General features: G+C 55.6%; 98 protein-coding genes and 1 tRNA gene (2 of these 99 running past the window's edge). 70 read left to right on the plus strand and 29 right to left on the minus strand.

The window, feature by feature from the left end; genetic code table 11:
- From K0I63_RS01610 to hemC, 5 genes are all read right to left on the minus strand, one after another.
- Nucleotides 1-9,642 carry the 5' portion of a retention module-containing protein gene (locus K0I63_RS01610; protein WP_220082303.1) on the minus strand. It extends 414 nt beyond the left edge of the window, so 9,642 of the gene's 10,056 nt are visible here — the first part of the coding sequence; the start codon lies at nt 9,640-9,642; its stop codon lies off the left edge, out of view.
- Between the two features lie 290 nt (nt 9,643-9,932).
- Nucleotides 9,933-11,099 (minus strand): heme biosynthesis HemY N-terminal domain-containing protein, encoded by a 1,167-nt coding sequence (locus tag K0I63_RS01615; RefSeq protein ID WP_220082304.1) that lies wholly within the window; start codon nt 11,097-11,099, stop codon nt 9,933-9,935.
- Nucleotides 11,096-12,238, minus strand: coding sequence for a uroporphyrinogen-III C-methyltransferase (locus K0I63_RS01620; protein ID WP_220082305.1), 1,143 nt, complete (start codon nt 12,236-12,238; stop codon nt 11,096-11,098). Before K0I63_RS01620 ends, K0I63_RS01615 begins: the two co-directional genes overlap by 4 nt.
- Before the next feature lie 55 nt (nt 12,239-12,293).
- Nucleotides 12,294-13,025, minus strand: coding sequence for a uroporphyrinogen-III synthase (locus tag K0I63_RS01625; RefSeq protein ID WP_220082306.1), 732 nt, complete (start codon nt 13,023-13,025; stop codon nt 12,294-12,296).
- Nucleotides 13,026-13,027: 2 nt separating this feature from the next.
- Nucleotides 13,028-13,957 (minus strand): hydroxymethylbilane synthase, encoded by a 930-nt coding sequence (gene hemC, locus K0I63_RS01630; RefSeq protein WP_144200113.1) that lies wholly within the window; start codon nt 13,955-13,957, stop codon nt 13,028-13,030.
- 209 nt (nt 13,958-14,166) lie between these two features.
- On the opposite strand from hemC, the gene K0I63_RS01635 reads away from it, so the two are divergent.
- Nucleotides 14,167-16,587, plus strand: a complete 2,421-nt coding sequence (locus K0I63_RS01635) for a class I adenylate cyclase (protein WP_220082307.1) — start codon at nt 14,167-14,169, stop codon at nt 16,585-16,587.
- Nucleotides 16,588-16,594: 7 nt separating this feature from the next.
- Here the strand turns inward: K0I63_RS01635 and cyaY are convergent, their stop codons facing one another.
- Complete coding sequence (cyaY, locus tag K0I63_RS01640) at nt 16,595-16,927, minus strand: iron donor protein CyaY (protein ID WP_220082308.1); 333 nt, start codon at nt 16,925-16,927, stop codon at nt 16,595-16,597.
- A 531-nt stretch (nt 16,928-17,458) separates the two neighbouring features.
- On the opposite strand from cyaY, the gene lptM reads away from it, so the two are divergent.
- From lptM to K0I63_RS01675, 7 genes are all read left to right on the plus strand, one after another.
- Nucleotides 17,459-17,626: an LPS translocon maturation chaperone LptM gene (gene lptM / locus K0I63_RS01645; protein WP_220082309.1), complete on the plus strand. Its 168-nt coding sequence runs from the start codon at nt 17,459-17,461 to the stop codon at nt 17,624-17,626.
- A gap of 5 nt (nt 17,627-17,631) precedes the next feature.
- The gene (lysA, locus tag K0I63_RS01650; RefSeq protein ID WP_220082310.1) at nt 17,632-18,876 is read left to right on the plus strand and encodes a diaminopimelate decarboxylase; all 1,245 of its coding nucleotides are present in this window, start codon (nt 17,632-17,634) and stop codon (nt 18,874-18,876) included.
- Between the two features lie 37 nt (nt 18,877-18,913).
- Nucleotides 18,914-19,753 (plus strand): diaminopimelate epimerase, encoded by an 840-nt coding sequence (gene dapF / locus K0I63_RS01655; protein WP_011864129.1) that lies wholly within the window; start codon nt 18,914-18,916, stop codon nt 19,751-19,753.
- Nucleotides 19,750-20,388, plus strand: coding sequence for a DUF484 family protein (locus tag K0I63_RS01660; protein ID WP_186300552.1), 639 nt, complete (start codon nt 19,750-19,752; stop codon nt 20,386-20,388). The genes dapF and K0I63_RS01660 overlap by 4 nt, the downstream gene beginning before the upstream one ends.
- A 7-nt stretch (nt 20,389-20,395) precedes the next feature.
- Complete coding sequence (gene xerC, locus K0I63_RS01665; RefSeq protein ID WP_220082311.1) at nt 20,396-21,289, plus strand: tyrosine recombinase XerC; 894 nt, start codon at nt 20,396-20,398, stop codon at nt 21,287-21,289.
- Entirely contained in the window at nt 21,282-22,004 is a 723-nt protein-coding gene (locus K0I63_RS01670) for an HAD-IA family hydrolase (protein ID WP_220083355.1), read from the plus strand. Before xerC ends, K0I63_RS01670 begins: the two co-directional genes overlap by 8 nt.
- A 101-nt stretch (nt 22,005-22,105) precedes the next feature.
- The gene (locus tag K0I63_RS01675; protein WP_220072863.1) at nt 22,106-22,681 is read left to right on the plus strand and encodes a HupE/UreJ family protein; all 576 of its coding nucleotides are present in this window, start codon (nt 22,106-22,108) and stop codon (nt 22,679-22,681) included.
- Nucleotides 22,682-22,748: 67 nt separating this feature from the next.
- Here the strand turns inward: K0I63_RS01675 and ric are convergent, their stop codons facing one another.
- The 4 genes from ric to prmA form a co-directional block, all read right to left on the minus strand.
- Nucleotides 22,749-23,465 carry an iron-sulfur cluster repair di-iron protein gene (ric, locus tag K0I63_RS01680; RefSeq protein WP_220082312.1) on the minus strand — a complete coding sequence of 239 codons (717 nt, stop codon included), beginning with the start codon at nt 23,463-23,465 and terminating at the stop codon, nt 22,749-22,751.
- Nucleotides 23,466-23,726: 261 nt separating this feature from the next.
- Nucleotides 23,727-24,032 (minus strand): DNA-binding transcriptional regulator Fis, encoded by a 306-nt coding sequence (gene fis, locus K0I63_RS01685; protein ID WP_011864135.1) that lies wholly within the window; start codon nt 24,030-24,032, stop codon nt 23,727-23,729.
- Between the two features lie 17 nt (nt 24,033-24,049).
- A complete protein-coding gene (gene dusB, locus K0I63_RS01690) occupies nt 24,050-25,018 on the minus strand; it encodes a tRNA dihydrouridine synthase DusB (RefSeq protein WP_144200097.1) in 969 nt (322 codons plus the stop codon).
- A gap of 151 nt (nt 25,019-25,169) precedes the next feature.
- Nucleotides 25,170-26,051, minus strand: coding sequence for a 50S ribosomal protein L11 methyltransferase (gene prmA, locus K0I63_RS01695; protein ID WP_220082313.1), 882 nt, complete (start codon nt 26,049-26,051; stop codon nt 25,170-25,172).
- Nucleotides 26,052-26,408: 357 nt separating this feature from the next.
- On the opposite strand from prmA, the gene K0I63_RS01700 reads away from it, so the two are divergent.
- From K0I63_RS01700 to K0I63_RS01720, 5 genes are all read left to right on the plus strand, one after another.
- Nucleotides 26,409-27,131, plus strand: a complete 723-nt coding sequence (locus K0I63_RS01700; RefSeq protein WP_011864138.1) for a fumarate reductase cytochrome b subunit — start codon at nt 26,409-26,411, stop codon at nt 27,129-27,131.
- 154 nt (nt 27,132-27,285) lie between these two features.
- Entirely contained in the window at nt 27,286-27,957 is a 672-nt protein-coding gene (locus K0I63_RS01705) for a fumarate reductase cytochrome b subunit (RefSeq protein ID WP_144200093.1), read from the plus strand.
- Between the two features lie 46 nt (nt 27,958-28,003).
- Nucleotides 28,004-30,010, plus strand: a complete 2,007-nt coding sequence (locus tag K0I63_RS01710) for a fumarate reductase flavoprotein subunit (protein ID WP_220082314.1) — start codon at nt 28,004-28,006, stop codon at nt 30,008-30,010.
- Complete coding sequence (locus tag K0I63_RS01715; RefSeq protein WP_144200089.1) at nt 30,007-30,738, plus strand: fumarate reductase iron-sulfur subunit; 732 nt, start codon at nt 30,007-30,009, stop codon at nt 30,736-30,738. The genes K0I63_RS01710 and K0I63_RS01715 overlap by 4 nt, the downstream gene beginning before the upstream one ends.
- Before the next feature lie 190 nt (nt 30,739-30,928).
- On the plus strand, nt 30,929-31,852 hold the full coding sequence (locus K0I63_RS01720) for a LysR family transcriptional regulator (protein ID WP_011864142.1): 924 nt from the start codon (nt 30,929-30,931) through the stop codon (nt 31,850-31,852).
- Nucleotides 31,853-31,915: 63 nt separating this feature from the next.
- Here K0I63_RS01720 and rho read toward each other — a convergent pair whose 3' ends face one another.
- The gene (gene rho, locus K0I63_RS01725; protein WP_011864143.1) at nt 31,916-33,181 is read right to left on the minus strand and encodes a transcription termination factor Rho; all 1,266 of its coding nucleotides are present in this window, start codon (nt 33,179-33,181) and stop codon (nt 31,916-31,918) included.
- Nucleotides 33,182-33,411: 230 nt separating this feature from the next.
- Nucleotides 33,412-33,738 carry a thioredoxin TrxA gene (gene trxA, locus K0I63_RS01730; protein WP_011864144.1) on the minus strand — a complete coding sequence of 109 codons (327 nt, stop codon included), beginning with the start codon at nt 33,736-33,738 and terminating at the stop codon, nt 33,412-33,414.
- 171 nt (nt 33,739-33,909) lie between these two features.
- Between trxA and rhlB the strand changes: the two genes are divergently transcribed.
- The 3 genes from rhlB to K0I63_RS01745 all read left to right on the plus strand — a co-directional run bounded on the left by rhlB (nt 33,910) and on the right by K0I63_RS01745 (nt 39,420).
- Complete coding sequence (rhlB, locus tag K0I63_RS01735) at nt 33,910-35,217, plus strand: ATP-dependent RNA helicase RhlB (RefSeq protein WP_220082315.1); 1,308 nt, start codon at nt 33,910-33,912, stop codon at nt 35,215-35,217.
- On the plus strand, nt 35,217-36,149 hold the full coding sequence (locus tag K0I63_RS01740; RefSeq protein WP_220082316.1) for a Ppx/GppA phosphatase family protein: 933 nt from the start codon (nt 35,217-35,219) through the stop codon (nt 36,147-36,149). The genes rhlB and K0I63_RS01740 overlap by 1 nt, the downstream gene beginning before the upstream one ends.
- Before the next feature lie 337 nt (nt 36,150-36,486).
- Entirely contained in the window at nt 36,487-39,420 is a 2,934-nt protein-coding gene (locus K0I63_RS01745) for a TonB-dependent receptor (RefSeq protein ID WP_258406920.1), read from the plus strand.
- Nucleotides 39,421-39,474: 54 nt separating this feature from the next.
- Here K0I63_RS01745 and K0I63_RS01750 read toward each other — a convergent pair whose 3' ends face one another.
- Together K0I63_RS01750 and K0I63_RS01755 are read right to left on the minus strand one after the other, a co-directional pair.
- Nucleotides 39,475-40,011, minus strand: a complete 537-nt coding sequence (locus tag K0I63_RS01750) for a thioredoxin family protein (RefSeq protein WP_220079685.1) — start codon at nt 40,009-40,011, stop codon at nt 39,475-39,477.
- A 229-nt stretch (nt 40,012-40,240) separates the two neighbouring features.
- Nucleotides 40,241-40,819, minus strand: coding sequence for a nucleoside triphosphate pyrophosphohydrolase family protein (locus K0I63_RS01755; protein WP_220082318.1), 579 nt, complete (start codon nt 40,817-40,819; stop codon nt 40,241-40,243).
- A 417-nt stretch (nt 40,820-41,236) separates the two neighbouring features.
- Here K0I63_RS01755 and nhaC point away from each other — a divergent pair, with 417 nt between their 5' ends.
- Entirely contained in the window at nt 41,237-42,757 is a 1,521-nt protein-coding gene (gene nhaC / locus K0I63_RS01760; RefSeq protein WP_220082319.1) for a Na+/H+ antiporter NhaC, read from the plus strand.
- 125 nt (nt 42,758-42,882) lie between these two features.
- Here the strand turns inward: nhaC and K0I63_RS01765 are convergent, their stop codons facing one another.
- The 3 genes from K0I63_RS01765 to K0I63_RS01775 are packed head-to-tail and all read right to left on the minus strand — an operon-like array spanning nt 42,883 to nt 45,901.
- Nucleotides 42,883-43,503 carry a TlpA family protein disulfide reductase gene (locus K0I63_RS01765; RefSeq protein WP_220082320.1) on the minus strand — a complete coding sequence of 207 codons (621 nt, stop codon included), beginning with the start codon at nt 43,501-43,503 and terminating at the stop codon, nt 42,883-42,885.
- Nucleotides 43,500-43,946 (minus strand): cytochrome c-type biogenesis protein, encoded by a 447-nt coding sequence (locus K0I63_RS01770; protein WP_220082321.1) that lies wholly within the window; start codon nt 43,944-43,946, stop codon nt 43,500-43,502. The genes K0I63_RS01765 and K0I63_RS01770 overlap by 4 nt, the downstream gene beginning before the upstream one ends.
- Nucleotides 43,947-43,948: 2 nt before the next feature.
- Nucleotides 43,949-45,901 (minus strand): heme lyase CcmF/NrfE family subunit, encoded by a 1,953-nt coding sequence (locus K0I63_RS01775; RefSeq protein WP_258406921.1) that lies wholly within the window; start codon nt 45,899-45,901, stop codon nt 43,949-43,951.
- A 473-nt stretch (nt 45,902-46,374) separates the two neighbouring features.
- Here K0I63_RS01775 and K0I63_RS01780 point away from each other — a divergent pair, with 473 nt between their 5' ends.
- From K0I63_RS01780 to K0I63_RS01830, 11 genes are all read left to right on the plus strand, one after another.
- On the plus strand, nt 46,375-48,414 hold the full coding sequence (locus tag K0I63_RS01780; protein WP_220083356.1) for a cytochrome c3 family protein: 2,040 nt from the start codon (nt 46,375-46,377) through the stop codon (nt 48,412-48,414).
- A gap of 81 nt (nt 48,415-48,495) precedes the next feature.
- Nucleotides 48,496-48,921 carry a rhodanese-like domain-containing protein gene (locus K0I63_RS01785; RefSeq protein ID WP_011864155.1) on the plus strand — a complete coding sequence of 142 codons (426 nt, stop codon included), beginning with the start codon at nt 48,496-48,498 and terminating at the stop codon, nt 48,919-48,921.
- A gap of 84 nt (nt 48,922-49,005) precedes the next feature.
- Nucleotides 49,006-49,791 carry an FKBP-type peptidyl-prolyl cis-trans isomerase gene (locus K0I63_RS01790; RefSeq protein ID WP_258406155.1) on the plus strand — a complete coding sequence of 262 codons (786 nt, stop codon included), beginning with the start codon at nt 49,006-49,008 and terminating at the stop codon, nt 49,789-49,791.
- A 28-nt stretch (nt 49,792-49,819) separates the two neighbouring features.
- Nucleotides 49,820-50,512, plus strand: coding sequence for a tetratricopeptide repeat protein (locus K0I63_RS01795; RefSeq protein ID WP_220082323.1), 693 nt, complete (start codon nt 49,820-49,822; stop codon nt 50,510-50,512).
- 60 nt (nt 50,513-50,572) lie between these two features.
- Nucleotides 50,573-51,277 carry a 4Fe-4S dicluster domain-containing protein gene (locus K0I63_RS01800; RefSeq protein WP_220082324.1) on the plus strand — a complete coding sequence of 235 codons (705 nt, stop codon included), beginning with the start codon at nt 50,573-50,575 and terminating at the stop codon, nt 51,275-51,277.
- A 2-nt stretch (nt 51,278-51,279) separates the two neighbouring features.
- Nucleotides 51,280-52,227: an NrfD/PsrC family molybdoenzyme membrane anchor subunit gene (nrfD, locus tag K0I63_RS01805; protein ID WP_220082325.1), complete on the plus strand. Its 948-nt coding sequence runs from the start codon at nt 51,280-51,282 to the stop codon at nt 52,225-52,227.
- 54 nt (nt 52,228-52,281) lie between these two features.
- Complete coding sequence (locus tag K0I63_RS01810; RefSeq protein WP_220082326.1) at nt 52,282-52,770, plus strand: nitrous oxide reductase accessory protein NosL; 489 nt, start codon at nt 52,282-52,284, stop codon at nt 52,768-52,770.
- A gap of 94 nt (nt 52,771-52,864) precedes the next feature.
- Nucleotides 52,865-54,163, plus strand: coding sequence for a nitrous oxide reductase family maturation protein NosD (nosD, locus tag K0I63_RS01815; RefSeq protein WP_258406922.1), 1,299 nt, complete (start codon nt 52,865-52,867; stop codon nt 54,161-54,163).
- Nucleotides 54,160-55,089 (plus strand): ABC transporter ATP-binding protein, encoded by a 930-nt coding sequence (locus tag K0I63_RS01820; RefSeq protein ID WP_220082328.1) that lies wholly within the window; start codon nt 54,160-54,162, stop codon nt 55,087-55,089. Before nosD ends, K0I63_RS01820 begins: the two co-directional genes overlap by 4 nt.
- Nucleotides 55,086-55,937, plus strand: coding sequence for an ABC transporter permease (locus tag K0I63_RS01825; protein WP_220082329.1), 852 nt, complete (start codon nt 55,086-55,088; stop codon nt 55,935-55,937). Before K0I63_RS01820 ends, K0I63_RS01825 begins: the two co-directional genes overlap by 4 nt.
- Nucleotides 55,938-56,117: 180 nt before the next feature.
- Nucleotides 56,118-57,398 carry a winged helix-turn-helix domain-containing protein gene (locus K0I63_RS01830; protein WP_220082330.1) on the plus strand — a complete coding sequence of 427 codons (1,281 nt, stop codon included), beginning with the start codon at nt 56,118-56,120 and terminating at the stop codon, nt 57,396-57,398.
- Nucleotides 57,399-57,467: 69 nt separating this feature from the next.
- Here K0I63_RS01830 and fre read toward each other — a convergent pair whose 3' ends face one another.
- A complete protein-coding gene (fre, locus tag K0I63_RS01835) occupies nt 57,468-58,166 on the minus strand; it encodes an NAD(P)H-flavin reductase (RefSeq protein WP_220082331.1) in 699 nt (232 codons plus the stop codon).
- A gap of 134 nt (nt 58,167-58,300) precedes the next feature.
- A complete protein-coding gene (ubiD, locus tag K0I63_RS01840; protein WP_144200074.1) occupies nt 58,301-59,782 on the minus strand; it encodes a 4-hydroxy-3-polyprenylbenzoate decarboxylase in 1,482 nt (493 codons plus the stop codon).
- 167 nt (nt 59,783-59,949) lie between these two features.
- Between ubiD and K0I63_RS01845 the strand changes: the two genes are divergently transcribed.
- Nucleotides 59,950-60,426, plus strand: coding sequence for a hypothetical protein (locus tag K0I63_RS01845; protein WP_220082332.1), 477 nt, complete (start codon nt 59,950-59,952; stop codon nt 60,424-60,426).
- A 28-nt stretch (nt 60,427-60,454) separates the two neighbouring features.
- Here K0I63_RS01845 and lepB read toward each other — a convergent pair whose 3' ends face one another.
- Nucleotides 60,455-61,165: a signal peptidase I gene (lepB, locus tag K0I63_RS01850; protein WP_220082333.1), complete on the minus strand. Its 711-nt coding sequence runs from the start codon at nt 61,163-61,165 to the stop codon at nt 60,455-60,457.
- Between the two features lie 162 nt (nt 61,166-61,327).
- Between lepB and yjjG the strand changes: the two genes are divergently transcribed.
- Nucleotides 61,328-62,005, plus strand: coding sequence for a pyrimidine 5'-nucleotidase (yjjG, locus tag K0I63_RS01855; protein WP_220082334.1), 678 nt, complete (start codon nt 61,328-61,330; stop codon nt 62,003-62,005).
- 11 nt (nt 62,006-62,016) lie between these two features.
- Here the strand turns inward: yjjG and K0I63_RS01860 are convergent, their stop codons facing one another.
- Nucleotides 62,017-62,508, minus strand: coding sequence for a type IV pilin protein (locus tag K0I63_RS01860; protein WP_220082335.1), 492 nt, complete (start codon nt 62,506-62,508; stop codon nt 62,017-62,019).
- 189 nt (nt 62,509-62,697) lie between these two features.
- On the opposite strand from K0I63_RS01860, the gene K0I63_RS01865 reads away from it, so the two are divergent.
- The 7 genes from K0I63_RS01865 (at nt 62,698) to cyoE (ending at nt 68,743) form a co-directional block, all read left to right on the plus strand.
- A tRNA-Ser gene (locus K0I63_RS01865) sits at nt 62,698-62,788 on the plus strand.
- A gap of 594 nt (nt 62,789-63,382) precedes the next feature.
- Complete coding sequence (locus tag K0I63_RS01870; protein ID WP_041406303.1) at nt 63,383-63,781, plus strand: hypothetical protein; 399 nt, start codon at nt 63,383-63,385, stop codon at nt 63,779-63,781.
- Between the two features lie 140 nt (nt 63,782-63,921).
- Nucleotides 63,922-64,872: a ubiquinol oxidase subunit II gene (gene cyoA / locus K0I63_RS01875; protein WP_220082336.1), complete on the plus strand. Its 951-nt coding sequence runs from the start codon at nt 63,922-63,924 to the stop codon at nt 64,870-64,872.
- A complete protein-coding gene (gene cyoB, locus K0I63_RS01880) occupies nt 64,872-66,860 on the plus strand; it encodes a cytochrome o ubiquinol oxidase subunit I (protein ID WP_220082337.1) in 1,989 nt (662 codons plus the stop codon). Before cyoA ends, cyoB begins: the two co-directional genes overlap by 1 nt.
- Nucleotides 66,857-67,483 (plus strand): cytochrome o ubiquinol oxidase subunit III, encoded by a 627-nt coding sequence (gene cyoC / locus K0I63_RS01885; protein ID WP_220082338.1) that lies wholly within the window; start codon nt 66,857-66,859, stop codon nt 67,481-67,483. Before cyoB ends, cyoC begins: the two co-directional genes overlap by 4 nt.
- The gene (gene cyoD, locus K0I63_RS01890) at nt 67,480-67,806 is read left to right on the plus strand and encodes a cytochrome o ubiquinol oxidase subunit IV (RefSeq protein ID WP_220082339.1); all 327 of its coding nucleotides are present in this window, start codon (nt 67,480-67,482) and stop codon (nt 67,804-67,806) included. The genes cyoC and cyoD overlap by 4 nt, the downstream gene beginning before the upstream one ends.
- 10 nt (nt 67,807-67,816) lie before the next feature.
- Entirely contained in the window at nt 67,817-68,743 is a 927-nt protein-coding gene (gene cyoE, locus K0I63_RS01895; protein WP_220082340.1) for a heme o synthase, read from the plus strand.
- Between the two features lie 124 nt (nt 68,744-68,867).
- Here the strand turns inward: cyoE and K0I63_RS01900 are convergent, their stop codons facing one another.
- The 5 genes from K0I63_RS01900 to hslV form a co-directional block, all read right to left on the minus strand.
- Nucleotides 68,868-69,734, minus strand: coding sequence for an AraC family transcriptional regulator (locus K0I63_RS01900; protein WP_220082341.1), 867 nt, complete (start codon nt 69,732-69,734; stop codon nt 68,868-68,870).
- Nucleotides 69,735-69,829: 95 nt separating this feature from the next.
- Entirely contained in the window at nt 69,830-70,264 is a 435-nt protein-coding gene (locus K0I63_RS01905; RefSeq protein WP_220059698.1) for a DUF3859 domain-containing protein, read from the minus strand.
- Between the two features lie 21 nt (nt 70,265-70,285).
- Entirely contained in the window at nt 70,286-70,681 is a 396-nt protein-coding gene (locus tag K0I63_RS01910) for a gamma-butyrobetaine hydroxylase family protein (RefSeq protein WP_220082342.1), read from the minus strand.
- 77 nt (nt 70,682-70,758) lie between these two features.
- Entirely contained in the window at nt 70,759-72,084 is a 1,326-nt protein-coding gene (gene hslU / locus K0I63_RS01915) for an ATP-dependent protease ATPase subunit HslU (RefSeq protein ID WP_011864180.1), read from the minus strand.
- Between the two features lie 55 nt (nt 72,085-72,139).
- Nucleotides 72,140-72,664 (minus strand): ATP-dependent protease subunit HslV, encoded by a 525-nt coding sequence (hslV, locus tag K0I63_RS01920; protein ID WP_011864181.1) that lies wholly within the window; start codon nt 72,662-72,664, stop codon nt 72,140-72,142.
- A gap of 594 nt (nt 72,665-73,258) precedes the next feature.
- On the opposite strand from hslV, the gene K0I63_RS01925 reads away from it, so the two are divergent.
- The gene (locus tag K0I63_RS01925) at nt 73,259-74,953 is read left to right on the plus strand and encodes a beta strand repeat-containing protein (RefSeq protein ID WP_220082343.1); all 1,695 of its coding nucleotides are present in this window, start codon (nt 73,259-73,261) and stop codon (nt 74,951-74,953) included.
- A 95-nt stretch (nt 74,954-75,048) separates the two neighbouring features.
- Here the strand turns inward: K0I63_RS01925 and K0I63_RS01930 are convergent, their stop codons facing one another.
- The 3 genes from K0I63_RS01930 to priA form a co-directional block, all read right to left on the minus strand.
- Nucleotides 75,049-75,627, minus strand: a complete 579-nt coding sequence (locus tag K0I63_RS01930; RefSeq protein ID WP_220082344.1) for an SPOR domain-containing protein — start codon at nt 75,625-75,627, stop codon at nt 75,049-75,051.
- 14 nt (nt 75,628-75,641) lie between these two features.
- The gene (argS, locus tag K0I63_RS01935; protein WP_220082345.1) at nt 75,642-77,387 is read right to left on the minus strand and encodes an arginine--tRNA ligase; all 1,746 of its coding nucleotides are present in this window, start codon (nt 77,385-77,387) and stop codon (nt 75,642-75,644) included.
- 122 nt (nt 77,388-77,509) lie between these two features.
- Nucleotides 77,510-79,705 (minus strand): primosomal protein N', encoded by a 2,196-nt coding sequence (gene priA / locus K0I63_RS01940; RefSeq protein ID WP_220082346.1) that lies wholly within the window; start codon nt 79,703-79,705, stop codon nt 77,510-77,512.
- A gap of 277 nt (nt 79,706-79,982) precedes the next feature.
- Between priA and K0I63_RS01945 the strand changes: the two genes are divergently transcribed.
- From K0I63_RS01945 to K0I63_RS02100, 32 genes are all read left to right on the plus strand, one after another.
- On the plus strand, nt 79,983-80,759 hold the full coding sequence (locus K0I63_RS01945) for a FimV/HubP family polar landmark protein (RefSeq protein ID WP_220082347.1): 777 nt from the start codon (nt 79,983-79,985) through the stop codon (nt 80,757-80,759).
- A gap of 179 nt (nt 80,760-80,938) precedes the next feature.
- Entirely contained in the window at nt 80,939-81,151 is a 213-nt protein-coding gene (gene rpmE, locus K0I63_RS01950) for a 50S ribosomal protein L31 (protein WP_011864187.1), read from the plus strand.
- A gap of 240 nt (nt 81,152-81,391) precedes the next feature.
- Nucleotides 81,392-82,162 carry a thermonuclease family protein gene (locus K0I63_RS01955; RefSeq protein WP_220082348.1) on the plus strand — a complete coding sequence of 257 codons (771 nt, stop codon included), beginning with the start codon at nt 81,392-81,394 and terminating at the stop codon, nt 82,160-82,162.
- A 179-nt stretch (nt 82,163-82,341) separates the two neighbouring features.
- Nucleotides 82,342-83,589 (plus strand): malic enzyme-like NAD(P)-binding protein, encoded by a 1,248-nt coding sequence (locus K0I63_RS01960; RefSeq protein WP_144200046.1) that lies wholly within the window; start codon nt 82,342-82,344, stop codon nt 83,587-83,589.
- Between the two features lie 172 nt (nt 83,590-83,761).
- The gene (gene csrD, locus K0I63_RS01965; RefSeq protein ID WP_220082349.1) at nt 83,762-85,672 is read left to right on the plus strand and encodes an RNase E specificity factor CsrD; all 1,911 of its coding nucleotides are present in this window, start codon (nt 83,762-83,764) and stop codon (nt 85,670-85,672) included.
- Nucleotides 85,673-85,908: 236 nt separating this feature from the next.
- Nucleotides 85,909-86,787: an MSHA biogenesis protein MshI gene (locus K0I63_RS01970; protein WP_220082350.1), complete on the plus strand. Its 879-nt coding sequence runs from the start codon at nt 85,909-85,911 to the stop codon at nt 86,785-86,787.
- Nucleotides 86,788-87,393 (plus strand): PilN domain-containing protein, encoded by a 606-nt coding sequence (locus K0I63_RS01975; protein WP_220082351.1) that lies wholly within the window; start codon nt 86,788-86,790, stop codon nt 87,391-87,393.
- Complete coding sequence (locus K0I63_RS01980; RefSeq protein ID WP_220082352.1) at nt 87,390-88,046, plus strand: MSHA biogenesis protein MshJ; 657 nt, start codon at nt 87,390-87,392, stop codon at nt 88,044-88,046. Before K0I63_RS01975 ends, K0I63_RS01980 begins: the two co-directional genes overlap by 4 nt.
- The gene (locus tag K0I63_RS01985; protein ID WP_434086784.1) at nt 88,027-88,353 is read left to right on the plus strand and encodes an MSHA biogenesis protein MshK; all 327 of its coding nucleotides are present in this window, start codon (nt 88,027-88,029) and stop codon (nt 88,351-88,353) included. Before K0I63_RS01980 ends, K0I63_RS01985 begins: the two co-directional genes overlap by 20 nt.
- Nucleotides 88,354-90,036 (plus strand): pilus (MSHA type) biogenesis protein MshL, encoded by a 1,683-nt coding sequence (gene mshL / locus K0I63_RS01990; RefSeq protein ID WP_220082354.1) that lies wholly within the window; start codon nt 88,354-88,356, stop codon nt 90,034-90,036.
- A 4-nt stretch (nt 90,037-90,040) separates the two neighbouring features.
- Nucleotides 90,041-90,946 carry an ExeA family protein gene (locus tag K0I63_RS01995; protein ID WP_220082355.1) on the plus strand — a complete coding sequence of 302 codons (906 nt, stop codon included), beginning with the start codon at nt 90,041-90,043 and terminating at the stop codon, nt 90,944-90,946.
- Nucleotides 90,943-92,103, plus strand: a complete 1,161-nt coding sequence (locus tag K0I63_RS02000) for a tetratricopeptide repeat protein (RefSeq protein WP_220082356.1) — start codon at nt 90,943-90,945, stop codon at nt 92,101-92,103. Before K0I63_RS01995 ends, K0I63_RS02000 begins: the two co-directional genes overlap by 4 nt.
- Nucleotides 92,100-93,860 carry a GspE/PulE family protein gene (locus K0I63_RS02005; protein WP_220082357.1) on the plus strand — a complete coding sequence of 587 codons (1,761 nt, stop codon included), beginning with the start codon at nt 92,100-92,102 and terminating at the stop codon, nt 93,858-93,860. Before K0I63_RS02000 ends, K0I63_RS02005 begins: the two co-directional genes overlap by 4 nt.
- Nucleotides 93,861-93,862: 2 nt before the next feature.
- Complete coding sequence (locus K0I63_RS02010; protein ID WP_220082358.1) at nt 93,863-95,080, plus strand: type II secretion system F family protein; 1,218 nt, start codon at nt 93,863-93,865, stop codon at nt 95,078-95,080.
- A 32-nt stretch (nt 95,081-95,112) separates the two neighbouring features.
- Nucleotides 95,113-95,604 (plus strand): hypothetical protein, encoded by a 492-nt coding sequence (locus tag K0I63_RS02015; RefSeq protein WP_220082359.1) that lies wholly within the window; start codon nt 95,113-95,115, stop codon nt 95,602-95,604.
- Between the two features lie 94 nt (nt 95,605-95,698).
- Nucleotides 95,699-96,313 (plus strand): type IV pilin protein, encoded by a 615-nt coding sequence (locus K0I63_RS02020; RefSeq protein WP_220083357.1) that lies wholly within the window; start codon nt 95,699-95,701, stop codon nt 96,311-96,313.
- Nucleotides 96,314-96,397: 84 nt separating this feature from the next.
- Complete coding sequence (locus K0I63_RS02025; protein WP_220072904.1) at nt 96,398-96,916, plus strand: type II secretion system protein; 519 nt, start codon at nt 96,398-96,400, stop codon at nt 96,914-96,916.
- Nucleotides 96,917-96,933: 17 nt separating this feature from the next.
- On the plus strand, nt 96,934-97,452 hold the full coding sequence (locus K0I63_RS02030) for a type II secretion system protein (protein WP_220072905.1): 519 nt from the start codon (nt 96,934-96,936) through the stop codon (nt 97,450-97,452).
- A gap of 145 nt (nt 97,453-97,597) precedes the next feature.
- Nucleotides 97,598-98,047, plus strand: coding sequence for a type II secretion system protein (locus K0I63_RS02035; RefSeq protein ID WP_220082360.1), 450 nt, complete (start codon nt 97,598-97,600; stop codon nt 98,045-98,047).
- On the plus strand, nt 98,037-98,588 hold the full coding sequence (locus tag K0I63_RS02040; protein WP_220082361.1) for a type II secretion system protein: 552 nt from the start codon (nt 98,037-98,039) through the stop codon (nt 98,586-98,588). Before K0I63_RS02035 ends, K0I63_RS02040 begins: the two co-directional genes overlap by 11 nt.
- Complete coding sequence (locus K0I63_RS02045; protein WP_220082362.1) at nt 98,588-99,385, plus strand: PilW family protein; 798 nt, start codon at nt 98,588-98,590, stop codon at nt 99,383-99,385. The genes K0I63_RS02040 and K0I63_RS02045 overlap by 1 nt, the downstream gene beginning before the upstream one ends.
- The gene (locus tag K0I63_RS02050) at nt 99,375-99,812 is read left to right on the plus strand and encodes an MSHA biogenesis protein MshP (protein WP_220082363.1); all 438 of its coding nucleotides are present in this window, start codon (nt 99,375-99,377) and stop codon (nt 99,810-99,812) included. The genes K0I63_RS02045 and K0I63_RS02050 overlap by 11 nt, the downstream gene beginning before the upstream one ends.
- Entirely contained in the window at nt 99,763-102,507 is a 2,745-nt protein-coding gene (locus K0I63_RS02055; RefSeq protein WP_491573755.1) for a DUF8470 domain-containing protein, read from the plus strand. Before K0I63_RS02050 ends, K0I63_RS02055 begins: the two co-directional genes overlap by 50 nt.
- A 165-nt stretch (nt 102,508-102,672) precedes the next feature.
- The gene (locus K0I63_RS02060) at nt 102,673-103,722 is read left to right on the plus strand and encodes a rod shape-determining protein (RefSeq protein WP_011864209.1); all 1,050 of its coding nucleotides are present in this window, start codon (nt 102,673-102,675) and stop codon (nt 103,720-103,722) included.
- A 134-nt stretch (nt 103,723-103,856) separates the two neighbouring features.
- On the plus strand, nt 103,857-104,738 hold the full coding sequence (mreC, locus tag K0I63_RS02065; RefSeq protein ID WP_220082365.1) for a rod shape-determining protein MreC: 882 nt from the start codon (nt 103,857-103,859) through the stop codon (nt 104,736-104,738).
- A complete protein-coding gene (gene mreD, locus K0I63_RS02070) occupies nt 104,735-105,223 on the plus strand; it encodes a rod shape-determining protein MreD (RefSeq protein ID WP_011864211.1) in 489 nt (162 codons plus the stop codon). The genes mreC and mreD overlap by 4 nt, the downstream gene beginning before the upstream one ends.
- Nucleotides 105,224-105,225: 2 nt before the next feature.
- A complete protein-coding gene (locus K0I63_RS02075) occupies nt 105,226-105,813 on the plus strand; it encodes a Maf family protein (RefSeq protein ID WP_286670302.1) in 588 nt (195 codons plus the stop codon).
- 97 nt (nt 105,814-105,910) lie between these two features.
- Nucleotides 105,911-107,413, plus strand: coding sequence for a ribonuclease G (gene rng / locus K0I63_RS02080; RefSeq protein WP_011864213.1), 1,503 nt, complete (start codon nt 105,911-105,913; stop codon nt 107,411-107,413).
- Entirely contained in the window at nt 107,413-111,735 is a 4,323-nt protein-coding gene (locus K0I63_RS02085) for a YhdP family protein (RefSeq protein ID WP_220082367.1), read from the plus strand. Before rng ends, K0I63_RS02085 begins: the two co-directional genes overlap by 1 nt.
- Nucleotides 111,659-112,492 (plus strand): carbon-nitrogen hydrolase family protein, encoded by an 834-nt coding sequence (locus tag K0I63_RS02090; protein WP_220082368.1) that lies wholly within the window; start codon nt 111,659-111,661, stop codon nt 112,490-112,492. Before K0I63_RS02085 ends, K0I63_RS02090 begins: the two co-directional genes overlap by 77 nt.
- Before the next feature lie 38 nt (nt 112,493-112,530).
- The gene (gene tldD / locus K0I63_RS02095) at nt 112,531-113,979 is read left to right on the plus strand and encodes a metalloprotease TldD (protein WP_220082369.1); all 1,449 of its coding nucleotides are present in this window, start codon (nt 112,531-112,533) and stop codon (nt 113,977-113,979) included.
- A gap of 202 nt (nt 113,980-114,181) precedes the next feature.
- On the plus strand, nt 114,182-115,343 hold the 5' portion of the coding sequence (locus K0I63_RS02100; RefSeq protein ID WP_220082370.1) for a TolC family protein. It continues 242 nt past the right edge of the window; only the first 1,162 of its 1,404 coding nucleotides appear in the window; its start codon is at nt 114,182-114,184; the stop codon falls past the right edge of the window.

Below are 115,343 nucleotides of genomic sequence, written 5' to 3' on the forward strand. Positions count from 1 at the left end.
TAGGCCTCCTAAGATGATGTCATTACCACTTCCGCCTTCGATCAGATCGTCACCAGAGCCACCGATGAGTTGATCGTCGCCTTCCAATCCGAATATGGAGTCGTTACCTTCTCGACCATAAATTTCGTCATCAAGGTTTGCCCCAGTTAATGAGTCTCCTTCTGTAGTACCGAAAATAAGGTTATCGACATTATCAGTTCCTGTGACCGTTACTGCGGTATCAGGGAGCAATTCATGGGTAAAGGTTGCCTGAACAAAGCGTGCCTGATAAGAGCCACCATCATTATCCAAGTAAGTAATGGTCCAAATATCACCTGGATCGACAGGATTGGCACCGAGATAATCGGCCAGGGTGATGCTATTGTCAGATTCCATTAGAATGTTTGTATAAGAGATATGAGCACTCATCAAACCGGAGTTAGCGTCATAGAACCAATCTGTTACGCCATTCGCTGCTGCTATCACAATAAAGGTGATACCGTTAATGGTCAGTCTTACAGATACTTCTTCCTCCCTTTCAATGCCAGTCTGTCCACCAATCTCGCCGTTAGGAATTGGGATGTCGAAAGGTGATTTTTGGAAATCGGTAAATAGATCTAATGCACCGCTGCTTGGATCTAAGTTTATGGCGCTGGCAAATGCACTGCTGACAGTCAGATAAGCATCTTGGTCATTACCTGACGTCAATGGTGATGAGCCATCACCGATTAGTACGGTATTTCCGCCCAGGCTATTTGCTGGAACCGTATGTATGACAAAGTTGCCATCGACGCTATCGGAACCTGAGTTGACCGTGAAGGTTAGGTTGATATCCAGTTGATCTTCAATACCTGCATTATCTCCTGGGACATACACCAGGCTACCTAGCTCTGAAGCAGAAAGCACGACTGGATTATCGAAGTCATACAGGGTTAATACGCCCGTATCGTCATCGACGTACCAGATCTCACCTATGTCGGCTGTTTCGTCGGGATCAACGAAGGATAGACTTAATCCAGTAATTGTAATGACATCGTTATAGTCCTGATCCGTTGGCACATCGATACCAAGCGGATAACCATCTAGATAAGGTATGGCTATTTCTGCAAGTGAGGCGGGTACCCAGATCTCTTTAGCAAACTCACCCTCAATCGGATCATTATTACCATTAATGGTGATAGTGACCGTTTGGGTATCGTAAGCCCCATGCTTGTCCGTCACTGTGACATCGAAGCTAAGAGTAATGGTTTCATTGGCCGCTAGGAACTGCACGAGTGAGTTGAGAATTGAGTAATCCCAATGATCTTGATAAACGCTAAATCCGTCGATGAGCGCTTGAATTTGATCGGCGCTCAGGACGTCTGTTATATCGCCTCCACTCCACATTAAGCTGTTAGCGACATAACTAGCAGACAGATCGTGGCCTACATATTCTGGTAAATACTCATCGTCTACATCTGTAAAACTTAACGTTCCTGTATCGGTCAACATTGGGTCTGAGTCATCTTCGGTGACCAAGCCACTTGTCTTATCAATCGTAAGCACCGGAATATCGTTGGTACCGGTAACGGTGACCGTGACCAGCTGGGTGCTGTAGGCACCGTGCTCGTCGGTGACGGTGACCAGGAAGGTCTCCTCATGGGTCTCGCCTTGGGCGAGGGCATTGACCAGGGCGTTATCGGCCAGGGTGTAGCTCCACTCCCCGGTGCTGGCGTTGATGCTGAAGGTACCGTAATCGCTGACCTGAGGCACACCGCTCCAGGTCCAGCTGGCGCCGTTATCCACATCTGCTGCGGTTAAGGTGCCGCCGGTGACTAGGCTGCCTGGCTCAGGCACGTTACCACCATCCATGACGCCGGCTTCCAGTACGCTACCGGTGGCGGCTTCAATGTTTGAGGTGATGACCGGAATATCATTGGTACCGGTAACGGTGACCGTGACCAGCTGGGTGCTGTAGGCACCGTGCTCGTCGGTGACGGTGACCAGGAAGGTCTCCTCATGGGTCTCGCCTTGGGCGAGGGCATCGACCAGGGCGTTATCGGCTAGGGTGTAGCTCCACTCCCCGGTGCTGGCGTTGATGCTAAAGGTACCGTAGTCGCTGACCTGAGGCACACCGCTCCAGGTCCAGCTGGCGCCGTTGTCCACATCTGCTGCGGTTAAGGTACCGCCGGTGACTAGGCTGCCAGGCTCGGGCACGTTACCACCATCCATGACGCCGGCTTCCAGTACGCTACCGGTGGCGGCTTCAATGTTCGAGGTGATGACCGGAATATCGTTGGTACCGGTAACGGTGACCGTGACCAGCTGGGTGCTGTAGGCACCGTGCTCGTCGGTGACGGTGACCAGGAAGGTCTCCTCATGGGTCTCGCCTTGGGCGAGGGCATCGACCAGGGCGTTATCGGCCAGGGTGTAGCTCCACTCCCCGGTGCTGGCGTTGATGCTAAAGGTACCGTAGTCGCTGACCTGAGGCACACCGCTCCAGGTCCAGCTGGCGCCGTTGTCCACATCTGCTGCGGTTAAGGTACCGCCGGTGACTAGGCTGCCAGGCTCAGGCACGTTACCACCATCCATGACGCCGGCTTCCAGTACGCTACCGGTGGCGGCTTCAATGTTCGAGGTGATGACCGGAATATCGTTGGTACCGGTAACGGTGACCGTGACCAGCTGGGTGCTGTAGGCACCGTGCTCGTCGGTGACGGTGACCAGGAAGGTCTCCTCATGGGTCTCGCCTTGGGCGAGGGCATCGACCAGGGCGTTATCGGCCAGGGTGTAGCTCCACTCCCCGGTGCTGGCGTTGATGCTAAAGGTACCGTAGTCGCTGACCTGAGGCACACCGCTCCAGGTCCAGCTGGCGCCGTTATCCACATCTGCTGCGGTTAAGGTACCGCCGGTGACTAGGCTGCCAGGCTCGGGCACGTTACCACCATCCATGACGCCGGCTTCCAGTACGCTACCGGTGGCGGCTTCAATGTTCGAGGTGATGACCGGAATATCGTTGGTACCGGTAACGGTGACCGTGACCAGCTGGGTGCTGTAGGCACCGTGCTCGTCGGTGACGGTGACCAGGAAGGTCTCCTCATGGGTCTCGCCTTGGGCGAGGGCATCGACCAGGGCGTTATCGGCCAGGGTGTAGCTCCACTCCCCGGTGCTGGCGTTGATGCTAAAGGTACCGTAGTCGCTGACCTGAGGCACACCGCTCCAGGTCCAGCTGGCGCCGTTGTCCACATCTGCTGCGGTTAAGGTACCGCCGGTGACTAGGCTGCCAGGCTCAGGCACGTTACCACCATCCATGACGCCGGCTTCCAGTACGCTACCGGTGGCGGCTTCAATGTTCGAGGTGATGACCGGAATATCGTTGGTACCGGTAACGGTGACCGTGACCAGCTGGGTGCTGTAGGCACCGTGCTCGTCGGTGACGGTGACCAGGAAGGTCTCCTCATGGGTCTCGCCTTGGGCGAGGGCATCGACCAGGGCGTTATCGGCCAGGGTGTAGCTCCACTCCCCGGTGCTGGCGTTGATGCTAAAGGTACCGTAGTCGCTGACCTGAGGCACACCGCTCCAGGTCCAGCTGGCGCCGTTGTCCACATCTGCTGCGGTTAAGGTACCGCCGGTGACTAGGCTGCCAGGCTCAGGCACGTTACCACCATCCATGACGCCGGCTTCCAGTACGCTACCGGTGGCGGCTTCAATGTTCGAGGTGATGACCGGAATATCGTTGGTACCGGTAACGGTGACCGTGACCAGCTGGGTGCTGTAGGCACCGTGCTCGTCGGTGACGGTGACCAGGAAGGTCTCCTCATGGGTCTCGCCTTGGGCGAGGGCATCGACCAGGGCGTTATCGGCCAGGGTGTAGCTCCACTCCCCGGTGCTGGCGTTGATGCTAAAGGTACCGTAGTCGCTGACCTGAGGCACACCGCTCCAGGTCCAGCTGGCGCCGTTATCCACATCTGCTGCGGTTAAGGTACCGCCGGTGACTAGGCTGCCAGGCTCGGGCACGTTACCACCATCCATGACGCCGGCTTCCAGTACGCTACCGGTGGCGGCTTCAATGTTCGAGGTGATGACCGGAATATCGTTGGTACCGGTAACGGTGACCGTGACCAGCTGGGTGCTGTAGGCACCGTGCTCGTCGGTGACGGTGACCAGGAAGGTCTCCTCATGGGTCTCGCCTTGGGCGAGGGCATCGACCAGGGCGTTATCGGCCAGGGTGTAGCTCCACTCCCCGGTGCTGGCGTTGATGCTAAAGGTACCGTAGTCGCTGACCTGAGGCACACCGCTCCAGGTCCAGCTGGCGCCGTTGTCCACATCTGCTGCGGTTAAGGTACCGCCGGTGACTAGGCTGCCAGGCTCAGGCACGTTACCACCATCCATGACGCCGGCTTCCAGTACGCTACCGGTGGCGGCTTCAATGTTCGAGGTGATGACCGGAATATCGTTGGTACCGGTAACGGTGACCGTGACCAGCTGGGTGCTGTAGGCACCGTGCTCGTCGGTGACGGTGACCAGGAAGGTCTCCTCATGGGTCTCGCCTTGGGCGAGGGCATCGACCAGGGCGTTATCGGCCAGGGTGTAGCTCCACTCCCCGGTGCTGGCGTTGATGCTAAAGGTACCGTAGTCGCTGACCTGAGGCACACCGCTCCAGGTCCAGCTGGCGCCGTTGTCCACATCTGCTGCGGTTAAGGTACCGCCGGTGACTAGGCTGCCAGGCTCAGGCACGTTACCACCATCCATGACGCCGGCTTCCAGTACGCTACCGGTGGCGGCTTCAATGTTCGAGGTGATGACCGGAATATCGTTGGTACCGGTAACGGTGACCGTGACCAGCTGGGTGCTGTAGGCACCGTGCTCGTCGGTGACGGTGACCAGGAAGGTCTCCTCATGGGTCTCGCCTTGGGCGAGGGCATCGACCAGGGCGTTATCGGCCAGGGTGTAGCTCCACTCCCCGGTGCTGGCGTTGATGCTAAAGGTACCGTAGTCGCTGACCTGAGGCACACCGCTCCAGGTCCAGCTGGCGCCGTTGTCCACATCTGCTGCGGTTAAGGTACCGCCGGTGACTAGGCTGCCAGGCTCGGGCACGTTACCACCATCCATGACGCCGGCTTCCAGTACGCTACCGGTGGCGGCTTCAATGTTCGAGGTGATGACCGGAATATCGTTGGTACCGGTAACGGTGACCGTGACCAGCTGGGTGCTGTAGGCACCGTGCTCGTCGGTGACGGTGACCAGGAAGGTCTCCTCATGGGTCTCGCCTTGGGCGAGGGCATCGACCAGGGCGTTATCGGCCAGGGTGTAGCTCCACTCCCCGGTGCTGGCGTTGATGCTAAAGGTACCGTAGTCGCTGACCTGAGGCACACCGCTCCAGGTCCAGCTGGCGCCGTTGTCCACATCTGCTGCGGTTAAGGTACCGCCGGTGACTAGGCTGCCAGGCTCAGGCACGTTACCACCATCCATGACGCCGGCTTCCAGTACGCTACCGGTGGCGGCTTCAATGTTTGAGGTGATGACCGGAATATCATTGGTACCGGTAACGGTGACCGTGACCAGCTGGGTGCTGTAGGCACCGTGCTCGTCGGTGACGGTGACCAGGAAGGTCTCCTCATGGGTCTCGCCTTGGGCGAGGGCATCGACCAGGGCGTTATCGGCTAGGGTGTAGCTCCACTCCCCGGTGCTGGCGTTGATGCTAAAGGTACCGTAGTCGCTGACCTGAGGCACACCGCTCCAGGTCCAGCTGGCGCCGTTGTCCACATCTGCTGCGGTTAAGGTACCGCCGGTGACTAGGCTGCCAGGCTCGGGCACGTTACCACCATCCATGACGCCGGCTTCCAGTACGCTACCGGTGGCGGCTTCAATGTTCGAGGTGATGACCGGAATATCGTTGGTACCGGTAACGGTGACCGTGACCAGCTGGGTGCTGTAGGCACCGTGCTCGTCGGTGACGGTGACCAGGAAGGTCTCCTCATGGGTCTCGCCTTGGGCGAGGGCATCGACCAGGGCGTTATCGGCCAGGGTGTAGCTCCACTCCCCGGTGCTGGCGTTGATGCTAAAGGTACCGTAGTCGCTGACCTGAGGCACACCGCTCCAGGTCCAGCTGGCGCCGTTGTCCACATCTGCTGCGGTTAAGGTACCGCCGGTGACTAGGCTGCCAGGCTCAGGCACGTTACCACCATCCATGACGCCGGCTTCCAGTACGCTACCGGTGGCGGCTTCAATGTTCGAGGTGATGACCGGAATATCGTTGGTACCGGTAACGGTGACCGTGACCAGCTGGGTGCTGTAGGCACCGTGCTCGTCGGTGACGGTGACCAGGAAGGTCTCCTCATGGGTCTCGCCTTGGGCGAGGGCATCGACCAGGGCGTTATCGGCCAGGGTGTAGCTCCACTCCCCGGTGCTGGCGTTGATGCTAAAGGTACCGTAGTCGCTGACCTGAGGCACACCGCTCCAGGTCCAGCTGGCGCCGTTATCCACATCTGCTGCGGTTAAGGTACCGCCGGTGACTAGGCTGCCAGGCTCGGGCACGTTACCACCATCCATGACGCCGGCTTCCAGTACGCTACCGGTGGCGGCTTCAATGTTCGAGGTGATGACCGGAATATCGTTGGTACCGGTAACGGTGACCGTGACCAGCTGGGTGCTGTAGGCACCGTGCTCGTCGGTGACGGTGACCAGGAAGGTCTCCTCATGGGTCTCGCCTTGGGCGAGGGCATCGACCAGGGCGTTATCGGCCAGGGTGTAGCTCCACTCCCCGGTGCTGGCGTTGATGCTAAAGGTACCGTAGTCGCTGACCTGAGGCACACCGCTCCAGGTCCAGCTGGCGCCGTTGTCCACATCTGCTGCGGTTAAGGTACCGCCGGTGACTAGGCTGCCAGGCTCAGGCACGTTACCACCATCCATGACGCCGGCTTCCAGTACGCTACCGGTGGCGGCTTCAATGTTCGAGGTGATGACCGGAATATCGTTGGTACCGGTAACGGTGACCGTGACCAGCTGGGTGCTGTAGGCACCGTGCTCGTCGGTGACGGTGACCAGGAAGGTCTCCTCATGGGTCTCGCCTTGGGCGAGGGCATCGACCAGGGCGTTATCGGCCAGGGTGTAGCTCCACTCCCCGGTGCTGGCGTTGATGCTAAAGGTACCGTAGTCGCTGACCTGAGGCACACCGCTCCAGGTCCAGCTGGCGCCGTTGTCCACATCTGCTGCGGTTAAGGTACCGCCGGTGACTAGGCTGCCAGGCTCAGGCACGTTACCACCATCCATGACGCCGGCTTCCAGTACGCTACCGGTGGCGGCTTCAATGTTCGAGGTGATGACCGGAATATCGTTGGTACCGGTAACGGTGACCGTGACCAGCTGGGTGCTGTAGGCACCGTGCTCGTCGGTGACGGTGACCAGGAAGGTCTCCTCATGGGTCTCGCCTTGGGCGAGGGCATCGACCAGGGCGTTATCGGCCAGGGTGTAGCTCCACTCCCCGGTGCTGGCGTTGATGCTAAAGGTACCGTAGTCGCTGACCTGAGGCACACCGCTCCAGGTCCAGCTGGCGCCGTTATCCACATCTGCTGCGGTTAAGGTACCGCCGGTGACTAGGCTGCCAGGCTCGGGCACGTTACCACCATCCATGACGCCGGCTTCCAGTACGCTACCGGTGGCGGCTTCAATGTTCGAGGTGATGACCGGAATATCGTTGGTACCGGTAACGGTGACCGTGACCAGCTGGGTGCTGTAGGCACCGTGCTCGTCGGTGACGGTGACCAGGAAGGTCTCCTCATGGGTCTCGCCTTGGGCGAGGGCATCGACCAGGGCGTTATCGGCCAGGGTGTAGCTCCACTCCCCGGTGCTGGCGTTGATGCTAAAGGTACCGTAGTCGCTGACCTGAGGCACACCGCTCCAGGTCCAGCTGGCGCCGTTGTCCACATCTGCTGCGGTTAAGGTACCGCCGGTGACTAGGCTGCCAGGCTCAGGCACGTTACCACCATCCATGACGCCGGCTTCCAGTACGCTACCGGTGGCGGCTTCAATGTTCGAGGTGATGACCGGAATATCGTTGGTACCGGTAACGGTGACCGTGACCAGCTGGGTGCTGTAGGCACCGTGCTCGTCGGTGACGGTGACCAGGAAGGTCTCCTCATGGGTCTCGCCTTGGGCGAGGGCATCGACCAGGGCGTTATCGGCCAGGGTGTAGCTCCACTCCCCGGTGCTGGCGTTGATGCTAAAGGTACCGTAGTCGCTGACCTGAGGCACACCGCTCCAGGTCCAGCTGGCGCCGTTATCCACATCTGCTGCGGTTAAGGTACCGCCGGTGACTAGGCTGCCAGGCTCGGGCACGTTACCACCATCCATGACGCCGGCTTCCAGTACGCTACCGGTGGCGGCTTCAATGTTCGAGGTGATGATGGGAGTGTCATTAGTACCTGTAATGGTAATGGTTAGCGGGACGAGTACCGAGTCGCCATCGCTATCGGTTAGCAGGTAGTTAAAGGTTTCGGTTATCTGCTGGCCTAGTGCGAGTGATTGTACTGCGCTGGCTCCATTGTTGAGTTGATAGCTATAGCTACCATCGGCAAACAGGGTGAGTACTCCGAACTGACCTTGGATGCTATTGGTTTCACCAAGGCTAATTGAGGTGCCTTGGCTGTTAGTGACAGCGGTAACCTCTGCTGAGTCTGCACCTTGTATGTCGTTGCCGAGTACGTTGCCTGTTGCCACTATAGCCGTATCTTCGGTGACGGCGTTGCTGTCGGCGAACCCTTCTGGCTGATCGTCGATAATATTGACGGTAATGGTACCTGTGGCGATATCGCCTTGATTATCGACCAATTCTATATTGAACAGGAACTGCAGCTGGTCGCCAGCGCTGTGATCGGCTGAGCTATTGAAAGCGTAGTCGTAGGTAAATTGTCCCGACGCGCTGTCAAAGCCGGTGATGGTGAGGACACCATTGGGCGTGTTGATTACTATGGGGCCAGCAAATTGGCCGCCACTAATGATATTGATGCCATTGATAGTCAGGCTGCTAATACCCGCATCTGCAGCTGTTTGAATGCTGTTGGCAAAATTGGTGAGTAGTGCAGAAGGTGAACTACCCTGGGCCAGGTTGGCCTCAAATAGCGAGAAGGTCGCAGAGGAGACAGTGGGCGCACTGGGTTGAAGCTCGGGAATGATCACCTCTTCAACCGTGGTATCGGGTGTCAGTGGGAAGCCTGCTGTGTCCCAGCCGGCATCGGCGAGGGTTTCATCACCGGTTCTGCCGACGGAGACGAAGTAAGCGTCGCCCTGGTTGGTCGGCGTGCCTGCACCGGCGGCGGTTTCAGGCAGTCCTTGGGTCGGATCTTCACCGGCCAATATCTGCGCCTGCAGCGCGGCGATTTCGGGATCTAGGGCTACTGGCGTGTCGGTTTGCGGCGCGGCGTCGCTCTGTTGTCCCTGACTGGTGTCCTGGCTCACCGTTGTATCTTGATTAAGCGTGTCTTGCATCAAGTTGGCTTGGGTCGTTGATGAGCCATCTTCATATTCAAGATTAAACTTAGCATTGGGTGAAAATATAAGTTGCTCCCCGGCATGGATCAGGTCGCCTATTTTTACCTCTCTGATATTTCCTTGTTCATCTTTAACCTTGAGTTCGCCTACAAGGTTAACAACTACTGCATCCTGTGTTGTGATTGAAGCACCCATAATCATGTCTCGCTCTACAAAGAGTAAAATCAAGAGCAAAAGAGTTCTGTTTTGCGCTTGCTATTGGTATATCCACGTGGTTTAGCTCTTTAAGTGTGGTTGGCATTGGATAGCTGTCAAATAGCGGTAATTAAGGGAAAAATAGGGTGAAATAGTGTGTTTTTATAAAAATACAACTAATTAATTGTTTTAATGCGGGTTATATGTAAGGAAGCTGGTTGGGTGCATTTTTATAAATAAAAAACCACCAGTAAAGGTGGTTTCTTAGTTGAAAACAGTATAAAAAAGCGTCAAAAAATTGCCGCTTTTCGGTAATTCTGCAGTGCCTGGTTCTGTTCACCCAGGTGTTCGCAGGCCTCGGCAAGCGCCAGCCAGCGCTGTTTGGTGGGGGATTGCTGGCAGACTTTAGCCCACCATTTTTGAGACTCTCTGAACTCCTTGCTTTGATCGTACAGCGCGGCGATACAGGCCTGGTATTCGGTTTGCTCGCCGAGTTTCTTTTCAAGTTCAAAAAGTTGCTTTCTCGCGTCGAGATCCGCTGGGGTCAGCACCTGGGGCAGGGCGTCGAAGATCGCCTGTGTGGGCTGCTGTTTCGCCTGTTTCATCAACAGCTTTATCGCCTCATCTCTACGCTCGAATTTGGCGAGGCCCAGGGCATATTGTGCAATAAACTCGGTTTGCTTACGTTCTGCGCGGGAAAGCCAGTGCCAGGCTTTTTCTAATGCCTGTTCGTTCTGCCCCGCAGCTTGCTTGAGCAGCTCCAGGTTAACCTCGGCGTTAAGTTCTTGATGCTCGGTTTCGTCTATGATGCCGCGCTTCTTAACGATGGGAAGTAGCAGCTTGAGGGCCGACCAATCTTGCTGAGCGCGATAGAGATCGAGTGCCAAACCCAATACTGGTGGCTTGCTCTTGCTGGTCGGGTTGAGCTCGTCCAGCAGGGCGCGCGCCCGGGTGAGTTCGCCTTGTTGAAGCAGGTATCTTACTCGAGTCGTGAGTACAGCCTTGTAGGCCGCAGGATCTTTGGCCGCCTCGTTGAGGTAATGATCGCGGGCGTCATGGTCGTTTCTGTGTTGGGCGGCGCGGGCGGCGGCTAGCAGGTTCAACGCCGGGATCTCGCCCTTATCGGCGCCACGGGCCATCGCCTTTTCGGCGGTCGACCAATCTTCTTCGGCCAGGGCTAAGGCGCCTGTGAGTGTGTGTTTTCTGGCTGCCTTACGACGCCACTTTTCCGGTAACAGACGGCTGTTTAGGATTAGGTTCACGCTCCAGACGACCAGCATTTCCAGTAAGACCAAGCCCACGTAAAACATGACGGCGGCAAAAATGGCAAATACCAGACTGGTTTCAAGTTCATAGTCGCCGATGGCAATATAGATATAGCCTTTTAGCCAGGAGAGATAGGGGCTGGCAATTAGGCCTATGATGACGATTACCAGGTAGATCAAGGCTCTTATCATAGCGATGTCTCCCGATCCTTAATCAGGCTGCCGTTGTTCACTAGCTGCTGTAGCAGCGGCGTAGCGGCAAATTGCTCTATGGTGGGCGACTGAATTTCCAGGGTGGCCAGTGCATCCAGTGCGGCCAGGGTCTGCTCGGTCTTGTTATCGTCGAGATCGAAATACTGGAAGATCCATTTTCTGGCCAGGGTCACCGACTGACGGTAGTTCACTTGATCTTGACGGAACAGCGCCAGTTGCGCCTGCAGGAGCTTGTTGCGAATGTTTTCAACAAGATACCACTGTTGATCGGGCGCCAGTAGCGGTGCTGGGTCTGTGGTGCGTTTGCGTATGATGACGAACTCTTCGATGAGTGCCTGCCAAGATTTGGCCAGATTACTCTGCCAGTCATCGATAGATTCGGTGACCTGCAGCGAGTCGTCTTTGGCGTTGATCTTGGACTCGCTGCGATTGACCTTGAGTTTAGGCAGACGCTCTATGATGGTGTCCAGGCTGAGCACAGTGCCGGCGACGTCGGTACTCTTGATGGCGGCGACATCGTTCATGTCTCGCGCCAAGGCCTTACGGATCGGCGTAAGCGACGGATCTTTCATGGTTTCGATGCGATCGTCCGCGGCCTCCAGCAGGCTAAGCGCCGTCTGGGGATCTTTCTCTAGCCACAGCTTATTACCCGCCATTCTGACCAGGTATTTGGCTTCCTCGGCCATCCAATGGTTGGGGTTGCGCTGTGCCAACTTGTTAACCTGATCCTGCACCTCACCCTGTTTGGCTTGTAGCTGGGCAAGTTTTTGATCGAATTGATTTTCTGTCGCGCGTTGCTGCTGCTCTAGGTGGGTAATGCGGGTGCGCGGATCGTCCAGCCCCTGTTGCAGCTGTTTAGCCAGTGCGGCCGTCTTTTCTTTCTGCTGGGTCAGCTCCTGATACAGGTAGAAGCCGCCGGTTGCCGTGGCAAACAGGAGTAATAGGATAAATACCAGATTAAAGAGAAATCCCCATGAAACCCCGCCGCCAGACTGAGCGGGCTTGGTCTCCTGGGATGCCGTCGATTTGGCCTGTGGCGTGTCGGTAAAGGTCGCATCGATAGACTCATCGTGCTCTGTGGTGGCGACCGCTTTACTCTCTTGGGTATTTTTGTCCATTTAGGCAGATCCTTGAAGACGAGGGCGACATCGGCGAGCAGCTTTGTAAGAAGGCTTAATCCTGTAAACCTAAGGCTGTGAGTACTGCGTCGCGGTTTGCTGCTTTTGCATTGGTGACCCGTGTAAAACCTGCCGCAATGGCTTGGTCATAGACACGTGCGCTGGGCACTATAATATGACATGCGTGCAGCCAAGCAAATAATTCTTTAGGTACAAGTGTAATTAGATTGGCCAGAATTTCACCACTGGTAATCACTATGGTGTCAATTGCTTGCTCTCGCCATTCATAGGGAATGTGGGGATCTAGCTGAGGGCAGGCGCGGCGATAGACCTCCCAGTAGTCGACTTTGGCGCCTCTATCTGCCAGTTCGCTGGCCAGGGCTTCCCGGCCGCCTACTCCCCGGACTATGGTGATCTGTTGTCCTGTGATGGCTTGTAGCTGAGCTAAGGTAAGCAGGCCTTCGGTTTGCTGGCAAGACTCGGGGGCCTCAAAGGCCACAATGCCTTTGTCCTTAAGGGCGCAATAGGTTGCCTGACCGACCGCAAAATATTGCTTATCCTTAGGCCAAGCTGACGCCAGGGCAATATCGGCATATTCTACCGCATTGGTGCTGATAAAGATGATGATATCAGACTGATAAAAAAGCTTTTTCTTGTGATCATTGTCGGCTGCTTGGTTTTCGACGACCGCTAGCAGAGGCGCTATGGTGAAAGGCACGTCACGTTGTGACAGTGCCTCGGCCATAGACTGATTGCGCCCATCAGGGCGCGTCAGGAGTAGCTTCATTTTTACTTGGCGTATACCGCATCTAAAATGGCTTTGGCGCCCTTAGATAGCAGCTCATCGGCCAGTGCAATACCCAGCTGCTCAGCATCTTGCTTAGCGCCACTGGTTGCGCCGCGGATCACCTGGCTACCGTCTGGGTTACCTACCAGGCCGCGCAGCGACAGGGTGTCGCCGTCGATTTCCGCATAGGCACCGATTGGCACCTGACAGCCACCTTCCAGGCGAGTGTTCATGGCGCGCTCGGCGATCACGCGGTAACGGGTTTCGATATGTTCTAGCGGTGCCAGCAGCGCCTTGACGCGTTCATCATCGGTGCGGCATTCGATACCCACGGCGCCTTGACCGTTAGCGGGTAGCGAGTCTTCCGCCGAGATAAAGCTGGCGATACGGTCTTCGAGTTTGAGGCGTTTCAGGCCTGCGGCCGCCAGAATGATAGCGTCATAGTTGCCGGCATCTAGCTTGGCCAGGCGAGTGCCCACGTTGCCACGCAGGTCGCGGATCTCAAGATCTGGGCGCGCCGCTCGGATCTGGCATTGGCGTCTCAGGCTTGAGGTGCCGACGATGGCGCCCTGTGGTAACTCTTCGATATTCTTATAGGTATTTGAGACGAAGGCATCGCGGGGATCTTCACGCTCGCAGATCACCTGCAGGCCCAGGCCTTCGGGGAAGTCGACAGGCACATCTTTCATCGAGTGCACGGCGATATCTGCCTTGCCTTCTAGCATGGCAACTTCCAACTCTTTAACGAACAAGCCTTTACCACCTACCTTTGCCAATGGTGTGTCCAGGATGACATCTCCCTTGGTGCTCATTGGCAGCAGTTCGACGACTAATCCCTCATGGGCTTTTTCTAGTTCGGCTTTAACAAATTCAGCTTGCCACATTGCCAGTGGACTTTTACGTGTAGCGATACGAATGACGTTTTGAGACATGCTCGATATTCCATCAGAGGCCATAGTTGCGCTAATGCTAACATTGCTAATTGCTAGATGTAAGAAATGGCTGTCGATTCTTTGAAGTTCACCCGCTTACGGTTTGTGCAGCCTGAGGATAAAGTGTGATCTAGCTCTCAAATACTTGCTGTTTCCGCCTAAGCTGTTAGCATGCTATAGGTGAGCTAAATGGACTAGGTTGCTTAAAATTGAAAGAGCAAGAGCATTTTATCGCAACGGCGGAGCGCTTAAACAAAGTGCGTTTAGCGCGTGCGCTTGCCATGTTGACGCCTCTGCAGCGTCATCTGATGCAACTGATCCCTGTGCTATTTCACTATCATCGTAATGACTTCCCCGGTTACAACGGCCCCATGACGCCAAGCGGCGTGTTCGAATATTTTCCCAGTGACGATGCCCTCGAGGCCTGCCGTACCCTGGGGCTCAGCGAGCCCCAAGTGATCCATCAGCAGCAAAGCGCCCTGTATGGCGTCTATACCATGGGCAGTACCGCCAGTTTTGGGCAAAATCCTAAGAGTGATATCGACGTCTGGTTGGTGTATGACCCAACCCTGGCCGACGATGAAATCGCTTCCCTGCAGGATAAGTCGCAGCTACTGACGGCCTGGTTTGGGAAGTACGATCTCGAAGTGAACATCTATCTGGTTCATCCAAAACAGTTTATTTCCAGCAGTAGTGACGGCGTGGTTCAGACCGCCAGCCTGGGGTGCGAAAACAGCGGCAGCGTGCAGCACTGGTTGCTGCTGGAAGAATTTTACCGCAGCCAGATCTGTCTCGGCGGTAAGCGGGTCGCCTGGTGGCCAGGGGCCGAGGCGATCGAGAGCCATCTCTTTCTGGGGGACGTGAGTAACCTGCCCGCCAGTGAGTATTTCGGCGCCTCCCTGTGGCAGCTCTACAAAGGCTTGGACAAGCCCCATAAGGCGCTGCTCAAGGTAATGCTGCTGGAGGCCTATGCCAGCGATTATCCCAATAGTAACCTGGTGACCACCCAGGTGTGGCAACGCACTCTGGCGGGGGATTTTTCGGCCTTCAACGATGCCTATTTTCTCCTGTATCAATCGATCGAACACTATCTGGAATACAAGAACGATAAGCGGCGCCTCGAGATCGTCCGTCGCTGTTTCTATTTGAAATGTGGTATCAGGCTGACGGTGGCCGAACACCCTAAAGATTGGCGTTACTATAAGTTGCAATCCTTGGTGACGCGTTGGGGTTGGTCCGATAACCTGCTGCGCACCTTAGATCAATGCGCCAGCTGGCACTGTGGTCAGTTGCAGTGGTTCAACGAGCAGCTCAATGAGTTGATGCTTGGCTGCTATCAGACCCTCTTACAATTTGCCTCGGCTAACAAGCTGAGCGACAGCCTGAATATCTCCGAGTTGGGGCTGTTGACCCGCAAGCTACACACCTATTTTAGCGAGGATGACAAGCAGATCATCAGCCTCAACCGGCTCTGGACCCGCTCGGTAGCCGAGGCGCACCTGACGGTGATCTACAGCCATAATACTAAGGAGTATTACCTCTACCGCTGCACCCCAGAATCGAAAAACTTCATGGGGAATCGTGCGGTATTTCACTCCCATAGCAAGGCAAAGTTATTGATTTGGGCCAGCCTGAATGGCGTATCCACTGCCCAGACTCAGTGGTACGCCTATGGCGAGGGCAAAGGCCAGGATAAGGCGCTCACTAAGGCGGCCAAGCGTCTGCCCACTATCATGGCGGAGCGTCGTTGGCGGGCATCTAAGCTGGACTTGTGTCAGCCGTGGCATTTTCGCCAGCTGCTGTTTCTCATCAATTTCAATCGCGATGAGACTCAGCTATGGCGAGGCCAAGAGATCATCTTCGACTACATGAACGCCAACATCTTCTCCATGGGGCGTCATCACAGGAATATGGTGCAGTCGCTAGATGTTATCTGCCAAAACAGCTGGGGAGAGTGGCACTGTCACCATTTCGAGGGTAACGAAGCCATCTTAGATGCCCTGGTTTATATTACCCCAGGCATGCAGCGGGCACCCCAGCAGGTGAAGGTGGATGTGGTGAGCTGTTCAAGCCGCCTCAGTACTCAGATAGAGCGCAGCATCAGCCAGCTGGTTCACCGAGCGAATCGCATGTGTACCAAGGCGAAAACTTCGTCGACCATGGTGCACCCCTTGCAGGTGGGCGGGATAAAATATGGCCTGTTCTTCAACTCCAAGGGCATGGTGTATCAGGATCTGAGTGAGTCCACGGCCTTCTATCAACGTCTCTCCAAGCAGCGAATGCTCGAGCTGCCGCGGCCGGATCTCGGCAACGAGCCTTTCAGCAAGATCCCTGAGGTGATCCAGGATTTTGCCGCCATCGGCGCGATTCAATACTTCTTGCGCCCGGGCAAGGAGGGGATAGACGTGTTTGTGCTGGATGAAAAAAATGAGCTGAATCATTATGTTCAGCCGGGGAATAACCTAGAGGAACTGGTGAGTCAGGTGAGTCATCATCATGCCTTTGCCGACTCTTATCTGGATAACGAACGCTTTAATCTACCGCAGTTTTTCCGTTTGGTTAGAGTCGATGGCCGACTGCAGGCGCAGCCCTTTGGGGTCAACGTCGACGAGGCAGCCATCGAATTTTAACGCCGTCTTACAGACTCAGCGCTATGCCGCCCTGACGCAGGATAGAGGCGAGCACGAAGGGCATAAATTCACCCGCATCGCTGCGCTCATCCAGCCATTTACCCTTGACGTAAGAGAAGTGGTATCCACCAAACTGTGTCGCCACCCAGATCTGATGCAGGGGCTCTTGCTTATTGATGACTATCTTGGACTTGTCCTGGAACTCGAGTTGCAAAACATTGCCTGAGGCATCGATGTCGATATCGGCATCTTGTTCATCGATTGCGCTCTCTATGGCATCTTCAAGTGCGGTAAACATTTCGTCGGCGAGTTGGTGATACTCTGAATCTGTCATTGCCATCTGGGCATCCTTCAGTGGAGTGGGTTGTTGCAGAGCCCACATAGTAATACCAAATTTACCAAATATCTAACTTTGGCCGGGCGCTTGTGAGGTGAAGTTTGTCGCCAGTCGCCTGCATTTCCCTCTGCTTTGCAGAAACTAAGGAGGTCGCCTCGGCTTGCCAATGAATAAAAATATTCACATTCGGGGTTTTTAGTCTGGGTTAAGCTTGACGTTTTGGCCCTATCTCTGCAAACATCAGACAGACTCGATATTGGTTGTGCGCGGGCGAGTCAGGCGAAGGGTAAGGGCCCTGTTTGATGGCGGTAAAGTGAGATTTTGCCGAGCAGGGAATTCGTTTGTCCGGGTGATGCCTGAGTTATGAAAAGTGGATTTTTATGGGTTTTAGCGGGGATTTATCCTGTTTGGGGTAAAAATCATCTTTTTCTCCCCCGGGAGCCGAGATAGTGCGTACAATCATGAGAAACATGATGAAAAAGGTACGGAGCCCTTTGGCTACCGTGTGTGATCCCCTCGAAACTGGAATGTCTGATGTTGAATAAGATGAAACTGATTTTACTTATGTTGTTGGCGAGCGCGGTGCTAAGCGGCTGCGGGCAGAAGGGGCCTCTGTATAAATCGCCAGCGCAGGAAGACAACCAGAAGCCGCAGGTGGAACAGCCCACACCAGCAACCGAGCAGAATAACAATAAGGATTAAGCCCAGTGGATCACTTTCTCTATCAACAAGATGAACTCTATGCCGAGCAGTGTGCCGTTGCCTCGCTCGCAGAAACCTATGGCACGCCGCTCTATGTCTATTCGCGCGCGACCCTAGAGCGCCACTGGCATGCCTTCGACAATGCGGTCGCCGATCATCCTCATATGATCTGCTACGCGGTGAAGGCCAACTCTAACCTGGCGGTGCTGAATGTGTTAGCGCGTCTGGGCAGTGGCTTCGATATCGTCTCCGGCGGCGAGTTGGCAAGAGTATTAGAAGCCGGTGGTGAGGCGAGTAAGGTGGTCTTCTCTGGCGTCGGCAAGACAGTTGCCGAGATGGAGATGGCCCTGGAGGCGGGGATCTACTGCTTCAATGTCGAGTCGGCCGCCGAGCTCGAGCAGCTTAACCTGGTCGCACTGAGGCTGGGCAAAGTCGCGCCTGTATCACTGAGGGTTAACCCTGATGTAGATGCCGGCACACACCCTTATATCTCGACTGGCTTGAAAGAGAACAAGTTTGGTATCGCCATGGAAGAGGCCGAGGCGATCTTCCTGCGGGCAAATGAATTGCCGGGCCTGGCGGTGAAGGGCGCCGATTGTCATATCGGCTCGCAGCTCACCGAGTTACAGCCTTTCCTCGATGCCATGGATCGCATGTTGGCCCTCATCGACCGTCTGGCCGAGCAGGGGGTGAAGATTGCGCACCTGGATGTGGGCGGCGGTCTGGGGGTCACCTATGATGGCGAGCAGCCGCCGGAGCCGAGTGCCTACGCCAGTGCCCTGCTTGGTAAACTCGCGGGACGCGATCTCAAGCTCATCTTCGAGCCGGGCCGTGCCATCGCCGCCAATGCCGGTATCTTCGTGACTCAGGTGCTCTACCTGAAAGAGAACGCCGAGAAGAATTTCGCCCTGGTCGACGGTGCGATGAACGACCTTATTCGTCCTTCGCTGTATAGTGCCTGGCAGAAGATCATCCCTGTGGTTCCACGCCCAGGTGAGACCCGCCAATATGACGTGGTGGGCCCAGTGTGTGAGACGGGTGACTTCTTAGGCAAAGACAGGGCGCTCAACATCGAGGCCAATGATCTGTTGGCGGTGCGCTCGTCGGGTGCCTATGGCTTTACCATGGCATCAAATTATAACTCTCGCCCCCGCGCCGCCGAGGTGATGGTGGATGGCGATCGTCATTATTTGGTGAGAGAGAGAGAAAAAGTCGCGCAATTGTGGCAAGGTGAACAACTCCTCCCTTAAGCAGGGCAGGCCGGTTACTTTTTGAAGGAAAACACATTTGATCCATTTCACCAAGATGCACGGTTTAGGCAATGACTTTATGGTGGTCGATGGCGTGACGCAGAACGTCTATTTCTCGCCCGAGCAGATAAAGCGCTTAGCGGATCGCAACTTCGGCATCGGTTTCGATCAGCTCCTGTTGGTGGAGCCGCCCTATGATCCTGATCTGGATTTTCACTATCGCATCTTTAATGCCGATGGCAGCGAAGTCGAGCAGTGTGGCAATGGCGCCCGCTGTTTTGCGCGCTTCGTAAAGAGCAAGGGATTGATCAACAAGCAGAAAATCAAGGTCAGTACCTCTTCTGGCAAGATGACCTTGCGCCTTGAGCGTGACGGCAGCGTCACGGTCAACATGGGGATCCCTGTGCTGGAGCCGAGCCGCATCCCCTTCAATGCCAAGAAGGCGGAGAAGACCTACTTGCTGCAGGCCGATATGCCTGAGGGCATGCAGACCTTCCTCTGCGGCGCCGTGTCTATGGGAAATCCCCACTGTGTGCTCGAGGTCGACGACGTGGCCAACGCCGATGTCGAGCGGATAGGTTCACTGCTGACCAAGCATGAACGCTTCCCCAAGGGGGTGAACGTAGGTTTCATGCAGGTGGTCGATGCAAACCATATTAAACTTAGAGTGTATGAGCGCGGCGCGGCCGAAACCTTGGCCTGTGGCAGCGGCGCCTGTGCGGCCGTGGCCGTGGGCCAACTGCAAGGCAAGCTCGCCAGACGCGTGCGGGTCGACCTTCCCGGTGGTAGCTTAACCATCAACTGGGAAGGCGAGGGTAAGCCCCTATGGATGACGGGGCCTGCTGAACATGTATACGATGGACAGATACAGCAATGAATGATGCGATGAACAAAAAAGCCGAGTTGCCCTTCGATGAAGTCTTGATCCGCGAGTATCTGCTCGACAATCCCGACTTCTTCGCCCGCTACCCCGAGCTGTTGCTGGCGATGCGGATCCCCCACGAGCAACGCGGCGCCGTCTCTCTGGTGGAGCGTCGTCAGGAGATGCTCAGAGCCAGGGTGACTCAGCTGGAGGAGGAGATCACCTCCTTGCTGGCAATGGCCTCGCGTAACGAACAGATCTATATGTTCAATACCGCCTTGTCGCTCAAGCTGTTGCAGGCAGAGGATCTCGGTGACCTGAGGCAGATACTGTCGAGCGAGTTGCAGAAGCAATTTCAGTTTACCCATGTCCGTTTGATCACTGTCCATGATATCGACAGCGAACTGTCGAACATCTGGAGCGAACGCCTGAAGCAGGGCTACTACTTCGGCCGTCTTACCCAGAACGAGTCCAAGCGTCTGTTTGGCTGCGAGGTGGGCTCAGTGGCGCTGTCCCGCCTGTCACAGCAGTGTGGCCAGGTTATCTTTGCCATCGCCAGCCAAGACCCTATGCATTTCCATCCTGAAATGGATAACCTCTTGCTGGATCAGCTCAAACAGTTACTCGACCACCTGCTGCCTAAGCTGTGAGGCCGTGATGTCTGACGACTGGGTGCAGGAATTTGTCTCATATCTGGTCAGTGAGCGGCAGCTCTCTCCCCACACGGTCAGAAACTATCGCTTCGAGCTCGAGCGGGTCGGCGAACTCCTCCCCGAGAATTTTATCTGGGCAGAGGTCAGCGACGAACAGCTGCAAGCCGTACTCAATAAGCTGCATCGCAAGGGGCTGGGGCCTCGCTCCATCGCCCTGACGCTGTCGGCCCTCAAGCAATTTTGTCACTATCTGCTGCAAGAGGGCTATATCAAAAAAGATCCCTGCCTGAACCTCAGCGCCCCCAAACAGCAAAAGCCCCTGCCTAAGAATATGGATCTCGATTCAGTGACCCATCTTCTGTCTATCGAGGGGGACGATCCACTGGCGTTGCGGGATAAGGCGATCATGGAGCTGTTCTACTCTTCGGGCCTGCGTCTGGCTGAGTTGGCGGCCCTAGATACCCGAGATATCGCCAGCGGCGAGCATCAGGTCAAGGTCATGGGTAAGGGCGGCAAGGAGCGTATCGTGCCCGTTGGCCGAATGGCACTGAGTGCCATCGACGACTGGCTCAAGGTGCGCTCGCTTTTGCCCTGTGAAGACGACGCCCTGTTTGTCACCGTCAAGGGCAAACGCCTCGCCCACAGGAGCATACAGGCCAGGCTAAACAAGTGGGGTCAGCAGCAGGGGCTAAATGCCCGGGTGCATCCCCATAAGCTGCGCCACTCCTTTGCAACCCATATGCTGGAATCTAGCGCCGATCTCAGGGCGGTGCAGGAACTGCTGGGGCATGCCAACCTGTCCACCACTCAGGTCTACACCAGCCTGGACTTTCAACATCTCGCCAAGGTCTACGACGGCGCCCATCCCAGGGCGAAGAAGCGAGGTGGTAATGGTTAGTGTGGCGATAGGTCTACGACCCTTTAAGGCGATCAGCTTCGATCTGGACGATACCCTGTATGATAACCGGCCCATCATCATGGCCGCCGAGCAGCGCCTGCTAAGCTTTCTGGCACAAAGGCATCCACTGACCCAAGATTGGGGCCTGGATGACTGGCAGGCATTGAAGCGCAGTCTGATAAGACAATCCCCAAGCCTGGCCCACGACACCTCGGCCGCGCGTCTGGTGACCCTGGAGCAGGGGCTGATAACCTTAGGTTACACTAAGACGCAGGCTGGTGAGGCGGCGCAGCAGGCCCTGGCCTACTTTGTCGAACAGCGCTCTGACTTTACCGTTGCGCCCGAGGTGATCGCCAAACTCGCTCGTCTGGCTCAGCACTATCCCTTGATTGGCATCACCAACGGCAATGTCGATGCCCAGCGGATTGGACTGGGTGAGGTGCTGGAGTTCGTCCTGCATCCCGGCAATGGCACCCGCATGAAGCCCTATCCCGATATGTTCTATCAGGCCTGTCAAAGGCTGGATATCGGCTGTCAGCAGCTCTTGCACCTTGGCGATAGCTTTAAGGCCGATGTTCAGGGGGCTCGCCGCGCGGGTTGCCAGGCTGCCTGGCTGAATCCGGCGGTTGGAAGGAAGCCTCAGCTAATTTCTGAGGGGCAACTACCCCATATCACTTGCAGCGATCTTGACGATCTGCTGGCCACTATCGACTAGGCTTGTCAGTCACTTATTTGTACTTTTCGGCTAACCATCACAGTCAGTTAACCTTAATTCCTCTATTGTCGGTGCTCATATTTCAAGGATAGAGAGGATATATGCGTACAAGGTTACTTCCCCTTTTGCTGCTGGCGTGGACGACGCCGGTATTTGCCCATGGGATCACCCATGGTGCGGGCTTCATGACCGGCTTTAATCATCCTGTACTCGGTTTCGATCATCTGCTGGCCATGCTGAGTGTGGGCCTGTTGAGCACCCAGTTGGGTGGGCGGGCGATCTGGACGGTACCGCTCGCCTTCATGGCCTTCATGTTGGTCGGTGGCATATTGGGGCTCTATGGCGTGGCTTTGCCCTGGGTTGAGCTGGGGATCGCCCTGTCGGTGTTGCTGCTTGGTCTGGCTATCGCCTTGGGTAGGCACATTCCGTTGCTGCTCGCCATGGGATTTGTGGGACTGTTTGCCATCTTTCACGGCCACGCCCACGGCGCCGAGATGCCGGCCTTAGCCAGCCCGGTGCTCTATGCGCTTGGCTTCCTCACGGGAACCGCGGTGATCCATCTGCTCGGGGTGGCGCTGGGCATCATAATGCAGCAGCTGAGCCGTAAGCTGCCGCTGCTGCGTCTCAGTGGCGGTGTGATCGCCTTGGTCGGTGGTTATCTGATTGTCGGCGTCTAGCTCATCGATTGGATAGGGGCGCCGATTGCTGCGCCCCTTCTTTTGCCAAGTTGTAAATAGCTAACTGTTAAATCGCCAGGGTCTTAGGGAAGAGGATGTTGTTCTCGATATGTATGTGTTGCTGCAGATCGGCGACAAACTCCTTCAAGGTGGCGTAGCAGATGCGCCAGGTGGTGCAGGCATGGGCCGGCGGCGTGAAGTCGTTGGTGAGGGCTCTCAGGCGCTCGACAATCTCGCTGGCCTCATCGTGCTCATGCTCCATGGCGTTGATGGGGTTGCCTATGTGACCGAAACAGCCGCTCACCTGTTCGCCCGCAGCCATGGCGCGGATGGCGGGGAAGAGGATCTGCTCCTCCTTCATCAGGTGGGGCATGAGATCTTCTATCAGGGCACGCACCCAGCCGGCAAAGGGCTTTATCTCATCATAATGCTCACCGTGGGCGCGTACCATCTTCTGGCTATATTCGATAAGCAGTGGCGCCTTGTCTCGCACATAGTCGTGGTGCGTCGCCTCAATGTAGTCGATCAGCTCGCCTAAAGGTAACTGATTCAGGCTATCTTCATGCATCCCTTCGGCCTTCACGGCCTGCAGCGCCGCCTCTACCTCCACCAGGGCGATGCCTGCCCGATCACAGGCCTTTGCCAGGGTGCGCCTGCCGCCGCAGCAGAAATCGATACCAAATTGGCTGAAGACGTGGGCACGTCGAAAGTCGCCGGCCACTAGGCTGCCAACTGTCTCTTCGGCAAATTCTGAGGCCAACAGGGACTGTGTAGATAAAGACATGGTGACTCCAATTTAAAAGCTGTATTTTATATATGCGTTTAGATGGTAGAGAGGTTACCGGGTAAATTCAACATAAACTTGAGTGTTTTCCTCGGGATTGTTGGTTTAGTTGAGGCAGATCATGATTTCACGTTAAGCCGTGGGCCTAAGATGAGGGATTGATTGCAGAGTGGTGTGGCGGAGAGGGGAATGAAGCGGCTTAAAGCAAAACGGGCCCACCATCGCTGGTGAGCCCGTTCAATACAGCTGACTAAGAAAGTCTTAGTTCATGCCATATTTCTTTAATTTCTTACGCAGAGTACCACGGTTGATGCCTAGCATGTTGGCCGCGCGAGTCTGGTTACCACGAGTGTGTTGCATGATGATATCTAGTAGAGGTGCTTCAACTTCACATAACACCATTTCATAAACTTCTTCGGCTTCCTGGCCGTCCATTTGAGCGAAAAAGTTCGTTACTGCGCGCTTCACTGCGTCACGAAGTAACTGAGGCTTGATAGTGCCGTTAGCGGTTTCGATTTTGCCTACGGTAAGCTGATGAGCTTCTGGTTGAGTTGTCTGATCAAACATTCGTATTCTGCTCTTTATTAATTCTTTACTAATTCATCAAAATAACGCTCCAACATGGAACGTTGTTCTTCAACAGTTTCCAGCCGATTGAAGTCGGCTCTGAAAGATCTCTGCGCTTCTTGGTCCAGATACCATCCAACATGCTTTCTGGCGATACGTAACCCTTTGTATTCGCCATATAATGCATATAAATTCTTGAGGTGTTCCAGCATCACTTGACGCTTTTCGTCCACTTCAATGGGCGCTAGCTTATTACCTGTTTCCAAGTAATGTTGGATCTCTCTGAATAGCCAAGGCCGTCCTTGAGCGCCTCTTCCTATCATCACGGCATCTGCGCCCGTGTAGTCCAGCACGTAACGTGCCTTCTCCGGGGTACAGATATCGCCATTTGCGACAACTGGAATAGAGACATTCTGTTTAATCGCACGAATCGTGTCGTACTCGGCGTCGCCTTTGTACATGCATTGTCGCGTACGGCCATGGACCGCGAGCGAGGCAATGCCACAATCTTGCGCAATTTGGGCTATGTGAACCCCATTTCGGTGTTCGGGTGCCCATCCGGTGCGAATCTTCAGGGTGACAGGTACATCCACAGCGGCAACGACAGCCTGTAAAATTGCTTTTACCAGCTCTGGTTGCTGCAGTAGTGCCGAACCTGCCAACTTCTTATTCACTTTTTTTGCAGGACACCCCATGTTGATATCGATGATCTGTGCGCCCTGTTGTACGTTGACAAGGGCGGCATGGGCCATCATATCGGGGTCGGCACCTGCAATTTGTACTGAGCGAATCCCATCTTCACCAGCGTGTGCCATGCGCTGTCGGCTCTTGTCCGTGTCCCAGACCTCGGGATTGGACGAAAGCATCTCAGATACAGCCAGGGCGGCACCGTAGCGTAAACAGAGATTTCGGAAGGGTTGGTCGGTGACTCCTGCCATAGGAGCCACGATCAGCTGATTCTTCAGTTGATAGGGTCCAATCTGCATTAATCATCACACCTTGCGCTTCAAAGGGGCGCTATAGTACGCCTTTTTCAAGCCTGTGAAAAGGTCAATAAATGACCTGAGAGCAACTTTTTTGCTTGACTTTTGCGAGGTGAGAAGTCTGTGGCGGCCTTGCGGCCGCTGGCTTTTACCCCTATTTGCGTCTGCCTGTCAAGCGGCTCCAATCCTCTTTGTGAACTGGTGCGTCCATGTCAAACCACTGGGCATAATGCTGGCTGATCTCGTCGGCCTGTTCCTTTAATAAGCCAGAGAGTGCCAGCAGGCCACCGGGCTGAACTTTTTCGGCGATCAGCGGTGCCAGTTCGCGCAGCGGGCCGGCAAGGATGTTGGCCACCAGAACCTCTGCCTTAAGATCGGCAGGCTGGTCTTCCGGCAGATACAGGTCGAGCTTGTCGGCCACCTGGTTGCGCTCGGCGTTGGCCTTAGAGGCCTCGATCGCCTGGTAGTCGATGTCGATACCTGTGACCTTGGCGGCGCCCAGCTTGAGCGCGGCGACCGCAAGAATGCCTGAGCCGCAGCCAAAATCGATCGCTTCTTTACCTTGTAAGTCCAGGCCGTCTAACCATTCCAGGCACAGAGCGGTAGTAGGGTGGGTACCGGTGCCGAATGCCAGGCCGGGATCCAGCATGACGTTGACGGCATCTGGGTCGGGCACTTCGCGCCAGCTTGGGCAGATCCATAGGCGACGACCAAATTGGATAGGGTGGAAGTTGTCCATCCACTCTCTTTCCCAGTCCTTGTCTTCGACCTGCTCAATCTTATGGCTAAAGTCGGCGCCTAAATAAGGTTGCAGCTTGAGCATCTCTACCACGGGCGCCAGATCATAGTCGGCCTCGAACAGGGCGGTGATCACTGTGTGGCTCCACAGCGGGGTCTCACCCAGGTTAGGCTCGTAGATTGGGGTGTCTTTACCATCTTCATAGGTGATCGACAGGGAACCCAGCTCCATCAGCATGTCGCTGAGCTGCTCGGCGTGTTGGTTATCTGTGTCTATCTTTAACTGGATCCAGGCCATGGGATCTTCTCTCTAAGGTCAATATAAGGTCAATAATGGCCCTATTGTAAACCAAGCCTAAGGCAAAGGCCGAGGAATCTGTGCCGAAACTGAGATTTGGGGGATTTAGCATCTAAATTCAATTGGTTATTTTGACTCAGCTGTGATTGATTGTATTGTTTGAAATAAGTGTTTAAATAACTGATTATTATTGGTTAATTGGTTTTACCTTTGTTTCGTTGCTGGCGGATTGTTTGTGATCGACGTCAAATGTTCCACCTTAGCAGGGTGAGGTGTCTCACGCTTTTCAGCTGTCCGTATAGGCAGCCTAAAACTTGTTGGTATGGTGTAGATCCCGACACTAGGCGCAGAAAGATCATGAAGGTTAACAGCTTGCAGTACCAACACACACATTACGCTGCTTTGGGCAGTCCCTGGTCAGCCAAGGCTGACAGAATACAGAGTGCCACCGGCATCTTATTGGGATGTTTTTTGCTGGCGCATCTGCACTTCGAGTCGAGCATTCTCTTCGGTAAAGAGACCTTCTATCACGTGGTGCAGTTCCTCGAAGGCGGCATGTTTAGCAGCACAGGCCATGGCATGCCGATAGTGACCAAGGTGTTCTCTATCTTTATCATGCTGGTTGTGATGCTGCATGCGGCGGTGGCGCTGCGTCGCTTCCCGGCCCAGTTGGGGCAATGGCGCGCGCTGCGTAATCACATGCAGGGGATCAAGCATAAAGACAGCCACGCCTGGTTCTGGCAGCTGGTAACAGGCTTCATCCTGTTCTTCTTGGCGCCGGTGCACATCTTTACCATGATAACCAACCCGGAGATCGGCCCCCATCTGTCGGCCGAGCGCGTCTATCACGCCAACGCTTGGTTGCTCTACGCCCTGTTGCTGCCCGCCGTGGTGGTGCACGCCATGATAGGACTCTACCGCGTCGCGGTGAAGTGGGGGCTTATCCGTCACCGTAAGGGGCTGAGAAAGGCGATCAAGGTGTTGATCATCTATCTGATGACCCTGGGCATCTTGAGCCTCATCTCTTACATCATGATAGGCCGATCACTCGTCTTGCCAATTACGCCATTTGTGCCATAACTGTGTAGGCGCGGGGTAGATTAGCAAATTATAAAATATCGGATTGTGTTTTGATCTATCTCACGGTTTCAGTTGGGTTTGTGAGCGACATTAAGGCTAGCTGTTTTTAAATCTGTTTGTCTCGCACTTTTCCCCACTTTTCACAGGAGTGCCTATGTCGCTGGCGAAGAAAAATAATAATGTAAGCGGTTGGCTCGATATGAGCCAGAGTGTCTCTGGCGTCATCTTGGCCTTGTTCCTCTGGACACATCTGGTGTTGGTCTCCTCCATCCTGTTAGGGGCCGATGCCATGACATTTGTGGCACGCACCATGGAGCTGAGCTTCCTCAGCGCCGATGGCCATGGTTATCCCTGGGTGGTGTCGGGCATCGCCATCATAGTGGCGCTACTGGCGCTGATCCATGTATTGGTTGCCGTGCATAAGATGCCGCTGAACCTGCAACAGCAGCGGGCGCTACGCCAGCAGATGAGCGTGATCCACCATGATGATACCAAGCTGTGGGTGTGGCAGGCGATCACCGGAGTGGGGATCTTCCTGTTGCTGCCCGTGCATCTTTGGTTGATCGGCAGCGCGCCGGAAACCATAGGCCCTGTGGGTAGCGCCGACCGTATCTGGAACCAAGGGGTCTGGATGGTCTATCTGCCCTTGCTTTTGTGTGTCGAGCTACATGCCGCCATCGGCATCTATCGCGTGGCCATCAAGTGGGGCGCCAAGCGCGCCATCGACGCCCGCGCCCGAATTAAAAAAATAAAAACCATAGTGAGTGTGGTGTTTGTGGTGATAGGTCTGGCCTCTCTGCTCGCCTTCCTGCCCTACGCCAGCTAACCCATTAGACGCTAATTTGATCTCTTATCCCTCGTAAGGAGCAAGTGTGAAACTGATATATACCGATTCTTTAGTCGTGGGCGCCGGACTGGCGGGACTAAGGGTCGCCATCGCCTCGAAGGAACGCGGCCTGGATACCCTGGTGCTGTCATTGATCCCCGCCAAGCGTTCCCATTCGGCAGCTGCCCAGGGCGGCATGCAGGCCAGTTTGGGCAATACCGTCAAAGGCATGGGAGACGATGAAGATGTACATTTCCAAGATACGGTAAAAGGATCGGACTGGGGCTGTGATCAGGAAGTGGCGCGCATGTTTGCTCACTGCGCCCCCAAGGCTGTGCGTGAACTGGCGAACTGGGGCGTGCCCTGGACGCGGGTCACCAAGGGGCCGCGCCAGGTGGTGGTAAACGCCGAGAAGGTCACCATCGAAGAGGCCGAGGAGGCCCATGGCCTGATCAACGCACGCGACTTTGGCGGCACCAAGAAGTGGCGCACCTGCTATACCGCTGATGGTACCGGCCACTCGCTACTCTACGCCGTGGACAACAAGGCGATCTCCTTGGATATTCCTGTACACGAAAGGGTCGAGGCGCTGGCGCTTATTCACGATGGCAAGCGTTGCCATGGGGTGGTGGCCAGATGCCTGATCACGGGTGAGCTGCGCGCCTATGTGGCCAAGTCCACCACGATCGCCACCGGTGGCTATGGCCGTATCTATGAGGTCTCCACCAATGCGATCATCTGCGAGGGGATAGGCCAGGCGTTGGCGCTGGAAACCGGCGTGGCGACCCTGGGTAACATGGAGGCGGTGCAGTTCCACCCGACGGCGATTGTGCCTGTGGGGATCCTCACCACCGAAGGCTGCCGCGGTGATGGCGGCCTGCTCAGAGACAAAGATGGTCACCGTTTCATGCCCGATTATGAGCCGGAGAAGAAGGAGCTGGCCTCGCGCGACGTAGTATCGCGCCGCATGACTGAACATATGCGTAAAGGTAAGGGGGTCGATAGCCCTTACGGACCGCACCTCTGGCTCGATATCACCCTGCTTGGTCGCAAACACGTGGAGACTAACCTGCGTGAGGTGAAGGAGATCTGTGAGAACTTCCTCGGCATAGATCCCGCCGAAGATTGGATCCCAGTGCGTCCGACCCAGCACTACTCCATGGGCGGTATACGTACCGATGCCAAGGGGCAGAGTCCACAGCTAAAGGGGCTGTTCAGTGTGGGTGAGGCGGCCTGTTGGGACATGCATGGCTTTAACCGCCTAGGGGGCAACTCGCTGGCTGAGACAGTAGTGGGCGGAATGATCATCGGCAAGTATGTGGCCGACTTCTGTGAAGAGAACACCCTGGAAATCGACACCTCGCTGGCCGAACGCTTCGTGGCTCAGGTACGAGATGAGATAGATGGCCTGGTCGAGGGGCAGGGCAGTGAGTCTGCCTATGAGCTTAAGCGCGAGATGCAGCGCATCATGATGGACTATGTGGGCATATTCCGTAATGGTCCAGAGCTGACGAAGGCGGTCGAGGAGTTAGAGGCTCTGCTGATCCGCTCGCGTAAATTGGGCCTCAAGTGCAAGAAGCGCCATGCTAACCCAGAGCTGGTCGAGGCGTTAAGAGTCAAGCGTATGCTCAAGGTGGCCTTAACGGTTGCCTGCGGCGCCGAGGCGCGCACCGAGAGCCGCGGTGCCCACGCCCGTGAAGATTATCCACAGCGTAACGATAAAGAGTGGCTTAACCGCACGCTCTCCTCCTGGCCGAGCAGCGACGCCACCCGTCCTCAGCTGGACTATGAACAGCTGGATGTGATGAAGATGGAGCTGCCACCCGGCTATCGTGGCTATGGCATCAACAACGCCATCGCTCATCCGGACACAGAGAAGCGTGAGAAACAGATCGTCGAGATCTTGAGTAACCTGGGCGAGGATGCCGATCGCCATGAGCGCCAGCACGCGCTGATGCCGTTCGAGGTGCCAGAATCCCTTAGAGAGAAGAATGAGCGTTTGCATGATAAGCCGCTCGGAAACAGTCAGCAGCTTGGAGAAGAAAGCAAATGAGTCAGGGTCGTACACTAACCTTTAATATCTTCCGTTATGATCCTCAGATGCCGGACGATAAGCCCAAGATGGTCAAGTATCAGCTGGAAGAGGCGCCGGGCATGACGGTGTTTATCGCGCTGAACATGCTGCGTGAGCAGCAGGATCCGTCACTGCAGTTCGATTTCGTCTGCCGCGCCGGGATCTGCGGTAGCTGCGCCATGGTGATCAACGGTTATCCCACCTTGGCCTGTCGCACCCTGACCAGCAAGTATCCTAAAGGGGAGATCACCCTGATGCCGCTGCCGGGCTTCGAGCTGATTGGTGACCTGTCGGTCAACACGGGTAAGTTTATGCGTGAGCTGGCGGAACGTCTCAAGCTGTGGCTGCACCCGAGAAACGATGAGGCGGACATTCACCGCATCGAGGCGCCCATGGATCCCGAGGAGGCGGCCAAGCTCTATGAGCTGGAGCGCTGCGTCGAATGTGGTGTGTGTGTCTCGGCCTGTGCCACTAAGCAGATGCGCGACACCTTCGTCGGCGCCGTGGGCATGATGAAGATCGCTCGTTTCGAGCTCGACAGTCGTGATGCCCGCAGCGTGGAAGACTTCTATCACGTGATAGGCAATCAGGATGGGGTATTCGGTTGCATGACCCTGCTGGGCTGTCAGGACAACTGTCCTAAAGACCTGCCACATATGCAGCAGATCGCCTATCTCAGACGTAAGATGGCGACCGCCTTGGTATAAGCCTATAACGTTCAGTCGATTGCACCATCCTTCACAAGAAGCCTGCCCGAGCAGGCTTTTTTATTGGCCCAAATCCACCACTTGGCTTACTTTTATCAAAAATATTTTGATAAAAGTAAGGTTTTTAGCCAGTCTATGCTTAATAGAAATTCACTCAAAGAGAGTGCCGAACGCGGCGGGGAAACAGGCGATGCAGGTCAATGATCTATTGTTATTTGTAAGGGTCGCCGACTGCGGCAGCCTGAGCGGCGCGGCGGTGGAGCTGGAGATCTCCGCGGCGGTAGCCAGCGCCAGCCTGAAACGGCTGGAGAAGGAGCTAGATACCGTGCTCTTTATCCGCAGCACCCGCAGCCTGAGGCTGACCGACGCCGGCGAGCGTTACCTCAGCTATTGTCGTCGGGCGCTGGAGGACCTGCGTCTCGGTGAGCAGGCGCTGGCCTGCGCCAAGTCGCAGATTGCCGGCAAACTGAGTGTAGCCCTGCCATCCGATGCCGGGCGCAACTATATTCTGCCCTGGCTGGATCATCTGATGGACGAATATCCCAGGTTACAGCTGAGGCTGCATCTCGCCGACAGCCTGACCAACTTCTATCACGACAAGATAGATGTGGCCCTGCGTAGCGGCACCCCCAAGGATTCGAGCCTAGTGGCCTTTAAGATCTGCTCGGCCCAGCGCATCCTGTGTGCCTCGCCTGAGTATATTGCTGTCCATGGTCGCCCCGAGACCCTAAGTGATCTGGAGAAGCATAACTGTCTGTTTTTCATGTTAGATGAGAAGACCCACGACCAATGGTGTTTCTATCGCGACGGTCAGAGTCACAGGGTGAGGGTGTCTGGCAATCGCACCTGTAACGACGCCGAAGTCGCCCGCAAGTGGGCGCTGGCGGGGAAAGGGATCGTCTACAAGTCATCTTTGGATCTGGCTGACGACCTGGCCAGCGGCGCCCTGGTGCCGCTGCTGACCCAGTACAGCGGCGAGAGCGCCGATCTCTATCTTGTGTGTCCCGGGCGGCAACATGTGACGCCTCTGGTGCTGACCCTGAGGGAGCATCTGCGCCAGCGCTGCCAGCAGCGCGCCAAGCGCCTCGCCGCGGCTTTTACTCAGCAGGCATAAAAAAAGCCGCATCGTTGCGGCTTTTTTTTCACTAGGTACTGATGACCCGTATTAAGACTTATATTAAGACTTAGCGCGTTTCATCGCGGTGAAGAACTCTTCGTTAGTCTTGGTCATGGCCAGCTTGTCGATGAGGAACTCCATGCCGCTGACTTCGTCCATCGGATTGAGGATCTTACGCAGGATCCACATCTTCTGTAGCTCGTCCGGTGTGGTCAGCTTCTCTTCGCGACGGGTACCCGAGCGGTTGAAATCGATAGCTGGGAAGACACGCTTCTCGGCGGCCTTACGAGACAGGTGTAGTTCCTGGTTACCCGTACCCTTAAATTCTTCGTAGATCACTTCATCCATCTTAGAGCCGGTATCGACCAGCGCAGTGGCGATAATGGTCAGGCTGCCGCCATGTTCGATGTTACGTGCGGCGCCGAAGAAGCGCTTAGGACGATGCAGAGCGTTGGCGTCCACACCACCGGTAAGTACCTTACCAGATGAAGGGATCACTGTGTTGTAGGCACGTGCCAGACGGGTGATAGAGTCGAGCAGGATCACTACGTCTTTCTTGTGTTCAACCAAACGCTTGGCCTTCTCGATAACCATCTCGGCTACCTGTACGTGACGGCTGGCGGGCTCGTCGAAGGTAGAGGCGACCACTTCACCCTTCACCAGGCGTTGCATCTCGGTCACTTCTTCTGGACGTTCGTCGATCAGCAGTACCATGAGCACAACTTCTGGGTTGTTGTAGGTGATGCTCTGGGCGATGTTTTGCAGCAGCAGGGTCTTACCTGCCTTCGGCGGCGCCACGATCAGACCACGTTGGCCCTTACCGATTGGCGAGCAGAGGTCGAGAATACGGGCGGTAATATCTTCGGTTGAACCGTTACCACGTTCCATTCGGATACGTTCTTCTGCATGAAGTGGGGTTAAGTTTTCGAAGAGGATCTTGCTGCGGGAGTTTTCGGGTTTGTCGAAGTTGACTTCACTGACTTTCAGTAGCGCGAAATAACGTTCGCCTTCTTTCGGGGGACGGATTTTACCAAAAATGGTATCACCGGTGCGCATGTTGAAGCGGCGAATTTGACTCGGTGAAACATAGATATCGTCTGGACCTGCCAGGTAAGAACCGTCTGCGCTACGAAGGAAACCAAAACCATCTTGCAGGATTTCTAGTACCCCGCCACCGAAAATATCTTCACCGCTTTTGGCGTGGGCTTTAAGGATTGCGAAAATAATGTCCTGTTTGCGGGCTCGGGCCATGTTCTCGATTTTCATATCCTGAGCCAGAATGACTAGGTCTGAAATCGACTTCTCTTTTAATTCTGATAAATTCATCGTGGTGGGTCTTGTATATTGCGAGACAAAGCTATTTTGGGACTAATAGCATAAAGTTGTTTGGATATTAATCGAAATAGCGAGGTGTGGTTAATGAGAAAGTTTCTGGTTATTAAAGTAGCACTATAGGAGCAGGGCGTCTAGAAATTTAGCGACCCTCGACACAATTACTTGACTAAGCTGTGTCGAGAATCACTTTCTATGACAAAAATGTCATAGGGATCGAAGCATTATAGTTGTGCGTCGATGAACTCTTTAAGTTGAGTCTTAGAAAGGGCGCCTACTTTAGTGTCGGCTAGCTCACCATTCTTGAATAGAAGCAGTGTTGGAATGCCACGTACGCCGTACTTAGCCGGAGAGGCGTTGTTTTGGTCTACGTTTAGCTTAGCGATAGTTACCTTACCGGCATATTCGTCTGCAACGTCATCCAGGATTGGGGCGATCATTTTACAAGGGCCGCACCATTCTGCCCAGAAATCAACGAGGACTGGCAGGTCTGATTTTAAAACGTCGTTTTCAAAGCTGTCGTCGCTTAGGGTAATAATTTTATCGCTCATGATGTTCTCCAGTTAGGGTGCCATTGCTGGTTTGTTAATGGCTTAACCTGTATATTGGGTCTGAAATTCGCTTTTCAAGAGTTATTCGCGGCTTTCAACGGTCTTTTTTTATTAGCCGTTATTTCAAACGATCGAGTTCCTTATTGCAACCCTAACTGGTATGCTTGCGCTATGAGCGAAACACATTTAACTAATCAAAAGTTTGCCGACTTTTCTCTGCATCCAGAGATACAACAGGCACTAGTCGAAAGCGGCTTTGAATATTGCACGCCTATCCAGGCATTATCATTACCGATTTTACTCGAACATAAAGATATCGCAGGCCAAGCGCAGACGGGTACAGGTAAAACCCTGGCTTTTCTGGTCGCCACCTTCAATCATCTGCTAACCACACCTATCCCCGACGGACGTCAACTCAATCAGCCCAGAGCCATAGTGATGGCACCGACCCGCGAACTGGCTATTCAGATCGCCAAGGACGGGGAGCTGCTGGCGAAACATACCGGCCTTAAGGTGGGTATTGTCTACGGCGGCGAGAGCTACGAAGTGCAGCGCAAGGTGTTGGACAAGGGCGTCGATATCCTGATCGGTACCACTGGTCGTATCATAGATTATGTGCGCCAGGGGGTGATCAACCTCAGCGCCATTCAGGCGGTGGTGTTGGACGAAGCCGACCGTATGTTCGATCTCGGTTTCATCAAAGATATCCGCTTCCTCTTCAGACGTATGCCAGACGCCAACGAGCGTTTGAACATGCTGTTCTCGGCGACTCTGTCGATGAAGGTGCAGGAGCTGGCCTACGATCACATGAATGATCCCGAGAAGGTCGAGATCGCGCCAAGCGAGAAGACATCTAAAAACATCACCGAAGAGATCTTCTATCCGTCGATGGAAGATAAGATGCGTCTGCTGCTAACCTTGATCGAAGAAGATTGGCCAGAGAAGGCGATCGTATTCTCTAACACTAAACACAGCTGTGAAAACCTCTGGGCTCACCTAGAGGGTGACGGTCACCGTGTTGGTTTGCTTACCGGTGATGTACCGCAGAAGAAACGTATCCGTATTCTCGAGCAGTTCACCGAGGGTCAGCTGGACATTTTGGTCGCCACAGACGTTGCGGCGCGCGGTCTGCATATTTCAGACGTGTCCCACGTCTATAACTATGATCTGCCCGATGACTGTGAAGACTATGTACACCGTATCGGCCGTACCGGTCGTGCGGGTCAGAAAGGGGTCTCTGTCAGTTTCGCTTGTGAAGAGTACGCCCTGAACCTGCCGGCTATCGAGCACTATATTCAACATAGTATTCCTGTGACTAACTACGACAGCGAAGCGCTGCTCGATGATATTCCGCCACCAGTGCGCATTCATCGTAAGCACTCGCCACGTCCTACAGGCCGTTCCGGTGGTAGTAAGCCACAGGGTGGTCGTCCGGGTGCACGTCCAAGACGCCACGATAGGACCCGTAGACACAGTTAATGAAGCACTCTGGCGTCAGTCCCTTGTATGCGGCCATTACCTTAGGCTCGAATAGTTTCAATATGCTGGTGGCGCAAACCCGCGCCGGCAAGCCGACCGTAGTGGCCAAGTATAAGCGCAAGGTACGCCTTGCCGAGGGGATAGGCGCAGATGGTGTGCTCTGCCCCGAGGTGTTCGACCGTGGCCTGGATTGTCTGCAGATGTTTTCACAGATGCTGGACCGCGAGGGGGTGAGTCGTGACAATATCGCCGTCATCGCCACGGCGACGCTGCGCAGTATCAGCAACGCAGACGCCTTCTGCAAGGCAGCCTTACCTATCCTGGTACAACCCATAGAGATCATCTCCGGCCTGCGAGAGGCTGAGCTTATCTATCAGGGCATGGTCGCTACCACTCAAGGTGAGGGGCGACGCCTGGTGATCGATATCGGCGGCGCAAGTACCGAGTTCATCATAGGCGATGGCAATAAGGTACTGCTTAAGACCAGTCTTCCCATGGGCTGTGTCACCTTCAAGGATAAGTTCTTCAACAGCTTCCCATTTCAACAACTGGATTTCGATGCGGCCCAGAGCCAGGTCGAGACCGCCCTGGGTGACCATCGCAGGCAGCTGACCGATTATGGCTGGCACTGTGTGGTTGGCGCCTCGGGGACTGTACAGTCCGTGGTGGAGCTGCTCAACGATCGCGGCGTCTCCGCGACCATTACCCCGGCAGTGCTAGCCGATCTCAGGGGCGAGGTGCTGGCACAGACAGATGTGAGCCTGCGAGACATTCGCGGCCTGCATAGCGAGCGCGCGCCCACCTTCGCCGCTGGCTTAGCCATACTATCTGCCCTGTTTAATCTGCTCGACATTCAATCCCTCAATCTCTCCGGCGGCGCCCTGAGAGAAGGCGTGCTGCATCAACTTGCCCAGCGAGTCTTGGCCGCCTAATTCTGCCTTTTATCGGCGATAGCCAACATTTAGATGGCACCCTTCAAGTTCGTAATTTCTTACCTCTTGCTAAGCAACATTTAAATTATCTAAATATTTTCAGATATTTATCTAATTTCTCTAGCCATCCTCTTCTCAGCATCTCTACATGAAGATCTTTTGTATATTGAAGATTGTATAAAATATGTCTTTTGTGTTATGTTTTTGTTGCGTTCAGGGGCCGTACCCATAAAACACCACATTCATCGCCCTGAATGTCAGCAAAATAATAAAGAGAAGGGAGATAAAACTTATGTCAGGAAGTAACGCTACTAGGCGTTTTGTCCCGAGGAAGACCTTGGCGGCAATCGCAGTCGGCTCGGCACTCATGTTGTCTGTGCCCGCCGCGATGGCGGCCGATGGTCTGGGCACAATTAAAGGGCACATTACGAGTTCTGTCGGCGCAGATGTTAATAACGCCAAGGTGATCATTCGCCACGAGAGCAAGGGTATAGTCAAAGAGACCACTACAGGTGCCAACGGCAGTTTTTCATTGAAAGGCCTGCCCATAGGTAATTACACCATCACTATCGTCAAAGATGGTTTCTACCAGGTGCAAGAGCAACATGTTGCCGTGACCGTGGGTAACGCCTTGACCTTCGATGTGGCGCTGGACGCCCAGAACAACGAAGTTGAGCGTATCGCGGTGACAGGCGCCCGCATCAGCCGTGTCGATACATCGAGCACCACTAATTCTCAGGTGATCTCTATCGAGGAGCTTAATCAGCTGCCGGTAGAGTTAGACTCCACCTCAATCGCATTGTTGAGCCCTGGTGCGGTCGCCGGTGATAACGGTTTCGGCGGTGTTGCCATCGCAGGTTCTTCGGTGGCCGAGAACGGCTACTATCTAAATGGCCTGAACATTACCGATCTACGTAAGGGGATGGGCGATATCGATCTGCCTTGGGAAGCGATCTCGCAGACCGAGGTACAGACTGGCGGCGTGTCGGCGGAATATGGTCGTTTCATCGGTGGTGTGGTCAACCTGGTGTCTAAGTCGGGTGACAATGAGTGGAAGTTCGGCGCCAAGGCCGAAGTAGCCCCGGATGCCCTGGCCGAACCTGTGCCGCGCATGAAAGATGACGGCAGCATAGAAACCGTATCCGATGCCTATTGGCAAGAAACCGAATATAACCTCTGGGCGTCTGGCGCCCTGATCGAAGACAAGCTCTTCTTCTACGGCCTGTGGAATCCCTATGGCGAGGAGTCGACCGCCTATGGCGAGACTACGCTGCGCGATAAAGAGTGGGATACCAACCGCTGGTTTACTAAGGTGGACTGGTTTATCCATGAGGATCACTCTCTCGGTGTGATGGCCTTCAGCAACGAAGGGGATTATGCCAGCACCCAGTATCGTCGCAATGACGACGGTAGTCGTGGCGACGCCATCGGCCTTACCGAAAGTACCTACGGCGGCATTGGCTGGAACGCCCAGTACACGGGTTATTTGACCGACGACATTACCCTGTCGGCCATGTATGGTGAGATCACTCAATCGACCAAGGACAACTCGGGCACTCTAGATCAATCCACCTATGAAGACTACCGCTCGGGCAGCTATCAGCGTCTGGGTGACTGGGTCGGCTATGGTTCGTCTGAAACAGAAGATAAGCGTATCACCTACCGTATCGATCTGGACTGGGTGATCGGCGACCATACCCTACGCGCCGGTTATGACTATGAGCGTCTCGAGATCGCCGACTTCTACACCCCGCACGGTGATGGCTGGTATGAGTATTACACCGCCGGTGCCGACAACGCCTATGGCCTGGCCGAAGGCACAGAGTATGCGGATCTGCGTATCTGGGGTAAGGCGAGTGAGACAGAAAACGTGCACACCGCCCTGTATGTGTCCGACACCTGGATGGTGACAGATACGGTAACTGTAAACGCCGGCGTGCGTTACAGCGAGTTCAGCAACACGACCGGCTCTGGCGACAAGTACGTCGACCTCGACGGTCAGTTTGCACCGCGTCTGGGCGTGACCTGGGATGTGATTGGTGACGGTTCGAGCAAGGTTTACGCCTCTTATGGCCGTTACTTCCAGCCGGTATCGCCTAACACCAACCTGCGCATGGCCTCTGCCGCCTACGATTCGCACATCGTCAGCCATCTTAATGGCGTGAACGCCGACGGCTCGCCTATCCTGGGTGATGAGATCTCTCGCCGCGTGGTGGCCGACGGTACAGTGCCCGATGCCGACCAGCTGTTTAACAACAAGGCCGGTTCCATGTATTCGGACGAGTTTGCCCTGGGCTTCCAGCAGCAGCTTAACGATGACTGGGCCGTGGGCATTCGCGGTGTCTATCGTGACCTGAAGCAGTCGATTGAAGACGTCTCCTTCAACTACGGGATGAACCAGTGGATCAAGGAAAACTATGATTCCTCCTGGTATGCCGGTAATGGCGAGACCAGCGCCGAAGACTACTTCGTCGGTGGTTGGTTCCCGACGCTGACCAACCCTGGCATAGGCACAGAGATTAACTATGATGTCGACGGCGATGGCGTGAAAGAAACCGTAAACGTGACCGCAGATCAGATGGGCTTCCCTAAGGCGACTCGTACCTATAAGGCTGTTGAGCTGAGCTTTAGCGGTAACGTGACCGAAGACTTTACCCTCAACGGTTCATACACCTGGTCTAAGAGTGAAGGTAACACCGAGGGTCTGGTTCGCTCGGACAACGAGCAGGCCGATCCGGGTTGGACCACCTCGTTCGACTATCCTGAGCTGATGGACAACGGCGAGGGCTACCTGCCTAACGACAGACGCCATAACTTTAAGCTCTATGGTGTGTATCACATCACGGATGATTTGAGTGTCGGTTTCAACTCTTACCTGCAATCGGGCCGTCCGATCAATGCCTTCGGCTTGCATCCGGCGGATCAGGGTTACTGTGTGAAGGCGATCGCCATCGACGGTACCTGTTATGGTCGTGACTGGTACGGCGCTTCCTCTTTCTACGCCAATGGCGAGGCAGCACCGCGTGGCAGCATGGGACGCACAGACTGGGTCTACAACATAGATCTTAACCTGTCCTACACCATGGACTTCGACACGGCGGGACGCCTGAACTTCAAGTTGAACGTCTACAACCTGTTTAACTTCGACGGCATCACAGGTGTGGATGAGCAGTATGAGCTAGACAGTGGCGATAAGAACATCCGCTACGGCTATGCCGACAGCTTCCAGACGCCAAGATATGTACGTGCGTCGGTACGCTACGACTTTTAATCTTTAGTCAGATCAAAAAAGGCCGCAATTGCGGCCTTTTTTATTACTGTTCGTTTAGTCGAGGATCTTCGCCAGATCCACCTCGAGTGAGGTTTCTGGACGCTCGACGATACGACCGATCTCCTTGCCATCCTGCTTCACGATGAAGGTTGGGATGCGGGTAAAGTCATACTTGGCGGCCAGTCCCTCTGGGTCGAGTTTCTTACGATCCACCCCTATGTAGGTCACCTTGATGTTCGGGTTGTTGGCCGCTTCCATGATGCGGATGAAGCGCGGCGTCTCACGGTGACAATCTGGGCACCAGGTACCTATGATGACGACAATCTCGGTCGGTGTCTGCAGCTTCTTGATTGGCTCGATGGCGGCCTCGTCGACCTGGTAGCTCTTATAGCCTTGGGTGAAATCATCAAGCTCTGTGACTAAGGTTTGGGCTTGTACTTCGCCGGTCAGTATCACTTCCTGTTTCTCCTCACTGCAAGTGGCGATAAAGCCTTCCTGCTTTTCATCGAATGCACAGCCATTATTTGCCAGTGCCTGAGTGCTAAAGAACAGCGCTGTGGTGGCAAGTAATGCTTTAATATTATTGGTCATAAATAGTACCTCAGGCCCGTAGACAAAAACCAGAATTGAGAATTCATTTCATTCTGATGCTATTCAATCATCTAAGTTGCACCGAGAGTAGCGCGAATGCGGCGAGCTGTTAACTGGATCACGCCATGGTCGATAGCTTAGCGCAGGGCTTCACACATTTGTCGCTAAATTGCAGAAATTTTCTGCGCTTGGCAACAAGGTGTTAACCCTGCGAGCCACCTACAGTAAGTTAGGCGGTGACCAGCTTGGCCAGATCGGCCGGGCGATAGTAGACAGACTTGAGTACCTTGCCCTGACGCACCACCTTACCGGCCATCTCCACATCCTTGGCGCACTTGGCGATGATGAAGTCGCCCTTGCGGCTGCCGACGATCTCCACGCCCTGCTTGGCATAGTGGGCTATGGTCTCTTCCAGTTCCTGCTCGTTACGGCACACCTTACTCATGTTGCTCGAATGCACCTCGTCCCAGCAGCGGACGAAGTCGATGTCGCGGTTCTTGGCGACATGCAGCAGTAGATCGATCACATAGCTGATCTCCAAGCGGTCACTCATCTGCGTGGCGCCGAGATGCACCAGGCGGCCCATGAGTACATAGACAGAATCGACAATAGCATCGGCCTGCTCGACGCGGCTATCGGCCTCGGCCAGCTCGGTCAACTCCTCGATGGCGAGCGAGGTGTGCAGGGTATCGGCCTGCTCATCCAGGCTGGTCTCATCTTCGATAGGCAGATCGAAGGTGGAGCGGAACTGGTGGATGTCACGGTAGAGGTGGTCGTAAAGGGGCTGATCGAGTGCGGTCAGTTTCATCTGTGAGCCTTATGGGTCTTGAATGTCTATATGCGTGGCGGCAATTTTAATTTAACCGGTCGCTAATTGAAAGTTAGCTCCCTTGTATCGGCTGGGTTAAAGGCATACGACCGCGAGAATAGGGGATTACCTGCAATCTGGGTGACTTTTTTCCTGTGGCGCAAGCCAGGGATATATGTGGATATCCTGCATAACCAGTCTCTAAAGGCCGCTCTTGGTGAATTTGTACGCTTTATGGGACATAAGCGCTATGGTCTCATGGCGTCGATATGCCCGCCCGGTCTGGACTGGATTGTTAAAAATGTGTAACTATGTTTGACCCGTCTGGCGATGAAACGGCCCATTCATAGTTCAAATGACTGGTTTGATCGCCGGGGAGAAGAATAGGAAACCCCATAATTATAATAAGGATTACCCATGACCTCTCATCAGCAGTCGCCAGAACAGCCTGGCAGAGATTCGAGTCCCGCGTCCGCTAAACGCCACAAGCAGCCGACGCTATTAGATGCCCTGATCCCCATTATCGCCCTGGTCTGTATGTTAACGGCCTCTGTGTATCTCTTCTCGTCCGACAGCTCCTATGGCGCCAACCAGATCGCCCTGATCATGGCGGCCTGTATCACTCTGGTTATCGGGGTGAAGAACGGCTATAGCTGGAAGGAGATGGAGGCGGGTATCGTCAAGAGTGTCTCGCTGGCCACAGGCGCCCTGTTGATCCTGTTTTCGGTCGGTTCCCTGATCGGCACCTGGATCTTGGCCGGTACCGTGCCCACCATGATCTTCTATGGTATGAAGATCTTAAACCCAGATTATTTCTATGCCGCCTCCTGCCTACTGTGCGCCGTGGTGGCCCTGAGTATTGGTAGCTCCTGGACGGTCGCCGGCACCTTAGGCATCGCGCTAATCGGTGTCGCCGGTGCCATGGGGCTCAGCGTCGAGATCACCGCCGGTGCCATCATCAGCGGCGCCTACTTTGGTGACAAGATGTCGCCCATGTCCGACACCACTAACCTGGCGCCCGCGGTCGCCGGTAGCGAGCTGTTTGGCCATATTCGCCACATGGTCTGGACCACGACTCCGAGCATATTACTTGCCCTGATAGGCTTCCTGTTTATCGGCCTTAACAGCGATAGCAGCGGCGTGGCGACGGATCTAGCCGCGACCATGGCACGCATCGAGACCCAGTATCATCCCGGCCTGCATCTGCTACTGCCCCTGCTGGTGGTGTTAGTGCTGGCCTACAAGAAGTTACCCGCCTTCCCGACCGTGATTCTGGGTACCTTGGCCGGCGCCATCTGCGCGGCACTGTTTCAGTTCGACGGGGTGATCAAGTTCGTCAACGACGACAGCCTGCCGACAATGGTCGCCTTGGTGAAGGGGATCTGGGTCGCCATGTTTGATGGCTACACTGCTAACACGGGTGATAAGACGCTCGACAGCCTGCTGAGTCGCGGCGGCATGAGCAGCATGGTCAATACCGTCTGGTTGATCCTCTGCGCCATGGCCTTCGGCGGTGTGATGGAAAAGACAGGTCTGCTACAGCGTCTGCTGCAAGGCGTGCTGCGCCTGGTGAAATCCAGCGGTAGCCTGATCATCACTACCCTGGCGAGCTGCATCGGCGCCAACTTGATCACAGGCGATCAGTTTATTGCCATCTTGCTGCCGGGTCGTATGCTCAAGGTCGAGTATGAAAAGCATGGTCTGGCGCCGGTTAACCTGAGCCGCGCTCTGGAAGATTCAGCAACCATCACCAGCCCATTAGTGCCCTGGAACACCTGCGGCGCCTACATGGCCAGCACCTTAGGCGTGGCGACCATTGCCTATCTGCCTTTCGCCTTCTTTAACCTCATCTGTCCTTTCGTCAGCGCGGCCTATGCCTACTATGACATCAAGATCGAGCGGCTCGATGAGAGTGAAGCCGTGGAGGCTGTGGCTTAGGTTTTCCGCCTGAGCCGCCTGGCTTAGTATTGGAAGCGTAAAAAAATCCGCCCGGCGAAATCACTGGCGTCGTGCCGGGCGGGAGCAATAAAGTGATGGTGGGTGGCGCCTAAGGGCGCCATTGCTTAATGAAGATGTTGTGCTTTGTTCGGCTTGGCATATTTGGCGGTAAGTTGTTCCAGATAGGGCTGTACCGCCTTATCGCCCCAGTCTAGATAACCTCTTAAAAATCCGATTAAATTCCCCTCGCCGTCGAAGGCGTAGGTGGCGGGCACTATGTTCGCCGGCAGCATCTTTTCCACTTGCCGTTGAGGATCGATCAGCGTGGGGTATCCCGCCAACTGGTGGCGAGCCAGAAAGGCGCCCACCTCATCATGGGCCTCGTCGATGGACAGGGGCAAGACTACAAGATCTTTGTCGAGATTGTCCCGTCTTATCTTATCCATCATGGGGATCTCCTTGATGCAAGGGGCGCACCAGGTGGCCCACAGATTGATTAAGACCAGCTTGCCCCGGTAGTCGCTTAGCCTGACCTGCTGGCCGCTGAGATTCTCGAAGGTCGCCTCATCGACCTTCCGGGCGCTGGTCATCTCCACGAAGCGCGACATGATCATCGGCTTAGGCAGGTTCTCTCCCGTGTCATACACCTTGGCGCTCGGCATCACGGCCAGGGCGTTGCTCGTCGGTGTCATTAAAGTTAGCGCGGACAGGGCGAGGCTTAGCAGGGCAAGTCGTGGTTTTCTCATGATCTATCTTCCTGAGAGGTGTTAAAGGATGCGGCGCCAGCTATCTGCCTGAAATACCAGAATATCGCTAGAGCCAGCAGGCACAGCGGCGCGAAGAACAGCAGGGCGGTGCCGGCACTTAGGGTGGGCATATAGCGGATACGCTCGCCGTAGCGGACCACCATGAAGTCGACTATCTCATCGCTCGTCTTGCCCTGTTGCAGCTGCAGATAGATCTCCGCCTTGAGCTCGTTGGCGATCGGGCTCTGGGAGTCCTGCAGGCTCTGATTGGTGGACATGGGGCAGCGCAGGCCAGAGGCGATCGCTATCGCCTGATGCTTAAGTTGAGCGGGCGTGCGCCATTGAGGGCTTCCATCTGTTTCTGCTAGCACCTGGGCTTGTGCTCGAGTCGGTCCAAGGAAACAGGCGAGTGCGAGCAAGAGTAATATCCAATATCCTTTCATCTTCAGGCTCCTTTCACCGCCAGTTGCGCCGAGGGCGCCCGAGACAGTTGGCGCACCTTGCGTGGCAGCAGCAGGCTCAGGCCGGCAAACATCATGATGAGGCTGCCTATCCAGATCCAGCCAATCAGGGGTTTGTAGCTGATGCGGATCAGAAACTCCTCCTCGCTCAGCCTATTGCCCATGGAGATATAGAGATCGGCAAACAGGCTGCGATGGATCCCGGCGGCGGAGATCTGCATCGCGTTGCTGTTAAAGGTCTGACGCTGGGGATAGAGATAGGCAAGATGCTGCTCGCGTCTGTCTCTCACCTCTATCTTGGCCTGAAGCGCACTGTAGCTGGTGTGGGAAACGGTTTCGGTCGCCCGGTAGATAAAGGTATAGCCCGCCACCTCCTTGCCTTGGCCCGGCCCCATTCTGAGTAGCTCCTCCTGTTGAAAATAGCTGGAGCAGGTGGCCCCAAGTATGCTCAGGGCCACAGCCAGGTGAGCAAAGCACATGGCGTAGTAGCGCCTGTTATTCCCAGGGCCTGTGAACGTCGCCAGGCGTTTATGCAGATAGAGCCCAGTACAGCCAAGCAGCCAGAGGCAGGCGAAGCTGCCAAGCAGGAAGTGGGCAGCAAACTCTGTCAGCAGCAGAGTATTGAGAGCGAGGCTGATAAACAGGCAGATAGCTGCCAGCGCCGTTAACTGTCTTAGCATGCTAGGGTTTGATACTTGCCAGCGCATCAAAGGCGCGGCGCCCATGACCAGACAGATAAGCCAGGTCAGCGGGATGAAGAGGCTATTAAAGTAGGGGGCGCCTACCGAGATGTTCTGACCGCTTGCTACCTCATAGAGCAATGGATAGCAGCTGCCCAGCAAGATGGAGATGGCGGCGACCAGCAATAAGAGGTTGCCCAGCTGCATCAGACTTTCCCGGCTCAGCATATTGCCATCTATCTGTCTGTGCAGCCTGGGGAGGCGGTGCAGTAGCAGGGTAAAGCCGCAGATAGAGACCAGGGCAAATAGGGTCAACATGGCGCCACCGCGCAGGGGATCGGCGGCGAAGGCGTGAACCGACTGCACCACGCCAGAGCGCACCAGGAAGGTGCCCAGCAGGCAGAGACTGAAGCCTAAGATTGCCAGAAACAGGCTAGTGCCATGAAACCTGTCTCGACGCTCGCCCAAGATTAATGAGTGCATCAGAGCCGTGGCAACCAGCCAGGGAATAAAGGAGGCATTTTCCACCGGGTCCCAGAACCACCATCCGCCCCAGCCCAGCTCGTTGTAGGCCCACCAGGAGCCGAAGGCGTTGCCGCCGGTCAACATGGCCCAGGCCAGTATCGCCCAGGGGCGCATCAAGCGGCAGTGCTGTTTCAGCGGCTGACTGTTATCCAGCAGGGCGGCGATGGCGGCGGCGAAACAGACCGCCAGTCCCACATAGCCGATAAAGAGTAGCGGCGGATGCAGAATCAAGCCTATGTCCTGCAGTATGGGGTTGAGATCCCGCCCCTCCACCGGGATGCCGGGTAGGAGCCTGGCGAAGGGATTCGATCCTATGAGTAAGAAGGCGATTAATCCGGCCTGGATGGCGCCCAGTACGCCGTGGAGGTAGTGAAAAAATGGGGCTTTGCCGTGATTTAGGCTAATCACACTGCTCCAGATCCCCATGACGGCGACCCAGAACAGCATAGAGCCTTCGTGCCCCCCCCAGACGGCAGCTAGCTTATAGAGGCTGGCCAGCTGGGTGTTGGAGTTGTTGGCCACATAGGCCACGGAAAAATCGTTGCTGAGAAACAGATAGGCCAGGATAAACAGGCTTGTCATCTGGGCCAGACTATTAAGGCGAATAAAGAGGGGCTGGTAAGGCTTAAGCCTGAGTTTGACCCCGCAGGCAGGCATGACAGGGCTCATGGCCGTGAGTAAACATAGGGTCAAGGAGATAATAAGAAGTAGTAAGCCAATTTCCGCTGTCATGGTCTCGCCTTCAGCCAAGGGGACCAAGCTACTCATCTATTTGCTGGTGATGGATAAGCCTGGTCTGTCTCTGTTTTGGCCTCACCTTAGGCGAATTCCCAAGCGTATTCTGTGAGCTATCGCAGGGTCTTTTTTAGCTGTTTTCCCGCTCAATATTTTTCATAACTCAAAAAGCCGCTTGAGCTTTTTTGAGATCTAAAAATGCCGCTTTTAAAACTAAAAAATCACACATAGATACAACGTAAGATTTTGTTTAAATTGATTTTATATCTGTTCACAACTCACGAAAAATTCCGTGTGCGCCAGCTCAACTTTTTTCTTCTTTGTCTGTGAAAAATACTGAAATTGCTCAGTTGTATAAGTCGTTCGGTTAACGATTAGGTTTATTCCAATTAATTCCCGCCAGCGAAAAGGATGAGCTGATTTGGAATTAAACATAAACAGATAAAACTAAAAATATTTAGGAGTGAATGATGAGACGATGGAAACACAAGGTAGCCTTAAGTGCGCTATTTTGTTTCGGTGCCATTGCCAATGTGAATGCCGCTGGTGGTAAATACAACAGCGTGCCCGAGATGGGCAAGACCGCCAAAGAGGCGATAGCAAACTATCAGGGCACGGAACAGGTTAATGGTGTTAAAACCCTGCAAGACTATATTGTTCAAGAAGCCGAGCTGTTTGATTTCCTGTTTGAAAACCACCCTATGTTCAAATATCAGGAAGCGGGCAATCTGGTCGGCGACTATCACATCAGTGACCGGGGCGAGGAGTATCTGGACACCGGCCACAGCCCCGAATACAGCAAGAAGGCGGGTAAACCCAGAGCGGTACAGTACCGCCTTGGCGCCAAGTCGATTCTGGATTATCCCAACAACTTCGTCGGCCCAGAAAAGTGCGCCGAGTGTCACGCGACTCAATATGAGAAGTGGAGCCGTTCACGCCACGCCAAGACGATCCGTTTCCCCGGGGATCATCCCGAGGTGGATAACGATCTCAACAAGACAATGTACGGCACTAAGGACACCTCTATTCTACCCGACGGCATCACGCCGGATGTGATCTATGCGACCGTGGGTACACCCAGAACCAAGTATGGTTTCATCGATGCCTGGTTAGTACGCGGTTCATACCATATCGAGGGTGGTTTGCTTAAGGATGGCACGGGCAAGATGGTGGCCGGTGCCAACCAGTTTTCACGTGGCTGGGCCGAGTGGCTGACTCCCGATATGGCCAAGAAGATCAATGCCGTGATCCCTGAGTTCCCAACGACCCTGGAAGCCTATGGTGGTTCAGGCTCTCACCAGTGGGGCATGAGCTCCTATGGCGCCAAGTATCGTAAAGAGATGCTGTTCCAACCCGCCAGCTCCTACTGTGAGGTATGTCATACCTTCAAGTTCGACTTTAAGACCAAGCAGGAATACTTCGACGCCCTGGGCGATCCGAAGAAACTGCAGGAACACACCATAAGTAAAGGGATCGCCTGTGAAGAGTGTCACGGCGCTGGCGGCCACTTAGATGGTGGTACCGGCGGCATGCAGTCTAACTGCGAACGCTGTCACCAACGCTTTCAGTACGACCCTGCTATGGCCGAAACCCCTGCTGCTCAGGAAAAACCAGAGCTGGCCTTCGGCGTGAAGATGAAGTCGCTCTGTCCTTCTTGTGGTACCGAGGGCTCGCAGATGTATGGCTCGGCGCACTACGAGAAAGGGATGCGTTGTACCACCTGTCACGATCCTCACGAGGTTACAGACGGTACCTGGATGTCAGGCATCACTAAGCCTAAGTTGAAGACAGACTGTAAAGACTGCCACGAGGCGCAGACTGTGATTGCCAGCAACACAGACACCCACGCCAACCAGACCTGTCAGAGTTGTCACATGCCTAACATGGGCAGCTGTGAAAACTTCAAGGCGATGCAGTTCCCCGATCAGGCTGGCTTCGATGCGGTGCGTAAGTCGCACATGTGGAAGATCGATGTCGACCCTGAGCGTAAGACACTCAACCCGCCAGAAGGTCAGCCAAGGATCCAAGGACCTAAGGGTGCCAAGGGCTGGACCGTGGCCAAGAACGAAGAGGGTCGTACCTATCTGGACCTCATGTGGTCTTGTGCCCGCACCTCTATCTCAGATCACGACGTAGTGGAAAACAAGGGTTGTCATAGCCAGTTCCAGTCTGAACTCGAGACTGGCCTGCACTACAAGGATCAGCTGGAGATCTACGGTGAAGTGATGAAGTGGCAGAAGCCTATTAAAGAGGTCTTCGGTCAGGTTGAGCAGGCGCTGGTGCGTATCGATCAGCTGCTCGAGGTCACTAAGTTGTCTACCGAAGACAAGACTCAGGTGCTGATGCTGGCCGAGAAGGCCCAGGCCACAGTGGATCTGATCAAGCAAGACGGCTCTTGGGGTGTCCATGGCTTCCGTTACAGCCAGAAACGTCTCGATGCTGCCCTCACCTATGTGACTCAGGCGCAGAAGATCTTAGACGGCAGCGGCTATTCGGCCAAGGCCAACTAAGTCTCTGACATCTTGAGATATCTAGGTCAATCACTAACCACCCGGCGCCTTTCCGGCGCCGGGTATTAGAGGAGAGAGAAGATGAAATCCAAACTAGGGCTATCACTGGCTCTGCTGCTAGGGTTAACCCCGCTGTGCAGCTTGGCGGGCGGCGGCGCCGAGATGGCACCGGCGCACAGATACGAGCATAGCCTGCATACCATCAGTCTAGCCGAGGCCGAGGCCCTGCTGGCTCAGAAAGATGTCTACTTCTTCGACGTCAACACCCTGGAGCTGTGGGCCGAGGGTTATATCCCTGGAGCCGTCTACTTCAATGTCGATAACTGGAAAACCCTGCTGCCCGAGGATAAGGCGGCGCGCATGGTGTTTTATTGTGCCAATCGCCTCTGCAATGCCAGCGAGATCGCGGCTCATCAGGTGATGAAGCTGGGCTACACCAATGTGATGCAGATGCACGATGGCATCTATGGCTGGCGCCTGTCGGGTAGAAGTATTGAAAAACCATAATAAACAGAATTTTGCCTAAGACTTTGAATATTAGGCATTTTGAATGATAGATCTTTTGAGCAATAGATGATTGAGAGTGTGAATATGAAAGCGAACCTACTGAAATCTTGTCGTGTCACCACCTTAGCCCTGGCCTGCACCTGGTCATTCTTTGCCACGGCAAGCGAGTCGCCCCAGGAGGTCGAAGATGCCTCCTATGCATTGGGGGCCTCTGTCGGTCATTACATCTCGGGCAAGATCTATAACCAGGTCGACCTGGGCGCTCAGGTCAAGGTCGATACCGTGATCCAGGGGGTGATCGACGCCCTCAAGGGTGAGGGCAAGATGTCCAACGAAGAGATACTGACTCATCTCAACGCCCGCGCCGAGTGGCTCAACAACGCCAAGGCCGCCAAGCTTGAAGCCTTAGCCAGCAAGCATCAGGCCGAGGGCCAGGCCTACCTAGCGGCCAACCAGGCCAAACCTGGGGTCAAGGTGACCGAGTCAGGTCTGCAATATGAGGTGATCAAACAGGGCGACGGCCCTAAGCCGGTCGAGTCCGATGTGGTCACTGTGCACTACGTGGGTAAGCTGCTGGACGGCACCGAATTTGATAACTCTTATGAGCGCGACGAGCCCAACCGTTTCGCCCTGCTGTCGGTGATCGACGGCTGGAAAGAGGGGATCGCCCTGATGAATGTGGGTTCTACCTACCGCCTGACCATTCCTGCCGAGCTGGCCTATGGCAAGGAGGTCGTCGGCGTGATCCCGCCTGGCTCGACCCTGATCTTCGATGTCGAGCTGCTCAAGATGGAGGCGCCCGGCGAGAACGCCCACGGCATGGGCCTCAGCGGTATGGGCATGGGCGGCATGATGGGCATGGGCCACTAGTTTAGGTTATCGGCAGTAGGTGCTTGTTATGAATAGTTTAGTGTTCGTCATGGCGGTAACCCTGGTCTGTTTTATTGCGCCCATCTGGCGCCACTATTTCATCCAAGAGGCTAACGCCCTGGCTGGCGATGCGACCATCCCTGCTAGGAAGCAGACCCTGACACCTATTGTGGTGACAGGCATGCTACTGCTGATACCACTTATCCTCTATGGCCTGCTGGGCCGCTTCAACGACTGGCAGACTGGCCAGATCGACGAGAACATCGATTATTTGATCGCCGCCGACATCAACAAGAATGCGCGCATCTTGGATGACACACCCTTAGACAGGCTGGCCTTGCTCAACCTGGCCAATGCCTACGCCGAAGGGGGACGCTACGGCGAGGCGGTAGAGACCTTAGACAAATTACTGGCAATAGCGCCCGACGCCGAGCTGTATGGCATGAAGGCGGCGGCGCTCTATTACCGTGATAACCGCGCCATGAGCCTGGAGGTCTCCCTCGTGATATCTCAGGCGCTGGCGCTCGACCCCGAGGAAGTGCAGTCACTACTGCTGATGGCGACCCACGCTTATCTGAATAGGGATTTTCAGCAAGCGATCGTCTATTGGCGGCAGTTACTGGACAGCGATAACCCCAACATAAACCGAGCATCGATTAACAGTGCGATTGTCAACGCTGAGCAGAAGATGGCTAACCGTACCGTGACTGCATCTGAGTAAAAGTCACCAAAATGAAAGATTCAATGAGGTCGGCATCCGTGCCGACGGATGGAGGATGCTGTGAGTGAAAATATAGAGAGACGGAGGTTCCTGAAATGCTTAGGAGCCGGCTCTTTGATGTTGGCGCCCTTGGGGTGCAGCGTTAAGGAGCAGACAGCGCAAGACGCTGCACCGCACTATGTGATGGTGTTCGATCAAAACAAATGTGTGGGGTGTGGCGGCTGTAAGGAGGCCTGTAACAAGGCCAATAATCTGCCCGAGGGACGTTCGCGGGTGTTACTGGAGCAGCAGTCATCTGCCGTTGCCGGGCAGGCTTGCCCGCACTGCGGCAAGACAGACTGTGACTGTCAGCGTAAGTATGTGCGGGTCTCCTGTCAGCAATGTCAGAACGCCCCTTGTGTGTCTGTGTGTCCTACGGGCGCGGCCCATAGGGATCCCAAGACGGGCATAGTCACCATGGACGCCAGCAAGTGCGCCGGCTGTAAATACTGTATCGCCGCCTGTCCCTACAACGCCCGCTATATCAACAGCGAGACGGATGTGGCTGACAACTGCGACTTCTGTCTGCAGAGCAAGTTAGCCAAGGGAGAACTGCCCGCCTGCGTGCAGGAGTGTCGTTACGATGCCCTGATCTTTGGCGACGCCAACGACCCCAACTCCTATGTGAGTCGCCTGCTGGCGGTTAAGGATTCGGTACGGGTCAAGGCCCACTTGGGCACGGAGCCGAGCCTACGTTACATACCTATCGTTAAGTTGGGGGTATAGAGATGGACGGAACACTCGAATTTACCATGGGCCTCTCGGAAGGGGTCGCCTGGCCTTGGCCCATCGCCGTTTACCTGTTCTTCGCCGGTATCTCGGGCGGTGCGCTGTCGGTCGCCCTGTTTATCCGCTTTTATAAGCAGCAGAGCGCCAATACTCCCTTCCTCAAGGCATCGGCGCTGATCGCCTTCGTCACCATCGCCTTGGGCATGCTCTGCCTGGTACTGGACCTGACCAATCCGCTGTTCTTCTGGCGCATCTTGGTCTACTACAATCTCAACTCCGTGATGTCGGTCGGGGTGATCGCCCTGTCTGCCTATATTCCGCTGGTGGCCTTGATCGCCCTGTTTGCGCTTGAGGAGGATATACGTCGTCTGCCTATGCTGGCGCCGCTGCTACCCTTGATCGACAAGCTCAGACCCTGGCGTCGTAGCTGCGAGGCCTTGGTGTTGGTGCTGGCGCTGGCGGTATGTGCCTATACGGGCTTCTTGATCTCGGCGCTCATCCGCTTCCCCATCATCAACACCTCTGTGTTGCCTGCCCTGTTTGTGGCCTCTGGCCTGTCGGCCGGCGCCGCGGCGGCCAAGATGCTGGCGGTGGGGCTGTTTAAGGAAGACAGACACAGCAGCGACATGCAGATTCTGCACGGCGCCGAGTGGCCGATCATGTTTGCCGAAGCCCTGTTCCTCTTCATGATCATCATGTCGTTGGTGACAGGTAACGCCGGTGCCCAGAGCGCCTTCGAGGCCTTCCATACCGGCAGTTGGTCCATGGTGTTCTGGCTGGGTGTCGTGGGGGTGGGATTCGGCGGCCCCTTGCTGCTGAACTTCGCCACCGGCGAGCGCTTTAGCCATTCCTCTCAGGCCTTCTACCTCTCTGGCCTGTGCGCCGTGAGCGGCATGATGTGCCTGCGGATGTTTATCCTCTATGCCGGTCAGAACTTTGCTATCTGACCATCTTGCTCAGCCCCTGGGTGACAGGGGCTGATTTCCAGCTTAGGAGTCATAATGAGAGCCTTTATCTTCATCTTTATCAGCGCCTTGTTTATCTCGGGTTGTGGCGCCGCCGAGAGCGATACCCATAACCACGACGGCTTAGTGATAGGCAACCACGAGCGCTGCCACATGTGCGGCATGATGGTGAAGCAATACCCAGGCCCTAAGGGCAGCCTGGATCTCAAGGATAACGAGATGCAGCCCAAGTTCTGCTCGACCCGGGATATGTTTATGTTTGCCCTGCAGCCCGAGAATCGCCGTCAGGTCGAGGTGCTATGGGTGCACGATATGGCGGCGACCGATTGGCAGCATCCGGAGGATGAGCATTTTATCGATGCCACCAAAGCCTGGTATGTCTATGGCTCAAATCGCAAGGCGGTGATGGGCGTTGCCTTGGCGCCTTTCTCTACTCTGGCTGCGGCCGAAGCCTTCGCCCAGCAGTATGGCGGTGCGGTATTCGAATATGACGAGATCACCCTTGAGCTGCTGTCGGCAAAATAGGCTGTGCCTGTCGCTCGTGCAATCGCTCGTGCAGTCGCTCAGAAAGTCGCTAAGGCCGTCATTTAGCCTTTGGCGACGACTAAGGCAGTGCCTGGTGCTGACCTTGAGTCTAGGCCTCTGCTTAGTGCCTCATTTGGCCCAGGGGGCCGATCAGTCTCAGATCATAGAGGTGGGCGATAGCGAGTCGTTGCGCACGGCGCTGGCATCTGCACCAAATGACGCCGAGATACGAGTGCTGCCTGGGCGATATCTTGGGCGCTTCGAGATCAATCAACCGCTGACCCTGCGAGGCGAGCCAGGCGCCGTCTTAGATGCCAAAGGCGCAGGCTCGGCGCTGGTAGTCAGCGCGTCCGACGTGACCCTTACCCGGCTGACGATACGCAACTGGGGGCGGGATCTCTACGAGAAAGATGCCGCCATTCGTCTGCTGCCTGGCGCCAACGAGGTAACCATTGTCGCCAATGAGCTCAGTGGTCCTGGCTTTGGGATCTACGCCAGCGAGGTGAGCGACCTTAAGCTAAAGGACAATCAGATTGAGGGGGAGGCCGAGGCCTTCTTGCTGGATCGCGGTGATGGCATTCATCTGCTGAAGGTGAACTATCCCCATGTCAGCGGCAATCGCATCAAAACGGTGCGCGATGGCATCTACCTGGAGTCTGGCGTCGGTAGCCGTGTCTATGGCAATCATCTCTCTGAGCTGCAGTACGGCCTGCACTATATGTATACCAAGCAGGATGAGGCCATGGATAACCTGGCCTGCCGGGTCAGTGGCGGCTATGCCCTGATGAACTCAGAGGGAATACGCTTGGTGTTTAATCGCGTGCGCGAGGCCAAAGAGTTTGGCGTGCTGCTTAATCTTACCCATGACGCCGAGATCCAGGCCAATCAGATCGAGGCCACCCAGATGCCCAATAGCGTCGCCGGGGATCTCTTTAGCGAGGGCAAGGGGATGTTTGTCTACGGCGCCAAGCGCAATCAGATCAGCGGTAACTATATCGCTGGTAATCAGATCGGCATCGCCATGGCGCTCGGCGGCGAGGACAACCTTGTCTATCAAAACCAGTTTCTGGCCAATGCCACTCAGGTGCGTTACGTGGGAGAGACGCGAGTGGAGTGGAGTCTTCAGGGGCGGGGAAATTATTGGAGCGATTATCGGGGCTGGGATCTCGATGGCGATGGTATCGGTGATGGTCAACATCTGCCCAATGACAGTTTAGATCGCCTGTTTTGGCTGTACCCGGAGGCGAAGTTCTTGATGGAGAGTCCCCTAGTGAAATTATTGAAGTGGCTGGATAACCAGCTGCAAGGCGAACATTCGGTCGGCGTGGTCGACAGTCATCCCGTGATGGCGCCGCCACCTCATCTTGGCCCCGCCGCCTGGGAGGCATTATGAGTCAGATGGCGGTGAGCTTTAAGCAGGTGAGCCACTATTTCGATGAGCTGCGCGCCTTGAACGATCTCAGCTTCTCTCTGCCCGGGGGCAAGTTGATGGCGCTGCTGGGCCATAACGGCGCGGGTAAGTCGACACTTATAAAGATGATCTTAGGCCTGCTGCATCCCAGCCAGGGGGAGGTGAGTGTGCTGGGGCAGACCCAGAGTCAGACATCGAAGGTCGCCTCGACAGACATCGGCTACCTGCCGGAAAATATCAGCTTCTACGATAAGTTGACCGGCCATGAGGTACTGAGTTACTTCGCCGCGCTTAAAGGGGTCTCTAGCCGCTCAGTCACGTCATTGTTGGAAGAGTTTGGTTTGGGTTATGCCCAGCACAAGGCGGTTAAGGGCTACTCCAAGGGGATGAAACAGCGCCTTGGGTTTGCCCAGGCAATACTGGCGCAGCCCAGACTGCTCTTGCTGGATGAGCCGACCGTGGGGCTGGATCCCCAGGCGTCTCAGTTTATCTATCACAAGCTTAAGCAGCTGACCGCCCAGGGCTGCACGGCCATCGTCTGCACCCACGAGTTACAGCTGGTGGAACCGCAGCTGGACTTGGCTTTAGTGCTGGGGCGGGGCAGGAGGCTCGCTTTCGGCACCCTGGATGAGCTGGTGCTAAGTTGCGACCTGGGTGTGCGCATGGTTCATCCGGCTCTGGCTCGCCTGGTCGAGACCCATCCCCTATTACAATCTTTTTATCGAGATGGCGACCTGATTTGCCCCGTCTCACAACGCGAGGTGTTGATGAAGTACCTGACCCTAGAATGCCAGCTGTTTGATGTGAAGGTGACACTTCCTGACCTGGCCCAGGTGTACCATGCCAAGATGGCGCAGATGCAGGTGATGAGCGAGCTGGGGCTCAGCCTTACCTCGGGAGAGCTATGATGTCGACCTCACTAAAACGGCCGAGTTTCCAGCTTATTCGGGTGATCGCCACCAAGGAGATGAAGGATAGCGTGCGCAATCGCTGGGTCATGGTGGTGTTTGCCATCTTCTGGCTGCTGGCCCTTTGTATGACCTTTGCCGGTAGTGCCGTGAGCGGCACACTGTCGCTGCCTAGCCTGAGCAGTGTGGTGGCCTCTTTGACCACCATCTCGGTATTTATCATTCCGCTGGCGGCCATCTTGCTCAGTTACGATGCCTTCGTGGGGGAAGAGGAGGCGGGCACCCTGCAGCTGTTGCTCACCTATCCCGTGAGCAAGTCGCAGATCCTCGTCGGCAAGTTGCTGGCCCATGGCGGGGTGATCTTTACTGCCATCGCCAGTAGCTATGCAAGCAGTGCCGCCATGCTGATCCTGTTTGGCCGAGGTGAGCCCTGGGGCGAGATTCTATCGTCATTCGCGCTGCTGATCGCCAGCAGCTGTCTGCTGGCGGTGATCTTCATTCTCATCAGTTATTTGGTCAGCCTGAAGTCGGCGGAGAAGGCCAGGGCCGTCGGCAGTCTGTTAGCCCTCTGGTTCGCCCTAGTGCTTATCTATGATCTATTGCTGTTGCTGTTCTTGGTGGCGGATCTTGGCTATGCCAGTCAGTGGTTGGTGAACCTGCTTATTCTATTGAATCCGGCCGATCTCTACCGCGCCATCAATATGCTCGGTGCGAGTGCCCCGCTGGGCAGCTTAGGCCCGCTGGCCCAGTATGAGTGGAGCCTGCCGCTGCTGCTAAGTGCCGGCGTTGCCTGGCTCTTGTCGCTGCTCTATTGGACGCGACGCGTGTTTATTCACAAGCTGGTATAGCCCTTGGCATTTTCTAGAGAGCCGGGATTTGGGCGCTAGTTCACACTCTGAGTCGCGGCCTGAAATCCTGGCCTGGGATTTGAGTGAGTAGTCACGGTAATTTTTGGCGGATGTTAATAAAATGCCAAAGATAACAATAAGATATTTCTAATTAACGGTTAGGAATTATTGAGGTGTCAGGTGTTAAAAATTACGCCATATCTTGAGTTCGATGATGAGGCGCACCAACTACACGATCGTACCTGTGGCGCCACGATAGGGCTGAGCTTTTCCGAGTCGGCGGTGTTGGCTCACCTGCTTTCGCAGCCCGATGCCATCTGCGACAAGGAGGCCTTGATTGCGGTGGGTTGGCCCGATCGTGTGGTGGCGGCAACCTCGCTGACTCAATGCATCAGCACCCTGCGCAAGAAGCTGGAACCCTTTCCCGAGATACAGTTAAAGACCATAGCCCGGCGCGGCTATCAGCTCCATGTCTCGACTAAATCCCATGTGACCATGTTGGCGGTAAGCGATGCGGGCTCGATCAAAGATGCGCTCATCGATGTCTCCCTTATGGTCAAGGTTAGCGGTATTCTGATCCTGCTGGGGATAGTGGCGACCCTCTGGTATCAGAGTGATTATCACCAGGTGATGAAGCATGCGGCCAGATGGGCCTCGGATCATGAGATCAATCTTAATATTGGTGGTACCACACGGTCCGTGACGCTGATAAACCCCAAGGGGGTCGATAGCCTACACCCTTCCATGTGGCAGAAGCATATCGCACCTGAGAGCAATAGCATCCAAGGGTTTAACAATTTTGGCGGCTTTGCCTTCACCGATGGCAACCATTATTCGATGGCGCTCTGCGATCTGGATGAGCGCGGTGAGTGTCGCCGCGACAAGATAGTCAACCTGACGGCGATCGATCTTACCCCGGCGGGGCTCAACATGGTGGAATTTGTCGAGCTGAGTAAGCGGATGGAGGAGCGGATTCGCTATAACCGCATCCTTATCCCGCCTGGCGAGGCTGGCGGTGACCTGGTGGAACACCACTACAATGGTGATGTCTATTTTCCTGTGGCCGACGAGTTGTTGGTGCGCGCCGACATAGGGATCTCTCTGGTGTATGAGCAGCCCCTCGGCGGCAAGTTTTACTCCCGCGCCTGTATCACGGACCAGGACTGTCTGACCACGCCGATTAAGTATCAGATCCGTGGCGAGTTCGAGCAGTATCGCCAGAAGCTGGGGCAACTGGATGTGGACGTGTTTCATGTGAAGGTGAGGCAGAAAGATCTCATCATGCCCGACGTGGTGAGCGCCTCGGCGATGCATTTCTATCGCGAGATCCGCAAGCACAACATTCGCGATGAGGAGCTGTTTTACATGCGGGTTCATGCCGACAACGGCACGGCGGTGTGGGTGGTGCCTCTGCTGGGCAGCCTGGTGGCCTGGACCAAATATGAGAAGGTGGCGCTTTAGCCAAATAGCGATAGGGCTTGAATCAAGTTAGCCCCGGCCTCGCGGACCAGGGCTAAGCGCAGATGAGATCTACTTGATGAAGGCGAAGGCGTCGCCATAGAGGTGTTCCTCTTCGACGCCGATCTCGCGGAAGACTTCACGGGCGGCGCCGACCATGTCGAAACGACCGGCGATATAGATGTCGTAGCCGTTGAGGCTGACATAGTCTTGCTTGATCTGGGCCAACAGGTTGGCCGTCTTACCCTGCCAGTCTGGCGTCGATTCTTCTACCACGGGCACGAAATGTAGCCAGGGGTGATCCTGGTGCCACTGGCGCGCCAGCGACTCATAGTACATGGCGTCCTGATTACGGCAGCCCCAGTAGAGGGTGGTTTCTACCTTCTGTTCCAGGGCAATCGCCTGCTCGACGATACTCTTGATGTAGGAGAAGCCAGTGCCGCCGGCGATCAGCAGTCGTGGTCTGTGGCTGTCGCTGCGTAGGAAGGCTTCGCCGCCCGGCGCCTCGATGTCGATATATTCGCTCTGCTGTAAACGTTCGACCACCTGCATGGGGTAGCTTTCGCTGACGGCCGCGCCAATGTGCAGCTCAATCTGCTCGCTACCTGGCGCCGAGGCGATAGAGAAGGGACGTTTATCTTTTTCACCCATTACGACGCAAAGGTACTGACCAGCCTTAAATTCGAAGCTGGTTTTTGGGGTTAATGCTACCTGATAGACGGCATCATTAAAGGCGGTAACATGTTCAACTTTACAGCGTATGGTGTTCATTCGTTTTCCTTTCAGACCCTCTCTGTGGAGGTTTAGCACCTCTGAATACCCGATTAAATTGTTCAGGTATTCAAAGGGTTAACTTCTTTGATTTATTTTTAAAATTCAGACGATTAGTTTACGCCTGATATTGATTATAGTGTCGGGGCATCGTCTATGCCCAGGTCATCCCAGATCGCATCGATTCTCTGTTTGACCGCTTCGTCCATGACGATTGGGGTGCCCCATTCGCGGTTGGTTTCCCCTTCCCACTTGTTGGTGGCATCCATACCCATCTTGGAGCCGAGTCCGGCCACAGGAGAGGCGAAATCCAGATAGTCGATAGGGGTGTTGTCTATCATGACGGTATCGCGCTTTGGATCCATCCGGGTGGTGATGGCCCAGATAACATCGTTCCAGTCGCGGCAGTTCACATCCTCATCCACTATGATGATGAACTTGGTGTACATAAACTGGCGCAGGAAGGACCAGGCGCCCATCATCACCCGCTTGGCGTGCCCTGGATATTGCTTGCGGATAGAGATCACCGCCATGCGATAGGAGCAGCCTTCGGGTGGCAGATAGAAGTCGACGATCTCCGGATATTGCTTACGCAAGATAGGCACGAACACCTCGTTCAGTGCCACCCCCAGCATGGCGGGCTCATCGGGTGGCCTGCCGGTATAGGTGCTGTGGTAGATGGCGTCGCGTCTATGGCTCACATGGGTCACTGTGAACACGGGGAACTCGTCGGTTTCGTTGTAGTAACCCGTGTGATCCCCGTAGGGGCCCTCTTCGGCCATCTCGCCCGGTTCGATATAACCTTCGAGGATGATCTCGCTGGTGGCGGGCACCTCAAGATCGCAGCTCAGCGCTTTACATACTTCGGTGCGCTCGCCCCGCAGCAGGCCGGCAAAGGCATATTCGCTCATGGCGTCGGGCACAGGCGTCACGGCGCCTAAGATGGTCACGGGGTCGGCGCCCAGCGCCACCACAACCGGGTAACGTTCGCCCGGATGTTGCTCTTTAAAGTCTTTGAAGTCCAGCGCGCCGCCGCGATGATCCAGCCAGCGCATGATCAGCTTGTTTTTGCCCAGTAGCTGCTGGCGGTAGATACCTAAGTTTTGTCGCTTCTGCCTCGGGCCCTTGGTAATGGTTAATCCCCATGTCACCAGCGGGGCCACGTCGCCAGGCCAGCAGTGCTGAATAGGCAGCTTGGTGAGATCCACCTCATCGCCGCTGACCACCACCTCCTGGCAGGGGGCGTTGCGTACCGTCTTGGGTGGCATGTTCAGCGCCTGCTTGAACATAGGGATCTTGGATATGGCATCTTTAAAGCCGCGTGGCGGCTCAGGTTCCTTTAGGAAGGCCAGCAGCTCGCCCACATCGCGCAGGGCAAGGGGATCTTCCTTGCCCAGGGCCATGGCAACGCGTTTTGGGGTGCCAAACAAGTTGGCCAGCACAGGCATTGTCTTGCCGACAGGATTTTCAAACAGCAGCGCCGGGCCCTTGGCTCTCAGCACACGATCGGCGATCTCCGTCATCTCCAGATGGGGATCGACAGGGTGGGCGATACGCTTAAGTTCGCCATTGGCTTCGAGGTGATCGATAAAACTGCGTAAATCCTTAAAACTCATTTGGAAATACTCGCGTTGAGAAAAATGTGATATGGCGCGCACTATACCATTTATGGGCGCTATTCCCAAATAGCTTGCGTCGGCTTTGCGAGCCCGGCATGGCAAGATTTTCAGGGGGTATAATTAAGGGTAAGATGCGATAAACCCCTTGAGAGTGAGGTGGCAAGATGAAGCCCGATTTGAAACCTTTATTGCTCCTGGTTGGCGTGCTTTGGCTCGGGGCCTTGCCGCCCGTGTCTAACTCTGCCTGGGCGCTCAAGATAGACGATGAATTCGAGGTAGATCCTGATTTTGGCGTGGACCCAGATTGGGAGTATCGCCCCGACTGGGACAGGGACTTCTATGATCCCTGGCGCTGGCGTATCGGCATAGGCACAGGTTTTCCCTACTGGCGCCATGGCAGCTATGGCTATTGGCGTGATGGCTGGCGTTACCCCTACCGTTACCAGCCGCGCAAATACCGCAAGCCGAAACCGCTCGCACCGCCGCAGCAAGTCACCACGAGTTTTACCCGGAGCGATGCCATTAAGAGCCTACCCGCAAACGCCAGGGTGAGGGTGAAAGAGGGCAGAACTGTATATGAATGGCAAGGGGTAGAGTATATCTATGACTGGAATAGCGACAGCTACATCAAGATTAAGTAGCTGTCATTCTGTCGCTTCTATTTATCTATTAGATGGGCAGTAGCCAGCGCTCGCTTCTAAACCAATAGTAGTGCTCGGGATCGTTGGAGAAGGCTACCCTGTGGGCCTTGCCGGTGATCTCTTCGCGTGGAACGAAGCCTATGACGCGTGAGTCGGCGCTGGCGTCGCGATTATCCCCAAGCGCCAGATAGTGCCCCTCGGGGACAGTTACCGGGCCGAAATTGGCCAGCCTCGAGGGTTGGTCATTCAGCCTGATGGCGTGGGGCTTGCCAGGCAGGGCTTCTTGCCAAACGCTAAAGGCTCTTTGTCCATCGCTAAGGGCTTCTTTCCCTTGGCTAAAGGCTTTTTCGGTATTATCTGCAAGTGCCAGTGGCTCGGCGCGATAGTTGAGGGCCACGCCGTTGAGATAGAGGCGGTTGTTGCGCATCGCCAAGGTGTCGCCGGGCAGGCCTATGATGCGTTTGACCAGCTTCTTGTTGGCCTTGGCCGAGTCGAAGGTGATGATGTCGCCGCGCTCCGGGTCGGCCAGCTTGATCAGGCTGACATGGGTGAAGGGCAGGCGCAGATCGTAGGCCATCTTGTTCACCAGTATGCGGTCGCCCTGCACTATGGTGGGCAGCATGGAGCCGCTGGGCACATGGTTCCAGTCGGCTACCGCGCTACGAAAGACCAGCATCAGACCGATAAACAGAATGAACTGGCGGTGGTGTTTCACTTGTCGCATCACTTTTTTTAGCATACCAACTCCTTGGAAAGTAAAGTGTCTTAGCATCAGACGCCGCATCGCCCAAGTGGTTCCTGCTGTGTTATCCCAGAAGCGTAAGCAAATATTTTTGCTCTGCCGAGCTCGGCATTGATATAGTGCTGCCTGTTGTCCTAAGGCCATACCCATGGAGAGAGAATGAAGTACCAGTGGATATTATTTGACGCCGATGAAACCCTGTTTCATTTCGACGCCTTTAAAGGATTACAGTTGATGTTTTCGCGCTTCGGTGTGGATTTCACCCTAGCCGATTTCGAAGAGTATCAAACGGTTAATCTGCCTTTGTGGGTGGATTATCAAGACGGCAAGATCAGCGCCCGTCACCTGCAAGTGACCCGTTTCGAGCGTTGGGCCGAGAAGCTTTCTGTGACCGCCGAGCACCTTAATTCGGCATTTCTCACGGCCATGGCCGATATCTGTACCCTGCTGCCCGGCGCCGCCGAGCTGGTGGATGCCCTCTATGGCAAGGTGAAGATGGGGATCATCACCAATGGCTTTACCGACCTGCAGACGGTGCGTCTGGAGCGTACCGGCTTGCTGCATGCCTTCTCGCCCGTGGTGATCTCGGAAGAGGTGGGGGTCGCTAAACCCGACGTGGCGATCTTCGAACACGCCCTGTCGCAGATGGCTCATCCGCCCAGAGAGCATGTGTTGATGGTGGGAGATAATCCCCATTCGGATATTCAGGGTGGGCTTAACGCCGGCTTCGATACCTGTTGGCTCAACCGCGCCAGTCAGCCAGTCCCCCAGGGGATCACGCCCCACTATCAGGTGGCATCACTCACCGAGCTGCAACACCTGCTGCTTAAGGGCTAATGCCAATAGGGTTAACAGCCCGAATCCACAATCTCGAAACTTGGGCCCTGGGTAGTACTCAGGGCCTGTGTGTATTTGAGGTAGCAGTTCTCGCTACTGGACTTCTTGCTCGGGTGCATGAAGCGGATAAAGGGCTCGGCTTTGTTATTGTGAAAGTACCAGTCGGCCGGGTCATCGGCGTTGAACACGGCATCGGCAAAACTGGCCTCGAGCAGGAGATCCCATGCGTTGGCCGAGTCGGCGGCCGGGTAACCATAAGCGAGTTCCACCTGATCGCCGTTGAGGCTTATGTTTGTGCTGGCTTGTGTCTGCAGGTTTTCCAGACTCGCCTTAGTAAACACTAGGGGCAGGGTGCCGCTCATCTCACTCTTGAGTCCCTGTAGGGCGGCGATGCGGGCATCGGACTGGATATTGATGAAACGTGGCAGGGCAATGGTGGCCAGAATGCCGAGTATGATGACAGTGATGACAAGTTCAATCAGGGTAAATCCGTTACGTTTCATCTTGCTACCTGGGGTTGGCTTTGTGCCTATACTACACCCTGAGCAGGCATTTGATCCCTAAAATAGGTCCGAAAAGGTTGTTTTTAACGCATTTGTCATCGAAAAATGCCTTAATGGATTATTTGTTGCTCAGTTAGTGAAATTTAGGCTTTACATTTAAAGTCCATTTCCTTACTATTCTCGGCGTTCGGAGAGATGGCAGAGTGGTCGAATGCACCGGTCTTGAAAACCGGCACGGGTTTATAGCCCGTCTAGGGTTCAAATCCCTATCTCTCCGCCACATTAAGAAAAAGGGCTTCCAGAAATGGAAGCCTTTTTTCGTTTTGGCTGGCCATTATCTAAAGTCTGGTCATAGAGATTATTTGAACCCAGGGTTCCTAATATTTAAATTCTGGCTATCTCTCTATCACATTAAGAGAAAAGGCTTCCTATCTATTCCATTTTGCTAGCCCATCGTCATCTGTGCCTGGGGGTTAACCCTAGTTCTCCTTTCCTTGCTTTAATTCCGTCTAACCCAACCTCAGTTGCATATATGCCGCATAATTATTCGCCAACATGAATAGGCAAGTGGTCGTTAATCGGGGAAGAGGGGGCCGGTTTTACTGGGAGTTTGCGAGTAGATAAGCAGGCGCTAATGGGCTTGTGGCTCACAAAAATTCCGGCTTTTGTGATCGGTTTTGGTGTTTTTAAGGTTTAAAAATTGTTAAATGTGGCGTTTTTATCGCTAATTCGAATAAATTTTAAACATCGGGCTGGATTCCCGCTTTCTTTTACCGAGCGCTTTTTGCTATGCTCCCGCGGCATAAAAATACAGTGTAAATGATTCGCATTTTTTCAATTGCTGTCGATCGCATTCCAATTTTGGACTGATCTATTGAAACCTACTCCTAGTCATTTTCTGGCCGACGCACAGCGTGACCTCGCCCGGCTGGCAATTAGTCATCAGAAACAGTTGGCCTATCTGTTAAGCCTGCTGTTGCTCTGCTATTGCCTCTCGGTAGTGATCTCCAGCTATTTAGATAGCCGTGAGCTGATGCAGCTGTTGTCAGACTGGCTGCTATGGGAGTCATTTGATCTCTCCATGATGGGGCCAGTGTTCATCAGCCCGCTATTCATCTATCCATATCTCTGTCTCTGTTTCATCGCTTATCAGCTGTTTTGCCTCCTGGCTTCCCAAGGGCCAGGCTACCCACTGCTGACATGCGATCTTAAGAGCGTCGAACATGACGCTCACGGCTGTCGCGCCCCTCCAAGCCTAACACTCTGTTTATAAAATACTTTAAGTATCCTTAGCCGCTTAATTTTCGCAGCTTGAGCCCTATTTTGCGCTCTATGCTTGCCCCTTGCTGGCCCGGATACCCTTGCCAAGCCCATTTGGCAATCTCATAAACTAGGGTTAGAGGAATATTCCTTGTGTTAATTCGAAACTTTGCCAAAGCAAGCTGTGCCATGGCGGCGCTGATGTTGGCAGGCTGTGAAGGTGGCGTACTCGATCCAAAGGGACAGGTGGGGATCGATGAGAAGCAGTTGATCGTGATTGCCACCTTGTTGATGTTGATCGTGGTGATCCCTGTGATCGTCATGACCTTGTACTTCGCCTGGAAGTATCGCGACGGTCGCGATCATGAAATCTATGCACCTAAGTGGGCGCACTCTAAGACGATCGAATTGGTGGTCTGGTGCGTGCCTATCGTCATTGTCGGCATTCTGGGTGTGATCACCTGGCATTCGACCCATAAGCTGGACCCTTATCAACCGCTGGAGCATGAGGCCGAGCCGATCATCGTCGAGGTGGTGTCACTCAACTGGAAGTGGTTGTTTATCTATCCTGAGCAGGGGATCGCCTCGGTCAACGAGCTGGCGTTTCCTGCCAATGTGCCGGTGAACTTTAAGATAAGTTCCGATACGGCCATGAACTCCTTCTTCATTCCCCAGCTGGGTAGCCAGATCTACTCCATGGCGGGCATGACCACTAAGCTGCATCTGATCGCCAACGAGCCTGGCACCTACAAGGGGATCTCGGCCAACTACAGTGGTGCGGGCTTTACCGGCATGAAGTTCAACGCGATCGCGACGCCGACCCGCGGCGATTTCAACGCCTGGGTTGCCAAGGTGAAGCGCGAAGGCGCGACGCTCGGCCCAGAGAGTTATCGCGAACTGGCGAAGGAGAGCAGCAATAATCCCGTGAGCTACTACGCCTCGGTCAGTGACGGCCTGTTTGAGCAGATCGTTATGCAGTACATGCATCACCACCAGATGCCAGCCCATGAGGGCATGGCGATGCCGGCCGCCACTTTACACGGGCAGTCACACGAGCAGGTGCATGCATCTGAGTCATCTAACACGACGGGAGGCGAACACTAATGTCGTCTTTTCTTGGAAAATTAACACTGGATGCGGTTCCCTTCCACGAACCCATCATCATGGTGACCCTGGCTGCGGTCGCCGTGATAGGCCTTGTTATCGCGGCCCTGATCACCAAGCATAAGAAATGGGGCCCTCTGTGGCGCGACTGGCTGACCTCGGTCGACCATAAACGCCTGGGGATCATGTATATCCTGCTGGCCTTCGTCATGCTGATCCGTGGCTTCTCCGATGCCATCATGATGCGTACTCAACAGGCCATGGCCACCAATGGCGCCGCCGGCTACCTGCCGCCCGAGCACTATGACCAGATCTTCACCGCCCATGGCGTCATCATGATCATCTTCATGGCGATGCCTTTCATGATAGGCCTGATGAACCTGGTGTTACCGCTGCAGATAGGCGCGCGCGACGTTGCCTTTCCGTTTCTGAATAACCTCAGCTTCTGGTTGACCGCCTCCGGCGCCGTGCTGATCAACATCTCTCTTGGGGTGGGTGAGTTTGCCAAGACAGGTTGGGTAGCCTATCCGCCGCTGTCTGAGCTGGCCTATAGTCCCGGGGTTGGGGTCGATTACTATATCTGGGCGCTGCAGATCTCCGGCATAGGGACTACCCTGACTGGGGTCAACTTCCTAGTGACCGTGCTTAAGATGCGCGCGCCGGGCATGAAGTTGATGCAGATGCCGATCTTCACCTGGACCTGTACCTGGGCCAACATACTGATCGTCGCCTCATTCCCGATCCTGACGGCCGTGCTGGCTATGCTGACCCTGGACAGATACATGGATTTCCACTTCTTCACCAACGAAGGCGGTGGTAATGCCATGATGTATATCAACCTGTTCTGGGCCTGGGGACACCCTGAGGTGTATATCCTGATCCTGCCGGCTTTCGGTATCTTCTCCGAGGTGATCTCAACCTTTACCGCCAAGCGTCTGTTTGGCTACAAGTCTATGGTTTGGGCCAGCGGCGCCATCTCGATTCTGGGCTTCATCGTCTGGTTGCATCACTTCTTTACCATGGGCTCGAGTGCCAACGTCAATGCCTTCTTCGGGGTGATGACCATGGTGATTGCCGTGCCGACCGGGGTGAAGCTGTTTAACTGGCTGTTTACCATCTACCGTGGACGCCTGAAGCTGACGGTGCCCGTACTTTGGACCCTGGGCTTCATGGTGACCTTTACCATAGGCGGCATGACAGGTGTGTTGCTGGCGGTGCCTGGCGCCGACTATGTGCTACACAACAGCCTGTTTTTGATTGCGCATTTCCATAACACCATCATAGGCGGCGCCGTGTTTGGCTACCTGGCAGGTTTTGCCTTCTGGTTCCCTAAGGCGACAGGTTTCCATCTCAACGAGCGTCTGGGTAAGGCGGCATTCTGGTGCTGGCAGGTGGGCTTCTATGTCGCCTTCATGCCGCTGTATGTGCTGGGCTTCCTCGGCATGACACGTCGTCTCAATCAGACAGATAACCCGGACTGGAACTTCTGGATCTATCTGGCGGCGGTCGGTGCCTGCATCATCTTCGTCGGCATAGTGCTGCAGTTCGTTCAGCTGTACGTGAGCATCCGCGATCGTGAGCAGAACCGTGACACCACCGGCGACCCTTGGAATGGTCACACCCTTGAGTGGTCGACTGCTTCGCCACCTCAGTTCTATAACTTTGCCCGTCTGCCTCAGGTCGTCGATATCGACGCCTTCACCCATGCCAAGGAGCAGGGCCAGGCCTATCAGATGCAGGAGAGCTACCAGTCGATCCACATGCCGAAGAATACAGGCCATGGAGTCTGGATGGCCCTTGGGATCACCGCCGCCGGCTTTGCCGCCATCTGGCACATCCTCTGGCTGGCCATCGCAGGTTTCCTGGGCGCCTTCATCGTCTTCCTGATGCGAGCCTACGACACAGACACCGACTACTACGTGCAGGGCGATGAGGTTAAGCGTATCGAAACCGCGCACCTGAACAACTTATCTAAGGGGCAGATATGAGTATTGCTATCCCAGCTGACCTGAGTGTTACCCAGGTCGAGACCCTACATGAGGAGCACCATGATACCGGCGAGAACACCTTGTTGGGCTTCTGGATCTACCTGATGACCGACTGCATCCTGTTTGCCTCGGCCTTCGCTACCTATGCCGTGCTCTACATGAACACAGACGGCGGCGTGTCGGGCAAGGATATCTTCGAGCTGGACTTCGTCCTGATTGAAACCGCGGCGCTGCTGCTGAGTAGTATCACCTATGGTCTGGCGTTGATCTTTGCCAAGCGTCATCACAAGGGGGCGACTCTGGCTTGGTTGGCGGTGACCTTCGCTTTAGGCTGTGTGTTCATCGGCATGGAGGTGAATGAGTTTCATCACCTGATCCTCGAGGGCAATGGCCCGCAGCGTAGTGCCTTCCTCTCCGCCTTCTTTGCCCTGGTGGGCATGCATGGTCTGCACGTGAGTGCCGGTCTGGTGTGGATGGCGATCATGATGCTTGAGGTGGTTAAGCGTGGCACGGGCGGACGCACCCTGACCCGCCTGAACTGCCTCAGCCTGTTCTGGCATTTCCTGGATATCGTCTGGATCTGCGTGTTCACCGTGGTTTATCTGATGGGGGTCTTATTATGAGCCAAGCCACTACCCATGGTCAGGACGATCTGACCGCCAGCATCAAGTCCTATCTTACCGGCTTCCTGCTCTCTGTGGTGTTGACCGGCATCCCCTTCTGGGCGGTGATGACTCACAGTCTGGAGACCTCGACCACTCTGGCCATAGTGCTGGTGTTGGCCGTGGTGCAGATTCTGGTGCATCTTAAGTATTTCTTGCACCTTGATTTTTCCAAGGAAGGCAAGGTGAATACCCTGTCGTTTATGTTTACCGCCCTGGTGATTGTCATGGTGGTTGGCCTGTCGGTGTGGATCATCTACGCCGCCAACGACCTCATGATGTAGGAGAGGCTGCATGATTAGGCATTCGACCTCAACTCAGGTGGCCGCGCCCTTGGGGGCTTATCTTCAGGTGACCAAACCCGGGATTATCATGGGAAACCTCATCGCCGTGGTGGGCGGGTTTCTCCTGGCCGCCAGGGGGGAGGTCGATGCCGTTTTGATGCTGGCGACGCTGCTGGGGCTCTCTCTGGTGGTGGCCTCAGGCTGCGCCATCAATAACTATATCGACCGGGATATCGACGCCAAGATGCAGCGCACCTGCCGCAGGGCGACTGTGACTGGCGCTATCCCACTAAAGCAGGTACTTGGCTTAGGCATAGCCCTAGGCGTACTCGGCTTTGGCCTGCTGGCCTGGTTTACCAACCTGGCGGCCTTGCTGTTTGCCGCCTTCGGCTACCTGGTTTACGTGGGGCTCTACAGCCTCTATATGAAGCGTAACTCCGTCTATGGCACCCTGGTCGGCAGCCTCTCGGGCGCCGTGCCGCCCGTGGTGGGTTACTGCGCCGTGACCGGCAGGATGGATGGCGCGGCGTTGATCCTGCTGGCCATGTTCAGCCTGTGGCAGATGCCGCACTCCTATGCCATCGCCATCTTTCGCTTTAAGGACTATGAGGCAGCCAATATTCCTGTGCTGCCCGTGGCCCAAGGCGTAGAGAAGGCCAAGCTGCATATCGTCTTCTACATTGCTCTGTTCGCCCTGGTATCAACCCTGCTACCCCTGGCGGGTTATACCGGGGTGGGCTTTATGGCGGTGAGTTGCGTGACCAGCTTCTGGTGGCTACTGATGGCGCTGAAAGGCTATCGCAGCGATGTGAATCTGCTGCGTTGGTCGCGCCAGGTGTTCGGTTTCTCGATACTCACCATAGCCATCCTGAGCCTTACCATGGCGCTGGACTTTCAGGTGGCCGGCCAGGCGCCGCTGCTGGCAATGTTGCGCTAGAAGTTGTACTAGCAGTTGCGCTATCTGTAGCGTTAGTAGCGCTTTAAGAAGAAAGCAAAAGGCGACCCATCAGGGTCGCCTTTTTTATTGTCTGACATCTTGTATGCCTCTGTTTCACCGACAGCTATTTCAGTGAAAAATAGATCTCTGTTACCAGCTCATGCTCCGCCACTTCGGGGAAGAAGTTGTGGTACTCGAAGTAGAGAGGAAAGTCCCTCAGCTCCTCGCCGCTCTGGGGCAGCCAGTCGCGGTAGAACTGATAGATCTTATCGTCCATCTGATCATGCGGCCCCTGGTGGCGGATCACGGCGCAGCGACCGCCGGGGATCGTCTTGGTGATCACCCCAAAGTCGTTGGCCTTGACCTCAGATGCTACCGAGCCACAGATGTCGAAGCGAAACGCCTCGGGCGCTACCGTGTTAGGGTCGTTAAAGGGCACCCCCAGGGTCAGGCTGCTGGCCACAGGGGATTCGCCGCTCTGCTTGCGCCAGTTGATAAATTGTTGAATCGAGTCGTTCAGTGCGGCCGGGCTGCCTTGGTGTTCCAGCACGGCGACCTTGATATCGTCTCTTTGCGTGAGTTTGATCTGCACAGTTTCTCTCCTTGTATAGTTCACCTTGGCATATTGTTGACTCCATTGCTCCCACTTAGGCGTTAACCTGAACTGGGTCGGGGTCTGGGCAAATACCTGCTTAAAGGCTCGCGAGAAGGATTCGCCGTTCTCAAACCCGGCATCTAGGGCGATGTCGGTGATCTTGAGTTCGGGATGAAACACCAATCGGTATGAGGCCCGCTTCAGCCTGAGCAGGCTGATGTATTTACCTAAGGTTATGCCGGTATACACCTGAAACTGGCGATGAAAATGATACTTGGAGAAGTGCGCCTTCTGGCTCAGTTGTTCCAGCGTCAGGGGCTGCTCCAGATGTTTCGCAATATAGTCACAAACCGTCTGGATTCGTTGACTGTAGGCCTGGTGCGCTGCTCGGTTCATATGCATCCCTTTTCAAGTGAGCGGCCATTGTGCGACGCGAGGGCTTGCTTTGCCTGACTCATATTGCTCAATGGCGATTGGCCGAGCAATTGTGCTTAAAAGCCCCTGCGTTTCCAAAAGTTGGCCACCTGACTCTCCTCATCGTTAAGATGCACATGAAAGGTTTTCTCGGCAACCACCTTGTTACCCAGGGAGAGTGTCATGCGCCACCTGCCCACCTTGTCATGCTCGGGGGCCCAGATGGTGTCACCCAGATAGAACTTCCAGTCGTTGGACTCGACAAACAGCTCACCCTCGAAGGGCGGGCGAACATTGCCCTGCTGGTCTGGAATATGGGGATGATAGATACAGTAGCTAAGCCTTTGATTCTTTGCCTTACGGATACGGGCGATGAAGCCAAATTCTATGTCTATCTCTGCCGGCACATGGACCGTGGCCTTGAGAAACTTGGGCAGATCCGGGCTCTCTTCATCCCAGCGGCTGAAGAGTCCGGCTTGCAGTATGGTGACATCGGCTTTGAGCTTAGACAAAAGGGGGGCGTGATTTAGGCGTTAGGTGTGATACTTCACGGCCATGTCGATCAGCGGCTCACGGCTGGCCTTGGCGGCGCGTAGTCTGGCCAGATAGTTCTCCCACAGATCTACCTGATTGCTGGCCAGATCATAGAGCACCTTCCAGGAGTAGAGGCCTGTGTCGTGGCCGTCGTCGAACACCAGCTTGACCGCATAGTTGCCTACAGGGGTGATGGCGTTGATATTGACGTTCTTCTTGTGGGTGACCAGCACGGGATTGCCGTGACCATGGACCTCGGCCGAGGGGGAGTAGACCCTTAGGAGTTCGCAGCTCAAGGTATATTGCTGACCGTTGTCGAAACTTATCTCCAGCTGGCGTGACTTGCGCTTGAGTTTGAGCCCTGTGACCTTGGGCGTATCGCTTTGGGGGGTCATATGCTTCGCCTATTCGTGGGAGGGTATCCCTGGTTAAAAAAAGAGGGCCCGCAGGGGAACTGACGGGCCCTTTAAGTTTACAGGATGAAGCGGCTGAGATCTTCGTCCTGCACCAAGTTCTCCAGGTGAGCGTTGACATAGTCGGCATCGATCACAGTCGTGCTGCCTGACTTGTCCGAGGCCTCGAAGGAGAGATCTTCCATCAGGCGCTCCATCACTGTGTGCAGGCGGCGGGCACCGATATTTTCGGTGCGCTCGTTCACCTGCCAGGCAGCCTGAGCGATGCGCTCGATACCCGACTCGCTAAACTCTACCTTAACGCCTTCGGTGGCCATCAATGCCACATACTGCTCGGTGAGCGAGGCATGGGGCTCGGTGAGAATGCGCTTGAAGTCGTTGGCAGACAGGGCTTCCAGCTCGACGCGGATTGGCAGACGGCCCTGCAGCTCGGGGATGAGATCCGATGGTTTAGACATCTGGAACGCGCCCGAGGCGATAAACAGGATATGGTCTGTCTTGACCATGCCGTGCTTGGTGTTGACCGTGCAGCCTTCCACCAGAGGCAGTAGGTCGCGCTGAACCCCTTCGCGAGAGACGTCTGGACCCGAGGTGTCGCCACGTTTACAGATCTTATCGATCTCATCTAGGAAGACGATGCCGTGCTGCTCGACCAGTTCGATCGCCTGCTCTTTAAGATCGTCAGGGTTCACCAGCTTGGCGGCTTCCTCTTCGATCAACAGCTTATAGGCTTCCTTGATGGTCATCTTGCGACGCTTGCTGGCGCCAGGGCCCATGTTTTGGAACATGCTCTGGAGCTGGCTGGTCATCTCTTCCATGCCGGGTGGCGACATGATCTCTATGCCTACCTGAGGCGCGGCGATATCGATCTCGATCTCTTTGTCGTCCAGCTGGCCTTCGCGTAGCTTCTTGCGAAACACCTGACGGGTGCCGGTGTCATCTTTCTTCTCAGTGTCCCAGTCTTCCTTGGGTTTAGGTAGCAGGGCATCGAGAATGCGTTCTTCGGCCGCTTCTTCGGCTCTGAACTTACACTTGGCCATCTGCTCTTCGCGGGTCAGCTTGACGGCGGCGTCGGTGAGGTCACGGATGATCTGCTCAACCTCCTTACCCACGTAACCGACTTCGGTAAACTTAGTGGCTTCGACCTTGATGAAAGGCGCCTTGGCCAGCTTGGCCAGACGGCGGGCGATCTCTGTCTTACCTACACCCGTGGGGCCTATCATCAGAATGTTTTTTGGGGTGACTTCTTGGCGCAGCGCGGCATCTAGCTGCATACGACGCCAGCGGTTACGCAGGGCGATAGCGACCGAACGCTTGGCGTTTTGCTGGCCTATGATGTGGCTGTCCAGCTCGTGTACAATCTCGCGTGGAGTCATCTCAGACATAAGTATCCCTTAATGCTTGGGTGCATACGTTTGGTAACAGTGAGCGGGCTCAGTGTTAGTAATTCAGTTCTTCTATCGTCTTGAATTGGTTGGTGAATACACAGATGTCACCGGCAATGGTCAAAGACTTTTCGGCGATCTCCTTAGCGCTGAGATCGGTATTTTCCAGCAGTGCCGTGGCCGCGGCCTGGGCAAAGTTGCCGCCTGAGCCTATGGCGATCAGGTCGTTTTCTGGCTGCACCACATCGCCGTTACCTGTGATGATCAGGCTGCACTCGGTATCGGCTACCGCTAAGAGGGCCTCGAGCTTGCGCAGCACCCTGTCTGAGCGCCAATCTTTGGCCATCTCGACCGCGGCGCGCATTAGATGGCCCTGATGCATCTCTAACTTAGATTCGAAGCGTTCGAATAGGGTGAAGGCATCGGCGGTGCCGCCGGCAAAGCCCGCCAGGACCTTGTTGTGATACAGGCGTCGAACTTTTCTGGCGTTTCCTTTCATCACTGTATTTCCCAGTGATACCTGGCCGTCTCCGGCAATGACAACCTGATTGTTGCGACGTACTGAAACGATTGTGGTCACGGTATTTCCTCTTCTCAAGCCGACGAGTAGGAAACTCATCGGTGGACAATAGCTTAGATATGGGGGTGGCATTTTGTTTTTCAAGGGAGATCAACCATAGGTTTACCCATGCAATTCGCGAAAAGCCGAGTTTTGTGCCTCTGCGACCTAAAAGCCGTTTATTTTTATCGCCTTACTCATTCAAGTATGACGTCGGGGCTAATACTAAAGAGGGGGCCTGTCTGGGCAAAACTAGCCGCTTGGTGGTGGGCTTTCATACCTTAGCCGGATGAAGGGGGAGAGGCTTGTCCGCATACTTTTGCCTGCCAGCACAGGCTGGCGCTTGTTTCTAAGCCGCTTGTTTCAAACATGGGGATGAAAGGAAAACGGTTCGCGGTGTAGGGGTCGACAGGCCGGAGGTTGCACGGTGACGCTTGTCGGGATCTTCGCAGGATGCGCCAACATCGAGTGATGGGCGAAGAAGATTCGGCATCTGGTAATCGCAGTTTCATGTTACTGCTGAGACTTGCACAGGATTGCACCACCTAGGTGGTGTGCACAGGGGTTGCCTCAGGCGAGCGCCCCGACAGATAAATTTAGTAAAGGATATTACTCATGACAAAGCTACTTCCACTGGCCGCCGCCATTGCGATGACAATAGGTACCGCCCACGCTGCCGACAGCACGGCGACCACTTCACAAAATGGTTCGGGTAACATTGCCTCGACGGTGCAGACTGGTACTAACCATACTGCGACTATCAATACCGCCCTGGGTTTCGACAGCTCGGCGACTATCGACCAAGCCGGTGACGCGCAAACGGCCACCATCAACCAGATCGGCGGCGTCGCGAACTCTAGCGCCATGGTGACTCAGTCTGTGTCGTCAAATAACGCTACCGTTAACCAGGAGCACATGGACAACACCCATGCGACGGTTACCCAGGCCGGTGAGAGCAACAACGCCGATGTGAATCAGCTGCATGTTAACGACTCACAGGCGATCGTTGTGCAACAGGGTAACACCAACAACGCCAACATCAGACAGTATGGTTTCGGCATCCATAACCCAGCCGGTTCAACCATATTGCAGACTGGCAACAACAACAGCGCTAATACAGATCAAGATACCTCTACCGACGCCCTGTCGACCGTAGTACAGACCGGCGCCGAGAACATCGCCAACGTTAACCAGATGAACAACGCCGAACGTTCGGTTGTTGCGATTAATCAGATCACTAACAGCTCTGTGGCAACGGCGACTCAGGATGGCTCTGGCGACTCGAGCATCACCATCAACCAGATCAACGGCTCTATCGGCACCGCCGATGTGACCCAAAGCAACGGCAGCGAAAACCTGGCGAGCGTGACTCAGGATGATAACAGCCTGAATGCCACGGCGAGCGTGTCGCAAACTGGCAGCTTCAACCAGGTGAATACACTGCAACAGCATGCCATCAACACCAGCCTGAGCGTGATGCAAAACGGTGAGTCTAACATTGCCTCAGTCAATCAAGAGCATGTGAACGACAGCGTCGCGACCGTGAATGTGACCGGTGACACCAACACCACCACAGTGCGTCAGTATGGCTTCGGTTACCATGAGCCAGCGTCGGCGACCGTAACGACTGTCGGTAACTTCAACAACGTGAACATCAACCAGGATACTTCATTCATGGCTGAGGCCAGCGTAAACCAGGTGGGTAACGGTAACATCGCCCTGGTGAACCAGCTTAACGAGTCTGATAATTCCAAGGTGTTCATCGACCAGATCGATGCCAGCGAAAACGGTAATGTTGTCGTGGCGCAGGATCAGGCTGCCGACTCTACGGCGACTGTGATGCAGTCAGGTGTTAATGGTTCGGCGGTATTTGTGGCCCAGGGTCCAGGTAGCCAGCTGAATGCCAACGTGAACCAAACTGCTAGCGTGGGCGGTATCGTAAACATCAATCAAGATGGCCTAGATCAAGGCGCCATGGTGAGCCAGAGCGGCACAGACAACATGGCTGACATCGACCAGACTGCCTCGCTAAACCGCGTGACTGTTGCTCAGATGGGCGATTTCGGTGCAGCCGATATCGATCAGACTGGCAACAACAACGAAGGTTGGGTTAACCAGACCGGCGGCGAATACAATGACGCCGTGCTGCTGCAACAGGGCGATGACAACTACGCCATGATCGAGCAATCTGGCCTGGGTCTTGATGGCGCACACAACTTGGCGACCATCAACCAGCTGGGCATGAACGATAGCGCTTCTATCATGCAAGCCGGTGGTTTCGGTAACACGGCGACCATCACCCAGAACTAAGCGATTTACGCAGACAACAAAAAGCCAGCATCATGCTGGCTTTTTTATTAACTCAAAGAAAAAACGGGCCTAGGCCCGTTTTTTGGTCGATAAGATTAACCGCCTTCCCAGAACCAGATCTGACAGCCGTTGAGGCCGCCGCGTTGTAGTATGTGGCGATGTTTCTCCGCAAGGCGTTTGCGCTCGTAGGGGCCAAGCACCACCTTATACCAGGTGCCATTGCTACCGCTGGCCTTACGCACCTGTGCCTCTAGGCCCTGGAAGGCTATCTTCGCCTTCAACTCATTGGCCTGAGCTTCTGTTTTAAAGGAGCCGCACTGCATCTTATAGGGACGGGTCGGCGCTGTGTTTTCTGGAATATCCACCTCGACCTGCTTATTCTCCAGCTCCTCCTGGTAGGTCCACTCCTCCTTGGGCTTAGGCGGCAGGGCATTGGGGTCCTTCTTGACCACCTTAGGCTTAACCGCTTGCACCTCGGGTTGAGTCTCTACCTTGTCGGCACTGTCGTTGATGCTCCAGAGGAAGTAGCCGAAACCGCCCACTAATCCCAGGGTCACCAGAGAGAGCACGAAGGGGAAGCGTCTCGGCGCTGGTGCCGGCTGACGTCGGCCACCCGTGCTCTTCTTACGTCCTTTCGAGGCAGGTCTTCTATTGGCGTAATCGCGATTGCTCATCCTGGCGCCCTATACTACATGCGTTCTAAGGTTTCGATACCCAGTAGATCAAGACCCTGCTTCAGCGTCTTAGCGGTCAGCTGTGCCAGCAACAGACGGCTCTTCTTCTCATCTTCTGAGTCGGCCGCCAGCACTGGGCAGGCCTCGTAGAAGCTTGAGAAGGCGCCCGCCAGTTCAAACAGGTAGCCACACAGGGCGTGAGGCTGACCCTTGGCCACCATGCGACCTAGTACCTCGGCAAACTGGGCCAGCTTGTTGCCTAGTTCTTTCTCTTTGTCGTGTTCCAGCTTGATGCTGGCACCGGTTAGGTCGATATCGGCCGCACGCTTGAAGATGCCCGCCACACGCGTGTAGGCGTAAAGCAGGTAAGGCGCGGTGTTGCCCTCGAAGCTTAGCATCTGCTCGAAGCTGAAGATGTAGTCGCTGGCGCGGTTTTTCGACAGGTCGGCATATTTCACCGAGGCGATACCCACCACCTTGGCGATCTTGGCCAGCTCCTCTTCATCCATATCAGGATTCTTGCTGCGAACCAGTTCCAGTGCACGGGTCTCGGCCTCGCTCAGCAGGTCTACCAGCTTGACCACGCCACCAGAGCGGGTCTTGAATGGGCGACCATCTTCGCCGTTCATGGTGCCAAAGCCCATGTGTTCCAGACTCAGCTCTGGACGAACGAAGTTAGCGGTGCGGGCCAGGCTGAATACCTGCTGGAAGTGCAGGGCCTGACGCAGGTCGACGAAGTAGAGCGCGCGGTCGGCCTTGAGTACGTTTGAGCGGTAGCGCATCGCCGCCAGATCGCTGGTGGCATACAAGAAGCCGCCGTCGGCCTTCTGGATGATCACCGGCAGTGGCTCACCCTCTTTGGTTTGGAACTCATCCTGGAAGACCACCTTGGCGCCGTTACTTTCTGACAGCAGCCCCTGGGCATCCAGATCCCGTACCACCTGCTCGAGGTCATCATTGTAGGCGCTCTCGCCGCGCACGTCGGCGCGGGTCAGACTGACGCCCAGACGCTCATAAACCTCGTGACAGTGGCTTAGGGAGATATCGTTGAATTCACGCCATAGCTTGTTGCAGTACTCATCGCCCGATTGCAGCTCAACCACGAGCTGGCGAGCGCGGGTAGCAAACTCTTCCGACTCGTCGAAACGTACCTTGGCGGCGCGGTAGAAGCTCTCGAGATCCGCCAGTTCAACCTGGGCTTGCTCGCCTTGCTGGGCGCGTAGCTCTTCCATGTAGGCCAGCAGCATGCCGAACTGGGTGCCCCAGTCGCCGACGTGGTTCTGACGGATCACCTTGTGACCCTGGAACTCCAGCGCGCGTACCACGGCGTCACCGATAATGGTGGAACGTAGGTGACCTACGTGCATCTCTTTGGCCAGATTTGGCGAAGAGTAGTCAACCACCACTGTCTGCGGCGTTGGCAGGACCACACCCAGGTGATCGTCGTTCAGGGCGGCCATCAGCTGGTTGGTCAGAGCGTTCTCATCGATAAAGAAGTTGATGAAACCTGGACCGGCGATCTCAACTTTAGCCACCTGGCTGTCTTGTGGCAGGCTATCGATTATCAGCTGCGCGACCTCACGAGGATTCTTGCGAGCCACCTTGGTCAGCATCATGGCTAGGTTGGTGGCAAAATCACCGTGGGTTTTGTCTTTGGTTCGGTCAACCTGAATACGAGCCTCAAAATCCGCAGGGATGATCGCCTGCTGTTTTAGGGTTTGAATGGCTTGTTCGAGCAAAGATTGAATATGTGATTTCATTGGCGTTTAATCGACAGTTGCTAAATAAAAAGATTCAGGGATAACCGCGTATTTTAGCCGCTTGTGGTGGCCAATTGCTATCCTCTGGTCGGATTTTTATGAGCTATTTTTGCATTTTTTGATCACAAGAGATCCTGCGGGTCGCGATCTAGGCTCCAGCGGCATCGCTTGGCCAGGGGCAGGGCTTCGATCTGCGGCAATGCTTGCTCGAAGGCCTGCTGCAACAGGCCGCGGGTCTTGGTCTGGAACATCAGCTGACGGCGGAACTTGCCGGCCTTTCTGTCCATGGGGGCGGGCATGGGGCCGATGATCTCGCATTGCTCGTCTTGCGGCAGTAACTGGGCAACCTGGGCAAGGAAGGCGTCGGCATCTTCGGCCTTGTGGGCTTCGGCGCGCAGCAGCAACATGTGCCAGGCCGGTGGCAACAGGGCCTGTTTACGCTCCTCCAGCTGACCGCGGGCGAACTCGCCATAACCCTTGTGCATCAACTCCCTCAGTATGGGGTTGTCACATTGGTGGGTCTGCAGCAATACAGTGCCCGGCTTGCGGGCCCGTCCGGCGCGGCCCGATACCTGGGTATAGAGTTGGCCGAAACGCTCAGGGGCGCGAAAGTCGGCACTGAACAGGGCGCCATCCACATCTAACAGGCCCACCAGGGTGACGTCGGGGAAATGGTGGCCCTTGGCGAGCATCTGGGTGCCGACCAAGATCTTATATTCCCCCTTATGGATGGCGTTGAGGTGGGTTTCCAGCGCCCCCTTACGGCTGGTGGTGTCGCGATCGATCCGCACCACAGGGTAGTTGGGAAACTCCTTGGCCAGGGCGTCGGCCAACTGCTCAGTACCTACCCCTTGGCCCATCAACATGGTGCTGCCGCACTGATGACACTGCTTGGGGATGGCGTACTGATTGCCGCAGTGGTGGCAACGGATCTCGCCTAGGGATTGATGCACAGTGAAGAAGGCGTCACAGCGATCGCATTCGTGCAGGTGACCGCATTCGTGACACAGCAGCGCCGGGGCGAAGCCGCGGCGGTTGAGAAACAGCAGCACCTGATTGCCCGCATCCAGATGGATACGCATTTCGTTGAGCAGGCCATGGGAGAGACCATTCTTCAGCGGCTGATTGCGGATGTCGATGATCCCCTGGCGTACCTTCTCGGCGGCGCCGGCGCGGCTGCCCAGACTCAGGTGTTGGTAGCGTCCGGAGAGGGCATTCTGCAGCGTCTCCAGGGAGGGGGTGGCGCTGCCAAGGAGCACGGGAATCGATTCGAGATGGCCGCGCATCACGGCTAAGTCCCGGGCGTGATAGCCGATCCCCTCCTGCTGCTTGAAGCTGGCGTCGTGCTCCTCATCTAATATGATGATGCCGGGATAGCGCATAGGGGTGAACAGCGCCGAGCGGGTGCCTATGATGATGGCGGCCTCGCCGCTTCTGGCTTGGCGCCAGGCGCTCAGGCGTTGATTGTCGGTGAGCCCAGAGTGGATCACCGCCACCTGCACCTTGAAGCGACGCTTGAAGCGGCTGATGGTCTGGGGTGTCAGGCCGATCTCGGGCACCAAGATCAGCGCCTGTTTGCCCTGCTTAAGTACCGTTTCCAGCAGCGCCAGATAGACCTCTGTCTTGCCCGAGCCTGTGATCCCCTCGAGTAGGGTGCAGTGGTAGCCCTGCTGTTGGTTGAGGGTGGCGACGGCGATGGCCTGTTCGGGATTGAGCTGATGGGGCGTCTCATCGAGTTCGAGCCCGTCGCGCCAGCTGAGATCCGAGGCGATCCGCCGCTCGATACACTCTATCCAGCCCCGTTCAACAAGAGCCTTCAGCGCCGTCTTACTCAGCTCCAGGGCATTGAGTTCATCCTGGCTGAGCTCTGTCTCTAACAGGGCAAGCAGCAGCTTGCGCTGGGCGGGGGCACGCTTTAGTAGATCGATATCCGCTTCTTGTCCGGCAGTGGTCACGCGCCAGATCTGTAGCTGCTGGGCCTCCACCTCGGCGCCCTTACGCAGGGCAACGGGCAGGGCCTGAGACAACATCTGCCCCAGGCTGCAAAAATAGTAGCGGGCGGCCCATTGGGTCAGCTTATAGAGCGAGGGGGGTAATACCCCTTCATGGTCGAGAAAGGCGATAACCGATTTGATCTGGTTCGGCGCCAGGTCGCAGCTCTGGCTGAGGCCTGTCACTAGGCCGATCAGCTGCTGGCGACCGAAGGGTACCCTGACCCTGACGCCTACCTGAGCCTTGTCGAGATCGGCCTCTTTGACGCGATAGCTAAAGGCCTGGCGCATGGGGACGGGGAGGGCGACTTCGACAAACAGGGACATAGATTCGGCTAGGACTCGGCTGGCAGCAATATATAGTAGAGCAAGTGTAACCAGACAGCCTGACGAGGGCTACCAGAATCTGTCACAAGTCGGTGGAAAGCCTAGGCTATTCAGATCTAAGACTTGTGACAAAATTGTTGAAACATCAAAGAGCTTGTTGCTTAATAGCTAGGTGAGACTCGGGGTTGTCGACTAGCCGGATGGCGGATGCGTGTGACCCTGAGGTGAGCGTCTGAGAGTCGAATCGATCCACCCAAACAGGGATAAGAAGGTTGCGATGAAGAGAGTGCAATATCTGGTCATGCTGTGTCTAGTGCAGCTGGGACAAGCCGGGCTAATGAGTCTGCCCGCCTGGGCTAAGCTTACCCACGTCAGTATCAATCAAAGGCTGTCAGATCTGGGGCAGCGCCCGACGCTCAGGGTCAATATCGTTGCCCAATCGGTCAACCTGGATAAGGTGCAGTTTATCGTCGAGCAGCGCTCCGGCAGCGAGCGATTGATGGTTAAGCCGATGAACTCCTATATGTTGCTGCTCAGTGGCGTCGAAGAGGTGGAAGATGGTGAGGCGCAGCTGGTGGTCAAGGAGTATCTGGTCAACAACTGGCAGGAGGTGAAGCGCATGCCCCTGTTTGATGCCGCCACGGCTTATCAGCAGAGCAAGACGGTTAAACCAAAGCCTGTCAAATCAAATACGCCGGTTAAAACAGCCAAGACCGACAAGCAGCCGTCGCAACCCCTTGCCGCTGCCCAGCAATCGCTGGCAAGTTTGCCGCCTGTCGATGTAGGCGATCGGGTGCAGCAGGGCTGTCAGCTGGATTATGCCCCGCCTCAGACCCTGTGGCGTCTCGGCAGCACCTATGCCAAGCAGTGGCAGCTGAGCACCTATGGCGCCATGCTGGCCATCTTCGAGGCGAACCCCAATGCCTTTAATGGCGGTAAGATCAATGGCCTGCGGGCAGATGTGACCCTTAAGTGTCCGTCGGCGGCCCTCAAGCAGAGATACCAGAGCGCCGATGCGGCAAGAGCGGCCTTCGAGGCGCTGGCGGCAGAATAGCCATGGCGGCCGATCGCCGCTGGAGGAAAATCAGATAATGCAGGAGAATAGTTGCAGGCTATGCTTGTAACTATTGATGGTATCCTGTACTATCTCGCGCCTAAATATTCTATTAACTGCATGTGGTGTCCGACTTCGGGTTGGAAGTGCGACATGGCCTTAAACTTGAGGTAATCCCAATGAAACCAGGCATTCATCCTGAATATGCTGAAATCACTGCAACTTGTACTTGTGGTAACGTTATCAAAGTAAACTCAACTGCAGGTAAGCCACTGCACTTGGACGTATGTGGTGCATGTCACCCATTCTACACTGGTACTCAGAAAGTTATGGATACCGGTGGACGTATCGACAAGTTCAACAAGCGTTTCGGTATGCTTGGCAAGAAGTAATACTTCTGCAAAGAACTCTGAAAAAGGCGCCTATATGGCGCCTTTTTTGTTGCCCGTTTTTGCAGGTCTGTTATTGCTGGCCTGTGCCTTTGGGCTCAGCCTGCCACTTATCCCGTCACTGAGTTTGCAAGTGGGCCTGCAAGTGGTTTTTTTTGAACAGAGTTGGCGCTCGGTCTAACATGCTTGTAAGGTTATGATATTACTGATGACTGAGCGTTTAATTTAGGGAAGCGATTCATTATGGACAAGATTCTGGCCCTCTCTCTTTCTCTCTGCTCCTTCCTGGCGACCGCCGCTGGCAGCCTTTGTGCGCCGACCCATTATGATGAGACAGTCACCTTCGCCTCGGTGATCGATGGCGATACCTTGATGCTGGAAGATGGTCGTCAGCTGAGGCTGATCGGCATCGACTCGCCCGAGATAGACAGGCACTACCCAGAGTTGTCTGAACCCTTCGCCAATCGGGCGCGCAGTTTCCTCGCCTCGCGTCTGCTGCCTGGGCAGAAACTCAAACTGGCCTTCGATCGTAAACGTCTGGATCCACAAGGGAAAACCTTAGCCTATGCCTATACCGAGGAGGGAGAGCACCTGCAGGAGATAATGCTGAGTCAGGGCTATGCCAAGGCGAGGGTCTATCAGAATGATTATTTCTGGCAGTGTTTGGCCAATATCGAGCGCCAGGCTCGTCAAGAAAGACGTGGATTATGGAGCCATAAAAGCTATCAAGCCAAGTCGCCTGATGAGCTAAATCGTGACGATCGCAATCGCTGGCGAGAGGTCAGAGGAGTGGTGACGGGTTTTGAAAGAAAAGGTCAGCAATTGTGGCTGATTATCGATGAAATCTTTTATGTGGGTATACCTAGAGAAGAATCTGGTAAATTTAGCAACATTTTAACCCTAAACCTGCTTGAAAGTCCGGTAATTGTGCGTGGTGAGTTGTATTATTCCTACAAAAAATGGCAGATGATTGCCCATCATCCTTCGCAGATAAGTTTGCAAAATAAGCCTTAGACCGTTTGGCTTCATAATAAACTGAAATTTTCTAATATCTTGTTTAAAAATCGCCTAATTTCGAGTATCTTAGCGCTCTAATGACCTGCGTCGATTTTCGCCAAATCTGGGGGAGCGAGGCGGGGCAAATAAGACCTTACTCTGAATACACTTGTCGCATTTTTTGCAGGATTACTAAAATGGCCGATTTCCGTCAGCAAGCCCTTGACTACCATGAGTTCCCCGTACCAGGCAAAACCGCCGTTAGCCTGACCAAGCCCGCAGAGACCAGCATGGATCTGGCGCTGGCCTATAGTCCGGGTGTGGCCGAGCCGGTGCGTGAAATTGCTGCCAATCCTGACGACGCATACCGTTACACCGCCAAGGGCAACACGGTTGCTGTGATCTCTAACGGTACCGCCATCTTAGGTCTGGGTAACCTGGGCCCACTGGCCTCTAAGCCTGTGATGGAAGGTAAGGCGCTGCTGTTCAAACATTTCGCCAATATCGATGCCACAGACATCGAGGTGAAGCACCGCACCGCCGAAGAGTTTATCAACACGGTCGAGGCGATTGCCGATACCTTCGGTGGCATCAACCTGGAAGACATCAAGGCGCCCGAGTGTTTCGAGATCGAGAAGGCGCTGATTGAGCGTTGTAACGTTCCTGTATTCCACGACGATCAGCACGGCACGGCCATCGTGACTGCAGCCGGCATGATCAACGCCCTGGAGATCCAGGGTAAGAAGCTGGAAGAGGCGGTCTTTGTCTGTATGGGCGCAGGTGCGGCGGCTATCGCCTGTATGACCATGCTGGTGAAGTGTGGCGTGCAGCGTGAGAATGTCTACATGCTGGACCGTAAGGGCGTTATCCACACCCGTCGTGAAGATATCAACGAATACAAGGCGCTGTTTGCCAACAACACAGACAAGCGCACCCTGCAGGATGTGATCAAGGGCGCCGACGCCTTCCTGGGTCTGTCTGGCCCTGATGTATTGAGCGCTGAAGACGTTGCCTTGATGGCCGAGAAGCCGGTGATCTTCGCCTGTTCAAACCCAGATCCAGAGATCAAGCCTGAGCTGGCCCACGATGTGCGCAAAGATCTGATCATGGGTACCGGCCGCAGCGATTACCCTAACCAGGTAAATAACGTGCTCTGCTTCCCCTTCATCTTCCGTGGTGCCCTGGATGTACGCGCCGCCAAGATCAACGACGAGATGAAGATTGCCGCGGTACACGCCATCGCCGCCCTGGCGAAAGAGCCTGTGCCTGCCGAGGTATTGGCTGCCTACCCAGATGTTACTGAGCTGAAGTTTGGCCCAGATTACGTGATCCCTAAGCCGATGGATCCACGCCTGCTGTCAAACGTGGCCAAGGCCGTTGCCCAAGCGGCTATCGACTCGGGTGTTGCGGCCTTGCCAACACTGCCTGAACACTACATGGCCTAATCAGGTCATAGCGATAAGAAAAGGGCCTCAGGGCCCTTTTTTATTGTGCCATTACCGCTTTATTTGTATGGTAAGTGGTGTTGCTCAGCCTAGGTGATAAAGCCTTTCGGGATCCTAGATGATAAAGCGGTCTCAGACGTAAAAAATAATAATAATCCTGCAGGAAGCGGAAATGAAATTGACACAACTCCTCACCAAGAAGTTAACCGGCTTTTGGCTGCTTTCCCTCGCTGCGGTTGCCTTCATCTTTCTGCTTACCGCCCTGGTCAGTTTCATTCAGCTCACCTATAAGTTTCAACAGCAGCAGATGACAGAGCTGGAGGAGATGCTGCTGCAACATCAGGTTCGCCATGAGCTACAGCACCTGGATATCTGGCTGCCACAGATCCTGGCCGCCTATGATGCACAAAAATTTACCCTGATCCGGGGTGATGAGACGCTGTACCGCTTCGACCGGGGTAATCATGATCAGAGTGTGGTCAACTACGACAGGGTACTCAACGAGACTTTAGATCTGCATTTTCATATCAGCCTGCCTCAGCCCTTCCTGCTGCATAACATCAGCTGGCACGGCGGTCTGGTGTTCCTGGTGGGATGCATAGCGGTAGGCCTGCTGGTGCGCCGCGGCTACCTCTGGCTGGCGTTGCAACTGCAGGGTATAGAAGATCTGGCCAAGCGCAGTCATCTGATCCTCTCGGGAGACTATGACAAGGCGCTGGCCGAGACGGGCCATGGCCGGCCAAGGCTTATCAACCGCGCCTTGACCCAGATGTTGCTAGAGCTGGATGATGCCCAGAAGCAGCGCGCCAGGTTCGATCAGTTTATTCGCTCCAACACCTTCCTCGACCCCGAGTCGGGCATCGGCAATCGCCTGTTCCTCAAGAACCGCCTGGACGCCCTGAGCAACAAGGACGGCATGATGGCCCCCGGGGTGCTGCTATTGCTGGAGATGGAAGATCTGGATCTCTTACAGCAGGAGGCAGACGAGTTCAGCATTCAGGAGCTGCTCACCCAGACCATAGGCGGCATCAGTCATCTATTGGACAGTCAGGCCAACAGCATCTTCTCCCGTCGCTCCTACAATCAGTTTGCCATAGTCGTGCCGCAGATCTCCCTGGCCGATGCCGAGAAGCTGGCCGCCAGGCTGCTCAAGGTCTGCCTGAGTCAGCCCCTGGAAGGGGTGAACAATCGCGACGACTTCTTTCATATTGGCGTCGCCTACTTCAAGGTGGGCGAGAGCAAAGAGCAGCTGATCGAAGAGGCCGAGATGGCGCTGCGGGCGGCCCAGTTTCAGGGCAACAGCGGCTGGTTCATGTATGACAAGGGCGCGGTGGACGAGGAGTTTGCTAGAGGCTCGGTGCGCTGGCGCAGCTTCCTCGAATATGCCCTGGTCAACAAGCGCGTGGTGCCCTTCACCCAGGCGATACTCGACAGCGATGGCAAGGAGCACCACAGCGAGGTCTCTTGTCGTCTGCGCGACAGCCACGACAACCTGGTGCGCGCCACCCTGTTCTTGCCCATGGCGATCAAGTGCGGCCTGATCCCCCAGATCGAGCGTCAGGTGATCGAGGCCGTGTTGTTCGATCTGTTACCCAAGTCACCCAAGGACCAGCGGAAATACAGTATTAATCTCTCTCTGGATACACTGACCAGCCGCGCCTTTATCCGTTGGCTACAGACGACCCTGCTGGAGTATCGTCACCTGACGCCGCGGCTGATCTTCGAGATCAACGAAGATATCCTGGTGAATAACCTGGCGAAACTGAAGGCGCCGCTGGATATGATCGCCAAGATGGGGGCCAGCCTGTGTGTCGACCGAGTAGGGCAGCAGGTGGTGAGCACCCAGTATCTTCAATCCTGCCGCGTAGATCTGATTAAGCTGCACAGATCTATCGTGCGGCAGATACATTTACGCCAAGAGAATCAATTGTTTGTCAGAAGCCTTATCGGTGGACTCTATCGTACCGAGGTGCAGGTCTTTGCCGAAGGGGTCGAGTCGCTGGAGGAGTGGCAGACGTTGAAGATTTTAGGGGTGAGTGCAGGACAGGGCAGTTTCTTTAGCGATCCCCTAGAGGCCGCGTAATTTTGTTATCTCCCTGTTGGGCCTGATAAGGGCTTGTTAGGGCAGGGTTACTGTTCTATGTTTATCTGAGTGTATCTGATTGATGTTAGATTTTTTCTATAAAATTAGGCGATTAGTCGCTACAATAACGCTATTATTTTGACGCTTTCCTCGAGGCAATATCCATCCGGCATTTGAGGTAGAGCGATTTGGGACACTCATGGCGCGTGAGTATCAAATTGGTGGATATGCCTTAAATGGAAAATAGTCTTTTGAGTAAATTTGCCTTCTGGCAAACCAAGCACGATAGAGTCGATTTAGGCGTATACCTCAACGCCGCCGCAGTGACCTTCTTTAAGCGCGACAGCGACACCTCATTTTCACTGCCCCTGTCGGGCGATGACTGGTCTGGCGTATTCGAGGCGCTGACCGACAAGATCCCCGCTCCTCATCTGCAACTCGTGCTCAGCGAGGACTTCTACCAGCTGCTGGTGGTCGACAAGCCTATGGTGCAGCCCGAGGAGATGCATCAGGCGCTCGTCTGGTCCATCAAGGATATGGTGTCAGAGCCCGTCGAGTCCCTGCATCTGGATTATTTTGAGTCGCCAGAATCCACCAACAACAAGGTGACTGTGGTTGCGGTCAACAAGGCCATGCTGCAGGCGCTGGTCAAGGCGGCGGATAAGCACCAGGTGACCATTGCCGGGATCAGCATAGAAGAGATGGCCATCAGCAACTATGGCGCCGAGGATAAGCTGGCGCATATGGTGCTCTGCCATAAGCCGGGGAGCGAGCTGCTACTGACCGTGGTGAAACAGGGGCAGCTCTACATGCAGCGCCGTATCCGCGGATTCAGTCAGTTAGATAGAGTCTCCAGCGAAGATCTGCAGCTCAACGTCGCCGATAACCTTAGCCTGGAGCTGCAGCGCTCCATGGACTATTTCGAGAGCCAGCTGCGCCAGGCGCCGGTAGCCTCTATCGCCCTGCTGATGAGCGGTGAGCGTCAGATGCTGGCTCAGCTATTGAGTCGGAACTTCGATCAGGCCGTCGAGGTGATCGCCTGTGATCAGGTGCAGGATAAGTTGGCCCAATGGGCATTGGCCGAGCTTGAACGTCAAACGGAGGAGCCTGCCTAGATGAATCCAAAACTGCGGGTCAATCTCTTTACTGCCAGCCTGTTACCGCCCAGGTTGCGCCTCTCCTTTACGCGCCTGCTACAACTTGGCTTCGGCCTCTTTGTCTTGCTGCTGGTCGCCAACCTACTGGCCTATCTGCATCTGGGAAGCCTGGAGGCCGACAAGCATCGGCTACTCAGCGACAAGGCCGCCTTCGACCAACAGAAGGCGCAGCTCGAGCAGGCCATCGCCAAGCGCAGCGCCTCTCAGGCATTGGTACAGCAGGTGGATCTCCTATCGCAGCAGGTGGAACTCAAGCGTCTGCTGCTCGGCGAGCTTTCCCATGTGGAGACCCTCACCAGCAAGGGCTACTCGCCCCTGCTGACTGGCCTTGCGCGGGTGACCGACAATCAACTCTGGCTGAGTCGCATCCAGGTGCAGGAAGATCAGTTTGTCTTCGAAGGCTTTAGCGCAGCGCCGAATGCTGTCCCCCTCTGGCTGGCACGCCTGCAAGGGGTCGAGCCGCTCAAGGGCCAGGCTTTTAGCACGCTCACCATGAACCGGGGCGACAAGCAGCCGCTGGGATTTGTGCTGCGCAGCAAGCGTGATGAGGAGCAGGCGAAATGAAACAGCAGATAGCCCGCTGGGGCGAAGCCTTCGATCAGCTGAGTCAGCGCGAGCGGGTGATGATCGCCGTGGCAGTCGTGGTGGTGATCGGCATGTTGCTCTATCTGCCGCTCGAGTCTCTGCTAACCCAGAGCAGCCGCGTGCAGAGTAATATCAAGGCCTTAACCGCCGAGAACCGAATCTCAGAACAGCAGATTGCCCTGTATCAGCAGACTCTGGCGACCGACCCCGATCAAGAATACCGTCAGCGTCTGGCTGGGCTACAACAACAAGCCAAAGATCTCGATCAGCAGCTGTCGTTTCAGATGGTCGATATGGTACCCGCCGACAAAATGCCGACCATGCTCGGCGAGTTGCTGGGCCGGGTAAAGGGGATACGCCTGCAAAGCTTCGAGTCTCTGGCGCCTAAGCCACTGCTGGCATTAGGGGATGAGAATAAACTCAACCTCTACAGCCACGGCATCAAGCTGGCGTTCGAGGGAGATTACTTTGCCACCCTCAAGTTTATCGAGGCGGTCGAGGCGATGCCCAATAAGCTCTATTGGCGCCAACTGGATTATGTGGTGGGCGATTATCCTAAGGCCGAGGTGACGTTAGAGGTCTACACACTCAGTATTAACAAGGACTTTATCAGTGTTGCGAATCAAGATTAGTGTTTGCCTGCTGGCGCTGCTTTGCCTTGGGTTGACTCAGGCCTCGGCCCAGACCCTGAGGGATCCGACCCGTCCAGGTGCTGGGGCAATAGGCTCGGCGCAGCATCAAGGCGGAAGTAAGTTGGTGCTCAACAGCCTGATGATCACCGACAATTCGGCGACGGCCATTATCAATAACAAGACATTCACCACGGGTGACAGGGTACAAGGTGTGAGGATCACTCGCATCACGGCACAGGGAGTCTGGCTCGCCGATGGCCGCCAGCTCAAGCTCTACCCAGAAGTAACTGCGACAAAGGGACAATAAATGACTGCGATGAAAACCATAACACCTCTGCTCGTGCTGATGTTAGCCGCCTGTCAGACAACGGATCGTCCCCAGCCTGTCGAGTCGAAATCGGCGATCGATACATCGATTGCCGCGGCGCAGAACAAGCCATACACGCCACCACCGGCGGCCGTGATGCCAGATTCTGTGCAGCGTGAGCTGCAGTCATCGGCCCTGCTAGGTTCCTTGACCCCAAGCCAGCCGAGCGAGCGACGTTTCGATGTGTCGGCCAAGGATGTCGATGCCAAGGTCTTTTTCCCTAGCCTGGTGCAGGGCACGCCCCTGAGCGTGGCCGTACACCCTAACGTGACAGGTACAGTCTCTCTGTCCCTCAAGGGCGTGACCCTGAGCGAGGCGCTGCAGGTGGTCGAAGATATCTATGGTTATGAGGTGAGCCGAGAAGGACGTATCCTGCGTGTCTTCCCTGCTGGCATGCGCACCGAGACCTTCCCGCTCAACTATCTCTACATGGAGCGTCAGGGCTTGTCGCTGACCTCGGTGAACTCTGGACGGATCTCGGACAACAATAACAACCGTAATAACAACGGCAACAACAGCAATAATTACAACAACAATAACTCGAACAACAACGGTGGCGACAGCAATAGCAACAATAGCAACGAGACCACCAACGGCACCTTTATCCGCTCCAAGACCAAGACAGACTTCTGGGGTGAGCTGAAAGAGACGCTGGAATCTATTATAGGCACCACGGGTGACGGCCGTCAGGTGGTGGTCAGCCCGCAGGCGGGCCTAGTGACCATCAGGGCCTATCCCAACGAGCTGCGTCAGGTGAAGACCTTCCTCAAGACCGCCGAGAGCCATCTGCAGCGTCAGGTGATCCTCGAGGCTAAGGTGCTCGAGGTGACCCTGTCTGACGGTTATCAGCAGGGGATCCACTGGGAAAGCGTGCTGGGTCAGAGTGGTAACAATAGCATCGAGTTTGGTACCTCGAAGGCGCCGGATGGTCTGGGGGATGTGATCACCTCGGCCATTGGTGGCATCACCTCCTTGCAGATCAAGGGCAAAGACTTCAGCACCATGATTAACCTGCTCGATACTCAGGGTGATGTGGATGTGCTGTCCAGCCCAAGGGTGACGGCCTCGAACAACCAGAAGGCGGTGATCAAGGTGGGCCGCGACGAATATTTCGTGACAGATGTGTCTTCGACCACGGTAGCGGGCACCACGCCGGTCACCACGCCGGAAGTGGAGCTGACGCCGTTTTTCTCTGGCATAGCACTGGACGTGACGCCGCAGATCGACGAGGAGGGCAATGTGCTGTTGCACATCCACCCATCGGTTATCGATATCAAGGAGCAGAACAAGTCGATCAAGGTATCAGACAGCACACTAGAGCTGCCACTGGCCCAGAGCGAGATCCGCGAGTCGGACACTGTGATCAAGGCAAATACCGGCGATGTGGTGGTGATCGGCGGCCTGATGAAGAGCGAAAATATCGAGCTGGTCTCTAAGGTGCCGCTGCTGGGGGATATTCCGTTTCTGGGCGAAGCCTTTACCAACCGTTCCAACTCGCTACGCAAGACTGAGCTGGTGATCCTGCTCAAGCCGACCGTGGTGGGCGCCGAGACCTGGCAGACCGAGCTGCAACGCTCCAAGGCACTGCTGGATCGTTGGTACCCAGAAGAGAAGCAGGAGTAGGCGCTTGTATCTGCAGCACTTTCATTTGGCGCAGCCTCCCTTTTCGTTGACGCCAAATACCGGCTTCTTCTTCGGCTTGGCGCCCCATGTCGAGGCGCTGCAAGTGCTGCAAACTGCCCTGCAGACGGGTGAAGGGTTTATCAAGGTCACCGGCGAGGTCGGGACGGGTAAAACCTTGATCTGTCGTAAGCTGCTTAACGATATTCCCGAGCGCTTTCACTGTGCCTATCTGCCCAATCCCTATCTGAGTCCCAGCGAGCTGCGTTGGGCACTGGCGCTGGAGCTGGGGCTAAAATACAGCGCCGATCTGGATCAGCAGCGTCTTACCAGCCTTATTCAGCAGCAGCTTATTGCGCTGAGCGCCCATGGACATTCCATCGTCCTGGTGCTGGACGAGGCTCAGGCATTGCCGGACGAGAGCCTGGAGGCACTGAGGCTGTTCACCAATCTGGAGACAGAGAGTCGCAAGCTGCTGCAGGTAGTCTTGTTTGGCCAACCTGAGCTGGATACCCGGCTGCAACAGCCGCAATTTCGTCAGCTCAGACAACGAATCACCTTCAGCTATCAACTGCGGCCCATGACCGCCGACGAGACCCGAGCCTACCAGGCCCACAGACTCGAGGTGGCGGGGTATCGCGGCGAGGGACTGTTTGGCGCCCGCGAGAGTAGACGTATCGCCCGCGCAGCAAGAGGAATCCCAAGACTCATCAATATCTTGTCTCATAAAGCGCTACTGCTCGCCTATGGCGAAGGCGCTGACAGGGTGAGCCTGCGCCATGTGAAGGGGGCGATTATCGACACTCAGGACGCCGACAGCGGGCTGTTTCCCTCTTGGTGGCTGGGCACCTTTGGCGCCGTGTCGCTGTGCGCCGGCGCGCTATGGTTTTGGCTCACCCGGGGGCTGGCATGAGCGTCATCAATACCATGCTCAAAGATCTGGATAAGCGCCAGCAGTCCCACGGGCTGGATGAGCTGCCCGTGCCGCCACTGCAATATCGTCAGGCGCCTCAGTCGCGTCTGCCCTGGTTGTTACTCGCGCTGCTCTCCCTACTGCTGTTGGCCATGGGCTATCTGGCGTGGGATCGCTACGCGGCCCTCGAGCGCACTAACCTGGCACTGCAACAGGATAATCAAAATCTGGCCCAGGAGATCGCCAGCGGCGAACTCAAACAGTCGAGCGTAGAAAAAGTCGCTTCGAATGAAACGGCAGTGGCAGCAGATAAAGCGCCTGCCGAGGAATCAAGGGCTGAGGCTTCACAGATTGCAGATACTCAGGTCACAGCTAAGGCCGAGTCTAGTGCCGATGCCAGTGTTGAGCTCGTGACTACATCTAAGACTGACCCGGTTGCTGAGCCTAAGGTCGAGAGCAAGCCTGCTGCTGAGAGTAAGCCTTCCGCTAAGCCTCAGAGGGTTCGGGTCGAGCAGGCATCTGAAGCCAACACAGAAAAAACGACCGGCTCCATGGCGGTGACCGAGGTGAAGCTATCGCCTGAGGCGCTGGCCGAGAAGCGCTTCAGTCAGGGCAAGTCGGCCCAGGAGGGTGGGCAACTGTCCCAGGCAGTGGATGACTTTAGCGAGGCGATAAGACTCGATCCCACCCTGCACGGCGCGCGTCAGCATCTGGCTGCCCTCTATTATGGTCAGGGGCAGTTGGGTGAGGCTAAGACAGTGCTGCAACAGGGCCTCGCCCGCTATCCCCAGGAACTTGATTATGCCCTCATGCTGGCCAAAGTGTTGGAGGCGCAGGGGGATAGCCAAGGGGCCTTGGCGGCGCTTGGCACTATCCCAGACGATCACCTGCTCGCCAAGCAGAAGTGGGTGCTGCAGAGTCATCTTGCCCAGCAGGCATCGCAATTTGCCTTGGCCGAAGAGAGTTATCGCCGCCTGGCCAGGGTCGAACCCTCGCAGGCCAAGTGGTGGATGGGGCTGGCCTACGCCTTAGATTCCCAGCAAAAATATACCAGCGCCAAGCAGGCCTACGCTCAGGCCCTAGGCTTATCCGGCTTGTCGCAGCAGGCCAGCGATTTTATTCAGCAGCGGCTGGCCCAGTTAGGAGATATCGAGTGAAACCCAAGTTAAAGATGCGTCTCGGCGACTTATTGGTACAGGAAGCGATCATCAGCGAGGCGCAGCTGGGCCAGGCCCTGGCCGAGCAGAGAAATACCGGCAAGAAGCTGGGTCGCACCCTGATCGATCTCTCCTGCATAACAGAAGAGCAGCTGCTTAAGTTTCTGTCGCAGCAGCTCAATATTCCTTTTCTGGACATCAGCCGCCGGGCTATTCCGCCTCAAGTCGTGAATCTTCTACCCGAGGTGCAGGCCCGTCGTTATCGCGCCCTGGCGGTGGAAGATAATGGCGACCATGTGCTGGTGGCCATGAGCGACCCTGCCGATCTGCAGGCGATGGACAATATCGAGGTCTTGCTGGCGCCCAAGGCGATTAAGATCGCCGTGGTCACAGAGACCCAGCTACTGGAGGCCTTCGACAACCTGTATCGCCGCACCGGGGAGATCGCCCAGATCGCCGGTAAGCTGGAGGAGGAATATGCCGCCGACGATCAGTTCGATCTCGCCAGTCTGACCGATGCCGACAGCGATAACGAAACCACTGTGGTTAAGCTACTGCAGTCGATCTTCGAAGATGCGGTGCAGATGCGTGCCTCAGATATTCATATCGAGCCCGGCGATAAGGTGCTGAGGATCCGCCAGCGTATCGACGGCCAGCTGCAAGAGAACACCCTGCAGGAGGTGAACATCGCCTCGGCGCTGGTGCTGCGCCTCAAGTTGATGGCGGGCTTGGATATCTCAGAGAAGCGTTTGCCTCAAGATGGTCGTTTTCACATGGAGATCAAGGGACACAAGATAGACGTGCGTATGTCGACCATGCCCATCTATCACGGCGAGTCTGTGGTGATGCGTCTTCTGGACCAGTCTGCGGGCCTGCTGACCTTAGATGAGACCGGCATGCCGGCCGAGATGCTGGCGCGGGTGCGCAGACAGATCAAGCGCCCCCACGGCATGCTGCTGGTGACCGGGCCTACGGGTAGCGGTAAGACCACGACGCTTTATGGCGTGTTGAGTGAGCTCAACACCGCCGATCGCAAGATCATCACGGTGGAAGATCCCGTGGAGTATCAGCTGCCGCGTATCAATCAGGTACAAGTTAACCATAAGATAGGCTTAGATTTTTCCAACGTACTGCGTACCACCTTGCGTCAGGACCCCGATATCATCATGGTGGGTGAGATGCGTGACCAGGAAACGGTGGAAATTGGCCTCAGGGGCGCACTCACAGGTCACTTCGTGCTGTCGACCCTACATACCAACGATGCGGTTACCTCAGCCCTGCGTCTGCTGGACATGGGCGCCGCCAGCTATCTGGTGGCCAGTGCGCTTAGGGTTATCATTGCCCAGCGTCTGGTGCGCCGGGTCTGTCACAAGTGTGCCCAGCCCTATGATGCTAGCGCCGCCGATCAGGCATGGCTTAGCAGCATCAGCGGTCGCGACTTCAGCCAGGCCAAGTTTCGTATCGGCACCGGCTGTCAGAGTTGCAACGGTAGCGGCTATCGCGGCCGTATCGGTGTATTCGAGATCCTGGAGCTGGATGAGAAGATGATCGATGCAATGCGAAGCGGCAATCCCCAAGCGTTTGCCCAAGCCGCCTACCAGAGCCCGAACTTTACTCCGCTGGCCGAGTCGGCGCTCAACTACCTTGCTGAGGGCATGACCACTATGGAAGAGGTGGCCAAGCTTATCGAAGATGCCAGCGATGCCCAGGTGCCCATCTCGCAGGAGATGATCCATCAACATGAGATTGAGGGCTAACTATGCCTGTCTATCAGTACAAGGGGCGTGATGCACAGGGCAATGCGGTCAGCGGGCGGCTCGATGCGACCACTCAGAGCGCCGCCGCCGATCAGTTGCTGTCTCGCGCCGTGATCCCCCTTGAGCTGGTGGAGGCCAAAGTTGCGCGCGAGTTTCACCTGGGCAGCCTGTTTAAGAGCAAGGTTGGCCTGGATGAGCTGCAGATCTTTACCCGGCAGATGTATTCGCTCACTCGCTCGGGCATCCCCATTTTGCGGGCCATCGCCGGCCTGTCGGAGAGTTCTCACTCCAAACGCATGAAAGATGCCCTGAACGATATTTCAGAGCAGCTGATATCCGGTCGCCCGCTTTCATCGGCGATGAATCATCACCCGGATGTGTTCGATGCCCTGTTTGTCTCCATGATCCATGTGGGGGAGAACACGGGTAAGCTGGAGGACGCCTTTATTCAGCTCTCTGGTTATATCGAACGCGAGCAGGAGACCCGCAGACGCATCAAGGCGGCGATGCGTTATCCCATCTTCGTCTTGATGGCGGTGGCCCTGGCCATGGTGGTGCTCAATATCATGGTGATCCCTAAGTTTGCCGATCTGTTTGCCCGGTTTGGCGCGGATCTGCCCTGGGCCACCAAGTTGCTGATCGGCACTTCTAACTTCTTCGTCAACTACTGGTACCTGCTGCTCCTCGCTTTAGTGGGGTGCTTCGTGGGGATCCGCTATTGGCACAACACTGAGAAGGGCGAGCAGCAGTGGGACAGATGGAAGCTTAAGATCCCGGCTGTAGGCAGCATCATAGAGCGCTCGACCCTGTCGCGGTATTGCCGCAGTTTCTCCATGATGCTGAGCGCAGGAGTGCCCATGACACAGGCCCTGAGCCTGGTGGCCGATGCCGTGGATAATGCCTATATGCATGACCGCATAGTGGCCATGCGCCGGGGCATAGAGTCCGGCGAGTCTATGCTGCGGGTGTCGAACCAGAGTCAGCTCTTTACCCCGCTGGTGCTGCAGATGGTGGCCGTTGGTGAAGAGACGGGCCAGATAGATCAACTGCTTAACGACGCCGCCGACTTTTACGAGGGGGAGGTCGATTACGACCTCAAGAACCTGACCGCCAAGCTTGAGCCTATCTTGATCGGCATAGTCGCGGTGATTGTGCTCATCCTGGCGCTGGGCATCTACCTGCCGATGTGGGATATGCTCAATGTGGTCAAGGGAGGATAACCCATGGCAGCCATGAGCCGGGAGCTGAGCTGATGGAGAACCAGACACGGGTCGACAGCGAGCTGATGCAGGCCTACGGCAAGATGATTGCCATAGTGGTGCTCTTGCTCATCTTGGGGGTACTGGGTTACGGTTATTTTGCCAAGGTGGATCAGGTCTCTTCTCAGGGGCTGAAGCTGGAGCACAGCCGCCTGCTGAATGTGCTGGCCATGGTGCGCTCTCAATGGTTGGTGCAGGGGCGCCCTGCCGAGATGCATCTCGACTGGTCCACGGCCATGGAACTCAGGGACGGCGAACAACCCCTGATTAAGATGAGCGATCAGGGTTGGCCAACCTTAGCGCAAATCACAGAGGAGAACTGTAAGACCCTCTGGTGGCAGCTGTTGGGCGGCCGGGATGATTTAGCCAAAATTGTTACACAAGCGGACCAGGCTGGAGAGGTTTGTAGTTATATTGCTAATAACGGTGATCGATTGAGTTATCAACTCACTAGTGGACGCGTTATTTTTTTGACAGATAGCTGAATTTAGCGACATCTAAGGTTTTATAATTTGCTGTAACTGCTAGAATTATCAGGATTATCTAAGGGAGTTTTTTATGAAAATGCGAGCCCAAAACATGCCAATCAAACAGAGCGGTTTCTCTCTGATCGAGCTGGTGATCGTGATTGTGATCCTGGGAATTCTGGCGGCCACTGCCATTCCCCGTTTTTTGAATGTGACCGACGATGCAGAAGATGCTAGCGTAGATGGCGTAGCCGGTGGTTTGGCCACGGCGGTAAGCTTCGTGCGCTCCCAATGGGAGGTGGATGGTCGTAATAATGCCAATGTGGTGCTCGATGGTACGCAGATCTCCCTGGATACCCGTTTCGGTTTTCCAACGGGCTTGACCTCGGGCAGTGGTATCGTGAGTGCGACCGGTATGACAGATGCCGCCTGTCAGGAGGTATTCCAGAATATTCTCCAGGGGGCACCGCGTAACGTGCTCTTTAATCAGGATGCCCGTAATCAGCGCTTTACCGCGCGGGTACTGGATGGCGCCGGTGGTAATGGAGTTGCCATCGATGGCACTCAGGTGACCAACTTAGATCTCTGTGTCTACCATCAGGTGACCTCGCTGGCATTAAACCCAACCACGGGCGTGCCTACACCTACACCTGATCTGGCCACCGCCAACGCCAAAGGTATCCTCTATAACCCAGGTACCGGTCAGGTGTTGAGTTTTACCAATTAATCTTGCGCCCTGCCCTCGGCGAGGCCGACAGAATTTTATTGAAAAGTTGAAAGTTAGCAGAAGCGAAAATAACAAGGGAACGACATGAAGAAGCAAAACGGCTTTACACTGATCGAGTTAGTGGTTGTGATCATCATCTTAGGGATTCTGGCCGTGACCGCAGCGCCTAAGTTTATTAATTTACAGAGCGATGCGCGTGCATCGACGTTGGAAGGTTTGAAAGCCTCGTTGCAAGGCGCCAATACTTTAGTTTATTCCAAAGCTGCTATCCAAGGGCAAGAGTCGAAGTCGGCTGGCACCGTGATTTTAGATGATAAGGGTGATAGCGATACGAGTAACGATGTAACTATCAACTCAGTTTATGGTTACTTAAAACAAGCATCGGCCGATTTAGTTTTAGCATTGGATATCGATACGACTTCATCTCAGCCTGAGTGGACGATAGTCGATTCTCCAAATGTAACCACGACTTTAACTGGCGCAATTATTATTCATCCAGGTGACAAAACACCATCTGATACGTCTAAATGTTGGGTGGAGTATAAACAATCTGCATCTAACGGTGCATTACCTCAATATAAAGTAGAAAAATCAGGTTGTTAATTTAGGGAATAGCAAAAATGAGTAATCAAAAAGGTTTTACATTAATCGAGTTAGTTGTGGTCATCATCATTTTAGGCATTTTAGCTGTGACCGCCGCACCTAAGTTTATTAACCTGCAGAGCGACGCCCGTAAATCGACAGTCTCTGGATTGGAAGCGACAATAAAAGGAGCGGATAGCTTAGTGCATTCTAAATCCTTGATTGCAGGCAACGAAACTCAAGCAAGTACCGCTACTCCTGCGCCGACAGTCACGGTAGATGCTGCGGGTACAACAGTGGCATTGAACTATGGTCATGCAAAGGCTATTTGGACCGGTAGCTTGGCCAATGCGTTAGACATTAATGCCGCGTCTTCAGGTACCACTGCCGAATGGTTGTATGTTGAAGATTCGGCAACAAACAGCATTTACTTTTATCCACAGGGCCAAACTAGCCCTAAAGCTGCCCAAGATGCAGGCACTTGTTATGTGCAATATGTAAATGGGTTAACTGCTTACGGCGCAATTACAGTCAATACGATCGTTACAGGTTGTTAAGCCTGTTTTGTTTCTAAAGGCCTGCAATGCAGGCCTTTTTTGTCTGTGGCGAGAGACTAATTACTGAAATCGATGGCAATATTTGCCATACTCTGTAGGTTATTAGAAAGTTTAACGCTATCAGCGTGTTGCGGCTGGGGTGTCGATGAATAAACAACAAGGTTTTACCCTTGTGGAGCTGGTCACTAGCATCATCTTGATTGCCATTTTATCTGTGGTGGTCTTGCCGCGCTTCTTTACTGCCTCAAGCTACAGCGCCTATACCTTGAGAGACGAACTGATTAGCGAGCTCAGACGAGTCCAGCTGATGGCGCTGAATAACCTGGATCGCTGCTACAAGGTGAGCGTGACGGCGACGAGTTATCGCGCCGACATCTATGGCGCCGACTGCAGTAGTCTGTCGGTCAGCGGCAATCCACAATCACTACCACGCCAGACCAGCCTGAGTCTAGGTGGCTTAAACAGCTTCACCCTGACCTTTGACCGTGATGGCAGGGTGACGGGCAGCTGCGCTACGGGCTGCACCATCAAGGTTGCAGCCGATGAAACCTTAGACCTCACCATAGAGAGCCAGGGGTATATTCATGGACGCTAGCAGAGCCATCTTACCAAGGCGCGCCTCAGGCTTTACCCTGATCGAATTGGTCGTGGGCATGATAGTGCTTGGCATCGCCCTGGTCATGCTTACCAGCATGCTGTTTCCCCAGGCGGATCGCGCCGCCGAAACCCTGCACAGGGTGCGCTCAGCCGAGCTGGCGCACTCCCTGCTCAATGAGATCTGGGGCAAGCGTTACGATCAAAATGCCAACCCTAATGGCGGCGTGCCCGCCTGTGGCGCGGCGGCTAGGCCTGATCTGGGTTTGCCAGCAGGGCAGCCCTGTACAGACCAGGCCAATTTTGGTCCGGGCGGACTCGATCGCAACGCCTATAGGGATGTGGATGACTATCATGGCCTGACTCAGACAAGCAAGATGCTCAACTCGGATCGCACCTATGCTCAGGAATATATTAACTACCAACTATCGGTCAGCGTCACCTATCCCGGCAGCGACAAGAACAGCAAGCTGGTGGCTATCAATGTGACCACACCCAGTGGCGAGGTGATCACCTATAATGCGCTGCGGAGTAACTACTGATGCGGCTGCAAACTAACAAGGGCTTCACCCTGGTCGAGATGGTGACCGTCATCATCATACTGGGCATCCTGGTGGTCGGGGTGAGTAGCTTCGTGATCTTGGGCACCCGTATCTTCGTTGAATCCAGCTCTGTGGATCAGGTGCTGAGTCAGAGTCGTTTCGTGATTGAGCGTATGACGCGGGAGCTGCGTAATGCCCTGCCAAACAGCATCAGGGTGGCCAGCTCAAGCGATGCCCAGTGCATCGAGTTTATGCCTATCACAGCTAGCGCCAGCTATATCAGCCTGCCGATAGCGCCAGACAGCGCCGCAGACAGCGGCAGCGTGATGCTCCCGGCCCAGGGAATTAACCTGGCCCACAAGATGGTGATCTATCCGCTTTCACCTGCTCAGCTCTACCAAGACAGTCCGTCGACCACACAGGGGCGTATCTTCGATGTTAAACAACTGAGTGGCAATCAGATCGAGTTTAACAATGCGCTGCGCTTCGATGAGACCTCGCCTCAGAAGCGCTACTTCATGGTCAATGGTGCCGTGAGTTACTGCTTCTTAAGCAGCGGCGATATCTGGCGTTACGACGGCTACGGGGTTCAGACCACCCAGCCGACACCTGCGCAGATGGGGACGGGCGCCTTGATGGGCCAGCATGTGGTCAATAACTTAGGCAGCGAGGCGCCGATTCACTACACGCCGGGTACACTGGTTAACAATGCCGTGGTGCAGCTGTCGCCCCGTTTCGAGGTGAATGGCCAGACCTTTCAATATCAACATCAGGTGCAGGTGATCAATGTTCCCTAATCGAGCCAGCCAGCGAGGCAGCGCCCTAGTGATAGGCATTTTCATCATTACCGTGATGTTTTTGATGGCGGCGGCGCTGATCAATATCGTCAGCGATGCCGACGAGGGGGTAAACCTGGAGGTGTTAGCGACTCGTGCCTTCGCCGCGGCGAACAGCGGCGCCGATGCTGCCCTGGCGCAGCTGTTTCCCCTAAGCGGTGCTGTGGTCGGTTGTTCTAGCGTCTCTACCAGCTGGACGCCGCCGAATGTGGTGGGCTTTCATGGCTGTAGTGTGGTGTTGAGCTGCAATCAGACCACAGTAGCGACTGGGAGTGACAGTGTGACCCAATATCTTATCGGCAGTGAGGCGACCTGCGCCGTGGGCAACTGCGACGGCGATGCCTGTCTGCGCGTCAATCGTAAGGTGGAGGTCGAGGCCCGTGAATAGACTCCTGATAACCTTGCTCGCTGGCTTGCTACACCTAATCTTCTCCACAGGTGTTTTCGCCGTGCCTCAGTGTGATGCGATCTTTACTGACCCGCCAACCGGAAACCATAATCCCGGCCTGGTGCCGCCCGATGATATTGGGCCTAGACTCGGCAACCTCACTTGTACTAAGTGGGGATGTTCTGGGCACAGTTCACGGTTCGCTCCCGGGGATTACGACTTTGCTACTGGTGATTTTCAAAATAAATCCTATATGAGCACCACGGGGAAAACGGCTCGCCTCTACTTCGATAACCTGTCGATGAATAATGCCAGCATCAATGCATCTGGCAATGCCGAAAACCTGATCATCTATGTCAGGGGCGATCTCTCTGTCGCCGGGCAGAACTATATCAATGGCATCCTCTATGTTGCCGGCACTGTGACTTTTACCGGCAATGCTTGGATAGATGGCGCCATCGCATCAGGGGGGAGCCTGAGTTTTGGCGGCAATGGTGGAGCGGATGTCGACCTGGGAGCTGTGGATGATGCCGACTTCGGCGGCATGTGTGACAAGGGCGGTGTGAGTGTCGACCATTACCGGCTCGAATTTACCTCGGATGCGCTGAGCTGCGCCGCCAAAGACATACTGCTGCGGGCCTGTGTCAACGCCGACTGCTCGACTCAAGCGAGTGTCTCTTCGAGCGTCGAGTTAACCAAGAATGACAATAAATATGCCGATGTCGGCTTTACCGGATCGACTCAGACCCAGGTATGGCACCCTGATGGTGGCAGTGTGTTACTCGGCTTAGATGCCACGGCACCATCCGCGCCCTATCGCTGTTATATCGACGGTGCTCTGGTGGCTAATGCCCAGTGCCTGCTCGACTTTGCCGATACGGGATTCTATTTCGATGTGCCCGACAGCACCGCCTGTAAGACGGGTAACAGCTTTAACCTGTTTGCTGTGACCAAGGATACTCAGACGCAGCAGTGTAAGCCCCTGTTTGCCAACCAGACCAAGACGATTAGCTTCGGCTTCGATTATCTGCGTCCGGCAACGGTAAACAATCCGGCCCAGCTTACCCTGAATAGCCTGTTATCGCCGAGTGACTCGATAGCGATCGATGGCGGCGGCACTCAGACAATGCAGGTGCATTTTAACGGTGAAGGAGTTGCCAGTCTGTCGGCCAACTACCCAGAGGCGGGCGTGGTGACGCTTAGCGCCGAACATAACCACACTGTTTCGCGTCCTGCCGGAGGCTCTGAGACGCTAGTGCTTTCCCATAGCGATAGCTTTACCTCGGCGCCCGCCGGTTTTCATTTTGCCAATGTCAGTGCCAATGGGCGCTGTGATGCCAGCGATCCCTATGACGCTGACTGTAAGGTGCTGGCCGCAGCGGGTAAACCCTTTAGCATGCAGGTGACTGCGGCCTGTTGGCAGAGCGATGATGATAAAGATTTCAGTGACAATAGTGCGCTGCAGAACTTCGAGCATGGCGGCCTGTCTGTGGTGTCACAGGTGGTGCAGCCCGATACCGGGGTAAACGGCGTGTTAGGCCGTGATAGCCTGGCGTTCTCGCTATCATCTGGCGTCAGCGCTCAGATCATCAATGATCAAAGCTGGAGCGAGGCGGGCACCATGCAGGTGGCGCTTGGCAGCGATGTCAGCTTTGAGGGCGTGACCATTCCCGCCAGCCAGTCTAGCAGTGAGGTGTTTGGCCGTTTCACGCCGGCCTATCTAGAGATCACTGGCAACGACCCTGAGGCAGCCCAGAGCTGCGGCGCATTTACCTATCTGGATCAGCCCTTCGGCTTTAAAACGGGCGCCGAGCCAAACATTCAGGTGGCGGGGTTAAATGCTCAAGATCAGGTTACCAGCAATTACCAGATCGGCGATTGGTGGCGTTACAAACACAGGGATGAGGCAGATCGCAATCAGTGGCCTGAGCGCAGCTATCAAGACAGCACAGGGCTAGCTGTGATTGGCGACAGTCAGGCGCCGGCACTCTCCGGCCAGGTCAATTATCGCGGCTCACCCAATGTCGCTGAGTTGATCGGCGCCCAGCCGAGTTACCGGCGCACCCAGATGCCACTGGAACCCTTCGATGCCAAGTTTGATCTGGTTTTGTCGGCGCTGGATGTCAGCGATGAAGATGGCATCTGTTATCGTGACAGCGCCTCGGCTGCTTGCCGCGGATTTACCTTCAGCGATATCGGCGACGGTAAGGCCTTCGAGCTGCGCTATGGCCGTCTGGTGCTGGAAAACGGCTATGGCCCTCAGTCGGAGAGCCTACGGCTGCCGCTACGCAGCGAATATGTTTCAAGCGTGACTGCTGGCGTGCCCACCTGGACTTTAAACGGCGATGACAACTGCTCGGTTTTTAATACCCAGACCTCCTTAGATGCCGGCGAGACGGCAACCTCTGGCCTGTATCGCATCCTACCTTCGAGCTTCCCCGACCTGCAGGCCTATAGCGAGAGTGGATTGTCGCTGCGAAGCGGCGCTCTGGTGAATGGCGTGGGCAATCTCTATTTTGCCATCCCCAATCAGGCGGGCGAGGTGCCCCTCAAGCTGCATGTTGAACCTTGGCTCAAGGGCTATTGGAACTATCCGGGGAACGCTGCCGATACCTTGTTTGACCCGAGGGCCAATGCCTATTTTGGCACCTATCGCGGACACGATAAGATCATCTATTGGCGGGAAGTGAAATAGCCGATCTACCAATTGCTGAGCGAGTGTTCACTTAGGCTGACACAAGCCCCAATGATGAACAGATATTTATCTAAGGATCAGCATAATATCCTTGTGGAATGCGGGGGGCATTGATAAAGTTACCTGATTTTTATTTTTCCGACTCCACTGAGACAGGCTGGTTACATGTTCAAGAAGCTGCGTGGCATTTTTTCTAACGATCTTTCGATCGATTTGGGTACGGCTAACACCTTAATTTACGTTCGCGAAGAGGGCATAGTGTTAAATGAGCCTTCGGTTGTTGCAATTCGGGGCGAACGCGGCAGCGGCGGCCAAAAATCGGTTGCCGCCGTGGGAACGGAAGCTAAGCAGATGCTGGGTCGTACGCCGGGCAACATTCAAGCCATCCGTCCAATGAAAGACGGTGTGATCGCCGACTTCTATGTGACCGAGAAGATGCTGCAGCACTTCATCAAACAGGTACACAACAACAGCGTATTCCGTCCAAGCCCACGCGTCTTGGTGTGTGTGCCAGTGGGAGCCACTCAGGTTGAGCGTCGTGCGATTCGTGAATCGGCCATGGGCGCAGGTGCTCGCGAAGTTTATCTGATCGAAGAGCCAATGGCGGCCGCTATCGGTGCCGGTCTGCCTGTGTCGGAAGCAACAGGTTCTATGGTGGTGGATATCGGTGGTGGTACTACCGAGGTGGCCATCATCTCACTAAACGGCGTGGTTTATTCTTCTTCTGTGCGTATCGGTGGCGATAAGTTTGACGATGCCATCATCAACTATGTGCGTCGCAACTATGGCAGCCTGATCGGTGAGGCCACGGCCGAGCGTATCAAGCACACCATAGGTACCGCCTATCCGGGTGACGAAGTGCTGGAGATCGAAGTGCGCGGTCGCAATCTGGCCGAAGGGGTACCACGTAGCTTTACCCTGAACAGCAACGAGATCTTAGAGGCGCTGCAAGAGCCACTCTCTGGCATCGTTAGTGCCGTGATGGTGGCGCTGGAACAGTCTCCACCAGAACTGGCCTCGGATATCTCTGAGCGCGGCATGGTACTGACTGGCGGTGGCGCACTGCTGCGTGACCTCGACCGTCTGTTGATGCAAGAGACCGGCATCCCTGTGATGGTGGCCGACGATCCGCTGACCTGTGTGGCCCGTGGTGGTGGTAAGGCATTAGAGATGATCGACATGCATGGCGGCGATCTCTTCTCTGACGAAAACTAATTCGGCTCAAGAAAATAGGCAGCAAGACTCTGGTTACACCCCTGGCGAGGCATAGTAAATGATGGCTCGCCGCCCAGACACCACAAGGTGAATGGGTAGAAAGTGGGTACCGGGTTCGCTGCCTTAAGTGTTTTATGAAACCTATTTTTGCCCGCGGTATTTCGAATCAATTCAGGCTCACATTGGCAATCGTTTTGTCGGTGATCTTACTGGTGGCCAACGATAGGCTGGAACCGGTGCGCCAATCTATCTCCTCTGTGCTCAGCCCACTGCAATACGTGGCTAACATCCCCGGCGCCATCCTGGATTGGTCCGCCGAGAGTATCGCCACCCGTAACATGCTGGCTAAGCAGAACAAGCAGCTGCTGCGGCAGCAACTCCTGATGAGCGAACGTCTGCAACGCTTCGAGCACCTGAGACAGGAAAACGATCGTCTGCGCGCCCTGCTGGGCTCTCCAGTACACATGGACTCCAAGAAGATGGTGGCCGAGGTGATGGAAGTGGCCAGCGATCCCTTTCGTCACTATGTGGTGCTCAACCATGGTGCCCGCAGTGGCGTCTTCGTGGGTCAGCCCGTGGTGGACGCCCATGGCGTCGTCGGTCAGGTGGTGGAGATCAGCGAGCTGACCAGCCGGGTGCTGTTGATTTCAGACGTGACCCACGCCATCCCGGTGCGGGTGACCCGTAACGATGTGCGCCTGGTGGCCCAGGGGATTGGCGAGCTCGACGAGCTCGAGCTGCGTCACGTGGCTAAGAGTACAGACCTTAGGGTTGGCGATCTCCTGGTCTCCTCGGGTCTGGGTAAACGCTTTCCCGAAGGCTACCCGGTTGCGCGCATCATGACGGTCGAGCGCGACGATGGCCAGAGCTATGCCACTGTCACGGCCCAGCCTTTGGCGGCACTGGACCGTATCCGTTACCTGCTGTTGATCTGGCCAGATGGCAATCAGAGCGAGCAAGCCGAGCCGGTCGAAGCTGAGCCTGATGCCCAGCCGCAAGCGGAGGAGACGCCATGAGCATGCATATTCCCCACGGTCGTTGGGTGGTCTGGTTAAGCTTCCTGCTGGCCATGTTATTTCAGATCATGCCGCTGCCAGGCCTAGTAGAGGGCTGGCGCCCCGACTGGCTGCTGCTGGTAATGATCTACTGGGCGATGGCGCTGCCGCACCGCTACAACATCCTTTCGGCCTGGGTGCTGGGCGTCTTACTGGATATCCTGCTGGGGGCCCACCTTGGCATACGCGCGCTCTCCATGTCGCTGGTGATCTATGTGGTGGTGCTACATTTTCAGCGCCTGCGTAACTTCCCCATGTGGCAACAGGCCCTGATGGTGGCCAGCCTAGTGTGCCTGCACCATCTGCTGGTGTTCTGGGTACAGTTTGTGGTGAACGTGGCGAGCTTCGATGTCAGCCTGTTCCTGCCGGCCCTGTCGAGCCTGATCATCTGGCCTTGGGTATTTTGGATGCTGAGACGCATTCGCCGTATTTATAAAGTGAGATAATGATGCAACTGGTATTAGCCTCTTCCTCTCCCCGTCGTCGCGAGCTACTGGCTCAAGTGGGTCTTGGCGACTCCGAATTTGCTTTCGAGGCGCTATCCGCCGACATCGACGAGAGCCATAGGGCCGGGGAAAGTGCCGACGAGTTCGTTGTGCGTCTGGCGATCGAGAAGGCGCAAGCTGGTCTGGCGCTATGGGGACAGGCGGGCGCCGTGGTGCTGGGCTCAGATACTATAGTGGTATTGGACGGCGAAATCTTAGGTAAGCCTAAGGATGAACAAGACGCCAGGCAGATGCTTAGCGCGCTGTCGGGCAAGCGCCATAGCGTGATGACGGCGGTAGCGGTCACCGACGGTGAGCGAACCCTGTCTCGATTAGTTGAAACTAAAGTGCAATTTTGCGGCCTAACTGAACAGGCTATCTTGGCCTATATCGCCACCGGCGAGCCCATGGATAAGGCCGGCGCCTATGGCATTCAGGGCTTAGGCGGCTGCTTCGTCGAGGCCATCGACGGCAGCTATTCGGCGGTGGTAGGACTACCCTTGGTGGAAACCCGGGCCCTGCTGGCCGAGATTAAGCTGTTATCCGCTTAGCGTTTTACCCAATAGATTGAGCCATTTAGGTCTAAGTTGTTCTAAAATTAACGGTCCTTAGGCCGTTAATGCATTAATCATATTTGAGTGAGTAAACATGAGTCACATAGTCAAAAACAGAGTACAGAAGAAGATAGGTTCTGAGCTATTGATCAATGTGACGCCTACCGAGGCGCGGGTGGCGCTGGTGGAATATGGCATCTTGCAAGAGGTGCATATCGAGCGCCGCATGAAGCGTGGCCTGGTGGGCAACATCTACAAGGGTAAGGTCAGCCGGGTATTGCCTGGCATGCAGGCCGCCTTCGTGGATATTGGCTTGGACAAGGCCGCCTTCCTCCATGCCTCTGATATCGTGCCCCATACCGAGTGTGTGGCCGACGTCGAGAAGGGCAACTTCGTGGTTCGTGACATCGCCGAGCTGGTGCGCCAGGGTCAGGACATCATGGTACAGGTGGTAAAAGATCCCCTGGGCACCAAGGGTGCGCGCCTCACCACTGATATCACCTTGCCCTCACGCTATCTGGTCTTCATGCCGGGCTCCAGCCATGTGGGCGTATCGCAGCGCATCGAGTCCGAAGAGGTGCGTGCCCGTCTTAAGGGGCTGACCGAGCCCTTTGTGGATGAAGATGGTGGTTTCATCATTCGTACCGCCGCCGAGAATGCCGGTGAGCAGGAGCTGATCCAAGACGCGGCCTTCCTGCGCCGGGTCTGGGCCAAGGTTTGCGAGCGTCGCAAGCGTCCGGGCGTCTCTCTGCTATATCAAGATCTCGCCCTGCCAGTGCGTATAGTACGTGACTTCGTCGGTACCGAGCTGGATCAGATCCAGGTGGATTCGGGCCAGACCTACGAGGAGCTGCTGCAGTTTACCCAGGAGTTTATGCCAGAGATCGCCGACAAGATAGAACACTATTCCGGCCGGGTGCCCATCTTCGATCTCTATGATGTGGAGAACGAGGTGCAGCGCGCCTTGGGGCGCAAGGTAGAACTTAAGTCTGGCGGTTACCTGATCATAGATCAGACCGAGGCCATGACGACTGTGGATATCAATACAGGCGCCTTCGTCGGCCATCGCAACCTGGAAGAGACCATATTCAACACCAACCTGGAGGCGACTCACGCCATCGCTCGCCAATTGCGCCTGCGCAATCTGGGGGGGATCATCATTATCGATTTCATCGACATGTTGAACGAAGACCATAAGAAGCGTGTGCTCAGCACTTTAGAGGCAGCGCTTGCCAACGACAGGGTGAAGACAAATGTCAGCGGCTTCTCGGGTCTTGGGCTGGTGGAGATGACCCGTAAACGTACCCGCGAGAGCCTGGAGCATGTGCTGTGCGGCGAGTGTCCCGCCTGTTTCGGCACGGGTAGCCTGAAGACGGTCGAGACGGTTTCTTACGAGATCTTCCGCGAGATTATCCGCCTCAATCGCGGCTATGATGCCGACGAGTTCCTGGTTTACTGTGCCCCGACTGTCTACAACAGCCTCACCGGCGAGGAGAGTCATCTGGTGGCTGAACTCGGCGCCTATATCGGCAAGCATGTTCGCCTGCAAAACGAGCCCATGTATGCGCAAAACAAATTCGATGTGGTGATAATGTAGTGTCACGCCCATTCTGTCCTCGCACCTTCGGCCGCCTATGCTGGCAGATGATCGCCATCATAGTGGTGCTTTTTGCCTTGAGCGTCAGCCTGTTCAGAGGCCTGCTACCTAAGCTGGATCAGGTCCGTCAGGAGCTGGTGAGCTATATCTATGAGCAGTATCAGGTCAAGGTCGAGGTCAGCGAGCTTACCGCCGAGTGGCAGGCGTTCGGCCCTGCGGTGACCATTAAGAATCTGGTCTTGCCGGTGCAGGAAAACTTGCCGGTCACCTTCATCATAGACAATGTCCACCTCAAGTTGGATTTCTGGGACAGCCTGGTCTCGGCGTCGCCGCAAATAGAGAATGTGATCTTCGAAGGGGTCAAGATCGCCCTGGATCTCGACCGTATCAGTCAAGCGGGTAAAGGTCAGCAGAGCAGCGATGCGCCAGTGGCAGAGCAGAATACCGATTGGCTCTATGCCCTGATGCTGGAGCAGTTCGACCGCTTTGCCATCACAGATGTGACCATGCAGCTGATCAGCAGCTCTCACAAATACCGACCTATCCATATCAGGGATCTGCGCTGGCGCAACCTGGCGGGTCGCCACAGAGCCGAGGGCGCGCTGTTCCTCGACGAGCAGGCCTCTGAGGTCGAGCGTCTCTCTCTCTCCGTCGATATTCATGGCGATGGCCATAGCCCAGAGTCCTTGACAGGTCAGCTCTATCTGGCGGCCAACTCGCTGGATCTCGGTGAGTGGGCATCGCGCCAGGAAAATCCTTATGCCTCGGGCAAGAAGCTGCCGCTCGAGGGGGTGGTGAACCTGCAGGCCTGGGCGGAGTTCTCTAACCGCGCCTTTACCGCGGCGACGGTCGCCTTCGAGCCAAGCTGGCTACAGTGGCAACTCAAGGGTGAGCAGCAAAAATTTGAAATTAAGGCTGGCCAGCTTAACTGGCAGCCACAGGTCTCTGGCTGGCAACTGACCAGCTCAGACCTGGCCTTCGTCACCAATGGTCAGGCCTGGCCGGCGCTGCATATCGGCGCGCGCAAGCGTGACGATATGTTGATGGCCAGTATCAATCAACTCGATGCTGAGGTCTTGTTGCCTCTGTTGCCCCTGGTACCCGGCATGGATCTCGATGGCCTCTACCTGTGGCAGTCGATGGATCCCAAGGGCAGCATAGAGCAGCTCAAGCTGGGTTACGGCGAGCAGCAGGGCTTTGCCATGTCGGCGCAGCTCAAGCAGTTTGCCTGGCAAGGCAGCGGCGCCATCCCTGGGGTTGAACCGATCGACCTTATGCTCGGCATGCAGGGCAGTGACCTCTATCTGTCTGCGCCCGAGCAGCAGTATTACTTGGATTTTAACGGTGGTTTCGAGGAAGCATTGTCCCTCGCGGGTGACGCCTTCACGGTGAAATATGCCCTGGGCGAGTCGGCGCTGATCGCCCCTAAGCTGCATTTCTATAATGCCGACCTGGATCTCGATGCGGCCATGAAACTCGGCTTTGCCGGTGAGGCCAGCCTCAACCTGCTGGCCGATGTGCAGGTGAAGAACGCCGCCAGGGCCAAGTACTATTTCCCTAAGCATGCCATGTCCGAATCTCTGGTCGATTACCTCAGCGGCGCCATCAAGGCGGGGCAGAGCCAGGACGCCAAGGTGGTGTGGAACGGCCCACTGAAGCATTTCCCCTATGACGACAACAGCGGTGTGTTCCAGGCCGGTTTCTCATTGAATCAGGCCCGCTACAGGTTCCAGCCCGATTGGCCCGAGGTGACCGACCTGAGCCTAAATGCCCTGTTTGAGAACGCGGCCATGGATATCTGGGTGAATAAGGGGATGTTGATGCAGGTGCCGGCCGACGGCGCCCATGTGGCCATCCCGCGCATGAGCCATCAGACGCTGCTGACGGTGAAGGCGGATCTGCGCACTCAGGGCGAGGCCGCCAAACAGGTGCTGCAACGCTCACCCCTGGCCGATACGGTCGGGGCCACGCTAGAGGTGGTGCAGGTGCAGGGTGAGGTTTCGGGCAAGCTGGATCTCAGCATCCCCCTCTATCATGGTGGTAAAGAGGCGATACTGGGACAGGTGAAGTTCGACAATACCCCTGTCTATATCAGCGAGCCCGGGGTCCAGCTAGATGGGGTGACCGGCGAGGTCTACTTTGCCAACGAGGTGGTCACAGGCGAGAAGATACAGGCGCGTCTGTTCGAGCAACCCGTGAGTTTCACCTTCGACACAGGCAAGACTAACAAGCACTATGGCCTGAACCTGGATATGCAGGGGCAGTGGGCGCTGGCCTCGCTACCGGCGATGTTGGACAACCCGCTCAAGGATTACTACAGCGGCGAGCTGGATTGGCAGGGCGCCATGACGCTGATCTTCGATGAGCTGGGGTATCGTATTCAGGCTCAGGTGAAGAGTGACATGCAGGGCGTCGAGCTCAGCCTGCCGGGCAAGTTTGCCAAGACGGCGGACAGCCAGCGAGCCCTCTCCTTCGAGCTGATCGGTGACAACAAGCAGGCCTCGTTAGGGGCCAAGCTTGGGGATCAGATGGAGTTCTGGGGGGGATTCGACGAGGAGTCGGGCGACCATCTGGCGCACTTCGACCTGCTGCTGGGACGCCTGTTTAAGCCGGGCGACCAACTCAAGCGTCAGGCTGGTCATCTGCAGCTGGATATGCCTGCTACCGAATTTGCCCCCTGGCTACCAATCATCAAGGGATTTATGGGCGACGCCGCACTGGAATCCTCACTGGACCTGGCCATGCGGGAAGCATTAGCTGAGCAGGCGCCTGAATCGCCATTGGTGCAGACAGAAGTCGAGCCTAAGAAGAGCAGCTTCTTCCCGCCGCTGATCGCGGTCGATGGTCAGGTACGCCAGCTAGATCTCTATGGGCAGCCGCTGACTGAGCTGAATCTAGAGGCGCGTCCCACAGAACATGGCTGGCGCTTCGAGGGCAACGCCAACGAATTTAGCGGCCGGGTGGACTTCTACCCAGACTGGTCGACCCAGGGCTTAAAGCTGGTGGCGAGCCGTTTCAACTTTGCGCCTGAGAGCAAGGAGGGCGAAGCCTCTGAGGTTGCCAGCGATGAGGTGCTCAGCATACTGCCGCCGCTAGCGGTGGATGTGGATCAGTTCAGCGTCTATGGCAAGCCGCTGGGCCACCTGGTGTTGCAGGCGACGCCTAAGAATGGCGACTATCAGATCCAGACCATCGCCATCACGACCCCGGGGATCACCCTCAAGGGTAAGGGCGCCTGGTCCAACAGTGACGGGCAGAACCTGACCGAGTTTCAGGTGGATCTTAAGGCCAAGCAGTTCGATGAGGTCTCAGAGCGTCTGGGCATAGACCCTGGTCTCAAGGAGGCGCCGCTGGATCTGCAGGCCGAGCTGTCATGGCAGGGGGCGCCCTATGCCTTCTCGCTGGAGACCCTCAACGGCCAGATCAGTTACAAGCTGGGCAAGGGCCACCTGTCTGAGGTGAGTGACAAGGGCGCGCGCATCTTCTCCCTGTTCAGCCTGGACTCATTGCTGCGTAAGCTCTCGCTGGATTTCTCCGATGTCTTCGGCAAGGGACTCTACTTTAACGCCTTTACCGGCACCCTTAAGCTGGATAACGGCGTGGTCAAGACCACTGACTCCGAGATGGATGCGGTGGCCGGTAACATGAGGGTGCGGGGCTATACCGACCTCACTACCGAGAGCCTGAACTACGACATACGCTTCGTGCCGCAACTGGCCTCAAGCGTGCCCACCGTGGTGCTGCTCAGTACCGGCGGTTGGACCCTGGGCCTGGGCGCCTTCGCCCTGACCAAAGTATTGGAGCCGGTGATCGAGGTGATCTCCGAGATCCGCTTCAGGCTGACGGGCACCATGTCTGAGCCTAAGCTGGAGGAGCTGGAGCGTAAGAGCAAGGAGATAGAGATCCCCGAGTCTGTCCTGCCGCGTCAACAAGCGCCTGGCGCAGAAGCTAAGCCCGAAAATAAACAGTCCGAGAGCGAACTGCCAGAAAGCAAACAGCCTGCGCAACTAAAACAAGAGCAGCAACAAGAACAGAATCCGGCGCAGCTTGGGGCAGACTCACTGCCAGCAGGGGGGACGGATCAGCAGGTGATGCCATCTGGCGTTGAGATCCCTAAGCCAGCGGTCGTCGCCATGCCAGAATTTAAGGAGATGCCCACAGGGCAGCAGGCGCCAGTGGAGCAAAAAACTGAGACGCCGCAACCGCAAGAATCACAGGAAAAGCCAGTGAACAAGGAGTCAAGCGATGCAGGTCAGCCTATTACAATGTCAGAGTGGTCGCGACGTCGAGGAGAACCTCAGCTTTATTCGCGAGCAGCTTGATGCCCTGGTCGGTGGCGAGCGCCCCCATCTGGTGGTGCTGCCCGAGTGCTGCCTGCTGTTTGGTGGCCATGAGCGTCAACAGCTGGCCTATGCCGGCAATGATGCCGACAGCGAACTCAAGCAGACCCTGGCCGCGCTGGCGAAACAATATGGTATCTATCTGGTGGCGGGCACCATTCCTATCCTGGCCGATGAGGGGCGGGTGTTTAGCCGCAGCTACCTGTTTAACGATAGCGGCGAGACCTTAGGGCACTATGACAAGCTGCATCTGTTCGACGTGGATGTAGACGATGGCACTAAGTCTTACCGGGAGAGTGACACCTTTTGCCCCGGTGAGGCGGTAAGCGTTGTCGATACGCCTTTCGGTAAGGTCGGGATGGCGATATGCTATGACATCAGGTTTGCCGATCTGTTTCGCGCCATGCGCCTGCAGGGGGCGGAGATCATCGTCTTGCCGGCGGCCTTTACCCGTGTGACCGGGCGGGCGCACTGGCTGCCCCTGCTGCAGGCGAGGGCGATTGAGACCCAGTGTTTCCTGTTGGCGGCGGCCCAGTGGGGCGAGCACAACCAGGGTAAACGTGAGACATGGGGACACTCCTGCGTCATAGATCCCTGGGGAGAGGTGAAGGCGATCAAGCCCGAAGGCTGCGGCTGGTTGTCGGCAGAGATAGACCTTAAGGCTATAGAGGGGATACGCCGCAACATCCCTGTGGTCGAGCACAATCGTTTCGAGCCACCCAAATTAAAGAGATTATAAAATCGCGTCTTCATGCAGGCGCCAAAGAGAGAAAATTAATGCCATTTTTAACCCAAGTAGAACAGAGCCTCTTGCAAGACGGATTGTCGCTGGATCAGTTGCAAGGCTATATCAATAGCATTCATCAGCATCAGGTGGACTTTTCCGATCTCTATTTTCAGGGCAGTCGCCACGAGTCTTGGGTGTTAGAAGATGGCATAGTCAAGGAAGGCAGCTTCCATATCGAGCGTGGTGTGGGCGTACGTGCCATCAGCGGCGAGAAGACGGGCTTTGCCTATGCCGACGAGATCACCCCTGCGGCGCTGAGCGCGGCGGTCGAGGCGGCACGCGGCATCTCTGCGGCGGGCAATAGCGGCCGTGTCCATGCCTGGAAGCTGCAGAAGGTGACGCCTCTGTATCAGAGCGCCGACCCTATCGCCGCCATGGAAGAGGTGAAGAAGATTGAGCTGCTCAAGCAGGCCGACGCCTATGTGCGCAGCCTGGACCCGCGCATCATACAGGTGGTGATCAGCCTGTCGGGCGTGCATGAAGAGATCTTAGTCGCGGCCAGCGACGGTACCCTGGCGGCAGATATTCGCCCCCTGGTACGTTTCAACTGTAGCGTGGTGCTGGAGCAGGAAGGCAAGCGTGAGCGCGGCGCCAGCGGTGGCGGTGGACGCCATGATTATCAAGTGTTTTTCGAGTCGGGCGACGATGGTCTGCCTAGCTGTTTCGCCTTCGCCCGCGAAGCCGTGCGTCAGGCCTCGGTCAATCTGACCGCCATAGATGCGCCTGCCGGTGAGATGCCTGTGGTACTGGGCGCGGGTTGGCCCGGCGTCCTGCTGCATGAGGCCGTGGGTCATGGCCTGGAAGGCGACTTCAATCGTAAGGGTAGCAGCGCCTTTAGCGGCTTGGTGGGCCAACAGGTGGCTTCTAGCCTGGTGACTGTGGTGGACGATGGCACCTTGGAAAATCGCCGCGGCTCGCTCAGCATAGACGATGAAGGGGTTCCGACCCAGAAGACTGTGCTTATCCAGGACGGCATCCTCAAGGGCTATATGCAAGACAAGCTCAATGGTCGTCTGATGGGCCAGGCTTCAACCGGTAATGGTCGCCGCGAGTCTTATGCCCATCTGCCGATGCCGCGCATGACCAACACCTATATGGAAGCTGGCGAAAGCTCGCCTGAAGATATCATCAAGTCGGTGGACAAGGGGATCTACGCGCCTAACTTCGGTGGCGGTCAGGTCGATATCACCTCGGGCAAGTTTGTGTTCTCGGCGTCTGAAGCCTATCTCATCGAGAAGGGCGAGATCACCCAGGCGATCAAGGGTGCGACCCTGATAGGTAATGGTCCCGAGGCCATGGGGCAGATCTCCATGGTGGGTAACGATCTGGCGCTCGATAAGGGTGTCGGTGTCTGTGGCAAAGATGGTCAAAGTGTGCCCGTGGGTGTGGGCCAGCCTAGTCTGAAACTCGACCGCTTGACGGTAGGCGGCACGGCGTAATTCAGCCGTGGGCCTCGTCTCTGGCCGAGCCGCTAGAGGCGAACCGCCCTGCCGGAGTGGATACAGGAGTGGTTGCAAGAGAGAGTTTAAGGAAGGCTGTCGACAGCTTGTGAAGCGGCTTGCCAACAAGGCTTGCTTCTCAACGCCCCCATAGGGTGTTAACATTTGCCAAGGAAATAGAGTTTTAGCTCTAGAGGTGTCGATGAGATATTCACATATTGTTTGGCTGTCGCTGTTAGCCCTGGTGGGTAATACCGTCCAGGCGAAGGAACTCGCCTTCGGCGATGCCTGGCAGCAGCTGTTGCAGGTTAGCGACAAGTTGCAGGCCAGCCAGCAGGAGGTTAACCGTGCCCAGGCCGAAAAGGCCGCCGGGGAGGACCTCAACCTGCCTTCGCTGTCGATCAACGGCAGCTATACACGTTTAGAGAAACCCCTGGAGCTTGATCTGAGGGATCTCAACCCCTTAGCCAGTCTCGACCCCGCCAGCCTGCCACCGGCACTCGGCGGTGCCCTGGGCGCCATTCCGGGGTCGCTGTTTATCACCCCTTTTACCGAGCAGGATGTCTTCCGTTCCAGCCTGCAGGCGATGTGGCCCATCTATACCGGCGGCCGTATCAGCGCCGCCCAAGGGATCCATGAGGCCCAGGTGGCTGAGAAGGAGCAGCAGCATCAGCTGTCTACCCGGGATCTCTTCGTCCAGCTGGTGGATAGATACTATGGCGTGGCCGTGAGCCATGCCCTGATGGCGACCCGTGGCCAGCTGGTGGATGCCCTGACTGAGCACGCCGAGCATGCGGTCAAGCTTGAGCAGCAGGGACAGATCGCCAAGGTGGAGCGACTCAATGCCCAGGTGGCCCTGGAAAATGCCCGGGTGGATTATGCCAGCGCCAAGCGTCAGCTGGAGATGAGCCAGATAGCCCTGTCACGCATGCTGCATCAGAGCGATGTCGATACCGCCTCTAAGCTGTTTCTGCTCGATAACCCGCCCTCCCTCGGCCAGCTCAGTCAGCTGACCCTGACTAGCCATCCTGCCCTCAAGTTGCTGGAGGCCAAGGAGACCCAGGCCAACGGCCTTATCGATGTGGAGAAGGGCAGTTATTACCCTAGCGTCTTTCTCTACGGTAACTACACACTATATGAAGACGATAGCCTGCTGGCCAAGATGGAGCCCGACTGGATGGTCGGCGTCGGGGTGAAGATCCCGCTTATCAGCCGCGACGGTCGTAGCGGCAAGGTCGAGGCCGCCCGCAGCGCCCTGTTGCAGGCGCGCTACACCAAGGCGCAGACCCAGCAGGATCTCAGCCTGCTGCTGGATCAGAGCTATCGCCAACTGCAGCAGGCCAGAGAGGAGACAGAGTCTCTCG

It is taken from the genome of Shewanella rhizosphaerae, from assembly GCF_019457655.1.
Lineage (GTDB): Bacteria > Pseudomonadota > Gammaproteobacteria > Enterobacterales > Shewanellaceae > Shewanella > Shewanella loihica.

Bases quoted from the DNA above. Each gene is read 5' to 3' on its own strand.
- K0I63_RS01615 (WP_220082304.1), bottom strand. From the start codon at position 11,099: ATGATAAGAGCCTTGATCTACCTGGTAATCGTCATCATAGGCCTAATT.
- K0I63_RS01620 (WP_220082305.1), bottom strand. From the start codon at position 12,238: ATGGACAAAAATACCCAAGAGAGTAAAGCGGTCGCCACCACAGAGCAC.
- K0I63_RS01625 (WP_220082306.1), bottom strand. From the start codon at position 13,025: ATGAAGCTACTCCTGACGCGCCCTGATGGGCGCAATCAGTCTATGGCC.
- hemC (WP_144200113.1), bottom strand. From the start codon at position 13,957: ATGTCTCAAAACGTCATTCGTATCGCTACACGTAAAAGTCCACTGGCA.
- cyaY (WP_220082308.1), bottom strand. From the start codon at position 16,927: ATGGCAATGACAGATTCAGAGTATCACCAACTCGCCGACGAAATGTTT.
- lptM (WP_220082309.1), top strand. From the start codon at position 17,459: ATGTTGAATAAGATGAAACTGATTTTACTTATGTTGTTGGCGAGCGCG.
- K0I63_RS01660 (WP_186300552.1), top strand. From the start codon at position 19,750: ATGAATGATGCGATGAACAAAAAAGCCGAGTTGCCCTTCGATGAAGTC.
- xerC (WP_220082311.1), top strand. From the start codon at position 20,396: ATGTCTGACGACTGGGTGCAGGAATTTGTCTCATATCTGGTCAGTGAG.
- K0I63_RS01670 (WP_220083355.1), top strand. From the start codon at position 21,282: ATGGTTAGTGTGGCGATAGGTCTACGACCCTTTAAGGCGATCAGCTTC.
- K0I63_RS01675 (WP_220072863.1), top strand. From the start codon at position 22,106: ATGCGTACAAGGTTACTTCCCCTTTTGCTGCTGGCGTGGACGACGCCG.
- ric (WP_220082312.1), bottom strand. From the start codon at position 23,465: ATGTCTTTATCTACACAGTCCCTGTTGGCCTCAGAATTTGCCGAAGAG.
- fis (WP_011864135.1), bottom strand. From the start codon at position 24,032: ATGTTTGATCAGACAACTCAACCAGAAGCTCATCAGCTTACCGTAGGC.
- dusB (WP_144200097.1), bottom strand. From the start codon at position 25,018: ATGCAGATTGGACCCTATCAACTGAAGAATCAGCTGATCGTGGCTCCT.
- prmA (WP_220082313.1), bottom strand. From the start codon at position 26,051: ATGGCCTGGATCCAGTTAAAGATAGACACAGATAACCAACACGCCGAG.
- K0I63_RS01700 (WP_011864138.1), top strand. From the start codon at position 26,409: ATGAAGGTTAACAGCTTGCAGTACCAACACACACATTACGCTGCTTTG.
- K0I63_RS01705 (WP_144200093.1), top strand. From the start codon at position 27,286: ATGTCGCTGGCGAAGAAAAATAATAATGTAAGCGGTTGGCTCGATATG.
- K0I63_RS01715 (WP_144200089.1), top strand. From the start codon at position 30,007: ATGAGTCAGGGTCGTACACTAACCTTTAATATCTTCCGTTATGATCCT.
- K0I63_RS01720 (WP_011864142.1), top strand. From the start codon at position 30,929: ATGCAGGTCAATGATCTATTGTTATTTGTAAGGGTCGCCGACTGCGGC.
- rho (WP_011864143.1), bottom strand. From the start codon at position 33,181: ATGAATTTATCAGAATTAAAAGAGAAGTCGATTTCAGACCTAGTCATT.
- trxA (WP_011864144.1), bottom strand. From the start codon at position 33,738: ATGAGCGATAAAATTATTACCCTAAGCGACGACAGCTTTGAAAACGAC.
- rhlB (WP_220082315.1), top strand. From the start codon at position 33,910: ATGAGCGAAACACATTTAACTAATCAAAAGTTTGCCGACTTTTCTCTG.
- K0I63_RS01740 (WP_220082316.1), top strand. From the start codon at position 35,217: ATGAAGCACTCTGGCGTCAGTCCCTTGTATGCGGCCATTACCTTAGGC.
- K0I63_RS01750 (WP_220079685.1), bottom strand. From the start codon at position 40,011: ATGACCAATAATATTAAAGCATTACTTGCCACCACAGCGCTGTTCTTT.
- K0I63_RS01755 (WP_220082318.1), bottom strand. From the start codon at position 40,819: ATGAAACTGACCGCACTCGATCAGCCCCTTTACGACCACCTCTACCGT.
- nhaC (WP_220082319.1), top strand. From the start codon at position 41,237: ATGACCTCTCATCAGCAGTCGCCAGAACAGCCTGGCAGAGATTCGAGT.
- K0I63_RS01765 (WP_220082320.1), bottom strand. From the start codon at position 43,503: ATGAGAAAACCACGACTTGCCCTGCTAAGCCTCGCCCTGTCCGCGCTA.
- K0I63_RS01770 (WP_220082321.1), bottom strand. From the start codon at position 43,946: ATGAAAGGATATTGGATATTACTCTTGCTCGCACTCGCCTGTTTCCTT.
- K0I63_RS01775 (WP_258406921.1), bottom strand. From the start codon at position 45,901: ATGACAGCGGAAATTGGCTTACTACTTCTTATTATCTCCTTGACCCTA.
- K0I63_RS01780 (WP_220083356.1), top strand. From the start codon at position 46,375: ATGAGACGATGGAAACACAAGGTAGCCTTAAGTGCGCTATTTTGTTTC.
- K0I63_RS01785 (WP_011864155.1), top strand. From the start codon at position 48,496: ATGAAATCCAAACTAGGGCTATCACTGGCTCTGCTGCTAGGGTTAACC.
- K0I63_RS01790 (WP_258406155.1), top strand. From the start codon at position 49,006: ATGAAAGCGAACCTACTGAAATCTTGTCGTGTCACCACCTTAGCCCTG.
- K0I63_RS01795 (WP_220082323.1), top strand. From the start codon at position 49,820: ATGAATAGTTTAGTGTTCGTCATGGCGGTAACCCTGGTCTGTTTTATT.
- nrfD (WP_220082325.1), top strand. From the start codon at position 51,280: ATGGACGGAACACTCGAATTTACCATGGGCCTCTCGGAAGGGGTCGCC.
- K0I63_RS01810 (WP_220082326.1), top strand. From the start codon at position 52,282: ATGAGAGCCTTTATCTTCATCTTTATCAGCGCCTTGTTTATCTCGGGT.
- K0I63_RS01820 (WP_220082328.1), top strand. From the start codon at position 54,160: ATGAGTCAGATGGCGGTGAGCTTTAAGCAGGTGAGCCACTATTTCGAT.
- K0I63_RS01825 (WP_220082329.1), top strand. From the start codon at position 55,086: ATGATGTCGACCTCACTAAAACGGCCGAGTTTCCAGCTTATTCGGGTG.
- fre (WP_220082331.1), bottom strand. From the start codon at position 58,166: ATGAACACCATACGCTGTAAAGTTGAACATGTTACCGCCTTTAATGAT.
- ubiD (WP_144200074.1), bottom strand. From the start codon at position 59,782: ATGAGTTTTAAGGATTTACGCAGTTTTATCGATCACCTCGAAGCCAAT.
- K0I63_RS01845 (WP_220082332.1), top strand. From the start codon at position 59,950: ATGAAGCCCGATTTGAAACCTTTATTGCTCCTGGTTGGCGTGCTTTGG.
- lepB (WP_220082333.1), bottom strand. From the start codon at position 61,165: ATGCTAAAAAAAGTGATGCGACAAGTGAAACACCACCGCCAGTTCATT.
- yjjG (WP_220082334.1), top strand. From the start codon at position 61,328: ATGAAGTACCAGTGGATATTATTTGACGCCGATGAAACCCTGTTTCAT.
- K0I63_RS01860 (WP_220082335.1), bottom strand. From the start codon at position 62,508: ATGAAACGTAACGGATTTACCCTGATTGAACTTGTCATCACTGTCATC.
- cyoB (WP_220082337.1), top strand. From the start codon at position 64,872: ATGTCGTCTTTTCTTGGAAAATTAACACTGGATGCGGTTCCCTTCCAC.
- cyoC (WP_220082338.1), top strand. From the start codon at position 66,857: ATGAGTATTGCTATCCCAGCTGACCTGAGTGTTACCCAGGTCGAGACC.
- cyoD (WP_220082339.1), top strand. From the start codon at position 67,480: ATGAGCCAAGCCACTACCCATGGTCAGGACGATCTGACCGCCAGCATC.
- cyoE (WP_220082340.1), top strand. From the start codon at position 67,817: ATGATTAGGCATTCGACCTCAACTCAGGTGGCCGCGCCCTTGGGGGCT.
- K0I63_RS01900 (WP_220082341.1), bottom strand. From the start codon at position 69,734: ATGAACCGAGCAGCGCACCAGGCCTACAGTCAACGAATCCAGACGGTT.
- K0I63_RS01910 (WP_220082342.1), bottom strand. From the start codon at position 70,681: ATGACCCCCCAAAGCGATACGCCCAAGGTCACAGGGCTCAAACTCAAG.
- hslU (WP_011864180.1), bottom strand. From the start codon at position 72,084: ATGTCTGAGATGACTCCACGCGAGATTGTACACGAGCTGGACAGCCAC.
- K0I63_RS01925 (WP_220082343.1), top strand. From the start codon at position 73,259: ATGACAAAGCTACTTCCACTGGCCGCCGCCATTGCGATGACAATAGGT.
- K0I63_RS01930 (WP_220082344.1), bottom strand. From the start codon at position 75,627: ATGAGCAATCGCGATTACGCCAATAGAAGACCTGCCTCGAAAGGACGT.
- argS (WP_220082345.1), bottom strand. From the start codon at position 77,387: ATGAAATCACATATTCAATCTTTGCTCGAACAAGCCATTCAAACCCTA.
- priA (WP_220082346.1), bottom strand. From the start codon at position 79,705: ATGTCCCTGTTTGTCGAAGTCGCCCTCCCCGTCCCCATGCGCCAGGCC.
- K0I63_RS01945 (WP_220082347.1), top strand. From the start codon at position 79,983: ATGAAGAGAGTGCAATATCTGGTCATGCTGTGTCTAGTGCAGCTGGGA.
- rpmE (WP_011864187.1), top strand. From the start codon at position 80,939: ATGAAACCAGGCATTCATCCTGAATATGCTGAAATCACTGCAACTTGT.
- K0I63_RS01955 (WP_220082348.1), top strand. From the start codon at position 81,392: ATGGACAAGATTCTGGCCCTCTCTCTTTCTCTCTGCTCCTTCCTGGCG.
- K0I63_RS01960 (WP_144200046.1), top strand. From the start codon at position 82,342: ATGGCCGATTTCCGTCAGCAAGCCCTTGACTACCATGAGTTCCCCGTA.
- csrD (WP_220082349.1), top strand. From the start codon at position 83,762: ATGAAATTGACACAACTCCTCACCAAGAAGTTAACCGGCTTTTGGCTG.
- K0I63_RS01970 (WP_220082350.1), top strand. From the start codon at position 85,909: ATGGAAAATAGTCTTTTGAGTAAATTTGCCTTCTGGCAAACCAAGCAC.
- K0I63_RS01975 (WP_220082351.1), top strand. From the start codon at position 86,788: ATGAATCCAAAACTGCGGGTCAATCTCTTTACTGCCAGCCTGTTACCG.
- K0I63_RS01980 (WP_220082352.1), top strand. From the start codon at position 87,390: ATGAAACAGCAGATAGCCCGCTGGGGCGAAGCCTTCGATCAGCTGAGT.
- mshL (WP_220082354.1), top strand. From the start codon at position 88,354: ATGACTGCGATGAAAACCATAACACCTCTGCTCGTGCTGATGTTAGCC.
- K0I63_RS02000 (WP_220082356.1), top strand. From the start codon at position 90,943: ATGAGCGTCATCAATACCATGCTCAAAGATCTGGATAAGCGCCAGCAG.
- K0I63_RS02010 (WP_220082358.1), top strand. From the start codon at position 93,863: ATGCCTGTCTATCAGTACAAGGGGCGTGATGCACAGGGCAATGCGGTC.
- K0I63_RS02015 (WP_220082359.1), top strand. From the start codon at position 95,113: ATGGAGAACCAGACACGGGTCGACAGCGAGCTGATGCAGGCCTACGGC.
- K0I63_RS02020 (WP_220083357.1), top strand. From the start codon at position 95,699: ATGCCAATCAAACAGAGCGGTTTCTCTCTGATCGAGCTGGTGATCGTG.
- K0I63_RS02025 (WP_220072904.1), top strand. From the start codon at position 96,398: ATGAAGAAGCAAAACGGCTTTACACTGATCGAGTTAGTGGTTGTGATC.
- K0I63_RS02030 (WP_220072905.1), top strand. From the start codon at position 96,934: ATGAGTAATCAAAAAGGTTTTACATTAATCGAGTTAGTTGTGGTCATC.
- K0I63_RS02035 (WP_220082360.1), top strand. From the start codon at position 97,598: ATGAATAAACAACAAGGTTTTACCCTTGTGGAGCTGGTCACTAGCATC.
- K0I63_RS02040 (WP_220082361.1), top strand. From the start codon at position 98,037: ATGGACGCTAGCAGAGCCATCTTACCAAGGCGCGCCTCAGGCTTTACC.
- K0I63_RS02045 (WP_220082362.1), top strand. From the start codon at position 98,588: ATGCGGCTGCAAACTAACAAGGGCTTCACCCTGGTCGAGATGGTGACC.
- K0I63_RS02050 (WP_220082363.1), top strand. From the start codon at position 99,375: ATGTTCCCTAATCGAGCCAGCCAGCGAGGCAGCGCCCTAGTGATAGGC.
- K0I63_RS02055 (WP_491573755.1), top strand. From the start codon at position 99,763: ATGCCTGTCTGCGCGTCAATCGTAAGGTGGAGGTCGAGGCCCGTGAAT.
- K0I63_RS02060 (WP_011864209.1), top strand. From the start codon at position 102,673: ATGTTCAAGAAGCTGCGTGGCATTTTTTCTAACGATCTTTCGATCGAT.
- mreC (WP_220082365.1), top strand. From the start codon at position 103,857: ATGAAACCTATTTTTGCCCGCGGTATTTCGAATCAATTCAGGCTCACA.
- mreD (WP_011864211.1), top strand. From the start codon at position 104,735: ATGAGCATGCATATTCCCCACGGTCGTTGGGTGGTCTGGTTAAGCTTC.
- K0I63_RS02075 (WP_286670302.1), top strand. From the start codon at position 105,226: ATGCAACTGGTATTAGCCTCTTCCTCTCCCCGTCGTCGCGAGCTACTG.
- rng (WP_011864213.1), top strand. From the start codon at position 105,911: ATGAGTCACATAGTCAAAAACAGAGTACAGAAGAAGATAGGTTCTGAG.
- K0I63_RS02090 (WP_220082368.1), top strand. From the start codon at position 111,659: ATGCAGGTCAGCCTATTACAATGTCAGAGTGGTCGCGACGTCGAGGAG.
- tldD (WP_220082369.1), top strand. From the start codon at position 112,531: ATGCCATTTTTAACCCAAGTAGAACAGAGCCTCTTGCAAGACGGATTG.